The organism is Desulfovibrio faecalis (assembly GCF_053570625.1).
Genome location: NZ_JBRBQR010000001.1, coordinates 517,027 through 632,369, shown reverse-complemented (window position 1 = coordinate 632,369; position 115,343 = coordinate 517,027). Strand labels below are relative to the sequence as shown.

The 115,343-nt window shown below is 57.2% G+C and carries 97 protein-coding genes, 2 tRNA genes and 1 pseudogene (2 of these 100 only partly in view); 54 read left to right on the top strand and 46 right to left on the bottom strand.

What is annotated here, in order from left to right; translation table 11 throughout:
* Both ACUZ79_RS02735 and ACUZ79_RS02730 read right to left on the bottom strand, forming a co-directional pair.
* A protein-coding gene (locus tag ACUZ79_RS02735; protein WP_449250645.1) for a methyl-accepting chemotaxis protein crosses the window boundary here: on the bottom strand, nt 1-1,148 show its 5' portion. Its footprint begins 391 nt before the window's first position; 1,148 of the gene's 1,539 nt are visible here — the first part of the coding sequence; the start codon lies at nt 1,146-1,148; its stop codon lies beyond the left edge, outside the window.
* A gap of 32 nt (nt 1,149-1,180) precedes the next feature.
* On the bottom strand, nt 1,181-1,450 hold the full coding sequence (locus ACUZ79_RS02730; RefSeq protein ID WP_240823475.1) for a hypothetical protein: 270 nt from the start codon (nt 1,448-1,450) through the stop codon (nt 1,181-1,183).
* A gap of 155 nt (nt 1,451-1,605) precedes the next feature.
* Here ACUZ79_RS02730 and ACUZ79_RS02725 point away from each other — a divergent pair, with 155 nt between their 5' ends.
* The 23 genes from ACUZ79_RS02725 to ureG all read left to right on the top strand — a co-directional run bounded on the left by ACUZ79_RS02725 (nt 1,606) and on the right by ureG (nt 27,192).
* Entirely contained in the window at nt 1,606-2,328 is a 723-nt protein-coding gene (locus tag ACUZ79_RS02725) for a ribosome maturation factor RimP (protein WP_240823474.1), read from the top strand.
* Between the two features lie 109 nt (nt 2,329-2,437).
* Nucleotides 2,438-3,751, top strand: coding sequence for a transcription termination factor NusA (gene nusA / locus ACUZ79_RS02720; RefSeq protein ID WP_240823473.1), 1,314 nt, complete (start codon nt 2,438-2,440; stop codon nt 3,749-3,751).
* Nucleotides 3,738-4,001: a YlxR family protein gene (locus tag ACUZ79_RS02715; protein WP_449250644.1), complete on the top strand. Its 264-nt coding sequence runs from the start codon at nt 3,738-3,740 to the stop codon at nt 3,999-4,001. Before nusA ends, ACUZ79_RS02715 begins: the two co-directional genes overlap by 14 nt.
* A complete protein-coding gene (infB, locus tag ACUZ79_RS02710) occupies nt 3,991-6,990 on the top strand; it encodes a translation initiation factor IF-2 (protein WP_449250643.1) in 3,000 nt (999 codons plus the stop codon). The genes ACUZ79_RS02715 and infB overlap by 11 nt, the downstream gene beginning before the upstream one ends.
* A 210-nt stretch (nt 6,991-7,200) precedes the next feature.
* Nucleotides 7,201-7,491 carry a DUF503 domain-containing protein gene (locus ACUZ79_RS02705; RefSeq protein WP_240823675.1) on the top strand — a complete coding sequence of 97 codons (291 nt, stop codon included), beginning with the start codon at nt 7,201-7,203 and terminating at the stop codon, nt 7,489-7,491.
* A complete protein-coding gene (locus ACUZ79_RS02700) occupies nt 7,478-8,506 on the top strand; it encodes a DHH family phosphoesterase (protein WP_449250642.1) in 1,029 nt (342 codons plus the stop codon). Before ACUZ79_RS02705 ends, ACUZ79_RS02700 begins: the two co-directional genes overlap by 14 nt.
* Before the next feature lie 178 nt (nt 8,507-8,684).
* Nucleotides 8,685-9,620, top strand: coding sequence for a tRNA pseudouridine(55) synthase TruB (truB, locus tag ACUZ79_RS02695; RefSeq protein ID WP_449252155.1), 936 nt, complete (start codon nt 8,685-8,687; stop codon nt 9,618-9,620).
* 24 nt (nt 9,621-9,644) lie between these two features.
* Nucleotides 9,645-9,914, top strand: a complete 270-nt coding sequence (rpsO, locus tag ACUZ79_RS02690; protein ID WP_022659913.1) for a 30S ribosomal protein S15 — start codon at nt 9,645-9,647, stop codon at nt 9,912-9,914.
* Nucleotides 9,915-10,084: 170 nt separating this feature from the next.
* Complete coding sequence (pnp, locus tag ACUZ79_RS02685; RefSeq protein WP_240823470.1) at nt 10,085-12,325, top strand: polyribonucleotide nucleotidyltransferase; 2,241 nt, start codon at nt 10,085-10,087, stop codon at nt 12,323-12,325.
* Between the two features lie 67 nt (nt 12,326-12,392).
* Nucleotides 12,393-13,376, top strand: coding sequence for a hypothetical protein (locus tag ACUZ79_RS02680; protein ID WP_449250641.1), 984 nt, complete (start codon nt 12,393-12,395; stop codon nt 13,374-13,376).
* A 365-nt stretch (nt 13,377-13,741) separates the two neighbouring features.
* A complete protein-coding gene (locus ACUZ79_RS02675) occupies nt 13,742-15,310 on the top strand; it encodes a sigma-54-dependent Fis family transcriptional regulator (protein WP_240823467.1) in 1,569 nt (522 codons plus the stop codon).
* A 342-nt stretch (nt 15,311-15,652) separates the two neighbouring features.
* The gene (gene urtA / locus ACUZ79_RS02670; protein WP_240823466.1) at nt 15,653-16,939 is read left to right on the top strand and encodes an urea ABC transporter substrate-binding protein; all 1,287 of its coding nucleotides are present in this window, start codon (nt 15,653-15,655) and stop codon (nt 16,937-16,939) included.
* Between the two features lie 119 nt (nt 16,940-17,058).
* Entirely contained in the window at nt 17,059-18,741 is a 1,683-nt protein-coding gene (urtB, locus tag ACUZ79_RS02665; RefSeq protein WP_449250640.1) for an urea ABC transporter permease subunit UrtB, read from the top strand.
* On the top strand, nt 18,742-19,893 hold the full coding sequence (gene urtC / locus ACUZ79_RS02660) for an urea ABC transporter permease subunit UrtC (protein ID WP_449250639.1): 1,152 nt from the start codon (nt 18,742-18,744) through the stop codon (nt 19,891-19,893).
* Nucleotides 19,890-20,786 (top strand): urea ABC transporter ATP-binding protein UrtD, encoded by an 897-nt coding sequence (urtD, locus tag ACUZ79_RS02655; RefSeq protein ID WP_449250638.1) that lies wholly within the window; start codon nt 19,890-19,892, stop codon nt 20,784-20,786. Before urtC ends, urtD begins: the two co-directional genes overlap by 4 nt.
* Before the next feature lie 105 nt (nt 20,787-20,891).
* Nucleotides 20,892-21,587: an urea ABC transporter ATP-binding subunit UrtE gene (gene urtE, locus ACUZ79_RS02650; protein WP_298998334.1), complete on the top strand. Its 696-nt coding sequence runs from the start codon at nt 20,892-20,894 to the stop codon at nt 21,585-21,587.
* A 28-nt stretch (nt 21,588-21,615) separates the two neighbouring features.
* Entirely contained in the window at nt 21,616-22,674 is a 1,059-nt protein-coding gene (locus tag ACUZ79_RS02645) for an urease accessory protein UreD (RefSeq protein WP_240823461.1), read from the top strand.
* A 102-nt stretch (nt 22,675-22,776) separates the two neighbouring features.
* Entirely contained in the window at nt 22,777-23,079 is a 303-nt protein-coding gene (gene ureA / locus ACUZ79_RS02640; protein WP_192113509.1) for an urease subunit gamma, read from the top strand.
* 58 nt (nt 23,080-23,137) lie between these two features.
* Nucleotides 23,138-23,479 (top strand): urease subunit beta, encoded by a 342-nt coding sequence (locus tag ACUZ79_RS02635; RefSeq protein ID WP_449250637.1) that lies wholly within the window; start codon nt 23,138-23,140, stop codon nt 23,477-23,479.
* Nucleotides 23,476-25,197 carry an urease subunit alpha gene (gene ureC, locus ACUZ79_RS02630; RefSeq protein ID WP_240823460.1) on the top strand — a complete coding sequence of 574 codons (1,722 nt, stop codon included), beginning with the start codon at nt 23,476-23,478 and terminating at the stop codon, nt 25,195-25,197. Before ACUZ79_RS02635 ends, ureC begins: the two co-directional genes overlap by 4 nt.
* A gap of 21 nt (nt 25,198-25,218) precedes the next feature.
* Nucleotides 25,219-25,662 (top strand): urease accessory protein UreE, encoded by a 444-nt coding sequence (gene ureE / locus ACUZ79_RS02625; protein WP_192113507.1) that lies wholly within the window; start codon nt 25,219-25,221, stop codon nt 25,660-25,662.
* On the top strand, nt 25,655-26,557 hold the full coding sequence (locus tag ACUZ79_RS02620) for an urease accessory protein UreF (RefSeq protein WP_449250636.1): 903 nt from the start codon (nt 25,655-25,657) through the stop codon (nt 26,555-26,557). Before ureE ends, ACUZ79_RS02620 begins: the two co-directional genes overlap by 8 nt.
* 5 nt (nt 26,558-26,562) lie before the next feature.
* Nucleotides 26,563-27,192, top strand: a complete 630-nt coding sequence (gene ureG / locus ACUZ79_RS02615) for an urease accessory protein UreG (RefSeq protein ID WP_192113505.1) — start codon at nt 26,563-26,565, stop codon at nt 27,190-27,192.
* Between the two features lie 83 nt (nt 27,193-27,275).
* Here ureG and prfA read toward each other — a convergent pair whose 3' ends face one another.
* From prfA to rpmE, 3 genes are all read right to left on the bottom strand, one after another.
* On the bottom strand, nt 27,276-28,346 hold the full coding sequence (gene prfA / locus ACUZ79_RS02610) for a peptide chain release factor 1 (RefSeq protein WP_449250635.1): 1,071 nt from the start codon (nt 28,344-28,346) through the stop codon (nt 27,276-27,278).
* 131 nt (nt 28,347-28,477) lie between these two features.
* Nucleotides 28,478-29,392 carry a DUF1385 domain-containing protein gene (locus ACUZ79_RS02605; protein ID WP_240823673.1) on the bottom strand — a complete coding sequence of 305 codons (915 nt, stop codon included), beginning with the start codon at nt 29,390-29,392 and terminating at the stop codon, nt 28,478-28,480.
* 169 nt (nt 29,393-29,561) lie between these two features.
* Nucleotides 29,562-29,774: a 50S ribosomal protein L31 gene (gene rpmE / locus ACUZ79_RS02600; protein WP_192113503.1), complete on the bottom strand. Its 213-nt coding sequence runs from the start codon at nt 29,772-29,774 to the stop codon at nt 29,562-29,564.
* Between the two features lie 285 nt (nt 29,775-30,059).
* Between rpmE and ACUZ79_RS02595 the strand changes: the two genes are divergently transcribed.
* Nucleotides 30,060-30,836 carry a TlyA family RNA methyltransferase gene (locus ACUZ79_RS02595; protein WP_449250634.1) on the top strand — a complete coding sequence of 259 codons (777 nt, stop codon included), beginning with the start codon at nt 30,060-30,062 and terminating at the stop codon, nt 30,834-30,836.
* Between the two features lie 6 nt (nt 30,837-30,842).
* On the opposite strand, the gene ACUZ79_RS02590 is transcribed toward ACUZ79_RS02595, so the two are convergent.
* The 5 genes from ACUZ79_RS02590 to ACUZ79_RS02570 form a co-directional block, all read right to left on the bottom strand.
* Nucleotides 30,843-32,105, bottom strand: a complete 1,263-nt coding sequence (locus tag ACUZ79_RS02590) for a DNA polymerase IV (RefSeq protein WP_449250633.1) — start codon at nt 32,103-32,105, stop codon at nt 30,843-30,845.
* 345 nt (nt 32,106-32,450) lie between these two features.
* A complete protein-coding gene (locus ACUZ79_RS02585; protein WP_449250632.1) occupies nt 32,451-34,139 on the bottom strand; it encodes a cation:proton antiporter in 1,689 nt (562 codons plus the stop codon).
* A gap of 132 nt (nt 34,140-34,271) precedes the next feature.
* Nucleotides 34,272-34,685 carry a secondary thiamine-phosphate synthase enzyme YjbQ gene (locus ACUZ79_RS02580; protein WP_449250631.1) on the bottom strand — a complete coding sequence of 138 codons (414 nt, stop codon included), beginning with the start codon at nt 34,683-34,685 and terminating at the stop codon, nt 34,272-34,274.
* Between the two features lie 7 nt (nt 34,686-34,692).
* The gene (locus ACUZ79_RS02575; protein WP_449250630.1) at nt 34,693-35,880 is read right to left on the bottom strand and encodes an ATP-grasp domain-containing protein; all 1,188 of its coding nucleotides are present in this window, start codon (nt 35,878-35,880) and stop codon (nt 34,693-34,695) included.
* Nucleotides 35,877-37,211, bottom strand: coding sequence for a homoserine dehydrogenase (locus ACUZ79_RS02570; protein WP_449250629.1), 1,335 nt, complete (start codon nt 37,209-37,211; stop codon nt 35,877-35,879). Before ACUZ79_RS02570 ends, ACUZ79_RS02575 begins: the two co-directional genes overlap by 4 nt.
* A gap of 75 nt (nt 37,212-37,286) precedes the next feature.
* Here ACUZ79_RS02570 and ACUZ79_RS02565 point away from each other — a divergent pair, with 75 nt between their 5' ends.
* Nucleotides 37,287-37,544, top strand: a complete 258-nt coding sequence (locus ACUZ79_RS02565) for a hypothetical protein (RefSeq protein ID WP_240823451.1) — start codon at nt 37,287-37,289, stop codon at nt 37,542-37,544.
* A 52-nt stretch (nt 37,545-37,596) separates the two neighbouring features.
* Here ACUZ79_RS02565 and ACUZ79_RS02560 read toward each other — a convergent pair whose 3' ends face one another.
* Entirely contained in the window at nt 37,597-38,778 is a 1,182-nt protein-coding gene (locus tag ACUZ79_RS02560) for an aminotransferase class I/II-fold pyridoxal phosphate-dependent enzyme (protein ID WP_192113495.1), read from the bottom strand.
* A gap of 332 nt (nt 38,779-39,110) precedes the next feature.
* On the opposite strand from ACUZ79_RS02560, the gene mtnA reads away from it, so the two are divergent.
* From mtnA to mgtA, 4 genes are all read left to right on the top strand, one after another.
* Nucleotides 39,111-40,199 (top strand): S-methyl-5-thioribose-1-phosphate isomerase, encoded by a 1,089-nt coding sequence (mtnA, locus tag ACUZ79_RS02555; RefSeq protein ID WP_449250628.1) that lies wholly within the window; start codon nt 39,111-39,113, stop codon nt 40,197-40,199.
* Between the two features lie 9 nt (nt 40,200-40,208).
* Nucleotides 40,209-42,233 (top strand): TIGR04326 family surface carbohydrate biosynthesis protein, encoded by a 2,025-nt coding sequence (locus ACUZ79_RS02550; RefSeq protein WP_449250627.1) that lies wholly within the window; start codon nt 40,209-40,211, stop codon nt 42,231-42,233.
* On the top strand, nt 42,230-42,703 hold the full coding sequence (locus ACUZ79_RS02545) for a C-GCAxxG-C-C family (seleno)protein (protein WP_449250626.1): 474 nt from the start codon (nt 42,230-42,232) through the stop codon (nt 42,701-42,703). Before ACUZ79_RS02550 ends, ACUZ79_RS02545 begins: the two co-directional genes overlap by 4 nt.
* A 274-nt stretch (nt 42,704-42,977) precedes the next feature.
* Nucleotides 42,978-45,734, top strand: a complete 2,757-nt coding sequence (gene mgtA / locus ACUZ79_RS02540; RefSeq protein ID WP_449250625.1) for a magnesium-translocating P-type ATPase — start codon at nt 42,978-42,980, stop codon at nt 45,732-45,734.
* A 111-nt stretch (nt 45,735-45,845) separates the two neighbouring features.
* On the opposite strand, the gene ACUZ79_RS02535 is transcribed toward mgtA, so the two are convergent.
* From ACUZ79_RS02535 to ACUZ79_RS02510, 6 genes are all read right to left on the bottom strand, one after another.
* The gene (locus ACUZ79_RS02535) at nt 45,846-47,048 is read right to left on the bottom strand and encodes an alpha/beta hydrolase family protein (RefSeq protein ID WP_449250624.1); all 1,203 of its coding nucleotides are present in this window, start codon (nt 47,046-47,048) and stop codon (nt 45,846-45,848) included.
* A gap of 159 nt (nt 47,049-47,207) precedes the next feature.
* Entirely contained in the window at nt 47,208-49,250 is a 2,043-nt protein-coding gene (locus ACUZ79_RS02530; RefSeq protein ID WP_449250623.1) for a methyl-accepting chemotaxis protein, read from the bottom strand.
* Between the two features lie 403 nt (nt 49,251-49,653).
* On the bottom strand, nt 49,654-51,696 hold the full coding sequence (locus ACUZ79_RS02525) for a methyl-accepting chemotaxis protein (RefSeq protein WP_449250622.1): 2,043 nt from the start codon (nt 51,694-51,696) through the stop codon (nt 49,654-49,656).
* 264 nt (nt 51,697-51,960) lie between these two features.
* Nucleotides 51,961-53,406, bottom strand: coding sequence for a threonine synthase (gene thrC, locus ACUZ79_RS02520; RefSeq protein ID WP_240823443.1), 1,446 nt, complete (start codon nt 53,404-53,406; stop codon nt 51,961-51,963).
* 156 nt (nt 53,407-53,562) lie between these two features.
* Nucleotides 53,563-54,177, bottom strand: a complete 615-nt coding sequence (gene plsY / locus ACUZ79_RS02515) for a glycerol-3-phosphate 1-O-acyltransferase PlsY (protein ID WP_240823442.1) — start codon at nt 54,175-54,177, stop codon at nt 53,563-53,565.
* Nucleotides 54,178-54,329: 152 nt separating this feature from the next.
* Nucleotides 54,330-56,480: a ribonuclease catalytic domain-containing protein gene (locus ACUZ79_RS02510; RefSeq protein WP_449250621.1), complete on the bottom strand. Its 2,151-nt coding sequence runs from the start codon at nt 56,478-56,480 to the stop codon at nt 54,330-54,332.
* Between the two features lie 206 nt (nt 56,481-56,686).
* Between ACUZ79_RS02510 and ACUZ79_RS02505 the strand changes: the two genes are divergently transcribed.
* The 4 genes from ACUZ79_RS02505 (at nt 56,687) to ACUZ79_RS02490 (ending at nt 62,892) form a co-directional block, all read left to right on the top strand.
* Nucleotides 56,687-58,528 carry a triose-phosphate isomerase gene (locus tag ACUZ79_RS02505; RefSeq protein WP_240823440.1) on the top strand — a complete coding sequence of 614 codons (1,842 nt, stop codon included), beginning with the start codon at nt 56,687-56,689 and terminating at the stop codon, nt 58,526-58,528.
* A gap of 14 nt (nt 58,529-58,542) precedes the next feature.
* On the top strand, nt 58,543-59,685 hold the full coding sequence (icd, locus tag ACUZ79_RS02500) for an NADP-dependent isocitrate dehydrogenase (protein WP_449250620.1): 1,143 nt from the start codon (nt 58,543-58,545) through the stop codon (nt 59,683-59,685).
* 195 nt (nt 59,686-59,880) lie between these two features.
* The gene (locus ACUZ79_RS02495; RefSeq protein WP_449250619.1) at nt 59,881-60,558 is read left to right on the top strand and encodes a LysE family translocator; all 678 of its coding nucleotides are present in this window, start codon (nt 59,881-59,883) and stop codon (nt 60,556-60,558) included.
* A 42-nt stretch (nt 60,559-60,600) separates the two neighbouring features.
* Nucleotides 60,601-62,892, top strand: coding sequence for a hydratase (locus ACUZ79_RS02490; protein ID WP_449250618.1), 2,292 nt, complete (start codon nt 60,601-60,603; stop codon nt 62,890-62,892).
* 132 nt (nt 62,893-63,024) lie between these two features.
* On the opposite strand, the gene ACUZ79_RS02485 is transcribed toward ACUZ79_RS02490, so the two are convergent.
* The 8 genes from ACUZ79_RS02485 to ACUZ79_RS02450 all read right to left on the bottom strand — a co-directional run bounded on the left by ACUZ79_RS02485 (nt 63,025) and on the right by ACUZ79_RS02450 (nt 70,037).
* Nucleotides 63,025-63,702 carry a tetratricopeptide repeat protein gene (locus tag ACUZ79_RS02485; RefSeq protein WP_449250617.1) on the bottom strand — a complete coding sequence of 226 codons (678 nt, stop codon included), beginning with the start codon at nt 63,700-63,702 and terminating at the stop codon, nt 63,025-63,027.
* Nucleotides 63,695-63,832, bottom strand: a complete 138-nt coding sequence (locus ACUZ79_RS02480; protein ID WP_022659954.1) for a CcmD family protein — start codon at nt 63,830-63,832, stop codon at nt 63,695-63,697. The genes ACUZ79_RS02485 and ACUZ79_RS02480 overlap by 8 nt, the downstream gene beginning before the upstream one ends.
* A 45-nt stretch (nt 63,833-63,877) precedes the next feature.
* Nucleotides 63,878-64,561: a cytochrome c biogenesis protein gene (locus ACUZ79_RS02475; RefSeq protein ID WP_022659955.1), complete on the bottom strand. Its 684-nt coding sequence runs from the start codon at nt 64,559-64,561 to the stop codon at nt 63,878-63,880.
* Nucleotides 64,561-65,238, bottom strand: a complete 678-nt coding sequence (locus tag ACUZ79_RS02470; RefSeq protein ID WP_215646926.1) for a heme exporter protein CcmB — start codon at nt 65,236-65,238, stop codon at nt 64,561-64,563. Before ACUZ79_RS02470 ends, ACUZ79_RS02475 begins: the two co-directional genes overlap by 1 nt.
* Complete coding sequence (locus tag ACUZ79_RS02465; protein ID WP_449250616.1) at nt 65,226-65,933, bottom strand: ABC transporter ATP-binding protein; 708 nt, start codon at nt 65,931-65,933, stop codon at nt 65,226-65,228. Before ACUZ79_RS02465 ends, ACUZ79_RS02470 begins: the two co-directional genes overlap by 13 nt.
* A gap of 15 nt (nt 65,934-65,948) precedes the next feature.
* Nucleotides 65,949-67,865: a heme lyase CcmF/NrfE family subunit gene (locus ACUZ79_RS02460; protein ID WP_449250615.1), complete on the bottom strand. Its 1,917-nt coding sequence runs from the start codon at nt 67,863-67,865 to the stop codon at nt 65,949-65,951.
* 222 nt (nt 67,866-68,087) lie between these two features.
* Nucleotides 68,088-68,501 (bottom strand): cytochrome c maturation protein CcmE, encoded by a 414-nt coding sequence (locus tag ACUZ79_RS02455; protein WP_192113476.1) that lies wholly within the window; start codon nt 68,499-68,501, stop codon nt 68,088-68,090.
* A gap of 498 nt (nt 68,502-68,999) precedes the next feature.
* Nucleotides 69,000-70,037 (bottom strand): hemolysin family protein, encoded by a 1,038-nt coding sequence (locus ACUZ79_RS02450; RefSeq protein ID WP_449250614.1) that lies wholly within the window; start codon nt 70,035-70,037, stop codon nt 69,000-69,002.
* Nucleotides 70,038-70,690: 653 nt separating this feature from the next.
* Here ACUZ79_RS02450 and ACUZ79_RS02445 point away from each other — a divergent pair.
* Nucleotides 70,691-70,767 (top strand) — tRNA-Met (locus ACUZ79_RS02445).
* Between the two features lie 93 nt (nt 70,768-70,860).
* On the opposite strand, the gene ACUZ79_RS02440 is transcribed toward ACUZ79_RS02445, so the two are convergent.
* From ACUZ79_RS02440 to ACUZ79_RS02425, 4 genes are all read right to left on the bottom strand, one after another.
* Nucleotides 70,861-71,277, bottom strand: coding sequence for a hypothetical protein (locus ACUZ79_RS02440; protein WP_449250613.1), 417 nt, complete (start codon nt 71,275-71,277; stop codon nt 70,861-70,863).
* Nucleotides 71,258-71,767: a DUF2846 domain-containing protein gene (locus tag ACUZ79_RS02435; protein ID WP_449250612.1), complete on the bottom strand. Its 510-nt coding sequence runs from the start codon at nt 71,765-71,767 to the stop codon at nt 71,258-71,260. Before ACUZ79_RS02435 ends, ACUZ79_RS02440 begins: the two co-directional genes overlap by 20 nt.
* A gap of 138 nt (nt 71,768-71,905) precedes the next feature.
* Nucleotides 71,906-72,649 (bottom strand): HIRAN domain-containing protein, encoded by a 744-nt coding sequence (locus tag ACUZ79_RS02430; protein WP_449250611.1) that lies wholly within the window; start codon nt 72,647-72,649, stop codon nt 71,906-71,908.
* Nucleotides 72,650-72,795: 146 nt separating this feature from the next.
* Nucleotides 72,796-74,070, bottom strand: coding sequence for a hypothetical protein (locus ACUZ79_RS02425; protein ID WP_449250610.1), 1,275 nt, complete (start codon nt 74,068-74,070; stop codon nt 72,796-72,798).
* Between the two features lie 99 nt (nt 74,071-74,169).
* On the opposite strand from ACUZ79_RS02425, the gene ACUZ79_RS02420 reads away from it, so the two are divergent.
* Nucleotides 74,170-74,406, top strand: a complete 237-nt coding sequence (locus tag ACUZ79_RS02420; protein ID WP_449250609.1) for a helix-turn-helix domain-containing protein — start codon at nt 74,170-74,172, stop codon at nt 74,404-74,406.
* Between the two features lie 417 nt (nt 74,407-74,823).
* On the opposite strand, the gene ACUZ79_RS02415 is transcribed toward ACUZ79_RS02420, so the two are convergent.
* The 3 genes from ACUZ79_RS02415 to ACUZ79_RS02405 all read right to left on the bottom strand — a co-directional run bounded on the left by ACUZ79_RS02415 (nt 74,824) and on the right by ACUZ79_RS02405 (nt 77,295).
* On the bottom strand, nt 74,824-76,323 hold the full coding sequence (locus ACUZ79_RS02415; protein ID WP_449250608.1) for a phage NrS-1 polymerase family protein: 1,500 nt from the start codon (nt 76,321-76,323) through the stop codon (nt 74,824-74,826).
* Nucleotides 76,316-76,894 carry a hypothetical protein gene (locus ACUZ79_RS02410; protein WP_449250607.1) on the bottom strand — a complete coding sequence of 193 codons (579 nt, stop codon included), beginning with the start codon at nt 76,892-76,894 and terminating at the stop codon, nt 76,316-76,318. Before ACUZ79_RS02410 ends, ACUZ79_RS02415 begins: the two co-directional genes overlap by 8 nt.
* Before the next feature lie 62 nt (nt 76,895-76,956).
* Nucleotides 76,957-77,295, bottom strand: a complete 339-nt coding sequence (locus tag ACUZ79_RS02405; RefSeq protein WP_449250606.1) for a helix-turn-helix domain-containing protein — start codon at nt 77,293-77,295, stop codon at nt 76,957-76,959.
* A gap of 153 nt (nt 77,296-77,448) precedes the next feature.
* Here ACUZ79_RS02405 and ACUZ79_RS02400 point away from each other — a divergent pair, with 153 nt between their 5' ends.
* Nucleotides 77,449-78,690: an ISL3 family transposase gene (locus ACUZ79_RS02400; RefSeq protein WP_449250523.1), complete on the top strand. Its 1,242-nt coding sequence runs from the start codon at nt 77,449-77,451 to the stop codon at nt 78,688-78,690.
* Here the strand turns inward: ACUZ79_RS02400 and ACUZ79_RS02395 are convergent.
* On the bottom strand, nt 78,638-79,306 hold the full coding sequence (locus ACUZ79_RS02395; RefSeq protein WP_449250605.1) for a hypothetical protein: 669 nt from the start codon (nt 79,304-79,306) through the stop codon (nt 78,638-78,640). The genes ACUZ79_RS02400 and ACUZ79_RS02395 overlap by 53 nt on opposite strands.
* Nucleotides 79,299-80,450 (bottom strand): tyrosine-type recombinase/integrase, encoded by a 1,152-nt coding sequence (locus ACUZ79_RS02390; protein WP_449250604.1) that lies wholly within the window; start codon nt 80,448-80,450, stop codon nt 79,299-79,301. The genes ACUZ79_RS02395 and ACUZ79_RS02390 overlap by 8 nt, the downstream gene beginning before the upstream one ends.
* A 321-nt stretch (nt 80,451-80,771) precedes the next feature.
* Here ACUZ79_RS02390 and ACUZ79_RS02385 point away from each other — a divergent pair, with 321 nt between their 5' ends.
* Nucleotides 80,772-82,079, top strand: a complete 1,308-nt coding sequence (locus ACUZ79_RS02385; RefSeq protein ID WP_449250603.1) for a hypothetical protein — start codon at nt 80,772-80,774, stop codon at nt 82,077-82,079.
* Between the two features lie 17 nt (nt 82,080-82,096).
* On the opposite strand, the gene ACUZ79_RS02380 is transcribed toward ACUZ79_RS02385, so the two are convergent.
* Complete coding sequence (locus ACUZ79_RS02380) at nt 82,097-82,693, bottom strand: GDYXXLXY domain-containing protein (RefSeq protein ID WP_449250602.1); 597 nt, start codon at nt 82,691-82,693, stop codon at nt 82,097-82,099.
* On the bottom strand, nt 82,686-85,067 hold the full coding sequence (locus ACUZ79_RS02375) for a DUF4401 domain-containing protein (protein ID WP_449250601.1): 2,382 nt from the start codon (nt 85,065-85,067) through the stop codon (nt 82,686-82,688). The genes ACUZ79_RS02380 and ACUZ79_RS02375 overlap by 8 nt, the downstream gene beginning before the upstream one ends.
* A 423-nt stretch (nt 85,068-85,490) precedes the next feature.
* On the opposite strand from ACUZ79_RS02375, the gene ACUZ79_RS02370 reads away from it, so the two are divergent.
* The 3 genes from ACUZ79_RS02370 to ACUZ79_RS02360 all read left to right on the top strand — a co-directional run bounded on the left by ACUZ79_RS02370 (nt 85,491) and on the right by ACUZ79_RS02360 (nt 89,601).
* Entirely contained in the window at nt 85,491-87,269 is a 1,779-nt protein-coding gene (locus ACUZ79_RS02370) for a methyl-accepting chemotaxis protein (RefSeq protein ID WP_449250600.1), read from the top strand.
* Nucleotides 87,270-87,428: 159 nt separating this feature from the next.
* On the top strand, nt 87,429-88,238 hold the full coding sequence (locus ACUZ79_RS02365) for an EcsC family protein (RefSeq protein ID WP_449250599.1): 810 nt from the start codon (nt 87,429-87,431) through the stop codon (nt 88,236-88,238).
* A 121-nt stretch (nt 88,239-88,359) separates the two neighbouring features.
* A complete protein-coding gene (locus ACUZ79_RS02360; protein WP_449250598.1) occupies nt 88,360-89,601 on the top strand; it encodes an MFS transporter in 1,242 nt (413 codons plus the stop codon).
* Nucleotides 89,602-89,699: 98 nt separating this feature from the next.
* On the opposite strand, the gene ACUZ79_RS02355 is transcribed toward ACUZ79_RS02360, so the two are convergent.
* A complete protein-coding gene (locus ACUZ79_RS02355) occupies nt 89,700-91,214 on the bottom strand; it encodes an outer membrane homotrimeric porin (RefSeq protein WP_240823421.1) in 1,515 nt (504 codons plus the stop codon).
* A 413-nt stretch (nt 91,215-91,627) separates the two neighbouring features.
* On the opposite strand from ACUZ79_RS02355, the gene ACUZ79_RS02350 reads away from it, so the two are divergent.
* Together ACUZ79_RS02350 and ACUZ79_RS02345 are read left to right on the top strand one after the other, a co-directional pair.
* On the top strand, nt 91,628-93,262 hold the full coding sequence (locus ACUZ79_RS02350) for an ATP-binding protein (protein WP_449250597.1): 1,635 nt from the start codon (nt 91,628-91,630) through the stop codon (nt 93,260-93,262).
* Nucleotides 93,259-93,936 carry a response regulator gene (locus ACUZ79_RS02345; RefSeq protein ID WP_449250596.1) on the top strand — a complete coding sequence of 226 codons (678 nt, stop codon included), beginning with the start codon at nt 93,259-93,261 and terminating at the stop codon, nt 93,934-93,936. Before ACUZ79_RS02350 ends, ACUZ79_RS02345 begins: the two co-directional genes overlap by 4 nt.
* A gap of 24 nt (nt 93,937-93,960) precedes the next feature.
* Here ACUZ79_RS02345 and ACUZ79_RS02340 read toward each other — a convergent pair whose 3' ends face one another.
* The 4 genes and pseudogenes from ACUZ79_RS02340 to ACUZ79_RS02325 form a co-directional block, all read right to left on the bottom strand.
* Nucleotides 93,961-94,707: a sulfite exporter TauE/SafE family protein gene (locus ACUZ79_RS02340; protein WP_449250595.1), complete on the bottom strand. Its 747-nt coding sequence runs from the start codon at nt 94,705-94,707 to the stop codon at nt 93,961-93,963.
* A gap of 282 nt (nt 94,708-94,989) precedes the next feature.
* Complete coding sequence (locus tag ACUZ79_RS02335) at nt 94,990-95,829, bottom strand: amidohydrolase family protein (RefSeq protein WP_449250594.1); 840 nt, start codon at nt 95,827-95,829, stop codon at nt 94,990-94,992.
* Between the two features lie 47 nt (nt 95,830-95,876).
* A pseudogene (locus ACUZ79_RS02330) lies at nt 95,877-97,163 on the bottom strand (TRAP transporter large permease); the annotation flags it as partial.
* Between the two features lie 34 nt (nt 97,164-97,197).
* Nucleotides 97,198-98,433 (bottom strand): ISL3 family transposase, encoded by a 1,236-nt coding sequence (locus ACUZ79_RS02325; RefSeq protein WP_096152604.1) that lies wholly within the window; start codon nt 98,431-98,433, stop codon nt 97,198-97,200.
* 491 nt (nt 98,434-98,924) lie between these two features.
* Here ACUZ79_RS02325 and ACUZ79_RS02320 point away from each other — a divergent pair, with 491 nt between their 5' ends.
* A complete protein-coding gene (locus ACUZ79_RS02320) occupies nt 98,925-100,079 on the top strand; it encodes an ISL3 family transposase (RefSeq protein WP_449250559.1) in 1,155 nt (384 codons plus the stop codon).
* Between the two features lie 162 nt (nt 100,080-100,241).
* Here the strand turns inward: ACUZ79_RS02320 and ACUZ79_RS02315 are convergent.
* Nucleotides 100,242-100,318 (bottom strand) — tRNA-Arg (locus ACUZ79_RS02315).
* A gap of 186 nt (nt 100,319-100,504) precedes the next feature.
* On the opposite strand from ACUZ79_RS02315, the gene ACUZ79_RS02310 reads away from it, so the two are divergent.
* From ACUZ79_RS02310 to cysK, 4 genes are all read left to right on the top strand, one after another.
* Complete coding sequence (locus ACUZ79_RS02310; protein ID WP_449250593.1) at nt 100,505-101,083, top strand: UbiX family flavin prenyltransferase; 579 nt, start codon at nt 100,505-100,507, stop codon at nt 101,081-101,083.
* Nucleotides 101,084-101,184: 101 nt separating this feature from the next.
* Nucleotides 101,185-101,871, top strand: coding sequence for a metal-dependent hydrolase (locus ACUZ79_RS02305; protein WP_449250592.1), 687 nt, complete (start codon nt 101,185-101,187; stop codon nt 101,869-101,871).
* A gap of 42 nt (nt 101,872-101,913) precedes the next feature.
* On the top strand, nt 101,914-102,351 hold the full coding sequence (locus ACUZ79_RS02300) for an RrF2 family transcriptional regulator (RefSeq protein WP_240823349.1): 438 nt from the start codon (nt 101,914-101,916) through the stop codon (nt 102,349-102,351).
* A 202-nt stretch (nt 102,352-102,553) separates the two neighbouring features.
* On the top strand, nt 102,554-103,510 hold the full coding sequence (gene cysK, locus ACUZ79_RS02295; RefSeq protein ID WP_240823350.1) for a cysteine synthase A: 957 nt from the start codon (nt 102,554-102,556) through the stop codon (nt 103,508-103,510).
* Between the two features lie 814 nt (nt 103,511-104,324).
* On the opposite strand, the gene ACUZ79_RS02290 is transcribed toward cysK, so the two are convergent.
* Together ACUZ79_RS02290 and gmhA are read right to left on the bottom strand one after the other, a co-directional pair.
* A complete protein-coding gene (locus ACUZ79_RS02290; protein ID WP_449250591.1) occupies nt 104,325-105,998 on the bottom strand; it encodes an acetolactate synthase large subunit in 1,674 nt (557 codons plus the stop codon).
* Between the two features lie 100 nt (nt 105,999-106,098).
* Nucleotides 106,099-106,671 carry a D-sedoheptulose 7-phosphate isomerase gene (gmhA, locus tag ACUZ79_RS02285; RefSeq protein WP_233483521.1) on the bottom strand — a complete coding sequence of 191 codons (573 nt, stop codon included), beginning with the start codon at nt 106,669-106,671 and terminating at the stop codon, nt 106,099-106,101.
* Nucleotides 106,672-106,825: 154 nt separating this feature from the next.
* Here gmhA and ACUZ79_RS02280 point away from each other — a divergent pair, with 154 nt between their 5' ends.
* Nucleotides 106,826-108,169 carry a deoxyguanosinetriphosphate triphosphohydrolase gene (locus tag ACUZ79_RS02280; protein WP_449250590.1) on the top strand — a complete coding sequence of 448 codons (1,344 nt, stop codon included), beginning with the start codon at nt 106,826-106,828 and terminating at the stop codon, nt 108,167-108,169.
* 123 nt (nt 108,170-108,292) lie between these two features.
* On the opposite strand, the gene ACUZ79_RS02275 is transcribed toward ACUZ79_RS02280, so the two are convergent.
* Nucleotides 108,293-108,886, bottom strand: a complete 594-nt coding sequence (locus tag ACUZ79_RS02275; protein ID WP_240823354.1) for an adenylyl-sulfate kinase — start codon at nt 108,884-108,886, stop codon at nt 108,293-108,295.
* A 260-nt stretch (nt 108,887-109,146) separates the two neighbouring features.
* Nucleotides 109,147-109,545 carry a hypothetical protein gene (locus ACUZ79_RS02270; protein ID WP_449250589.1) on the bottom strand — a complete coding sequence of 133 codons (399 nt, stop codon included), beginning with the start codon at nt 109,543-109,545 and terminating at the stop codon, nt 109,147-109,149.
* Here ACUZ79_RS02270 and ACUZ79_RS02265 point away from each other — a divergent pair.
* The 6 genes from ACUZ79_RS02265 to ACUZ79_RS02240 form a co-directional block, all read left to right on the top strand.
* Nucleotides 109,441-109,836: an ArsR/SmtB family transcription factor gene (locus ACUZ79_RS02265; RefSeq protein ID WP_449250588.1), complete on the top strand. Its 396-nt coding sequence runs from the start codon at nt 109,441-109,443 to the stop codon at nt 109,834-109,836. The genes ACUZ79_RS02270 and ACUZ79_RS02265 overlap by 105 nt on opposite strands.
* A 190-nt stretch (nt 109,837-110,026) precedes the next feature.
* Nucleotides 110,027-110,623 carry a TetR/AcrR family transcriptional regulator gene (locus tag ACUZ79_RS02260; RefSeq protein ID WP_240823357.1) on the top strand — a complete coding sequence of 199 codons (597 nt, stop codon included), beginning with the start codon at nt 110,027-110,029 and terminating at the stop codon, nt 110,621-110,623.
* A 79-nt stretch (nt 110,624-110,702) separates the two neighbouring features.
* Nucleotides 110,703-111,827: an ABC transporter permease gene (locus ACUZ79_RS02255; RefSeq protein ID WP_240823358.1), complete on the top strand. Its 1,125-nt coding sequence runs from the start codon at nt 110,703-110,705 to the stop codon at nt 111,825-111,827.
* Between the two features lie 9 nt (nt 111,828-111,836).
* Complete coding sequence (locus tag ACUZ79_RS02250; RefSeq protein WP_449250587.1) at nt 111,837-112,532, top strand: ABC transporter ATP-binding protein; 696 nt, start codon at nt 111,837-111,839, stop codon at nt 112,530-112,532.
* Between the two features lie 20 nt (nt 112,533-112,552).
* Nucleotides 112,553-114,499: an ISL3 family transposase gene (locus ACUZ79_RS02245; protein ID WP_449250586.1), complete on the top strand. Its 1,947-nt coding sequence runs from the start codon at nt 112,553-112,555 to the stop codon at nt 114,497-114,499.
* A 168-nt stretch (nt 114,500-114,667) separates the two neighbouring features.
* Nucleotides 114,668-115,343, top strand: the 5' portion of a protein-coding gene (locus ACUZ79_RS02240) for an ISL3 family transposase (RefSeq protein ID WP_449250559.1). It continues 479 nt past the right edge of the window; 676 of the gene's 1,155 nt are visible here — the first part of the coding sequence; it begins with the start codon at nt 114,668-114,670; its stop codon lies beyond the right edge, outside the window.

The window sequence follows — 115,343 nt, the reverse complement described above, 5'->3', positions numbered from 1 at the left end:
TCATCGGCCACCACGGCAAAACCCCGCCCGGCTTCGCCAGCACGGGCCGCTTCAATGGCGGCATTAAGAGCCAGCAGGTTGGTCTGGTCGGCAATATCCGAAATAACGTTCATGATTTCGGTAATGGCTCTGGCATGTGATTCCAGCGTGGCCATATCCGTACGCAGTTCAAGGGTGACACGGTGCACGTTTTCAATGCCGTGCAGGGCGTTCTGCACAACTTCCGCCCCTGTGGTGGCCTTTGACATTGTGTGGCCTGAAGCTTCGGCGGCTTTATCCGCATTGCCAGCAACTTCCTGCACTCTGGCGTTCATGTGGCCCATGGATGAGGCGGCCTCTTTAAGCTGCCCTGCGGCAATGGCGGCATTTTTGTCCGACTGCCGGATGCTGCCGGTAAGGGCCACCACAATCTGGGCCAGTTCATCCATGGTTTCTTCCAGCGCCTGCGCCACTTCGGCCATACGCTGGTTCTTCTCCGTGATCTGGCGCTGCGCCTCATTGAGCGCGGTCATGTCCACATACACGCACATGCCGCCAATGCAGGCACCCTCGGCATTGTAAATGGGAAACACGTTGGCGAGCACGTTGACCTTGCCGCCCTTGTGTCCGCCGATGGTCACTTCAAGATTCTTGAAGCACTCGCCCGTTGCCATGCTCTTTCCCACGGCGGTTTTACGCGTGGGATCGTTATAAAACAGATGGGCCAGGGTTTTGCCAAGGCAGGATTCAATGCTGTCGTCGATTTCCAGCATGTTCAGACATGCCCTGTTGGTGCTGAGCGCGCGCTCGTTGGTGTCCACCAAGAGGTACGGCATGGGCAGACCACGCAGGATGCCGTCTTTATATTCCCTGTCGTGTTTAAAAGCCTGTCGCAGGTCTTCAAGACTTGCAAACAGCGGAGCAAGAGAGGGATCAGTATTGTTCAGGCTTCGGCTTGGATTGGCCGCCACGGCGCAGACAGCTTCACCAGCCTCACGCAAAGCCCCGTTTGCAAACGCACGACCGGCAGCAAACGCCCCAAAGGCCGCCACAAGGGCGGTCACTATAAGAGCAAAAACGGGCAAACCCGCAAGCTGATTTACGCCAAAACCAAGACCCGCTGCCAGCAGCGCTGATACGCAACTGTACAAAAGGAATTTACCGTTCACTGAGCCACCTCACTTTAAAACGCAAAAACTTTTTATGCTTGGCAAAAACTTGCCGTCTGCATGCCATCGTGTACAAAACGGAACAGCAGCCCCCTAATGCCGCTGTCCCGGACTATTCTCTTCTCACTCTGCATTTCGGCAGTTTTTGGAAAAAAATTAGTTTTCAGAAAAAAAGGACCATTTTTACCATTTGGTGGTATCCATACTTCATCAATCAAGGTACGACAACTCACCTCAGCATATCTTGCCCGCATTGCACAAACATCTTGACAATTTTTTTTCACCAAGATAATGAAACTCATTCAAAGCGGCTGGCGTTCGCGCCACTGCTACATCCTGATGCGGAACGCAGTTCCTGCGGGGTGGCCTGAATGGGCCCCCTTTTTTTTGTCCTTGTGACAGGGCAAACCCGCCAGGCAAGCGCATTTTCAGCGCAAAGGAATGCTCTAAGAAACGAATGACCGACGACGTACTCAAAGAAACCATCACCAGTTTGGCCGAGCCCCTCGCAACATCGCTGGGCCTGGTTATCTGGGGAGTGGAAATCGTCCGCGCCGGGCGCACAGTGGTTCGGCTCTTTGTAGACGTGCCGTTTTCTGCGGAATCCGGCACCAAGCCCGCCCCCGCCGACACCGACGACATTGATGCGCCAGCCTTGGTCGCGCTTTCTGCCACCCTTGAGCAATGCGAGCATATCTCACGCCACATCGGCCTCGCCCTTGAGGTGGAAGATACCATTCCCGAGGCGTATGTGCTGGAGGTCTCCACCCCCGGCCTGACGCGACTTTTCTTCAGCCTTGACCAGATGCGCCACTATATTGGTGATGTGGTAGAAGCCCGCCTGCTCAGGGCCGTTGCCATCAACGAAGGTTCGCCTGAAGGGCCCAACCCCTCGCACGGCGGCCCCCGCCGCTTGTGGCGCGGCACCCTGCTTTCCGTTGAAGAAAATGCATTCACCCTGGCGCCAGCCACCATCTCGCCCGAGGGCGAGGTGACACCCGAAAACCTGCCGCCGGTCAGCATCCCCTGGGATGCCGTGCGCAGGGCAAGCCGCATGTATATTTTCAGGCAGCCGCAAAAGCCTGGCAAGGGCCGCGCCAAAGCGCCCACCGCCAAGGCGGAGGCCAAGCCCCGCAAGGAAAAGAAAACAAAATCCAGTGGTTCTGAAGAGAACCAGTAAAACCTGACGCAACTGCACACTCGCTTGGCATGGCCAGAATCACTGGCCGCCGTGAATAGAGCAGGAACCAGAGATATTTTCGCCGCAGCGCCAGCAGCCGGAGGCACCCATGAATCTTGAACTTAAAAAGGCCATTGACCAGATCAGCAAGGACAAAGGCCTTGACCGCAACATGCTCATCGACACGCTTGAAGACGCGGTGCGCACTTCGGTGCTGCGCCGCTTCAGCGAAGATATGGACGTGGAAGTGACCTACAATGACGAGACAGGCGACATTGAGGTCTACCAGTTCAAAATCGTCATGGACGACGACGACGTTGCCAATCCTGACACGCAGATCGAATACTCCGAAGCGATCAAGCATGATCCCTCCGTGCAGGTGGACGATGAAATGGGCTTCCGCGTCAAGGTCGAAGACCTTGGCCGCATTGCCGCCCAGTCTGCCAAGCAGGTTATCATCCAGCGCATGCGTGATGCGGAGCAGGAAATCATCTACACCGAATACAAGGACCGCGTGGGCGAAATTGTATCCGGCATCGTGCAGCGCCGCGACAAGGGCGGCTGGGTTGTGAACCTTGGCCGCACCGAGGCCATACTGCCCCGTGAGGAACAGATTCCCCGCGAACATTACAAACGCGGCGACCGTGTGCAGGCCCTCATCATTGAGGTACGCCAGGAAGGACGCGGCCCGCAGGTTGTTGTTTCGCGTTCGCACCGCGATTACATGGCCGCCCTGTTCCGCCGTGAAGTGCCTGAAGTTGACGATGGCGTGGTGCAGATCATGGGCGTTGCCCGCGATCCCGGTTCCCGCGCCAAGGTTGCCGTGCTTTCGCGTGAGCGCGATGTGGATCCCGTGGGCGCATGCGTTGGCGTGCGCGGTTCGCGCATTCAGAACATCGTGCAGGAACTGCATGGCGAGCGCATCGACATTGTTGTCTGGAGCGCAGACATCGCCACCTATGCCCGCAACGCTTTGGCCCCGGCCCTGGTTTCGCGCATCGTGGTGGACGAAGAAGAAAATCTTCTGGAAGTCATCGTGCCTGACGATCAGCTCACCAACGCCATCGGGCGCAAGGGGCAGAACGTCAAGCTGGCCGCGCGCCTGCTGGGCTGGAAGGTCGATATCTTTACCGAAACCCGCTACAACGAGGCCAACGCCATTGGGCACGGCCTTGAACAGGTTGCCAGCGTGGCGGAAGTTTCCATTGAGGCGCTTCTGGCCGCGGGCTACAGCTCGCTGGACAACCTGCGCGAGGCTACGGACCAGGAACTGGCCGACAAGCTCACTATCAGCGCGGCGCGCATTGCCGACCTGCGCTCGGCCATCAACTTCCTGGCCCCGATTGTGGAGAGCACTCCCGAATCCTCGGCAGTGGAGCTGAAAATGCCCGCAGCCACGGAAAGCGGAGATGCAAAAGAATAACGCTGCGCCCGTTGAAGTCGGGGAGCAGCCCTGTGACGGGCCGGAGCGCATGTGCGTCATCTGCCGCCGCCGCTTTCCCAAGGCCGATCTCGACCGCCACGTACTGGCGGAGCAGGGAATTTTGACTTTAGACGCAGAAAAAACCAGACCGGGCAGAGGCTGGTATGTATGTTCCGATCCTGTCTGCGCGGCCAAGTTCGCGAAATTCAGACCCGGAACACGGCGCAAGGGGGGAAAACATGTCCGATGATAAAATAAAAATTAAGGATCTTGGCGGGGATATCTCGCAGGATCCCAAGGATATACTGCGTGTCGCGCGTGAGCTCGGCCTGCCGGTAAAATCCGCTACTGGTTCCGTCACCTCAGAGGAGGCCACTCGCTTGCGCGACTACTTTGCCGAACAGAAACAGGTTGATGCGGAGCGTGCCGGTTCGCAGCGCGACGTCATCGTGCGCCGCCGCCGCAAGGACTCCCCGCAGGAAGCCGAAACCGCAGCGCAGGAAGCCCCCGTTGCCGCACCGGTTGAAACCGAAGCGCCCAAGGAAACTGCCCCTGTGGTAGAAGCCGTGGCTGAAGCGACCCCGGCAGCCCCTGCTGCCGCTGCCGAGCCCGTTGCGCCCAAGGCTTCCAAGCCCGCGCAGGAACCGGCCCCCGCTGCCGAGCACAAGGCCCGCATCGTCAAACCTGCCAAGGTCATTTCGCCAGCGCGCGTTATCAGCCGCCCCAGCGATCAGAAAGAACCCGAGGTTGTGGAAGCTCCGGCTCCCGCAGCAGTGGAATCTGCCCCTGCGCCAGAAGCGGCCCCTGCCGCCCCTGTGGTGGAAGCCGTTTCCGCAAAGGCTCCGGCTGAAAAGCCCCACGCCGACAAGACTGAAGCGCAGGACAAGGCCGCCAAGGCCCGCGTGGCGCGCCCCGACGCCTCGGCCATGCCCGAAGGCTCATCTGCGCCTACCCTGCCCCAGCGTTCTGCCGAAACCCGCGCCAGTGAAGACGGCGAGGAAGGGGCCGCGCCCCGCCGCTCGCCCCGTGCGGAAGCTCCGGCAACGCCGCAGGTTCGCATTATTTCCCGTCCTGTTCCCGGCGCTACGCCCACGCAGGATGCCCGCCCCGCCCGCACTGGCGACAGCCGCCCCGGTGGCTATCCGCCCAGAGACGGCGCTGGCAGGCCTCCCCGTCCCGGCGGTCCCCGTCCTGGCGGCCCCGGTGGCCCCGGCGGCGCGCCGCGTTCTGCTGGCGGCCCCCGTCCCGGTGGCCCCGCAGGCGGCTTTGGGCAGCAGGCAGCACCTGCGTCCCCTTCCGACACACGCGATGGGCAGAGCAAGAAAAAACGCCTCAAGGGTCGCCGTACTGTTGATTTCCAGCAGGGTGATTTTGGCCGCCGCAGCGATGACGACGACAGTGGTCGCCTGAACAGAGGCAAGGGCCGCCGCAAGTCGGGCCGTTCTTCTGTGGTGCCTCAGTCCACCCAGCCGCTCAAGGCCGCCAAGCGCAAGATCCGTATTACCGAAGCCATCCGCGTTGCCGACATGGCCCACCAGATGGGTCTTAAGGCCAACGAGATCATCAAGGTACTCTTTGGTCTTGGCATCATGGCGACCATCAACCAGACGCTGGATATCGACACCGCCACTCTGGTGGCCGCAGAATTCGGCTATGAAGTTGAAAAAGTCGGCTTTTCTGAAGACGATTATCTGGTTCCCAAGGAAGTGGACGCGCCTGAAACTCTCAAGCCGCGCCCGCCTGTTGTTACCATTATGGGTCACGTTGACCACGGTAAAACCTCGCTGCTCGACGCCATACGCAAGTCCAACGTCACCAGCGGCGAAGCCGGCGGCATCACGCAGCACATAGGCGCATACCATGTGAAGACCAAACGCGGCGAAATCGTGTTCCTCGACACGCCCGGCCACGAAGCCTTCACCGCCATGCGCGCCCGTGGCGCTCAGGTCACCGACCTTGTTATTCTTGTGGTCGCCGCCGACGACGGCGTCATGGAGCAGACCCGCGAAGCCATCAACCACTCCCGTGCCGCCAATGTTCCCATTATGGTGGCCGTGAACAAGATGGACAAGCCCGGCGCCGAGCCTGACCGCGTACTGCGCGAACTGGCCGAACTTGGTTTGCAGGCCGAAGAATGGGGCGGTGACACCATCGTTGCCAAGGTTTCGGCCAAGAGCCGCATGGGTCTGGACGAACTGCTCGAAATGGTGGCCCTCCAGTCTGAAATTATGGAGCTCAAGGCCAACCCCGACAAGCCCGCTCGCGGTCATATCGTGGAAGCCAAGCTCGACAAGGGCCGTGGCCCCATCGCCACCGTGCTCATTCAGGAAGGCACCCTGCGCCAGGGCGACAGCTTTGTGTGCGGCACCTTCTCGGGCCGTGTGCGCGCTCTCGTGAGCGACCAGGGCAAGAAGGTCAAGGACGCCGGCCCCTCGCTGCCTGTGGAAGTACAGGGCTTTGAAGGCGTGCCGGAAGCTGGTGAGGAATTCTTTGTGGTGTCCGACGAAAAGGTCGCCCGCCGCATCGCCGATTCCCGCGCGGTCAAGCAGCGTGAACGCGATTTGGCCTCCGAATCGCGCGTCACCCTTGAAACCTTCCTGTCGCAGCGCAAGTCCGATCAGGAAACCCTGACGCTCAACCTTGTGGTCAAGGCGGACGTGCAGGGCAGCCTGGAAGCCATCACCGAAGCTCTGAACAAGCAGAGCACGGAAAAGGTACGCATCAACGTGGTGCACGGCGGCACAGGCGCAATCACGGAATCCGACATCCTGCTGGCTTCTGCCTCGCAGGCCATCATTATCGGCTTCAACGTGCGTCCCACTTCCAAGATCAAGGATGTGGCCGACCACGAAAACGTGGATATCCGCTTCTACGAGATTATCTACAAGCTCGTGGACGATATCAAGAGCGCCATGGCCGGCATGCTCGCCCCTGTGCAGCGTGAAGTGTACCTCGGTCAGGCCGAAGTGCGCGACACCTTCAGCGTGCCCAAGGTCGGCCTTATCGCCGGTTCCTACGTGGCTGACGGCAAGATCGCCCGCAATGCCGGCGTACGCCTGCTGCGCGACGGCGTGGTGGTCTACACGGGCAAAATCTCTTCCCTCAAGCGCTTCAAGGACGACTCCAAGGAAGTGGTTAAGGGCAACGAGTGCGGCGTGGGCCTTGAAAACTTCAACGACGTGAAGATCGGCGACATCATTGAAGCCTTTGAAACCGTCGAAGAAGCCGCCACTCTTTAAACAGTGATTATGGGAAGGGAGGCCGCTTACTGGCCTCCCTTCTTTTTTTGCATACATGCCTTTGACAGACAGCCTTTCAGGCCATATCTGTATTCTTCGGCTGTGCCGGAAGGAGCCCCAAGGGCCAAAAGCACGCCGCCGACCCCTTGCCGCCACAAGGCGACAAGCCTGCAAAATGCCTTTCGCCCGGCAGGAATCCAGCCTATGTCCATGTTTATGGCGGTTCTTACCGTAGAATTCAGCCTGGAAGGCAACGACAATCTCAAGGCCAAGCGCCGCGTTGCCAACAGCCTGAAACAGAAGACCAGAAACAAATTTAATGTAGCCATAGCCGAAGCGGGAACAGAAGACAGTCTCTCCCGCCTGCGGCTTGCAGTGGTATCCATTTCCAACAGCGAGACCCATCTGCGCAGCCGCATGGACAAATGCGCGCTCATGATGGAAGCGGTCTGCCCCGAGGAAATGACGGATAGCCAGGTGGAGATATATGCAGCGGACTGAACTCATTCCCCAGCAATTCCGCGAAGGTGCGGAACGCATGGCCGAAGCTTTTCGCCATGTGGATCAGGTTATTGTGGCCGCCCATGTGAATCCTGACGGTGATGCTGCAGGCGCGGTGGCGGCTGCTGGGCATATTCTGCGCTCCATGGGCAAGGAATTCATGCTCTACGCCCAGCCAGGCCTGCCGGGATATCTGGATTTTTTTTCCACGCCGGGCTTTGTGCACACAACGCTGGAGCATCCGCCCTTCAAGCCGCGCTGCGCGGTGCTGCTTGACTGCGGCGAACCCGAACGCCTTGGGCGCGAGCTGGCGGGTCGCCTGCCGGATATGCAAACCCTGAATATTGACCACCACCTCGGCGGCAACGGCATGGGGAACGTGGCAAACTGGGTTGAACCCCAGGCAGCGGCCACAGCCCAGCTCATGGCCTATGTGGCCCTGGCCGCAGGCCTGCCCCTTACTGGCGAGCTGGCAAACGCCCTGGCCCTTGGCATCATTACCGACACTGGCGGCTTCTGCCACGGCAATACCAGCGCCGAGGTGCTCTACCTCACGGCCCATCTGGTTGAGCATGGCTGTAATATTGCCCAGTTGCGCGAACATCTTGAAAATAGCTGGAGCCGTGGCCGCCTGACCCTCTGGGGCCAGCTTTTGCAGCGGGCGCACCTTGAGCGCAACGGCAGCGTCTGTTTTTGTCCAGTCTATCTTGAAGACCTGCGCAAATGCGGGGCGCTGAAGGAAGACCTCGAAGGCTTTGTGGAACAACTGCGCCGTTTGCGCGGCGTTCAGGTGGCCGCTGTGCTGCGGGAGGATTCCCCGGCCTGCTGCAAATTCAGCCTGCGCTCCTATGGCGCGGTAGACGTGCGCGCCGCAGCGGCCAGACTTGGCGGCGGCGGGCACCGCAATGCTGCGGGCGGCACCGTGAGGGCAGATATGGACGCGGCAAGCGCCCAGCTGCTTGCTGCCATTGCCCAAGAACTGGACGCCGAAGCTCTGGGTTCGTCCGGCGAGTAACAGTTTTCTGCTTTTTCTCGGTTTTGGCTCCCCCAGTGGCCTTTGTCGCCGATATTTTTTTGACTTATGCCCGCTCTGCGGCTATGGTTGCAACTTGCGTATGAGTATGACCACAGCGGCTGTTGCCGCACCCAGCACCCCAGACCGGCAGCCGGCAAAAAGCTCCGGGGCGGCCCAGTTGCCCCAGCAGCACGGCATTCTGGTGTTGCGCAAGCCCTCCGGCCCCACCTCGGCCCGTTGCCTCACGGCTATCAAACGCCTTGGGCAAAAAAAGATCGGGCATGCAGGCACTCTTGATCCTTTGGCATCAGGAGTTCTGCTTGTTTTGCTGGGACAGGCCACCAAGCTTTCAGGCCATCTGCTGGCTGGCGGCGGCAAGGTTTACAGCGGCACGTTGCGGCTGGGACAGGCCACCGACACATGGGATATTGAAGGCAAAGTTGTGGCCGAAGCGCCGTGGGAGCATGTGAGCGAAGCTGACGTGCGCCGCGAGGTCGCCGCATGGCTTGAGCTTGCCGAGCAGGCCGTGCCGCCCTATTCAGCGGCCAAGCACGAAGGCCAGCCGCTCTACAAACTGGCGCGCAAGGGTGTAGAAGCCCCTGCCAAGGTCAAACGCATAAAAATTTCGCAGGCGGAAACACTCGAAGTGAGTCTTCCGTTTGTGAGCTTTCGGGTCGCTTGCAGTTCTGGCACCTATATACGCTCCCTGGCCCACAGCTTGGGGACGCGCTTAGGGTGTGGAGCCGTGCTCACAGAACTGACCCGGGAGTATAGTCACCCCTTCGGCCTCGATGTGGCCCGCGATCCTGCGGACTTCACGGCTGATCCCGCCCTGTTGCCGGGTTGCGTGCGTCCCATTGCGGAAGCACTGCCCCACTGGCGCAAGGTAGATCTCACGCCGGATGAAGCCGCTCGTGTGCGCAACGGCATAGCCGTGCCATGCCGCCCGGAAGCTCCCGCGCAAGTGGATGCCCCCGAGCCGGGCGCGACAGATGCCGAGCCTGCGGAAGGCTTTGCGCTGCTGCTTGAACAGGGCACTGCTCTGGCTCTGGCGCAGCTCGAAACCACGCCCGCTGGCCCATGTTGGACCGTGTTGCGGGGACTTTGGAACTAACCCCGACTATCAAGGAGTACTGCTGTGGTAATGGATGCCAGCGACAAGAAAACGGTTATTGATGCCCACGCCAAACATGAAGGCGACACCGGTTCCCCGGAAGTTCAGGTGGCTCTGCTCACCGCCCGTATTGAAGACCTCACCGGTCACTTCAAAGAACACAAGAAGGACTTCCACTCCCGCACTGGTCTGCTCAAGCTGGTTGGCCGCCGTCGCAACATTCTGAACTATCTGAAGAAGAAAGACGTTCAGCGTTACCGCGCTCTTATCGAAAAGCTCGGTCTGCGCAAGTAAGACTTCTGTCGCGCAAGGGGGAGCCAGCGCTCCCCCTTGTTGCTTGAATCAACCCCATCGAGGGTACAAAACGCGAAGAAGGGGGGTCCGGGAAAATCAGGCAGAGGCCAATGGCCGAGGATCTGCCCGCTTTTGCCGGAATCCCCTTCGCACGACGCAAAGGATTTTTTATGTATCAAGATATTTTTGAACCCATCAGGGTTACAGCCATGGTCGGCGGCAAGGAAGTTATCCTTGAAACAGGCCGTATGGCCAATCAGGCCCACGGTTCTGTGTGGATTCAGTGCGGCGGCACCGTGGTACTCGTCACCGTGTGCTCGCAGACGCTTGAATTCGACAAGGGATTCTTCCCCCTTACCGTTGAATACTCCGAAAAAATGTACGCCGCTGGCCGCATCCCCGGCAGCTTTTTCCGCCGTGAAATCGGCCGTCCTTCCGAACGTGAAACCCTGGTTTCCCGCCTGATCGACCGCCCGCTGCGTCCGCTCTTCCCCAAGAAGGGCCTGAACGAAGACGTGCAGGTTCTTGCCAGCGTCATTTCTGCCGATCAGGTGAACGACTCCGATGTGCTGGCGCTTACGGGCGCTTCCGCCGCTGTCATGCTTTCGCCCCTGCCCTTTGACGGCCCTGTGGCCGGTGGCCGCATTGGCCGCATCAATGGGCAGTTTGTGCTGAACCCCACCTTTGAGCAGCAGGAACAGAGCGACCTCAACATCGTGTTTGCCGCCTCCGCCGATGCGCTCACCATGGTGGAAGGCGAAGCCCGCTTTGTGCCCGAAGAAGTCATCATCGACGCTCTTGAATGGGGCCGCCAGCAGATTCAGCCCCTGGTTGAAGCCCAGCTCAAGCTGCGCGAACTTGCCGGCAAGCCCAAGATGGCCTTTACCCCCCACGCCGACGACCCGGTTCTGGTTGCCCGCGTGAAGGAACTGGCCCTTGCCGCTGGCCTGGAAGAAGCCCTGCGCGTGCCTGAAAAGATGGCCCGCAAGGACGCCCGCAAGGCCGTGAAAGAAAAGGTCATGGAAAACCTCAAGAGCGATCCGGCCTGGGCCGAAAACGACGCCGCGCTCAAGAGCGTGGGCGACATGCTCTCCGACCTGGAAAAGAAGCTGGTGCGCGCACGTATTGTCAACGAAGGCACGCGCATTGACGGCCGCGACACCAAGACCGTGCGCCCCATCCAGATCCAGACCGGCCTGCTGCCCCGCGCCCACGGCTCCGCCCTGTTCCGCCGTGGCGAAACCAAGTCCATGGTTGTGACGACCCTTGGTTCTTCCACTGACGAACAGCGCATGGATTCGCTCACCGGCGACGTGACCAAGCGCTTTATGCTGCACTACAACTTCCCGCCTTTCTCTGTGGGCGAGGTCAAGCCCGTGCGCGTTTCGCGCCGCGAAATCGGCCACGGCGCCCTGGCTGAAAAGTCCCTGCGCCCCGTGCTGCCCGCTGACGCTGATTTTCCCTTTACCCTGCGCGTTGTGTCCGAGACTCTCGAATCCAACGGCTCCTCCTCTATGGCTGCCGTGTGCGGCGGCTCGCTTTCCCTCATGGATGCAGGCGTGCCCATCAGCGCCCCTGTGGCTGGTGTGGCCATGGGCCTCATCAAGGAAGGCGACAAGTTCATCGTGCTCACCGACATTCTTGGTGACGAAGACGCCCTCGGCGACATGGACTTCAAGATCGCAGGTACCGCTGAAGGCGTGACCGGCGTGCAGATGGACATCAAGATCACCGGCCTCACCACCGAGATCATGCGCGCCGCCATGAAGCAGGCCCACGAAGGCCGCCATCACATTCTGGAAGAAATGGCGAAGGCCATTGGCGAACCGCGCAAGGAACTTTCGCGCTTTGCCCCCCAGCATGCCGAAGTGTTCGTGAATCCGGACATCATCCGCCTCATCATTGGCCCCGGCGGCAAGAACATCAAGGCCATCACCGCAGCTACAGGCGCATCTGTGGACATTGAAGATACGGGCCGCGTGTCCATCTTCGCCCCCACGGCTGAAGCCCTGGAAAAAGCCCGCGAAATGGTTTCGTACTATGACCAGCGCCCCGACCTCGGCAAGAACTATCTTGCCAAGGTGCGCAAAATCATGGAAATCGGCGCCATCGTGGAAGTGCTGCCCAATGTGGAAGCCCTTGTGCACGTGTCGCAGCTTGACGTTAACCGCGTGGAACAGCCCGGCGACGTCGCTCGCCTTGGCGAAGACATGATGGTCAAGGTCATTGAAATCAACGGCGACCGCATCCGCGCCAGCCGCAAGGCCGTGCTGCTTGAAGAACAGGGGCACCCCTGGAATCCCGAAGAAACCGCCCGTCCTCCCCGTTCCGACAGGGGCGACCGTGGCGACAGAAATGGCCGTGGTGACCGTGGCGGGCGTGACCGCCGCGACCGTGGCGACAGACGTTAAATTGTATTGCGCGCTGGCCGGACACCCTCCGGCCAGCGCCCTGACCGCGCGATGAAAGGAATATTTCATGGCCAAAAAAGCTGAAAACAAGATTCAGGCTGCCGAAACCGAAGCCGAAGAATGGGTTCGCGTTGACAGCGACGGCAATCCTCTTGCCGATCAGGCTCCTACTGCCGAAGAGCTGGAAGCAAAACTGGCTGCCGCCAACCGTGGGCATACAGAAACCCTTGGCGATGCCTGGGCTGTACTGACGGGGCAAAATCCCGCCGCCATCATGGGCCAGATTGCCACCACCGTCATGCACGATGGCGGCACCCGCCCCTCATGGCAGTGGAAACGTGACGGCAAGGATCACATTCTGCTGGCATGGCCGCAGGATCAGCCCGTGAGGGCTGCCGTGCTTGTGGCTGGCGAGGAAGGGGAAAAGCTTGCCCCAGTTACCGCCACCCCCCTGCTTGAAGGGCTGCCCAACGACCTCACGGTTGACAACGTGCACCCCTGGCAGACCGGCGTTGAGGCCAACGTGGCCGTGACCATGCTTGAAGGTAAAAACCCCATGTGGTTTTACGACCCGCTGTATGGACGCGACAAGGACGACCTCACCCCCGGCGTCATGCACACATTTTTGCTGGCTGGCCTCGCCCTTGGCCTGCGTAAGGCCCTGCTGGACGAAATCACCATCACCCAGGGCGTGCGCTACGAGGCCTATGCCGAGGCGTGGCTTGCCGAAAACCCCGGCAAAACCCGCCTGGACGTTCCGCCTCTCAAGGTGAGCGTCAGCAATCGTCACCTCATCATGCCTGGCCGTAATTTCTGCGAATACCAGATGCGCGCCACCATTGAAGAAGTGAAGGACTGCCAGCTTGAAAAAATGCCCGTAAAGCTGCTCTACCTCAGCTTTCCCTTTGAGGACAGGCAGCCTATGCGTCTGGCTGTTTACGCCTCCAAGATGGTTCTGGGCGACTACGAACCAGAAGCGGGACACGAAATTGATGCCTATGTATGGCTGCAAGGCCGTATCATTGACATTGACCAGGGACCGCAGCAATAATCTTCTGAAGGGCCGCGCCACGGGCGCGGCCCTTCACCCCTCTGTGGCGGAGCCGCCTTGCCGCCAGCTATGAAGCGGCCCGTTTCAGAACAATCAGCCCCATCGGGGCCACTGCGACCTGGGATTGCACCATCCGCAAGCCGACAACAGGTCAGACCAGATCCACTATTCCCCCCTCAGTCGGCATCAACGGGCACCTTGTGCCGTGATGCCTGATGTGCCGTTCCGTATTGCAGCATTTTTGCTTGAGATTGCTCAGGTTACTGCGTGAGCAGATGCCCGCCACCAAGGCAACGCAGCTATGGACAATGTTCGGCAACTTCGGAAAACAGCGCCGTACTCACGCCGCATTGAGCAGGGGACATATGCAAGAAGCCCATTTCGCCGCGCCCTTCATGGGCACAGGGCAGTGCCTCGACACCCTTAACCGGGTGTTGGCCGCCCTATCGCCGGGCCATTCCTTTCACGATTCTCTACAGGAGCTGCTGGCGGCTCTTGCAGAAGACATGCACTTCGACAGGCCCCACATCGTGGTTCAGGATCCCGAAAGCGGCGAGCTCAAGCTCTCGCTTTCCTACGGCCCTGCGGACGCGCCCGAGGCCGCCTATGAACCGGGATCAGGCATCACTGGTCAAGTTTTTGCCGAGGGCAGGCCCATAATTGTTTCATGCATGCAGGGTCGGCCAGACTTTCAGAACCGCCTTTTTGGCCGCAGCCAGGAAGAAATGGCGCGGCTGGCATTCATAAGCGTGCCGGTGCGCGTTGAAAATGCCGACCAGACGGAAGTTATCGGCACCCTGAGCGCCGATACTCCCACCGCCCCGGAATCAGAACTGGATCTGCGCTGCCGCTTTCTCGAAACAGTAGCCACGCTTGTGGGTCGGCAGGTGGCCCGTTTGCAGGAAGAAATGGCGCGCCAGCATTTCTGCATGCTGCCCGATGAACCTCTTGTCAGCGGCACGCCAGCCTCGGTCATTGCCACCTCCAAGAGCTTGCGGCACGTGCTGCGCCGCCTCACGCAGGCCGGGGCCAGCCGCGCAACCGTGCTGTTGCGCGGGGAGTCGGGCGTGGGCAAAGAACTGATGGCCCAGGCCCTGCACACAGCAAGCCCCAGGCGCGCGCAGCCTCTGGTCATGCTCAACTGCGCCGCCCTGCCCTCAGAGCTCATTGAAGGCGAGCTTTTTGGCTGGCGCAAGGGCGCGTTTACAGGCGCTGTGCAAAACCGCGCCGGGCTTTTCCGCCAAGCAGACAAGGGCACGCTGTTTCTGGACGAAATCGGCGACCTTTCCACCACAGCCCAGGCAAAGGTGCTGCGCGCGCTTCAGGAAGGCGAAATCCAGCCGCTGGGCGATGAACGCCGCTACAAGGTGGACGTACGCCTTGTCTGCGCCACCAACCGCCCGCTGGAAGAGCTGGTGGAGCAGGGGCTGTTCCGCGAGGATCTTTACTACCGCATCAATGTCTTTCCCGTGTTTATTCCCCCGCTGCGCGAAAGACCGGAGGACATTTTGCCCCTCACGGAGCATTTTCTGCGCATGTTCAGCAAGGAATACGACCGCCCGGTACGGCGCATTTCCACGCCTGCCATCGACCTTTTGCTGCAATACCACTGGCCCGGCAACGTGCGTGAGCTGAAAAACGTCATGGAACGCGCCGTGCTTATCTGCGAGGATGCCGTGCTGCGCGCCCATCACCTGCCCAGCACCCTGCAAAGCGCGGAGAGCAGCAGCACCGGCCCCACGGGCGGCGGCCTTGGCTTTAATGAAACCATCGCCAGGGTGGAGCAGGAATTTATTGTGGACGCCCTCAAAAACGCCCGTGGCAACATCCATCAGGCCGCGCGTGATCTGGGCATCACCTACCGCATCATCTATTACAAGATGAAAAAATACGGCATAGATCACCGCAGGTTCGCGCCTTCAAACCCTGCATAAAGCCACAAAGAGATGTAGGACATACACACTTCACACCCGGCCCGACAGATTAAAAGTCTGACGGGCCGGGTGTTCTTTTTTGCGCTGGCGCTTGGAGCTGTGGGCCGGACAGACAGCACCGCTCCGAATGCGTACAAAAATGTTTTAAAATCCCCTGATTTTACAAAAATGTTTTAATATTAGCGTACCAAGAAAAAATTTATCAAGTAATTACTGAATATTACATAAAGCACGGCCTTGGAACGCCTCTTGCTTACCTATGTGCTGTAGCAAGCAGCGCGGCAACCATGGGGGTGCGCCGCGTCACGTACAGACATACAGACAGTTCCAAGGAGGCTCCACATGTTCAAGAAAACGTTGGCGGCGTTGGCTCTCATGCTCGTCACCCTGTGCGGTTCGCTGAACGCAAAGGCCGCAGAAGACACCATCAAGGTGGGCATTCTGCACTCGCTCTCCGGCACCATGGCCATCAGCGAAACAACGCTGAAAGACGTCATGCTCATGCTCATTGACGAGCAGAACAAAAAAGGCGGCCTGCTGGGCAAGAAGCTGGAACCAGTGGTGGTAGACCCTGCCTCCAACTGGCCCCTCTTTGCAGAAAAGGCCCGCGAGCTGCTGAGCAAGGACAAGGTCGCCGCTGTTTTCGGCTGTTGGACCTCGGTTTCGCGCAAGTCCGTCTTGCCCGTGTTTGAAGAACTCAACGGCCTCCTCTTCTACCCTGTGCAGTACGAAGGCGAAGAATCATCGCGCAACGTCATCTACACCGGCGCGGCCCCGAACCAGCAGGCCATTCCCGCTGTGGACTACCTGATGAACGATCTCGGCGTGAAGCGCTGGGTACTGGCCGGTACGGACTACGTGTTCCCCCGCACCGCCAACAAGATCATCGAAGCCTACCTGATCTCCAAGGGAGTGAAAAAGGAAGATATCCTTATCAACTACACGCCCTTCGGTCATTCCGACTGGCAGTCCATCGTTGCTGAAATCAAAAAGTTCGGCAACGCGGGCAAAAAGACCGCCGTGGTTTCCACCCTCAACGGCGATGCCAACGTGCCTTTCTACAAGGAACTTGCCAACCAGGGCATCACGGCCGCCGACATTCCCGTCATGGCTTTCTCCGTGGGTGAAGAAGAACTTTCCGGCATAGACACCAAGCCCCTGGTGGGCCATCTGGCTGCCTGGAACTACTTCATGAGCGTGGACAATCCCGCCAACAAGGCCTTCATCAAAAAGTGGCACGACTTCACCAAGAATCCCAAGCGCGTGACCAACGACCCCATGGAAGCCCACTACATCGGCTTCAACCTGTGGGTGAAGGCTGTTGAAAAGGCCCAGAGCACCGATGTGAACAAGGTTCTGAAGGCCATTGTGGGTCTTGAAACCCCCAACCTCACCGGCGGCATGGCCAAGGTACTGCCCAACCACCACATCACCAAGCCCGTGCTGATCGGCGAAATCCAGGCTGACGGCCAGTTCCAGGTGGTCTGGGAAACTCCCTCTGTGGTTCCCGGCGAAGCGTGGTCGCACTACCTGCCCGAATCCAAGGATCTGATCGGCGACTGGACCGACCCCATCAACTGCGGCAACTACAATACCAAGACCAAGAAGTGCGGCGGCGCTTCCAAATAGCCCGCGCAACCGTATGAACCTGCTGCGGGGGCCTCAGCGGCCCCCGCAATCCCCCCACGGCACGTCGGCCAGGGCCAGCGCCCGCGCAGACCCGGCAGACCAGACTAAAGGATATTCCCATGCGCACGGCGCTCTTGCTCTGCTGCCTCATAATTTTCAGCCTGCCTCCCGCAGTGCTGGCGTCCGGACCGGAACCGGACGGGAATGCCGGGGGCGCGGTTTCGACTCCTTCCGCGTCCCCGGTGCAAACTTCGCCATCCATTATTCCAGCCGATCTGCTCAAGGCTCTGGTGAGCCCCAAGGTAGCAGACAGGGATGCGGCCATTGCCGCGCTGGAAAAGGATGACAGCAGCCTTGCCGCGCCACTGCGCGAAAAGCTGCTGGAAGCCCTGCTGCGCAACACCCTGCTGGCCGATGCCGCCGCAGGAACGCTCTTTGTGAGCGACGATGCGGGTCAGGCGCGCCTTCTTGACGCCAAAGGCGAACTTGGCGCGGTGCAGAATGCCGACAACCTGCGCAAAGTGGGCACAAGCAACCGCCAGCGCCAGCGCATTACGGATATTCTCAACGCTCAGGCTCTTACTTCAACCGACACGGACAAGCGCCGTCAGGCATCGGCAGCCCTCATGGACAGCGCCACCCCGCCCCTCAAGGCAGAGGCCCTGAACAAACTGCTGGCTGGTGAAAAAGATGAAGCCGTGCGCGGCAACCTCAACGCAGCTCTTGCCCTGTACGTGGCGGCTGATCCAGCCGCCGTGCGCTCAGACCAGCTTGCCGCCGTCAAAGCCCTGAACAGCAACGGCAGTCCCGCCGCCCTCAACGCCCTGCGCACGCTTGCCGCTTCATCCGACGCGGCTGTGGCCAAGGCTGCGGACGATGCCCTCTATTCCCAGCGCGTTTCCGCCCAGTGGGCGCAGTTCTTTGAAATGCTCTTTTTTGGCACGAGCCTGGGATCCATTCTTGTGCTGGCCGCCATTGGCCTTGCCATCACCTTTGGCGTCATGGGCGTCATCAACATGGCCCACGGCGAGCTGATCATGCTTGGGGCCTATACTGCCTGGGGCATGCAGCAGCTCTTGCCGGGCCAGCCCGGCCTTGCTCTCATTCTGGCTGTGCCCGCCGCCTTTCTGGTGAGCGGCGGCACAGGCGTACTGCTTGAAAAGACTGTTATCCGCTTTCTCTACGGTCGCCCGCTGGAAACATTGCTGGCGACATTCGGCATCAGCCTTGTGCTGCAACAAGCCGTGCGCACGGTGTTTTCGCCCCTTAACCGCGCCGTGCAGAACCCGGAATTCATGAGCGGCGTGTGGCAGATCACCCAGCATTTCAGCCTGACCTGCAACCGCGTGTACATCATCCTTTTCTGCCTTGGCGTGTTTGCCCTCATCCATGTGGCCATGCACCGCACCCGGCTGGGGCTTGAAGTGCGCGCCGTATCGCAAAACAGGGCCATTGCCCGCTGCATGGGCATACGCGCCTCGCGCGTGGACGCGCTGACATTCGGCCTTGGCTCCGGCGTGGCGGGCATGGCTGGCGTGGCCTTGAGCCAGGTTTCCAACGTTGGACCCAATCTGGGCCAGACCTACATTGTGGATTCCTTCATGGTGGTAGTGTTTGGCGGCGTGGGCAACCTCTGGGGAACGCTCACGGGCGGGCTGGCTCTTGGCATTGCCAACAAGTTTCTGGAACCTGCCAGTGGAGCCATGCTTTCCAAGATCATCATTCTGGTCTGCCTTATCCTGTTCATCCAGAAGCGCCCGCGCGGCTTGTTTCCGCAAAAGGGCCGTGCGGTGGAGGCATAAATGGCGACCGATATCTTTGAACGCGAAAGGCTGCTCAACACGCCTACCCGCAATTTTCTGGCTGTTACCGCCCTGCTGTCCCTGGCTGTGGTTGCAGGCAGCCTGCTGCCCGCAGGCAGCGCCCTGCACGTGCCGGGCTACATGGTCACCCTGCTGGGCAAGTATCTGACATATTCCCTGCTGGCCCTTTCCGTTGATCTGGTCTGGGGTTTCATGGGCGTGCTCAGTCTTGGGCACGGCGCGTTTTTCGCCCTTGGGGGTTATGGCTTCGGCATGTACCTCATGCGGCAGATAGGCGCACGCGGCGTATACGGCAATGCCAACCTACCGGACTTCATGGTTTTTCTGAACTGGAAAGAACTGCCATGGTTCTGGCAGGGCAGCGAATACTTTGTGGTGGCAGTGCTGCTGGTGGTGCTGCTGCCCGGCCTGCTGGCCTATGTATTTGGCAGGCTGGCCTTTGGTTCGCGGGTTTCGGGCGTGTATTTTTCCATCATGAGTCAGGCCATGACCTACGCCCTCCTGCTGGCCTTTTTCCGCAACGAAATGGGCTTTGGCGGCAACAACGGCCTTACAGCCTTCAAGACCCTGCTGGGCTTTGAATTGCAGACAGACGGCATGCGTACAACCCTGTTTGCCTGCTCCGCCGTGGCGCTTATGGCTGGCTACCTCCTGTGCCGGGCTGTGACGGCGTCGCGCCTTGGGCGCGTGTGCGTGGCCGTGCGCGATGCGGAAAGCCGCGTGCGCTTTATCGGCTACAGGGTGGAGCGGTATCAGGTGGCGGTGTTCACGCTGTCCGCCATTCTGGCGGGCATCGGCGGCGCGCTGTATGTGCCGCAGGTGGGCATCATCAACCCCGGCGAATTTTCGCCCCTCAACTCCATTGAAATTGTGGTCTGGGTGGCGCTGGGGGGCCGGGGGCGGCTTTATGGCGCGGTGCTTGGCGCCTTTGCCGTCAATGCCTTCAAAACGTGGTTTACGGCGGTCATGCCCGAGGCATGGCTGTTTGCCCTTGGCGGAATGTTTGTGCTGGTGACCATCTTCCTTCCGCAGGGTCTGGCGGGCTTGCCCGATCAGTGGCGCAACCGCGCAACACGCGGCGCTATGCCAGATTCCCCTGCCGATTCCACCAATGAAGGAGGCGCAGCATGAAGACCCAGCAGGATATTTTGCACGGGCGCAGCCTCGAGGATGTGGCAGAAGCCGCCCGCGCCTACGAAGAAACCCACGCCCCCTTTGACAAGCGCCCCATGAAGATGCGCGCCCGGCCCCCGCGACACATGATGTCCAAGCCGGACATCGCGCTGTACATGGAAAAAATCAGCGTGAGTTTTGACGGCTTCAAGGCGCTCAACGATCTGACCTTCTATGTGGACAAGGGCGAACTGCGCTGCGTCATCGGCCCCAACGGCGCGGGCAAGACCACCATGATGGACGTGATCACCGGCAAAACCCGGCCCGACACTGGCTCCGCATGGTTTGGCCGCACCTGCAATCTGCTGCAAATGGACGAAGTCGCCATCGCTCAGGCGGGTATTGGCCGCAAATTCCAGAAGCCCTCGGTGTTCGAGGCCCTGAGCGTGCTGCAGAATCTGGAGCTGGCGCTGGCTGGCGACAAGCGGGTATGGCCCACATTCCGCGCGCGGCTCTCTGCCGACAGCAAGGTCTTTATCGAAGAAGTGCTGCACCGCATCCGTCTGACGGAACTGGCCCGTTTGCAGGCTGGCAAGCTCTCGCACGGGCAAAAGCAGTGGCTTGAAATCGGTATGCTTCTCATGCAGAAGCCGCAGCTCTTGCTGCTGGACGAACCAGTGGCAGGCATGACCCCTGAAGAAATGGACCGCACCATCGAGCTGCTGCATGACCTTGAAGGCGAGCAGAGCATCATGGTGGTGGAGCACGACATGGAATTTGTGCGGGCCATTGCCCACAAGGTCACGGTGCTGCATCAGGGCAGCGTGCTGGCCGAGGGCACCATGGACGAAATGCAGAACCATCCCGCCGTGGTGGAGGCCTATCTGGGCGAACCGCTGGGTGCGGCCTAGCGCCTGCACGGCCCTGGCCTGCCGCTGGCTGATCTTGGGCTGATTTTAGGCTGGATGACCGCTGCAAACTGCCAATTTTCGAGCCTCATGCTCCGGAGGAGCGTAATGCTGCATATTACAGGTCTCAATCAGTATTATGGCGAAAGCCACATCCTGCGCGACGTCAACCTTGAGGTAAAGGCCGGTTCGTGCGCCTGCCTCATGGGGCGCAACGGCGTGGGCAAAACCACATTGCTTCAATGTATCATGGGCGTGCTGCCCGCACGCTCCGGGCATATTCTCCTTGAAGGAACGGACTTGCTTCCTCTGCCTGTGGAGCGACGGGCGGCCCTGGGTATCGGTTATGTGCCGCAGGGCCGCCAAATCTTCCCCCTGCTGACCGTGCGCGAAAATATGGAGCTTTCCCTGCCCATGCGCAAGGACAAGGCCGGGGCCATTCCTCCCTTCATCTTTGACTTTTTCCCCGTGCTGGGCGAAATGATGCATCGGAGGGGCGGCGATCTTTCCGGCGGGCAGCAGCAACAGCTTGCCATTGCCCGCGCGCTCACGCTGGAGCCGCGCCTGCTCATTCTGGACGAACCAACCGAGGGCATTCAGCCCAATATTGTTCGCGATATCGCCACGACCATTCGCAGACTCAACGAAGAAATGGGCCTCACAGTGCTGTTGGTGGAGCAGAAAGTGCCTTTTGCCCGCCGCATGGCAGATACATACATGATTATGGATCGCGGCCACATCGTTTCACAGGGGGGCATGCACGGCCTGGACGATGCCACTGTCAAAGCCTTTCTGAGCGTCTGATTCCCGCTACGGAAACAAAAGGAACTGCATGTCTGCCAACCCCGCAAGCCCTGCCGGCAATCTCCACGGTCACTGCTTTACGCCTGACCGCCGCTGGAGCGCACGCATGGATCTGGATTTTGCGGTGCGGCAGGGGCGCACCACGCTGACAAAAATGCAGTTCAGCGGGCCTTTGCGCGTGCAGCGGCCCTTCTATCCCGAAGCCGCGCCCACCAATGCGCCGGGCCGGGCGCAGGCATCCCAGCCCTGCCATTGCTGCCTGCTGCACCCGCCCGGTGGCCTTGTGAGCGGTGATGATCTGAGCCTTAGCGTGCGGCTGGAGCAAGGCGCGCACGCACTGCTCACCGCACCTTCTGCCTCCAAATTCTACGCTGCGGATGCGCATAACGTCGCCCAGCGCCAGACCACAGACCTGAACGTTGCGGGCGGCATGCTGGAATGGCTGCCGCGTGAAACCATCATCTATGACGGCGCGCGGGCCGAAATGCGCACATCGGTGGAGCTGGACAATACCAGCGCCTGCATCGGCTGGGAAATGATCTGCCTTGGCCGCCCTGCCGCCAACGAGAGCTTTACACACGGCAGCGTGCGCCAAAGCCTCATCCTCACTCGCGAGGGTCTGCCCCTGCTGCATGAGGTACTGCGCTTTGAAGGCGGCGATGCCCTGCAAAAATGCGCCTGCGGGCTGGGGGATCAGGCGGTCTCCGCCACCCTTTTTGCTGTGGGGCGAGGAACGGATGACGGACAAGACCTTGCCGCGCTGGAGGCATGCTGCACCACGCTGCAAAACATGCTCTCGCCCATCCGCGATTTTGACGATGCGCCTGAGGGTACTTCTGATGACGCGCCAGCAGAGCAGGCCCCTGCCGTTGGTGGAACTTCCGTCCTGGCCAGGCCCGTTCCCCTGTCTGCCCACATGGGGGAGCGGGCCGGAGCCACCGTGCGCGGCGGGGTGCTTGTGGTGCGCTATCTGGGGCCGGATATGGAAGAAGCGCGCAACCTGTTGCTGACAGCCTGGAACCTGCTGCGACCCGCACTGACCGGCTGCCCACCGCACATGCCGCGCATCTGGTACGGAGCTTTTTAGGGATATTTCTCATAGCCGGATTGCGTCCAGAGCTGCAAGCCGGGCTGCGATCATTTAATTTTCAAGGAACTCTTGCGGCATGCCGCACATACAGGAGGCATCATGGAACTTCTGCCCAGAGAAAAGGACAAGCTGCTGCTTTTCACCGCCGGACTGCTTGCAGAAAGGCGCAAGGCGCGGGGCCTCAAGCTCAATTACCCCGAGGCTGTGGCCTACATCAGTCTGGCCGTGCTTGAAGGCGCGCGCGACGGGCAAAGCGTGGCAGAACTTATGGGTTCGTGCCGCAACCTGCTCACGCGCGAGGACGTCATGGACGGCGTGCCCGAGATGGTCCACGAAGTGCAAGTGGAGGCCACCTTTCCTGACGGCACCAAACTTGTGACCGTGCACGACCCCATTCTGTAGTCAGGGCCGTCACAGCAAGCCGCACAAGGTAACAGACACGAACACACAAGGGGGACGCATGATTCCCGGTGAATTTCATATCGCTGAGGGCGAAATAACCCTCAACGCCCTCTCTGAAGGGCAGGAAGTGGTGCTGGAAGTTTCCAATACCGGCGACAGGCCCATTCAGGTGGGCTCGCACTATCATTTTTTTGAAGTAAACCCGGCCCTGACCTTTGCCCGCGAATCCGCACGCGGCATGCGGCTCGACATACCTGCCGGAACAGCCGTGCGCTTTGAGCCGGGGCAGAAACGCGAGGTGCGCCTTGTGCCCTACGCCGGGGCACGGTGCGTGTTTGGCTTTCGCGCCCAGATCATGGGGGCGCTTGATGCCGAAGCCCCCAGGGAGGAAAAAGCATGATCCGCATTCCCAGAAGCCAGTATGCCGAACTCTACGGCCCCACCACAGGCGACCGCATCCGCCTTGCGGACACGGAACTGTGGATCGAAATCGAGCGCGACCACACCGTCTATGGCGATGAAGTCTGCTTTGGCGGCGGCAAGGTTATTCGCGACGGCATGGGCCAGAGCCAGATCAGCAATGCCGACGGCGCTATGGACACCGTCATCACCAATGCCGTCATCATGGATGCGGCCCTTGGCATCATCAAGGCGGATCTTGGCATACGCGACGGACGCATTGCCGCCATCGGCAAGGCGGGCAACCCCGATGTGCAGCCCGACGTGGATGTGATCATCGGCCCCGGCACGGAGATTATTGCGGGCGAAGGCTGCCTGCTCACCGCTGGCGGCATGGACTCGCACATCCATTTCATCTGCCCGCAACAGGTGGAAGAAGCCCTTGCCAGCGGCATCACCACCATGCTCGGGGGCGGCACCGGCCCTGCTACGGGCACCAACGCCACCACGTGCACCCCCGGCCCCTGGCATCTGGAACGCATGCTGGCCGCCACAGACGCCTTGCCCATGAACTTTGGCTTCTTGGGCAAGGGCAATGCCGCCATGCCCGAGGCCTTGCGCGAGCAGCTCGAGGCAGGCGCTTGCGGCCTGAAACTGCACGAAGACTGGGGCACTACCCCGGCTGCCATAGACACATGCCTTACCGTGGCAGACGAATACGATGTGCAGGTCGCCATCCATACCGACACGCTCAATGAGGCGGGCTTTGTGGAAGACACGCTGGCCGCGTTCCGGGGCCGCACCATCCACACCTATCACACAGAAGGCGCAGGCGGCGGCCACGCTCCCGACATTCTGCGCGCCTGCTCCCTGCCCAACGTACTGCCCTCGTCCACCAATCCCACCCGGCCCTACACCGTGAACACCGTGGACGAACATCTGGACATGCTCATGGTTTGTCACCACCTCAACCCCTCCCTGCCAGAGGACGCGGCCTTTGCCGATTCGCGCATCCGGCGCGAAACCATTGCAGCAGAGGATATCTTGCAGGATATGGGCGTGATCTCCATGATTTCCTCAGACTCGCAGGCCATGGGCCGCGTGGGGGAGGTCATTACCCGCGCGTGGCAGACCGCCCACAAGATGAAGGTGCAGCGCGGCCCCCTGCCCGAGGACCGTGGGCGCGGCAACGACAACTTCCGGGTGCGCCGGTATCTGGCCAAGTACACCTGCAATCCTGCCGTGACCCACGGCCTTTCCCACGCCATTGGCGCAGTGGCCCCCGGCCTTCTGGCCGACCTCGTGCTGTGGAAGCCCGCCTTTTTTGGGGTCAAACCCTCCTTGGTCATCAAGGGCGGGCAGATAGCCGCCGCACCCATGGGCGATGCCAATGCCTCCATCCCCACGCCGCAACCCATGCACTATCGCCCCATGTTTGGCTCACTGGGGCAGGCTGCGGCTGCCGCCAGTCTGAGCTTTGTTTCGCGCGCCTTCATGGAAAACGGCGGCGAGGGACGGCTGCGGGAGCTGGGCCTGCTGCGCGGGCTTTCCTCCTGCCGGGGGACGCGCACCCTGTGCAAGAGCGACCTCCTGCTCAACAGCGCCACCCCGGCGATCTCCGTGAACCCGCAAACGTATGAAGTCCGTGCTGACGGCGAGATACTCACCTGCGCTCCGGCAGAAGTGCTGCCGCTGGCGCAACGGTATTTTTTGTTCTAGGCAACCACCCAAGGAGCGACCATGCTGGAATTTACCGAGAACATGGGGCAGCGCACCAATCTGGAGCCTACGGCCACCCTCACCCTGACCTGGGAGCAGCGCGGCAAGTGCCGTCAGCGGCTTCGGCTGGACAGCGGCGAAGAAGCGGGCCTGTTTCTCACGCGCGGGCAGGTTCTGCGCGAAGGCGATATTCTGCGCGCCGGGGACGTGCTGGCAATCGTGCGCAACGGCGCGGAACCTGTGGTGACGGGCATTGCCCCCAACTGGGAAACCCTGGCCCGCGCCTGCTATCACCTTGGCAACCGCCACGCCGCCTTGCAGCTCGGGCACAAGTGGCTGCGCTTCATGCCCGACCACGTGCTTGAAGAACTGGCGGAAAATCTGGGCCTGCGCCTGCGCCGAGAAAACCTGCCCTTTGTGCCCGAGGGCGGAGCCTACGGCGGCCACGGTCACAGTCATGGCTGAATTGGCTGCCGGACTGGCGACTGAGCCTGCATCCGAGCTGACGCCCCCCGCAAGGGTTCTGGCTGGCGGAACCTGCTTTGCTCAACATGTTCAACAGGTCGCAGCGCATGGGCAGGCGGCGGATGCCGCAGGGCAAACCGGGCCGCATGCTGGCCGTGGCTGTAGCCGCACGGCATGGAATGGGCCGCAGTTTGGCCTGACAGCCCTGCTCTATCTGGCGGGACAATCCCTGCCCGTGGGCGGTTTTGCATGGTCGCAGGGGCTTGCAGCCGCCGTGGAGCGGGGGCATGCGGCCACTGCGGAAGGCGTGCGTCGCTGGCTTTTGGGCGTGCTGCGCCTCGGTCTTGCGCGCAACGACCTGCCGCTGCTGCTGCGCATGCACGCGGCGGCATCCAGCGCAGATGCCTTTGCGCTGGCCCGCTGGAATGCCCTTATGCTTGCCGGACGCGAAAGCCGCGAACTGTGGCAGGAAGAAATCCAGATGGGGCGCGCCCTGCGCCGCATTTTGAACGATCAGAATATGCTGCCGCACTGGCCTCTGCCAGACAATGCGGGTTACACGGCCTGCTTTGCGGTTGCCGCCGTCATGCTCGACCAGCACGCCCGCAGCATGGAGCCTTTGAGCAACCCTGCCGCGCAACAGCGCGCCGGGGTGGACACGGCCTGCGCCTATGTGTGGAGCTGGCTGCAAAATCAGGTGGCCGTGGCCTGCAAAACAGTGCCTCTGGGCCAGACCGCCGCGCAAAAATTGTTGCTGGAGTTCATGCCTGCCGTGCCGCTACTGGTGGCTCAGGCAGCGGCCCTGCCCGATGAGGACATTGGCTCCAGCCTCCCCGGCCTTGCCCTGTGCAGCGCCGGACACGAACGACAATACACCCGACTTTTCAGGAGTTGAACGTCATGACCAATAGACCCTGCCTGCGAGTGGGCGTTGGCGGCCCTGTGGGTTCCGGCAAAACGGCCCTCTTGCGCCACCTGTGCATGCGCCTTCGCAAGCACTACAACATGGCTGTCGTCACCAACGACATTTACACCCGCGAGGATGCGGAATTTCTGCTGCGCCACAACGCCCTTGAAGCCGACCGCATCATCGGCGTTGAAACGGGCGGCTGCCCGCATACTGCCATCCGCGAAGACGCCTCCATGAACATTCAGGCCATTGAAGAGCTTCAGGCCCGCCATCCCGGCCTTGAGCTGGTGCTGGTGGAAAGCGGCGGGGACAACCTCTCCGCCACGTTCAGCCCGGAACTGGCAGACCTGACCATCTATGTCATCGACGTGAGCGGCGGGGACAAAATCCCGCGCAAGGGCGGCCCCGGCATCACCAAATCCGACCTGCTCATCATCAACAAGGTTGACCTCGCGCCCATGGTGCATGCCTCGCTGGACGTGATGGAGCGGGACACCCGCCGCATGCGCGGCGAACGCCCTTATGTGCTCACAGAGATGCTTTCCGGCGCCGGCATTGAAGCCGTGATCGCCTTTATCATCCGCGAGGGCATGCTACGCCTGCCCGATCAGTCCGTATAAGTGCATTGTCTGCCGCATGCAGACGCAAAAAACGCCCGCTATTGCGGGCGTTTTTAGTATCCATATTTAATGCAAGTGGGCGATTAATCAGTAGCCTGCGCCTTAAGCGCATCGGCCTGCGCCACCGTGCTCAAGGCTTCAATCAGAGGATCAATTTCGCCTTCCATGATGCGATCCAGAGAATACAGGGTCAGGTTGATGCGGTGATCCGTACAACGCCCCTGCGGGAAATTGTAGGTACGGATGCGCTCGGAACGGTCGCCGGAACCCACCTGCGACTTGCGGTCGGCGGAAATTTCCGAATTATAGCGCTCGCGCTCGGCGGCCAGAATGCGTGAGGCAAGCACTTTCATGGCGCGGGCCTTGTTTTTGTGCTGCGAGCGCTCGTCCTGACAGGTCACAACGGTATTGGTGGGCAAGTGCGTGATGCGCACAGCCGATTCCGTCTTGTTGACGTGCTGGCCGCCAGCGCCGGAAGCCCGGTAAATATCGATGCGCAGGTCTTCGGGGCGGATTTCCACGTCCACTTCTTCCGCTTCGGGCATAACGGCCACGGTGGCGGCAGAGGTATGGATGCGGCCCTGAGCTTCTGTGGCGGGCACGCGCTGCACGCGGTGGGTGCCAGCCTCGAACTTGAGGCGGCTGTACACATTGTTGCCGCTGACAAGGCAGATAACTTCCTTGAGGCCGCCCGATTCTGAGGGCGATTCGCTCATGAGTTCCACCTTCCAGCCCTTAACTTCGGCATAGCGCGAATACATGCGGAACAGATCGGCGGCAAACAGGGCCGCTTCTTCGCCGCCAGTACCGGCTCGAATTTCAAGAATGGTGTTCTTTTCGTCCAGCGGATCCTTGGGCAGCAGCATGAGCTTGAGCTCCTGCTCCACCTCAGGCAGTTCCGTTTCAATGCGGCGCAGGTCTTCCTGGGCAAGCTCGCGCATTTCGGGGTCATCATCGCGCAGCAGCTGCTTGTTTTCGGCCTGTTCCTGCAACAGCGCCTTGTGACGGCGGTACATCTCCACAATGTCGCGCAGATCGGCATGGGCCTTGGTGAGCTTGCGGTAGTGCTCCTGATCGTTGAACACATCCGGCTCAGCCAGGGAATGCTCCAGCTCCATGAATTTCTTTTCCAGACCTTCCAATTTGGCGAACATAGGTGTCTCCAACACGCTGTGGGCGGAAAAAACGAAAATCGGGCGCGCAGCCATGCCGCAAGCAGCATGCCAGGCAACAAGCCCATGTACAGCATCTGCCGCAAAAGCGGCAGAAAAATCGGCAATAAGCGCTATTCCGTGGTGTAGGCTACGGTATGCACCCTCGCGCCGTCATCTGGGCCAAGGGCTTCGCGCAAGGCCACCACGGCCACTTCAAGCTGGCTTTCGTCAGGCTCATAGGTGGTGAGCCGCTGGAGGGCCAGCCCCGGCGCACGCAGCACCGTTGCCAACAGCCCTTCGGGCAGCTTGGCAGCGTAGCGTATAAGCTCATAGGCCAGCGCGCTGATGGGCACCATCAGCAGCAGCTTGACGCCAATGGTGAGAACGTGTTTGGCAACCTCGCCCTGTGGCGTGTAAATGCTCAGCATCAGAGGAACCAGTACCGCATGCAGCAATATGGAAATGCTGATGACAAACAGCAAAAACGTGGTTCCACAACGCGGATGCAGGCGGCTTTTGCCCATGGCGGCGGCAGCGTCCACATCCCCCCCCGCCTCATAGGCGTGGATGGTTTTGTGTTCTGCCCCGTGATACTGAAAAACACGGCGAATATCAGGCACATATGAAATTGCCTTGATATATCCCATGAAGATGCAGCACTTGAAAAAGCCGTCCCAGAGGTGGAACGAAAGCCCTTCCACATCGCCTCCAAGGCGAGCCCAGAGCATCACCAGCGAGAGCAGGTGCGGCACAACCACAAAAAGGCCCACTGCCATCAGCAGGGCCAAGATCAGCGTAAGCACCAGATGCCAGCCGGAGATTTCCTCCTGCTCGCTCTGGGCCACAGCTTCAACCGAGCGGTTGAGCGCCTTGATGCCGTTGACCAGGGTTTCCAGCAGCACAGGAAAGCCCCGTACAAAAGGCTTTTTGAGCCAGGGGCTGCGGGTAAGCGAAAACCACGGGCAGCGCATGGCACGAATGACCCCGTCGGTCTGGCGAACAGCCAGTCCGTAGACATCACCGTGACGCATCATCACGCCTTCCATGACGGCCTGCCCGCCCACCGGGGCGCATTCCGCATTCAAAAGAGCGAGGGCAAGCTGCAACACACCGCTCGCGCGCTTTGCGCGCGGGGCGATTTGCTGCGAGCCTGCCCGCCGCGAACTTTCGGGCGTCATGCCAGTGCTGGAGTCCCGGTTAAGGCCCGACCCAAGCTTACTGCTGATCAAACTTGGCGTACTTCTTGCGGAAGCGGTCAATACGACCAGCGGTATCAAGAAAACGCTGCTTGCCGGTGAAGAAAGGATGGCAAGCGGAGCAAACTTCCACGTTAACCTGTTCGCCCTTGGTGGAGAGCACGTGCTCTTCGTTGCCGCAGGCGCAGGTGATGGTGGCGTTGAACACTTTGGGATGGATATCATTTTTCATGGCAGCTACCTCGTGAACGCGGCATAATCCAGCTTTTACAGCAATTCGGACGCCCGCGCGTTTTACCCTTGGCGCGGCGCAGTACCGCACAAGGGCAAGCTATATAGCCCTCTTTTGCGGCTTTGGCAAGTGCGCCGGACGGGGTTGAGCATAAAATGGCTTTACGCTCTTTTACTATGGGCATGCCGCAAGACATTTTACGCCTCCCGCTGGCAGCCTTGGGACAGCAAGAGGCTCTCTGCAGGCAGTCTTGTGGTTGACGCGGCAAGCAGCTATAAGACCCCCATGCCTAAATCACCCAGACAACGCGCCGACCAGCTTGCATTTGAGCAGGGCCTTGCGGAAAGCCGCGAGCAGGCCCGCCGCCTCATCATGGCGGGCAAAATCATCCTTGAGCAGACGGTTCCCGGCGCCCCGCCGCAGGTTGTGCCCAAACCGGGGCATCCTTTTGCTGCGGACACGGTTTTTGCTCTGCTGGAGCCAGAACGCTACGTGAGCCGTGGCGCTTACAAGCTTTTGACCATCCTCGAGCATTTCAAGCTGGATGTGACCGACTTTGTGTGCCTGGACGCGGGCGCTTCCACCGGCGGCTTCACCGACTGCCTGCTGCAACGGGGAGCCAAACGCGTCTATGCGGTGGATGTGGGCAAAAACCAGTTACACGAACGCCTGCGGGCTGATGAAAGGGTGGTAAATCTTGAAGGCGTCAACCTGCGCCATGCGGAGCTGAGCCTTATTCCCGAGATGGTTGATCTGGTGGTCGCGGACGTTTCCTTCATTTCGCTCACCCTCGTGCTGCCCTCGTGCATGCCCTGGCTCAAACCCGGCGGCATTCTCGCCACGCTTATCAAACCCCAGTTTGAGCTTGGCCCCGGCGAAACCGTCAAGGGCGTGGTGCGCGATGAGGCCGCCCGCCAGCGCGCGGTGGACAAGATTCTGCTCTTCACCCAAGCCAATCTGGGTCTTGAATGTCAGGGCGTGCTGCCCGCCGCCATCAAGGGCCCCAAGGGCAATCAGGAATACATGGCCCTGTTTGCGCGGCAGGGTCAGACAAGCGCATAAAGCCGCCTACTCCTCACGATCAGATTCTTTTGCATCCGACGTGTCCGCATCCCCAGCGCTATCCGGGGTGCACGCGACAGCGGCCTTTTTTTCCGCAGGAGTAAACAGCCGCCCGCGCTGCACGGCCTTGTTGCCAAAGCGGCTGCGCAGATCGTCCAGCGCGGCATCGAGTTTTTGCCTTCTGGCCTCAACCTGCGGGTCCAGCCCCTGCGTTGCGGGCTTGACTGCGCCCGGCAAGGCCAATTGCGCCACAGGCGCGTCAAAACCTGAAACCCCAAGGCCGATAAGCCGCACAGGCTGGGGCAGGGGCAGCTCACGCAGCAGGGCGCAGCCCACCTCAAAAATGGTTTCCGTGGCGTTTATGCCCTCCGGCAGTGTGCGCGAGCGGGTAACCTGTCGAAAATCCGTATACTTGACCTTGAGCGTCACCGTGCGGCCCCTGTAGCCGTGCCGCCGCAGCGAAGCGCCCACGCGCTCTGCATGGGCCAGCAGCATGCGCTGCAAAAAATCCCGGTCGCGCGTGTCCTCGGTAAAGGTGCATTCCGCACTTTCGCTCTTGGCGACGCGCTCAGTTTCTATGCCGCGCGGGTCGCGCCCGTGCACACGCTCAAACAGCACACCGCCCCACTTACCGTATTTGCGCAGCATAAAATCCAGACTGTAGCGGCGCAACTGCCCCACGGTTCTCACTCCCAGACCTTGCAGACTCTCAACCATGCGCTTGCCCACGCCGGGAATCTTGCCCACGGGCAGGGTCGCCAGAAAGTCGTCCACTTCTTCGGGCCGCAGAATGAACATGCCATCGGGCTTGTTGATGTCTGAACAAATCTTGGCAAGAAACTTCACCGGCGCGGCCCCGGCGGAACAGGTAAGACCGCCTGTGGCCTCGCGCACACGCTCCTTGATGCGCAGGAGCAGTTCTTCCAGCGAGCCGAACAGACGTTCAAGGCCAGTGGCATCCACATAGGCCTCATCCACGCTGGCCTGCTCCACAATGGGCGAAAACTCGCCAAGGGCCGCCATGACAGCCCGCGAAAGCTCGGCATAGCGCAAGTGTCGGCCACGCACCACAATGGCCTGCGGGCAGAGCCTGCGGGCTGTTGTCATGGGCATGGCGGAATGCACCCCAAAAACGCGCGCCTCGTAAGAACAGGTGGAAACCACGCCCCGCTGCTCGCCGCCCACAATGACGGGCTTGCCGCGCAGGGACGGGTCGTCCATCTGCTCTACCGATGCAAAAAAGGCATCCATGTCTATGTGGATGATCATGACAACATTCCGGGCGCCGGTTTCACTATTGCGTATGGGGTTAATTTGATTCGGTGCTTATGATTTTTCTTTGCTGTTCACGTTAACGGGCAACAAGTTTCGCGTAATTCATACTTCTCAATAAGCTACGTTTAAAAAGATGGATTTTGTCCTCTGGCAAGGAAAAGGCCCGTTTCAGGACAGCAACCGACAGAGACGTTAGTCGTAGCTCGCACAGATGCTGTTTTGTTCTCCGGCAAGGAAGAATGGCCTTTTGCGCAAGGAGTGTACTCTTATGGTACTCGACTGGAGCAATAAGCCATTCTGACGCCGCCGGTGGGCAAAAAAGCCCTGTGCAAGCTACGACTAGTCGAGCTTCTCACGCACACGTTCCAGTTCCGTCTGCACATACGCCTCCGGCGCTCCCGCCGAACGCAGCAGATATTCCGCCATAGCCAGCGCAACTTCGCGTTCGCCGCTGAACACGGCGTCCGCGCCTTTGTCGCGCAGGGAGCGGGCTTCGCTCACAAAGGCCGTGTGCGCCAGAATACGCGCATGCGGGTTCACCGCGCGCGCTATGGACGTCACTTCGCCTGCGGGAATACTGGGGGATGTGAGCAGCAGGGCCTCGGCCTTTTCCAGACCAGCCTCGCGCAAAACCTCTGCCTGCATGGCATCGCCGTGTACCACGGGCACACCTTCGGAGCGCAAAAGCCGCACGGTGTCGATATTCATTTCCACCACTACGGGCAACATGCTGCTGTCCTGCAAGATACGGCAGCAACTGCGCCCAACGGGGCCGTAGCCCACCACAACCACCCGCGCGCGGTCGCCTTCGTCCGGTACGATCAGGCCGGCCGCAGGTTCGATAATATTACCGCGCTTGCGCTTCTCCCACCACAGGGCCACATCCTTGGCCTTGCGGTACAGCATGGGGTTGAACGTGATGGAGATGATGGCCGCTGGAATAAGCGCATTGTTGACCCTCTGGTCAAAAACCCCAAGGCTGATGCCAAGGCCCGCAAGGATAAACGTAAATTCACCCACCTGCGACAGGGAGGCTGCCACGGAAAGCCCCTGCTTGAGAGGCTTGCGAAACAGGCTTGTCATCAGCAGCGCCCCAAGGGGCTTCACAATCATGATGACAAAAAGAGTCGCCAGCATGAGGGGCCAGTCCTGCGCCAGCGAGGCAGGGTCAAAGAGCATGCCCACAGACACAAAAAACAGCACGGCAAAGGCATCACGCAGGGGCAGGGCTTCGGCGGCGGCACGGGCGCTGAACTCGGACTGCCCCACAACCATGCCTGCCAAAAATGCGCCAAGCGCCATGGACGCCCCAAAAAATTCCGCAGCAGCAACGGCGATGCCAAGGGCCAGGGCCAACACTGCGAGGGTGAACAGATCGCGGGTGCCCGTGCGGGCCACGTAGCCCAGAAACAGCGGGATAAGTTTTTGCCCGGCCACAAGCGTAAACACGGAGAGCGCCGCCAGCTTCAGCAGGGTCATGCCCAGGGCGCTCCAAAATTCGCCGCCCGGAGAAAGAACCGAAGGCAGCAGCACAAGCAGCAGAATGGTGAATATATCTTCCACCACCAGCCAGCCCAGGGCCACGTGCCCGGTGGGATTGTGCAGGTCATGGTTATCGGCAAGTACACGGGTAAGGACCACGGTGCTGGCAACGGAAATAGCCATGCCGTAAACCGCGCTGGAAAGCAGATCAAAGCCGAAAAAATGCAATAACCCCATGCTTGCCAGCGTTGCCAGCGATATCTGCGCCGCTGCGCCGCCAGTGGCAATGGCCCCCACGGCCAGCAGATCCTTGAGGTGAAAATGCAGGCCCACGCCAAACATCAGCAGGATAACGCCAATCTCGGCGCACTGGGCCGCCGTGGAGGCATCGGCCACAAAGCCGGGGGAGTGAGGGCCTACGATGATGCCTGCCAGCAGATAGCCCACAAGCGGGGAAAGACGCAGTTTCTGCGTGATAAAACCAAGAACCAGGGCGGCGGAAAGCCCCCCGGCAAGTGTAAGAATAAGATTTACGTCATGGGGCATGGATAGTGCTCCTTTGAGGCCATGAAAAGGCAGGCCGCAAGCAGCTGAATGCCCGCTCTAGAGCTGTTTACGCATGAAATGAGTCAACTGCTCTGCAAGGATTTCTCTGAAAAATCCTTGCCACGAAATACTCTAGTCGTCGGACTTCAGCCATTGCAGCCACAGGTTGCGTCGGCGTGGGCCATCGCCCTCGCACAAATAAACGGATTGCCACGTGCCAAGGCGCAGTTCGCCCTTCTCCACAATCAGCAGGAGGGATGGCCCGTGCAGGGTGGTTTTTATGTGGGCATCGCTGTTGCCCTCAGCGTGGCGGTAGTCGCCATGCTCCGGGGCAAGGTGGCTGAAAAAGGCCAGCATGTCGCGCCGCACGTCAGGGTCTGCGCCTTCGTTGACCGTGAGGCCGCAGGTGGTGTGCGGGCAGAACAGGGCCAGAGCGCCGCTCTGCCAGCGGCCATCGGCGGCCCTGCGGCGCACCAGCGCGCGCAGCTCCGCCGTGATGTCGATCATCTCGCACCGGCTGCGGGTGCTTATTTCAAGGGTTTCCACGGTTGCCTCAGCTTGTGAATTCCAGCAGGTCGGAGCGGGCTATGCGGTCCAGCTCTTCACGCTGGTTTTCCGGCGTTTCGGTAAAGAGAAAACCAAACAGCCCATAGCGCGTAAAATCGCTTTTGCGCACATGCAGGACACGGGCAAAGCCACGGCCCAAGGCCTCGTAATCAAAGTTGCGTATGGGCGGGCAGTTTTCCGGCTTGTTCAGCACGATGAGGGTGTAGAGCTTGCCTTCGCGCCCGGCCAGAGCCTTGTCCCAATCGGGCCGCCGCCCTTCCAGAAAGCACCCGTAGGTGTGGAAGCCCCAGGAAAACAGGGTAACGTCCGTGCAGCACCAGCCCGCAAAACGCAGAGCGTTGAATTCGATGGGCCGTATGCGCCCTTGGGCGTCACGCCGCAGCTCCACATGGGTGGGAAAATTCCGCAGGCAGAGCAAGGAGTTAACCTTATTGAACCATGCCTCGAACTCTGCAAGGTGGGAACGTACCACAGAAGCGCCCGTGTAGTACAGGCGGTCGCTCACGTCTGAAGCGGAAGCAAATTCGTGCCGCAGGATGTTGCAGATCACGGCCTGCCCCTGCGCGTCAAAGTATACATCCACGGCGTATTCATCGCCTTCAATGTATTCCTCTATGAGCCAGTCTTCGCTGTCCACAACGCTGTCGGGATACTGCTCGCGCCAGTGCGTTGCTTCCTGCTCAATGGCGACGAGGGCGGCAAGCCAGTCTTCGCGAGTGCGCACAATGCGCACGCCCAGGCTGAAAAAACCCACAGAAGGCTTGACCACGCAGGGCAGGCGCAATTCTTCAAAAGGCAGATGGCGCAGGGCATCAAGAGTGAGTCTGCGATAGAAATAATCATCGTAGAGAGGACGCAGCAACTCGCGGGTTCTGGCCTTGTTCTTGAGCTTCTCAATGCCGCTGACAAGCTCGGCATTGTCCACGTGGTCGCAAACCCAGGCCAGGGAATTTTCCGAGCAGGTATAAATGCGCGGGGGCGCGCAGTCCGGGCAGGACTTCCGGCACTGGGCCGCAAACTCCGCTTCCGGTACGAGGTTCAGGGGCGCTGCGCCAGAAAGCGCGCGGGCGCGGGACAAGTCCCGCGCCACAGCATTGTCGAGCACCGGTTCCCGCCGGGCTGCCGCGTAGTCGAGCAGCTCTGGCGAGACGTATGGTTCGTCAAAAATTATCATGCTCCTCCCAACACGCGGAAGTACACCGCAGGTTCCTTGAGCAGGCCAGCGTCCATGGTGCGCTGGAGAGCATCGCCCATGGCGCGGGCCGTGGTTTCGTGGGTCATGAAGACCAGCGGAACGCCATTGCCTTCATCACTCTTCTGGATGACCTGGGCCATGCTGATGCCCTCGGCGGCCATGCAGCCCGAAAGATCACGCAGCACGCCGGGGGTGTCCTGCACCATGACGCGCACGTAGTAGCACGAGCGCCATTCTTCCGGCGGCACAATGGAGGCCTTGGGCAATTCCTTGCCCACAAAGCCGGTGTTGTTGGGGCGTTCATCGCGGGCAACGGCCAGCAGATCGCCCAGCACGGCTCCGGCTGTGGGCAGATCGCCCGCGCCGCGCCCGTGGAAAAACAGCGGGCCGGAGGCGTTGGCGTCCACCCGCACGGCGTTGTACACACCGCCCACGCGGGCCAGCAAAAACTTGTGGTACACAAGGGCGGGGAACACCCCGGCCTCAAGCCGGATGTTGCCATCACCCTCAGCGCCCTCGGCGCCAGGTACCTCACGCACCTGACCAATGAGCTTGATGCGGTAGCCAAATTCGCGCGCAAGGCGGATATCCATGCCGGAAAGCCCGCGAATGCCGCGCACCGAAAGGGCCGTGTAGGGATAGTGCACCCCGTAGGCCAGACGGATAAGCAGGATAAGCTTGTGGGCGGCATCATGACCGTCAATGTCCAGCGTGGGGTCGGCCTCGGCATAGCCCAGCTGCTGGGCCTGCTTGAGCGCAACGTCAAAATCCATACCGTTGCTGGTCATTTCAGACAAAATATAGTTGCTGGTGCCGTTGAGAATGCCCATGAGCGATTCGATGCGGTTGCCCGTGAGGCTTTCCTTCAGCGTCTCCACAATGGGGATGGCCCCAGCCACGCTGGCTTCGTAGCGCAGGATGCGCTTTTTGCGGTCAGCCTTCTGGAACAGGGCCAGACCTTCCTCGGCCAGCAGGGCCTTGTTGGCGGTGACGATGTGTTTGCCCTGATCAAGGGCGCGGTCGATGATGGTGCGGGCATTGTCGATGCCGCCGATCAGTTCCACCAGCACGTCGATTTCAGGATCATCGGTAAGCGCGCGGTAATCGGTGGTAAGTTCCGTACCGGCAGGCAACTGGGCGCTGCGGGCCTTGGTGGCGTTGCGCACAAGCACCTTTTTGAGCACGATGTCGCGCCCGCAACGGCGGCGGATAAGGTCGGCGTTTTCGTCAAGCAGACGCACAAGGCCGCCGCCCACGGTGCCGAATCCGGCAAGGCCCACTACCAGGGGTTTATCGCTGTTCTTTGTCATGTCGCCTCCGAATCTGCTGCCTAACCCCGGTCTGTCCGCCGCGGGCCTGCGCGGTTGTTGGCCATATGCGGCCTTATGGTTGCTGCGGCGGGGCCGGAAAACCTCCCGACCCCGCCGATTTCAGTTGTTCTGACCTCGTTTCATCCCGTCCGAAAAACGGTTTTTGAAAGCGAGATTTTGTTCCCTGGCGAGAAAACGGCCCGTTTCAGGCTGTCCAGGGGACAAACGATGCTTCCAAAACCTATTTTGCCATCCTGGGGATTTTTGCCTTCCGGCAAGGAAGACGGGCTTTTTATGCAGGGAGTGTACTCTGATGGTACTCGACCGGAATAAAAAGACCGCCTGACGCCGCCGGAAGCAAAAAGACGCGGAGGGCGAAACAGGTTTAGTCGGAGACGCCCGACAACAACCGCCGCATGCTGCTAATAGCCTGCCGCGTGCGGTGCTCGTTTTCAATCAGGGCAAAGCGCACGTATTCGTCGCCGTAGGAGCCGAAGCCCAGACCAGGCGAAACGGCCACGTGGGCCTCCTGCAACAGCAGCTTGGAAAATTCCACGGAACCCATCTTGCGGAAGGGTTCGGGAATGTGCGCCCACACAAACATGGTCGCCTTGGGCGAAGGCGTTTCCCAGCCGATGCGGTTCAGGCCTTCGATGAGGCGGTCGCGCCGTTCCTGATACACGTCGCGGATCTGGTGCACGCAGTCTTCAGGGCCGTTGAGGGCCACGGTGGAGGCAATCTGGATGGGCTGGAACATGCCGTAATCCAGGTAGCTCTTGATGCGCGCAAGGGCGTGGATAAGATCCTTGTTGCCCACGGCAAAACCCACGCGCCAGCCGGGCATGGAATAGCTCTTGGACAGGGAGTAGAATTCCACGCCCACATCCTTGGCGCCCTTGGCCTGCAAAAAGCTGGGGGCCTTGTATCCGTCAAAAACCAGATCGGCGTAAGCCAGATCATGCACAACCCAGATGTGGTTTTCCTTGGCGAAATCCACAATCTTCTGGAAGAATTCCAGATCCGTCACTTCGGTGGTGGGGTTGTGCGGATAGCAGATGAAAAGCACCTTGGGCTTGGGCCAGGCCTGACGCATGGCGGCCTCAAGGTCTTCAAAAAAATTGCGGCCAGGGCCGATGGGCACGCTGCGCACGTCCGCGCCTGCAATGATGGGCGCGTACTTGTGGATGGGATAGGTCGGGTCGGGGGCGAGCACCACGTCGCCAGGCTCAAGAATAGCCAGCGAAAGGTGGGCCAGACCTTCCTTGGAACCCAGGGTCACGATGGCTTCGCTGTCAGGGTCGAGCTGCACGCCGTAGTGGCGCGCATAGCGATCACAGATGGCTTTGCGCAGGTTCGGAATACCGCGCGAAAGCGAGTAGCGGTGGTTCACCGGCTTCTGTGCTGCCTCAACAAGCTTGTCGACGATGGGTGCGGGCGTTGCGATGTCCGGATTGCCCATGCTGAAGTCCACGATGTCGATATTCTGCCGACGCAGCCGCATTTTGAGGTCTCCCACCACCGCAAAAACATAGGGGGGGAGGCGGCGAATCCGCGAAAACTCTTCCATGTCTGATAGCTCCTAAGTTGATCGACATGCAGTCTGTCCCATGCGCTCGCAACAGGTCACGCCCGCACCATGCAGGCATGGACTCCACCCTGCCGCGCAGCCCCACAGGAAGCCCGTGCGTTTACCGGGCGCTCACAAGTCGCCGGAAACGATTTTGTCAAGCCGTAGCATAGCCAGCCGCGCGCCTGTTTGTAAAGCATTGCGGGCCGCCGAACCCCTTGATGGGGCATGTTTTTTATATGGTTTACGGCGGAATGCCGCCAACTGCGCTTTGCCTTCCGCGCATAGTTGTGTATCCTTGATAAATATCTTGAATCCTGCGGAGGCAAACCATGGAAGATCATATTCGCTTTGACAGGCAAAATCTTGCGCTGCACCTGCTTGACCAGCGCTTGCTGCCAGAGCAGGAAACCGAAGTGATCTGCCGCAATACAGACGACATTGTATCGGCTTTACAAACCATGGTTGTGCGCGGGGCTCCGGCCATTGGCGTCACTGCGGCCTGGGGCTGCGCCCTTGCGCTGAACGAAACCAGCGGCCCCGGCTGGGCCACCCAGCTTGAAGAACTGCTTGACCGCATCGCCAATGCCCGGCCCACAGCCGTAAACCTGCGTTGGGCCGTTGAACGCATGCGCAAATGCTGGTGGAAGGTCATCAACAGCGGAAGCGGCGACCGCGCCCCCCTGCTCGCGGCCTTTCTTGACGAGGCCGCCAGAATGCAGGCCGAAGATGTGGAAGCATGCAAGACTCTGGGGCGCTTTGGCGCGGATTGCCTGAAAGACGGCGACACCGTGCTCACCCACTGCAATGCTGGCGCTCTGGCCACTGCGGGCTATGGCACGGCGCTTGGGGTTATTCGCGGCGCTGTGGAGCAGGGCAAACGCATCAAGGTTATTGCCGATGAAACGCGGCCCTTTCTCCAGGGCGCGCGCCTCACGGCCTGGGAACTGCACAAGGACAATGTCCCCGTTACTGTTGCCTGCGACAATGCCTGCGCGCTGCTCATGAGCAAGGGGCTCGTGCAGTCTGTGGTGGTGGGGGCCGACCGCATTGCCGCCAACGGCGACGCGGCCAACAAGATCGGCACCTATGGCGTTGCCCTGCTGGCAAAGCACTTCAATATTCCCTTCTACGTGGCTGCCCCGCTCTCCACCATTGACCCCACAACATCCGACGGCAGCGGTATTCCCATTGAGCAGCGCCCGGAACGCGAGGTCACTCACGTGGGCGATACGCGCCTGACACCCGCAGATGTGCCCGTGTACAATTTTGCTTTTGATGTAACCCCCGCAGAGCTTATCACCGGCATCATCACCGAAAAGGGGGTGTTGCAGCCGCCCTACGGGCTTGCAATCTGGGCAGCCCTCAACGAGGCCAGTGCCGCGCCCGAAGCAGAAGACGCCGGGATTAAGGAGAGTTAGGGGTTCAGCATGAAAGAGCTTGTACTTGTCATAGGCCCGGCGCTGCCGGATGCGGCGCGCGCGCTGTGCACGGCCCCAGGATACAGCCCCAGCGGCAAGGCCGAAACAGAGTCCGGCCAGGCCCTGCCTGAACGGATTGTTGCGCACTGGGACGGATGGGAAGCGCCCAGTGGTGAAATTTCGCTGTCTGCGCGCCTGCGTGATGAACTGACGACCATCCGCGCCGAGCATATGGCCTGGGCGCACGATTTGGGACGCATGCGCGTTGGCGGACGCGAGGTGCAGCAGCATCTGCGCTGCGGCGAAAAACTCTCCATGTGGTGGTGTTCGCTGCTGTACGAACGCCATCCCAAGATGACGCCCGGCCTCTACACGGTTTACAAGCTACGCGCCCTTGAGCGCCTCATGGACGAGGGCGGATTTGCCTCCCTGCGCGTTTTTGGAGGGGATGAAGACCTGCGCGCCGCGCTTGCGCGCCTGTGCACCTCAGGGCACAGGCTGTTTGCAGAAAGCAGCGAAGCTCCGGTTCCGCTTAAGCCAGCCCGCAGTCTGCTGCGCAAGGTTTATGACGCAACACCTCCCCCCTTGCGCGCTCTGGCCCGCTACGCCCACTGGTGGTGGACTGTACGCCGCCACCTGCCGCCAGTTTCAGCCAAAAAACCTTTGCAGCCCGCTCAGGGGCAGGCTGCCACCATCGCCACCTACTTTCCCAATGTGGACATGAAGGCTGCGGAAAATGGCCGCTACCGTTCCCGCTACTGGGAGAACCTGCATGATGCGCTGAATGCGACCGCCGAAGTGGAGGCGCAAGAACAGGGGAACACCCGAAAGGATGCCCAGACCGCCGGGCACTTTTTGCGCTGGCTTTTCATCCGCTTTCCCGCGCCCCAGCTCAATCTGGCCCAGTGTATTGCCCTGCGCGACCGCTTTCGCCGTGAAGGCAGGGACGGCGCGAGCTTTCACTACCTTGAAGAATTTCTGACCACAGGCGACCTCGTCGCCGCCCTGTTCCGCTACGCGCGCATCTGCCTTGCCAGCCTGCGGCTGGAAAAAGAAGCCCGAGCGGCCTTTCGTTTTGCAGGCTCAAAGCTTGATTTCTGGACCTACCTCGGCCCCTACTGGGCGGAATCGTTCCGGGGCTGGCGTTGCCTTGAACGCTGCCTGCAACACCGGGCATTCAAACGATATGCCGCTATGGCTGGCCCGCAGCGCTGGACGCTCTTTCCGCTGGAGAACTGCCCGTGGGAGCGCATGCTCACCCAGACCATGCACGAGGCGGATAACGGCCCTGTCATCGGCGCGCAGCACTCCACCATCCGGCCCACAGACTTTCGCTATTTTGACGACCCGCGCACCTTTACGGGAGAGATGGCAGAATTCCAGCCCGACATGGTGCGGGGCAACGGGCGATCCGCTTGCTCGCAGTGGCGCGAGGCAGGCGTGCCCGCCGAGCGCCTGGGCGAAGTGGAAGCCCTGCGTTACCTCTATCTGGCGACCAATGACGCGCAAAATGCCAGTGCTGCGAGCCATGATTCCACGCCTGCTCCCAGGCGTCTGCTGGCTGTAACCAGCTTTTTTGCAGACGAAACCGAGGCGCATCTGGCCCTGCTGGCCCGTTCGCTGCATGCAGGCCTGCTTGACGGCTGGGAAATCCGCGTAAAGCCGCACCCCTACCTGCCGGTTCAGGAAAGATTGAAGGCCTTGCTGGGCCGCCGTGCGCAGGATGTGCAGGTGGTAGACGGCCCCATTGCCGACCAGCTTGCTCCCGGCGTGGTGGTCTGGGCCTCCAATTCCACCACCGTTGCGCTTGAAGCCGCCATCAAGGGCTTGCCCGTGATGGCCATGCTGCCCACAGACGACTTTGACCTCTGCCCCCTGCAAGATGTACCCAGCCTGCCGCGCACCGGCAGCGTGGACGATGTGGCCCGCGCGCTGCAAGCTGCAGCACCTCTGCACCTTCCACCCGAATATCTTGACCTGAACGTCGATCTTCCCAAATGGGAAACACTGCTGCATCTGAGAGGAAAACCATGAGTACGCATGACAGAGTGGCCGCCCTGGTGCGCCACTACTATTGGGACAGGGATCTCAACTGCGCCCGCACAACCCTGCGTTGTCTGGAAACTGTTCTCAAAGAACCGCTGCACCCACAGGTATACACTGCCACAGTGGGTTGCCATGGCGCAGGCGGTACTGGCGGGCAGTGCGGCCTTGTGGAGGGCGGTTTGCTGCTCATCGGCCTGCGCGGCGCGGAACTGGGCAAGGAAGAATCAGAAATCGTTGATCTGTGCGCGCAATTTGCCGCCCAGTTTACGGAACGCTTCGGCAGCCTCTCCTGCAAGGATTTGCGGCCCGGCGGCATCCACCCCAATGATCCTCCGCACCTGTGTGAATCCGTTTCGGTGGACGCCATATGTTTTTTGCATGACTTTCTTGACGAAATGACACATTCCGCCGAGCCAAACCGCAGAAAACCTGGATTTGAAGCTGATACGGCAAAATAGGGTTCCAATTCCACCATTTGACAACAATGCCCGGAGCGAATAGGTTCCGCGCAGATGGCCCTTTGCGGCCATGCACTTTTTATGCGTCTGCCTTCTGGCAGGCGCTCACCCTCAACTTTATGGAAGGAGCATCCCACATGTCGTCCGACAGTTGCCACAGTTCCCCTTCGGAACCTGACAGTTTACGTCGCACCACTCTTTCCACGCCATTCCGTTCCCGTAGCTGAAAATCTTCCTGCGGGTAACGCGTTGCGCGTGCTCCCAGGAGGATTTTATGGTTCTGCGCTCTTTTCTGCCGCACGGCCTTGTTGTGCCGTTTGCCCGTATTTTTGGCCGCAAAGGCCCCGCCGCCGCACATTCCGTCAGCACTGAGCTGGTTCGGCAGGCTGCAACCCGCCTGCTTGATGCCGCCCGCGTTGAGCCGGACGAAGCCCTGCAGACGTTCAACTCTTCGCCCGATGGGCTTACCCGCCATCAGGTGCATGAGATGCGCCAACAGTACGGGGCCAATATCCTTGCCGCCAAGGGCCGGGACAGCCTGCCCAAACGCCTGTTCACCTCGTTTATCAATCCCTTCAGCATTGTGCTCCTTCTGCTGGCCTGCATTTCTTTCTTTACCGACTATCTGCTGGCAGATGCCGGAGAAAAAGACCTCACCGCCGTTATTATTGTGACGGTCATGGTCTGCATCAGCGGCGTGCTGCATTTCGTGCAGGAGGCCCGCTCCGGCAATGCTGTGTCCCGCCTTGAATCGCTGGTCAAAACCACCATTGAAGTGGTACGTGAGGGCGAAGGCAAGGAGCTGCCCATCAATTCGCTGGTGGTGGGCGACGTGGTGCGCCTGGCCGCAGGCGACATGATCCCCGCCGACATGCGTATTCTGCGGGCCAAGGATCTTTTTGTCAGCCAGTCTTCCCTCACAGGCGAGAGCGAACCGGTGGAAAAGTTCCCCCATGCCCTGCCCGCCGACACCGCCGCCTCGCCCCTTGATTGCGACAATCTGGCCTTCATGGGCAGCAACGTTGTCAGCGGCGCGGCCTACGGCCTTGTGCTGGCTGTGGGCGGAGCGTCGCTTTTCGGCTCTCTGGCGCGCCAGATTGCTGCCACCACCACGCCTACCAGCTTTGACAAAGGCGTGAATTCCGTTTCCTGGCTGCTTTTGCGGTTCATGATCTGCATGGCCCCGGTGGTGCTTTTTATCAACGGCTTCACAAAGGGCGACTGGGTGGAGGCCGCCTTGTTTGCCCTTTCCGTCGCCGTGGGCCTTACGCCCGAAATGCTGCCCACCGTGGTATCCGCCAATCTTGTGCGCGGAGCCGTGTTTATGGCCCGCAAAAAGGTGATTGCCCGCCGCCTCAACGCCATCCAGAACCTTGGGGCCATGGACGTGCTGTGTACCGACAAGACGGGCACCCTCACGCAGGACAGGATTGTGCTTGAGTATTCGCTCGACATTCACGGCACGGAAGACGCCCGTGTGCTGCGCCATGCCTTTTTGAACAGCTGGTTTCAGACCGGCCTCAAAAACCTGCTGGACGCCGCCATCGTCAACCACGCCGATGAACTGAGCATGCAACCCCTGCGCAAGGAATACAGCCTTGTGGACGAAATGCCCTTTGATTTCAGCCGCCGTCGCATGAGCGTGGTGGTGGCAGACACCACGGGCAAAACCCAGATCATCACCAAGGGCGCGCTGGAAGAAATGCTCACCGTGTGCGCTTATGCCGAATATCACGGGCAGGTAGAGCCGCTTACACCCGAACTCCAGGCCGAAATACTGGAGCGTGTGCGCCGTTACAACAACGACGGCATGCGTGTGGTGGGCGTAGCGCACAAAACCATGTCCGCGCCGGGCGGCGTTTTCTCTGTGGCAGACGAAAAAGATATGGTGCTGTTGGGCTATCTGGCCTTTCTTGATCCGCCCAAGGATTCGGCGTCAAAGGCGCTGGCCGCGCTCAATGAGCACGGCGTGCGCGTAAAGGTGCTGACAGGCGACAACGACGCCGTTACCCGCAGCGTATGCCGTCAGGTGGGGCTGCCGGGCAAAAACATTCTGCTGGGCGCAGAAATAGAAGGGATGGACGATGCGGCCCTGAAAACCGCCGTTGAAGAAACCGACATTTTCGCCAAGCTCAGCCCGCGCCAAAAAGCCCGTATTGTGACCTGCCTGCGCGGCAACGGCCATGTGGTGGGCTTTATGGGCGACGGCATCAACGATGCCCCGGCCATGAAGAACGCCGATGTGGGTATTTCCGTTGATTCCGCTGTGGATGTGGCCCGGGAATCCGCAGGCGTCATCCTGCTTGAGAAAGACCTCACCGTACTTGAGGCCGGGGTGATGGAAGGACGCCGCACCTATGCGAATATAATTAAATACATCAAGATTACGGTTAGTTCCAACTTTGGCAACATGTTTTCCGTGCTGGCGGCCAGCGTGTTTCTGCCGTTCTTGCCCATGACACCGCTACAGATTCTGGTGCTCAACCTGCTCTATGATGTCTCTTGCACGGCCATGCCCTGGGACAATGTGGATGAGGAGTTTTTGCGCAAGCCCCGCAACTGGAACACGGACAGCATCCGGCGATTCATGTTCTGGCTCGGGCCTACCAGCTCGATCTTTGACCTCACAACCTACGCCCTGCTGTTCTGGGTGATCTGCCCTGCCGTGGTGCCCATGCCCGCAGGCGGCTGGCAAGCCATGAGCAGCGCAGATCAGGCGAGCTTTGCCGCCCTGTTTCAGGCGGGCTGGTTTGTGGAGTCGCTGTGGACGCAGACTATGGTCATCCACATGCTGCGCACCCCTGGCATTCCCCTGCTGCACAGCCGCGCCGCGTGGCAGGTGACCCTGCTCACGGGCCTTGGCGTTGCTGTGGGCACGGCCATTCCCTTTACCGTTCTGGGTCAGGGGCTGGACATGGGCGCACTGCCAGCCATCTACTTCCCCTGGCTGGCTGCGGTGCTCGTGGGTTATCTGGCCCTGGCCACCCTGGTAAAGCAGGCCTTCATGCGCCGTTACAACACATGGCTATAAAAGAATTGCGGTCAGGGGGCTGGCTTTCAACCTCCTGACCGCAGCACGAAAAGAAACAGTCATTTGTTCCCGGCAAGGCTGCCTTAAGCAGCCAGCAGGCAAAAGAGCTGTTTAGCGTTTGCTGTCAAAAAAATCCTTCTGATCTCCCACCCCGTACAAAAACGCACCCCGGTGGTCGGCAGTGTCGCCAGCATATACGGCCTCAGCCCTGGCTCCCCCTGCGGTGATGGTGTAGCCCACGGCAAGGGTGGACACGTAGGGCGGCATGACCTCATCCACCTTGCCGTAATAGTAGCGGCAAGGCGTTGCCGAGCGCCACATGAAGGCCTGATTGTCGCGCAATCTGCGAAAAAATGTGTCCATGCCCGCCGAGGATTGGGCCATGACTTCCTCTTGCACCAGGTCGGCAATCTTGGCGGGTATCTGCGGCTGCAGCTCTTCCCAACTGATTTTGTTTTCGTAAAAATCGCGGCAGGCAGCCTGATACTCGGGCTTGATGATGGTTTGCGGCAGGCCGGGCATGTCGTAATAGTAGGCGTAGGAATGGGTAAACAGAATAACGCTGCCCGCGAGCCACGTGGCGTCAAGCACTGAGGGGTTGTTTATCCAGCGGGTCAGCAACAGATACAGATCGGCTGGTGTAGCAGCCGTTGCCGCCGCCTTGACTGGCAAGTTCAGGGATTCGAGCCGATGGCGGAATTGCTGGGTGCTCCAGCTGCCCTGCGACCAACCGCTGAGATAGAGGCCATCCTCTTCAATACCCAGATCAGCCAGCACCGCACGGGCGGCAAAAAGCATATCCATGCAGGCCTGCACTGTTGACTCGCGCACCATGTAGCTGTCCGGCTCGATGGAATCCCCCTTGCCGATGTAGTCCGCGCCTATCACCACATAGCCGTTCCCCGCCAGCCGCGCGGCTACAATGCGCGTTTCATCCGACTCCTCAGGGCGAGAGGGCACCGCCGTACGGGTAAATACCGTGCCGTGCTGATATGAGACCACGGGCAGTTTCTTTTGCGTGATTTGCGGCACTGCCACAAGGCCGGAAGCCATTGTGGGCCGATTGCCCTGTTCCGGAATCATGGTTGTGTACAGCACCTTGTACAGGCTCACGCCATTGGCGGCCTCCGAATACTGCATTTTGAAATTGCTGAATGCCGCCACTTCTGACGTAAGAATTTTATTCAGCCGTTCAACGCTGTAGTCGCCGATGTGCGTATAGCGCACACCTGAGGCCACATCCTTGTAATCTGCCGCGTTGGCAGTTACCGCCAGCAGCATGAACAAAAGAGCAATGATTGTGGTCTGCCGCATGGAGCCTCCGGGTTTGCTGGTGTTTTTTCCACACTACTGATGCTCTATTCTTTTGCAAGCCTCTGTGAACAGACCTGTGCTGATTTGAAAAAACAGATGAAAAGAGGCCCTGCCATGCGGCAAGGCCCCCCCGGACACTGATACAAAAAGACCAAGCGGCTAATGCCCGGATTTCAAACTGCTGATAAGCCCACGCAATACCTGTGCCTGCTGGGCCATGTCGGAAACCGCCCCGGCAGAATGCTGCATGGCGGAACTGGTCTCAAGCGAGATGCGGTTCACGTCTTCAATGGAGCGGTTGATCTCCTCACTGGTGGAGGACTGTTCTTCCGCAGCGGTGGCGATGGATTGCACCTGCTGCGCTGTGGCGTCCACCAGTTGCACAATTTCATGCAGGGCCTCGCCCGAAGTGCCCGCGAGTGTGGTGGCGGTATCAATCATATTCACAACCTGCTCCACGTTGCCCACGTTTTTGCGGGTGCCGTTCTGGATATCGCGGATGGCATCGCCCACTTCCTTGGTGGCGGTCATGGTTTTTTCCGCCAGTTTGCGCACTTCATCGGCAACTACGGCAAAGCCGCGCCCGGCCTCGCCTGCGCGCGCCGCTTCAATGGCCGCATTGAGGGCCAGCAGGTTGGTCTGGTCGGCAATGTCCGAAATAACACCCAAAATCTGCCCCGTACTCTCGGCCTGCTTGCCGAGCGTGGTCATTTCCGATTTCAGCTCCACGGCGCTGGTCTGGATAAGGCTGATATCCTTTACCACACTGGCCACCACATCCGCGCCGCTTTCAGCCTTGCTCTTGGCTGCCTTGGCGGATTCCGCCGCCTGCCCGGCATTGCGTGCCACTTCAAGCACGGTGGCGTTCATTTCTTCCATGGCAGTGGCTGTTTCGCCCACGCGCACGGTCTGGCTTTCAGCGCCACGGCTGGCCTGTTCCACCTGGGCCGAAAGTTCTTCCGAAGCAGTGGTTACTGCCTCCACAACGCCCTCAAGTTCGGTGGCGGCATGCAGCATGCCGTCGGCCTTGGCCTGCTCGGCGGCCATGCGGGCGGCTTCGGCCTCTTTTGTTGCACGGGCGGCACGCTCTGATTCTTCCTGCGCCAGACGGCTTTTTCCGTCAGCCTCGGCTATCTTGTCTTTAAGGCTGCCCACCATACTGCGCAGGCTGTCCGCCAGATGACCAATTTCATTGCGCCGCACCAGCGTCAGGCTGCGGTCAAGCTCGCCCCCCGCCACTGACCGGGCATAGGATTCCAGCTCTTGCAGCGGCTTGACGATAATTTTTTCAAGGGCCAGCAGGGTAATACCCACAAGTAGCAGGATTGCGGCAAAGCCAGCGCAAACCATGATGTTGCGCTGGTTATTGGCCGAGGCTTCGATCTCCGCGCGATCCATGGTGATGACGACCTTCCAGTTCCAGCCCGGAACCGACGCCCACGCAAGCATTTTTTCCACGCCGCCACGGGTGAAGGATTCCACGCCCGTCGGAGTGGAAAGAATTTTGGCGATGCCTTCTTCCTTGGAAACATCCTTGAGTACGCGCTCGCTGTCGGGGTGCCCGACCATGACGCCTGTGGGTGCGACAATAAACGGATAGCCCGTTTTGCCCAGATGGATGTCGTTAATGTAGTTCTCCATCAGACCGTCAATGGCATAGGCCATGCCCACGCCGCCAATGACCCTGCCGCTGTCGTCCACTATGGCATCGGCAACGCCCACAATGGCCTTGCCCGTGATCGAGCTCTTTGACGGTGTGTCGCTCAGGCCGGGCTTGCCCTTGAAGGTTTCGCGAATGTACTCGCGATGGGCAAAATTTTTGAGGCTGCCTTCCTTGCCGTGAACACGGTTGATCAGCTGGGTGCCTTCCGTGTCAAACAGAAAGAAAGAGTTTACTTCGTCTGCCGAGCGCGACATGGCAGAAAGGAAACCTGCGGCCTCGCCATTATCATGCCGGTTACGCAAATATTCCTTGAGGGCTGGTTGCAGTACCGCTCCGTGGAGCACCATCTGCTGCTGCTCGCCAAAGTCACCCAGCGACTTGGCAATGGTGCCAGCCAGAAGGCGCATCTGATCAACGCTTGACGTCAGGCTGGCCTCATAGCTGTAGCGGGCGACCACGACAATCAGGGCTGACTGCACCGCAAAAACCACCCCGCCCACAAGAAGCATCATTGCCATTCTGATGCTGCGTACCGACATAAACTAGCCTCCTCACTGCAAAACAGACCATTTCAATTCAGGCTGTCCACTGCGATCTTGCTAAAAACATCAAATAGAAGGCGGGTGCAATATACATTCCAATATATCAAGATATTTAATCTTGCTATTATCAACTGAGATAACTAACAATTCATTACTATCTGAATTTTGATTTCTTCACGCCACGTTCCCTTAGGTCTACATTTTTTAACACTGATATTAAAATAATTAACAGTAACACCTGCACGTGCGCCTTGTGCCGGCGCCAAAACGAGGATGAAAAAAGCGGCCCCCACGTGAGCAGGAGCCGCTTGCAGTCAGACATCAAGCCTAATTTAAAAATACTTCAGCTACAAATCCAGCATAGCAAGGCATACCAGCCGTTGTTTCTCGTCATCCTTGTCTAGTTTCCGGATTTCATACTGCTGATAAGTCCTCGCAGTACTTGGGCTTGCTGGGCCATGTCGGAAACGGCCCCGGCAGAATGCTTCATGGCGGCGCTGGTTTCGAGCGAGATGCGGTTCACGTCCTCAATGGAGCGGTTGATCTCCTCACTGGTGGAGGACTGTTCTTCCGCAGCGGTGGCGATGGACTGCACCTGCTGTGCGGTGGCGTCCACCAGTTGCACAATTTCATTCAAGGCTTCGCCCGAGGTACTCGCAAGCGTGGTGGCGGTGTCAATCATGCCCACAACCTGATCTACATTGCCCACGTTTTTGCGGGTGCCGCTCTGGATATCGCGGATGGCGTCGCCCACTTCCTTGGTGGCGGTCATGGTTTTTTCCGCCAGTTTGCGCACTTCATCTGCAACCACGGCAAATCCGCGCCCGGCTTCGCCTGCGCGCGCAGCTTCAATGGCGGCATTGAGGGCCAGCAAATTTGTCTGGTCGGCAATGTCCGAAATAACGCCCAGGATCTGCCCCGTGCTCTCGGCCTGCTTGCCGAGCGTGGTCATTTCCGTTTTCAGTTCCACTGCGCTGGTCTGGATGCGGCTGATGTCCTTTACCACGCGGGCTACCACATCGGCACCGCTTTCTGCCTTGTTCTTGGCGGTTTTGGCGGAATCCGCCGCCTGCCCGGCATTGCGTGCAACTTCAAGCACGGTGGCGTTCATTTCTTCCATGGCAGTGGCTGTTTCGCCCACGCGCGCAGTCTGGCTTGCAGCGCCACGGCTGGCCTGTTCCACCTGGGCCGAAAGTTCTTCCGAAGCCGTGGTTACGGCTTCCACAACGCCTTCAAGCTCGGTGGCGGCATGGAGCATGCCATCGGCCTTGGCCTGTTCAGCGGCCATGCGGGCAGCTTCGGCCTCTTTTGTTGCGCTGGCTGCGCGTTCAGATTCTTCCCGCGCCAGCCGACTTTTTTCATCGGCTTCGGCTATCTTGGCCTTGAGGCTGCCTACCATGCTGCGCAGACTGTCTGCCAACTTACCAATTTCATTGCGCAGGTTGATTGTCAGGGAAGATTCAAGATTGCCCTCAGCAACGTCAGAAGCAAAAGCCTGCAACTGCCGCAAGGGACGCACAACCACCTTGTCCAGCGCGAACAGACAAATGCCCACCAGGGACAAAATAGTAATAAAGCCCAGCACCAGCATGACGTTGCGCTGTTCATGGGCCGGGGCCTCTATTTCATCGCGGGCCATTGTCACGCCCACACGCCAGTTCCAGTTGGGGGCCACATCCCATGCAATCATGCGCTTTTCGCCTTCGCGCACAAATTCCACACCTTTGCCGGATTCAGCCTTGACCATGTCGCTGACGCCCGGCTCGTTTGCCATATTTTTGAGTATATAATCACTGTTTACATGGCTGATGACAACGCCTTGTGGGGAAACAACAATGACGCGGCCGGTGTTGCCGATACTGATGGCTTTGAGATTATTTGTCAGGCTGTCAATGTCATACGACATACCCACGCCACCCACGACCTTGCCTTTATCGTCAAGGATGGGGGCGGTCACGCTGACAATGAGCTTGCCCGTGGCGATACTTTTTGTAGGTGCGGAGCTGAAGCCCGGCTTGTTGGCCAGGGCTGCCTTGATGTATTCGCGGTCGGCAAGGTCGCTGAGCTTGCCGGGCTTCCCTTGCGCGTAGGTGATGAGCTGCTTTCCGGTGGTATCAAACAGGTAAATGGTATTGATTTCAGGCGCGGCTTTGGACATGGCAGCAAGAAAAACTTCCGCACCTTTCTTGTCTTCGCCCGTAAGCAAAAATTCACACAGTCGCGGCGGTTTGGAAACACCGTTTATGAACATGCTGAGCTGGGTTCCAAAATCGCCCAGAGATTTGCTTACCGTATCTGCGGTGAGGTCCATTTCGTGAGTGCTTGCCTTAAGGTTCGCCTCATCCCCCATGCGCGTTACGACAACAACCAGAGCCGACTGCACCGCCAGTACCACGACGCTGATGACCAGCAACATGGCAGTTCTGATACTGCGTGAAAACATAAAAGTTTCCTTTACGTAATAAAACTAGTCACCTGTGCACCTTGATTCATAGCACTTCATATGCGGCATTCCCCCATTTCTGAATGTCGATAATTCTCCATGAGGTCACGCCAAGACAGGCCGCAGCAAAGCTGTTATCGCATAATGCCATCGGCTCTACGTTCCCTGCGCGGGAGCAGGTCGTGCCGCACAGCAAAAAATAAGCGGCAGCGCAACAGACCTGCGCTGCCGCTTCTATGATTATCGGCTTTTGTAATATAAACTTTACTTTTTTTGTAAAGAAAGTCGTCCGGCCACAGCATCCGCCCCCATGCGGGCGAATTCGGCCACTTCACGCCCCTGACGAGCGCTTTCGGGCAAGAGCAGTTCCGGCTTGTTAGCCAGGCTTTTGTCCGGCGTCACTCCATATTCCGGCGGGAAGGAGTCGTTGAAATACATGTCCTGAAAACCAGCAAACTTGAGCGCATGGGCTGTGGCGTCAAGCACGGCATGCTCCTTGTCGCTGATCAGGCCAAGGGCTTTGGCGTTCATAAGGCCCGCGAGGCACTCACCGCCCTGGGTGCAGGCAATGTGGCCGTGACGGTTGGCCACGATCATGGCGTCCATGATCTGCTGTTCGGTCACGCGCACCACCTGGAAGGCCCCCTCGCCACCCTTTTCGATAAACATCTCCGCCAGCTTGCGCACACGCGGGAAGGAAACGGGATTGCCGATCATGGCGGCCTGCGCCACGCTGGGCGTGACGGTTACGGGCTGCCAGTGGCGGGCATCCTTGGGCGCATCGTAATACCGCCACACCGGATCGGCATGCTCGGACTGCACGCCGAACACGCGGGGCAGCGAGGAAATGATGCCAAGCTCCAGCATTTTCAAAAAGCCGCACATGATGGCCGTGATGTTGCCCGCATTGCCGATGGGCACAAAGAGGCACAGATCGGTCATGTCCCAGCCGTACCACTGAGCTGTTTCATACGCGTAGGATTCCTGCCCGAGGATGCGCCAGCTGTTCTTGGAATTGAGCAGGGCCACGCGGTAATTTTCTGCCAGCAGCTCGACCACCTTCATGCAGTCGTCAAACACGCCGGGCAGTTCAAGCACAGTTGCGCCGCTGCCCAAGGGCTGCGAAAGCTGCTGGGGCGTCACCTTGCCGTGGGGCAGAAGCACCACGCTCTTGAGGGGCGCGCCCACATACGAGGCGTAGAGGGCCGCCGCCGCCGAGGTGTCGCCAGTGGAGGCGCACACGGTCAGCACTTCGTCCCACTTGTTGCGGCGGCACAGCCACTTGAGGTAGCTGAACGCGCAGGCCATGCCGCGATCCTTGAAGGACGCGCTGGGATTCTGGCCATCGTTCTTGTAGGCAAAGGGCACGCCCACGCGGTCGCGCAGGGCCGGGGCCGCTTCAATAATCGGCGTGATGCCTTCGCCCAGATACACGATATCGTCCTCGTCCAGCAGAGGAGCAAGCAGCTCGTAAAAACGGAATATTCCCCGAAGCGCAGTGCTGCGGCTGGCGGAGCGTGCGTCAAAAAGCTCGCGCCACTCTGCGCCGCTGCGTTCTTTCAGTTTGTCGAAATCCAGGTTTTCCAACAGAAACACGCCGCCGCACTGCGGGCAGGTGTACAGCAGGCTGTCGCCGGGATGACGCGCGCCGCAGTCAAGACAAACATACTCCATGCGGCCGCGATAGGCCGGAAAATCCGCATGCGCCATGAGAGAAACTCCTTGATAATGGCATCAGGAAGGGGCTTTGCAATCCCCATCCTCACCCCCGGTCTGCAAAAACATTTTGCGGCCAGGAGCGCTTGTGGCTGTGACAATGGCGGCACAGGAGACCGCAGCATTGCCGAAATCTGCGGGAAAGCCAGACTATCCCTTATCTTCCTGCTTTTCAGCGTGCTTGCCCTTGAGCCAGCTTTTTTCGGTGCCTGCGCGCAAGCGCGCGATATTTTCCTTGTGTTTCCAGACCACCACAGCCAGCACGCACAGGGAAAGAGGCAGCCACATCCACTGGCCTGTAACCGCCAGAGCCACAACCAGCGCCGCAACGAGGCTCAGTGACCCAAGCGAAACAAAGCCGCTGCGCCAGATGATCAGGCAGCACAGGGCAGAAGCTGCCAGCAATTGCCAGAAAGCCAGGGGCATGAACACGCCAATGCTGGTGGCAACAGCCTTGCCGCCCTTGAACTTCATGAAGCAGGAAAACACATGCCCAAGCACGCAGGCCAAACCCACTATGCTGACAAATACGGGCGAGGGGTTAATGCGGAACGCCAGCCACACCGGCAGCGCGCCCTTGCAGACGTCGCACGCAAGGGTTGCCACACCCCAGCCAAAGCCGCACAGGCGCGCCACATTGGTGGCCCCTGTGTTGCGGCTGCCGCTTTCGCGCGGGTCCAGATGGCAAAAGGTCTTGGCTATAACAAGACCCCACGGCACAGAGCCAAGCACATAGGCCAGCGCAATCCACAATACTTCCAGCATATAATTCTCCGCTGCAAGCCTCTGAAAATACGGGCAGATATGCCCGCAAACCCCAAAAGTCTTCTTAAAAACACAATCTTACATGGCAGCGCAAATACCTGTTGGCGCGCATGCCAAGCTGGGACGCCGCCCGACGGAAGCGAAAGGCAGATCTAGCCTGCCGTAACAGCTTCCAGAATCATGATTTCATTATACAGGGGCTGCACCTTGCCGATGCGCACATCCACGGCAAGGCCGGGGTGCGAACGCTCGTCAAAGAGCCGCCTTTTACCGCGCACAAACATACCCTGATCGGGCAGGCTCACGGTAATAAAAGCATCGTTTTCTTCAGTGATGACGCCGTTCCACCAGACCTTGTCGCCCTTCTGGCGGAAGAAAAGCAGCTTCCAGTAGCGTGGACGGAAGCGTTGCACCTGCCCCGCCGCGTCCAGTGCGGGCGAAAGCACGTTGAGCAGGTCAGTCAGCTCGGCTTCTGTCCAGCGCGGCGCGCCAGTGCGGAAAAAATGCACCAACTGTTCTTCGTTGACAAGATCGGGATAACGCCTGAGCGGCGAGGTCACAGGAGTGTAACGCGCAAGCCCGAGAGCCGCGTGGGGCCGGGCCTGCACCTCGAGGCCGGAGGGCGTGAGCGCGCGCATGATGCGCGTCATGTCCTGCGGTGTTGTCCAGATGCCCGCGTATTCCCTGGGCAGGGCTACATCCTGCACGCGGTGCAGCATGGCGACGCCCTTGTCCGCAGCCCACTGGGCCACTGCGGCGCTGGCAAGGATCATCATTTCCGCCACCAGCATCTGCGCGTCCGAGGCCTGATAATCCTGCCCCACTTCCACCCGCACGTCTGCCCCTTCGCCCTCAAGGCGAATGACAGGGTCGGGCCTGTCCATAATTACCGCGCCGTCCGCAATGCGGGCAGTTTGCCGCTGCCGGGCAAGCTCAAGGCCCAGGCGCAGCTGTTCAGCATAGGGCGTAGCCGCATTCTGCGGCAGGGGTTCGCCGGCGGCCTGCGCGTCAAGCACGGCCTGGCTGTCCACATAGGTCAGGTTGGCTGCAAGGCTGGTCTGCACAACCGAAATCTCGCACTCGCCAAGGGTGCCGTCCGCCGCCACATGCACAAGCACGCTCAGCGCGGGGCGCGTCTGGCCCGCCAGCAGCGAATAGGCGTCCGTGCCAAGCACTTCGGGCAGCATGTGACAGTCGCCTTCCGGCAGATAGATGCTGGTGCCCCGGTGCAGCACCATCTTGTCGAGCGGCCCGCCAAAATTCCAGAACAGCGAGGGGCAAGCCAACATGAGGGTCAGCGCCCAGCCGTCGCCCTCCGCCTCCACATGAAAGGCATCGTCCACGTCGCGCGTGGTTGCGCTGTCTATGCTGATGCAGGGCAGATCGCAAACATCAAGGCTACCTTGTTGCCCGTTTTGGGCAAGGGCAGCCAGAGGATCGCGCCCTGCGGCGGCAAGGGCTTCGACCTCATCGGCGCAGGCCTGCCACCATGTGTCGCCCGAGGCATAGCCCGCGCGGTCAAGCCAGAAATTATAATGCGGCGGCACCTTGCCCCAGGCCACCAGCAGTTGCAGGGGCAGATGCGGCACATCAGGCATGCCCTTGCTCAGGGTGCGCCAGATGTTTTCCCATTCCTGACTTTCAGGATCAATCATTCGGGAAAAAAGAACTTCTTCCAGCCGCTCGGCCACTTCCTGCGGGGGCCATTCGCCAAGGGCTGCACCCTCACGCGGGGGCTGGGGCAGCTCGCGCTTGCGGCAGGCAACATCCCACAAAAGGCGCAGAAAGGCGGCTCCGCCTGCAATGAGCGATTCGCGCTCAAGGCGAGTTTTCTCCTCGGCCATGCGTTTTTCAACCATATCGGCTGAAAAAACCTGAAAATCCGGAGGCTGAAAACGGAAATGACTTTTGCAGGCCAGCAGGGCGCGGCCATAGGCAGCCACATGGTCGGTGGTGGGATCGCTTTCAAAAAGCTCGGCAAACCAGCTTGCCGGGGCTACTTCCACCTCGCCCTGAGCGAGTTCCCACACGTCCATGACGGGGATCTGGGCGGCCATGTCCTCGCGGTTCTTCCTGTGCGTTTCAAGCACGCGCACCGCGTCTTCCCGCCCCATATCCGCCCCGTGCATGGGCCCTATCCAGGGCAGCAGGCGCGAAGAATTGAGCCGGGTTTCCCTTCTGTTGGGCAACAGCAGCCGGAGCCTGCCCCCGACCTCTTCAGTGACCAGGGCAATCTGCACGGCATTGCCTTCCATATATTCCACCACGCAACCCGGCGCCGGGTAGCGCACACAATCAGACATGCCCGCTCCTTCAGAAAAAGCGCGTCCGCTCTCCCATAGACCGTCGCGCTTGCAGCCAAAGACATTCCTTTATTTTTGGTCTTCTGGCAAGTGCCGCCGGGGGCGCAGCACCAGGCATACTGGACGCAAGGGCTGTAAACCGCTATATTAGCGGCTTACGGCAACAATTTTTACCACGCGCATAGCGCGAGCAGGGCGGACACCCAATGAGCAACATTATTCACCAAACTGGAGGCAGCCGTACCCTGGTCATGCAGGAGCCGGAAAAACCGCAGCTCTACCGTGAGCTTTTCCCTTACACCAGCGTTTGCCGCACCTCGTTTGACGAGGTTCTGCTGTCCCCCCGACCGGCAGATCAGATGCGCATTACCGACACGACCTTTCGCGACGGTCAGCAGGCCCGCCCACCCTATACGGTCAAGCAAGTGGCAAAGATGTTCGATTTTCTGCACCGACTCGGCGGAAAAACCGGACTCATCACGGCTTCGGAATTTTTTCTGTACTCGGCCAAAGACCGCAAATGCATTGATGTATGCCGCGCCAGAGGCTACCGTTTTCCACGCGTAACCGCCTGGATACGCGCCACCAAGGACGACCTCAAGCTCGCGCGCGACATGGAATTTGACGAAACCGGCATGCTCACTAGCGTGTCGGACTACCATATTTTTCTCAAGCTGGGCAAAACCCGCCAGCAGGCCATGGACATGTACGTGAGCATGGCCGAGCAGGCGCTGGAATGGGGCATCATCCCCCGCTGTCACTTTGAAGACGTGACCAGAGCCGATATTTACGGTTTCTGCCTGCCCCTGGCCCAGCGGCTCATGGAACTTTCGCGCGAGAGCGGCATGCCGGTCAAAATCCGCCTGTGCGACACCATGGGCTACGGCGTGCCCTACCCCGGCGCGGCGCTGCCCCGCTCGGTACAGCGCATTGTGCGCTGCTTTACGGACGAGGCCGGCGTTCCCGGTCAGTGGCTTGAATGGCACGGGCACAACGACTTCCACAAGGTGCTGGTCAACGGAGTTACCGCATGGCTCTATGGCTGCGGCGCGGTCAACGGCACGCTGTTCGGCTTTGGCGAGCGCACGGGCAACACCCCGCTGGAAGCCCTGCTGGTGGAATACATCTCGCTTACGGGCGACGATGCCGCCGCAGACACCACAATTCTGAGCGAAGTTGCCGAATTCTTTGAAAAAGAACTGAACTACCGCATTCCCCACAACTATCCCTTTGTGGGCCGCGACTTCAACGCCACCAGCGCGGGCGTGCACGCCGACGGCCTGGCCAAGAACGAAGAGATCTACAACATTTTCGACACCAAGCATCTGCTTGGCCGCCCGGTGCCCATCATCATTACCGACAAAACGGGCCGCGCAGGCGTTGCCTACTGGATCAACGCCAACCTTAATCTGCCCAACGACCAGCAGGTCTCCAAAAAGCATCCTGCCGTGGGCCAGATATACGATGCCATCATGGCCGTGTACGAAGAAACGGGCCGCACCACCAGCTTCTCGCACGAAGAAATGGAAGCCCTTGTGCAGCGCTTTATGCCCGAACTCTTCGCCTCCGAATACGACCACATGAAGCAACTGGCTGGCGAACTTTCGGCCAACATCATCATCCGCCTTGCCCGCAGCAAGGATCTGCTGGACTTCAGCAAGCACGCCTGCGGACGGTTGGACGAATTTGTGCGCGAATACCCCTTCATCCAGTACTGCTACCTCACCGACGATCAGGGCAAGCTGCGCTGCTCGGCCATCACCGACCCTGTGTACCGGGAAACCTACGAGGCGCTGCCCATCGGCTACGATTTCTCGGAGCGCGAATGGTTCAAGATGCCCATGAAAACCGGCGACCTGCACATCATGGATGTGTACCAGTCGCACTTTACAAGCAAGCTCATCATCACCGTTTCATGCGCGGTGACGGATGACAAGGACAACATCGTGGGCGTCATTGGTGTGGATATCCAGCTTGAACTGCTCCTGAAACGCGCGCGTGCGCTCCAGCAGGAAGTGGCGGCAGCTGACGACAGCGACAACGACTAAGGTAAGGAAATTCCATGAACAAGAGAATCTACTGGATCGAAGGCGACGGCATTGGCCCCGAAATCTGGAAGGCCGCGCGCCCTGTCATTGAAGCTGCCCTTGCTGCCGAGAATACCGGCATCAATCTGGAGTGGACAGAGCTGCTGGCGGGCGACAAGGCCGTGAAAGAAACCGGCTCTCCCCTGCCGGAAGAAACCATGCAGACCCTGCGCAGCGCAGAGCTTGCCATGAAGGGCCCCCTCGGCACCCCCGTGGGCACGGGCATCCGCAGTCTCAACGTGGCCCTGCGCCAGGGGCTTGATCTCTACGCCTGCATCCGCCCGGTACGTCATTTTGAAGGGCTTGAAACGCCCGTCAAACACCCCGAGCGCGTCAACATGGTCATTTTCCGCGAAAATACCGAAGACGTTTACGCCGGTGTGGAATTTGCCGCCGGGACTCCTGAGGCCCGCAAGCTTATTACCTTCCTGCGCGAAGAACTGGGCGTGAACAAGGTGGGCGATGCCGCCGCCGTGGGCATAAAGCCCATGACCGAGGCTGGCTCCAAGCGTCTGGTGCGCCGCGCCCTGCGCTTTGCCCTTGACCAGAAGCAGCAGAGCCTCACCCTTGTGCACAAGGGCAATATCATGAAGTTCACCGAAGGCGCCTTCCGCCAATGGGGCTACGATGTGGCCGCGCAGGAATTCGGCGACCTGACCTGCACGGAAAAAGAACCCGTGGCAGGCAAGCTGGTGGTCAAAGACCGCATTGCCGACGCCATGTTCCAGGAGGCCCTGCTGCGCCCCGAGCAGTACCAGATTCTCGCCACGCCCAACCTCAACGGCGACTACATCTCTGACGCGCTGGCGGCGCAGGTGGGTGGCCTTGGGCTGGCCCCCGGCGTCAACATGTCGGACACCCTGGCCTTTTACGAAGCCACCCACGGCACTGCCCCTACAATTGCGGGCAAGGACAAGGCCAACCCCGGCAGCGTCATTTTGTGCGGCGCGCTGATGCTTGAACACATCGGCGTGCCCAAGGCCGCCGAGCGCATCCGCAATGCCGTGAGCAAGGCCATTGCTGCCAAGGCCGTGACCGAAGACCTCGCCGCTCAGGTGCCCGGTTCGCGCACCGTGGGCTGCGTGGAATTCGGCGACATCATCGGCGCGAATCTGTAGCATGCGCAGCGCTGGCCCCGACACCCTGCCCGCAGCGGCATTGGGTGTGGCGTGGCTGCCGCTGATATGTCTTTAAGAGCAAGAGGAGAAAAGGAGTGTTTTTACGGCGCGGCCCGGCGGTCAACCGACTGCAGGGCGCAACCGCAAGGCGCTCCTTTTCTCCCATCCGCTCTGGCCTGAATGAAGGACTGCACCATGATCTCGCTTGACAATCTGCTGCTCTTTGTACCCATGGCCGCCATTCTGGTAATGTTGCCGGGGCCGGATTTTGCACTCATTGCCAAAATTTCACTCATGGATGGTCGTCCACAGGGGCAGGCCGCCGCAGTGGGCGTGGCCCTTGGCATCTGCGTACACACCTCCGCCGCCATGCTGGGCATTTCGGCCATCATCGCACAGTCCGTGTTGTGGTTCAGCATCCTCAAATACGTAGGTGCGGCCTATCTGGTGTGGCTGGGCATTCAGGCCATACGCGCCGGGCAACGTGCTGGCCAGCCTGTAAGCGCTGCGGTGGTCAAAACCGCTCAGGAGCCGAATCCCGCCCGGTCTGTGCAGCGTCTGACGTTGCGCCAATGGCTGCACTTCTTCGGGCAGGGCTTTCTGACCAATGCGCTGAATCCCAAGGCTGTGCTGATTTTTCTGACTTTCCTCCCCCAGTTCATGGATCCCCACGCACCGCTTGCCCCGCAGTTTCTCTCCCTGGGCAGCATCATGTCTGGCCTGTGTCTGTTCTGGTATGTGCCGCTGGCCTATATGCTGGGCCGCGTCCGGCACATCTTTGAGAACAGCCGCTTCCAGAAGTGGATGCAGCGCTGCACTGGCCTTGTGTTCATTGCCTTTGGCCTCAAACTGGCCACGGCGCAAGCTCGCTAACCCGCGTCGCGCCAGCGACCCGCAAACCCCTGAAGGTCTGCCATGATCGAAATTGTGAACAGTTCTGTGGTGATTGACGCCAACGGCATACGCATGGCTGAAGAAGCCCGCGCCAAGGGCGTGGACATTGAAGCCGCCCGCAAGAACAGCCTTTCCGCCCGCATTCTGGCGGCACACAATACCGGCACGGACGACAACGTGCTGCGCATCCGCTTTGACGCCATGGCCTCGCACGACATTACCTATGTAGGTATCGTGCAGACGGCCCGCGCCAGCGGCCTCAAGGAATTTCCCGTTCCCTACGCGCTGACCAACTGCCACAACAGCCTGTGCGCGGTGGGCGGCACCATCAATGAGGACGACCACCTTTTTGGTCTTTCCGCCGCACGCAAGTACGGCGGCATCTTTGTACCCCCGCATCTGGCGGTCATTCACCAGTATGTGCGGGAAATGATGACCAAGTGCGGCGGCATGATCCTTGGATCAGACAGCCACACCCGCTACGGCGCGCTGGGCGTCATGGCCATTGGCGAAGGCGGGCCGGAACTGGTCAAGCAGTTGCTTGGCAAGACCTACGATGTGACCAACCCGCAAAAGGTGGTCGTGTGGCTTGAAGGCGCGCCCCGGCCCGGTGTTGGCCCGCAGGACGTGGCCCTTGCCATCATTGGCGCGGTGTTCAAAAACGGCTTTGTGAAGAACAAGGTCATGGAATTTATGGGCCCTGGCGTAGCGGGGCTTTCTGTGGAATACCGCTGCGGCATTGACGTCATGACTACGGAAACCACCTGCCTGTCGTCCATCTGGACCACTGACGAAAAGGTGCGCGACTACATGTCCATGCATGGCCGCGCTGGCGACTACGCCGAACTGCGCCTTGAAGGCCCGGCCTGCTATGATGGCCTTATCCGGGTTGACCTGAGCCGTATTGTGCCCATGATCGCCCTGCCCTTCCACCCCAGCAACGTGTACCCGGTGGCAGAAGTTGCCAAGCACGGGGCCGAGCTGCTGGCTGAAGTGGAAGCCGAAGCCCTGCGCCAGTTTGGCGATGCTGCCAAAGGCCTGAATATGCGCGCCAAGGTGCGCGACGGCGGCGTGTGGGTGGATCAAGGCATCATTGCAGGCTGCGCTGGCGGCAATTTTGAAAATATCGCTCTGGCAGCCGCCATTCTGGACGGCAAATCCACAGGCAATCAGGCCTTCAATCTGGCTGTGTACCCCGCCAGCGAACCGCAGGGCCTTGCGCTCGTCAAAAACGGCGCAACCGCCAAGCTCATGCTCGCAGGCGCCGTGATGAAGACGGCCTTCTGCGGCCCCTGTTTCGGCGCGGGCGACACCCCGGCCCACGGCGCGCTCTCCATCCGCCACACCACCCGCAACTTCCCCAACCGCGAAGGCTCCAAGCCTTCCAACGGGCAGGTTTCCACGGTGGCCCTCATGGACGCCCGCTCCATCGCCGCCACTGCGGCCAATGGCGGCCGCCTTACCCCGGCAACCGAGCTTGACTGGTCTGCGCCCGCGCTGGCCAATGTTGATCTTTCCTACACATTTGAGCCGCTCATCTACCACAGCCGCGTGTACAACGGCTTTGGCAAGGCAGAACCCGAAGCCCAGCTTGTACGCGGCCCCAACATTGCCGACTGGCCAAGCATGAGCCCTCTGCCCGAACATCTGCTCCTGCAGGTGGTAAGCGTGATCACCGACCCGGTCACCACCACTGACGAGCTGATTCCCTCCGGCGAAACTTCGTCATTGCGTTCCAATCCGCTCAAGCTGGCGGAATACACGCTTTCCCGCAAAGATCCCGGCTATGTGGGACGCGCCAAGGCTGTTAACGCCATGGAAGCCGCCCGCCTCGCCAATCCCGCCAATGCGGAGTTGCTTGCCAAGGCGCGTGGGCTCTTTACCGTGTGCGGTCTTGACGTATTGCAGGGCGCAGCCGACCTCAAGCAGGTGGGCCTTGGCTCCACAATCTTTGCCGTTAAGCCCGGCGACGGCTCGGCCCGCGAACAGGCGGCCTCCTGCCAGAAAGTGCTGGGCGGCTGGGCCAATATGGCTGTAGAGTACGCCACAAAGCGTTACCGCTCCAACCTTATCAACTGGGGCATGCTGCCCTTTATCGTTGATCCCTCGCTGGCCGACAGCCTGAAAGTCGGCGACTGGCTGGTGGTGCCCAACGTGCGCAGCGCCGTGCAAAACGCCGACCCCACCTTCACCGGCTACGTTGCCAGCGAAGGCGGGCAGGCTCAGCAGATCAGCCTCGCACTCAAGGAACTGACCAGCGACGAGCGCAAGATCATCCTCGATGGCTGCCTGATCAACTTCTACAACAGCTAGGCGAGAGTTTTGCGGGGGAGGGCCCCCCTTCCCCCTAAATTTTTTATTCTCCTATCTCGTATTCAAAGCACCAAAAGGCCTCTGTGGGAATCCACAGAGGCCTTTTTACGTAATATGCTGAAAGAGAGCTGCTTACTTGGCGGCTTTCTTGTCTGCCTTTTTATCAGCTTTTTTGTCCGCCTTTGCGTCTGCTTTGGCATCGGGCTTGCTGGCGGCAGGCTGGGATTCTTCCACAGCGGGGACCTTTTCCAGTTCCTGCTTGATGGCAGCCTTGAGTTCTTCGCTGGCAGCGGCATCGGTCAGGCCTGCGCGCAGGTGTTCCGCCCCGCGCTTGGGATCTTCAAGAAAGTAGATGTACAGCACGCCGAGGCTGTAGCGTACCGAGGCTTCGTCCTTGATCTTCACGACCTGCTCAAGGGCTTCAGCAGCTTCCTTGTGGCGGCCCTGATTGTGCTGGATAACGCCAAGCAGATACAGGGGCTTGGGATTGCTCACGTCCATGGTCACGGCGCGCTGGGCAAAGGTTTCTGCCGCATCCCAGTTCTGCGCGGTCACAAGATGCTCGATCAGGTGAATAAGCGCGCCAAGATCCTGCGGGTTTTCCGCCACCTGACGCATGAGCTTGCCCACGGTCTGGGCGTCTTCGCCAGCTTCCCCCCCGCCCATGCCCTGCTGTTGGCGGGCGGGCACTGTCAGATGCGGATTCTGGAACCGCGCCTTGAGCGAGGCCCCAAGCATCACAGCCAGCGCAACAGCCAGCGCGATAATGAGTATGCGGGCGGAAAGGTTGCCTTTTTTTGTATCAGTCATGGTTGAGCATCTCCATCTGGGCAAGGCGCGCGGCCAGTGAACGCTGGCGAGCCGCCAGAAAAGCCATATACGAGCCAATGCCAATCCACACGGCGGCATTGGCCATGATTACCCATGTCAGTGTATCCATAGTTCCTCCGGGTGGAGTGAATGATTTCAGTTACGGGCCGAGATTTCAGGCGTTCAGCCGATTCTGCGCCAGCGCGTCAAGGCGGTCGCGCAGATCAAGCTGACGCTTGCGCAGCCACACCAGGGCCGCCCACAACAGGCCAAAACAGGCCACGCAGGCAATAACGGTAATACGCATTTCTGGCTCCAGCCCGCCGCCCTTGCTGCCAAAAACAGCCGGATGGATTGACCGCCAGATGCGCGCCGACATAAAGACCAGCGGCACATCCAGAAAGGCCACCACGCCCACCACGGCGCACACCGTATTGCGGCGCTGCGGCGGCAGATCAAGCCCGCGCAAAACCAGATAGCCCGCGTACACGAACCACATGATCAGGGTTGTGGTCAGGCGCGGATCCCACGTCCACCACACGCCCCACGAACGGCGCGCCCAGAGCATGCCCGTGACCAGCGCAAGGCCGCCCAGCAGCACGCCCACTTCTGCGGCGGCGGCAGCCAGCCTGTCCGCAGCGGGATTACGCCGCCACAGGTAGGCCACAGATGCGCCAAACACCACAAAAAAACTCACCAACGCCCACCACGACATGGGCAAATGGATGTAAAATATCTTTTGCGCCAGCCCCAGAGTGACTTCCTCGGGGGCATAGGCAAACACAAGCCACTGACAGGCGGCAAAGGCAACGCCCCCCAGCAGGGCCAGAATCTGCGGCAACGCCGAACACTTGGGCATTACTCGTCCCCCGCGTAGATGTATCCAAACAGCAAAAGCCCGGCACCCAGAAAAACGGCGTCAAAAGCTGCGGCAACGCCGAGCCACGCCCCCGGCCCATCCGGATTGGGCGCGCCGAGCGCCTGCGCCCCCACGCTGATGCCAGCAAGCAAAAGCGGCGTCAGCAGCGGAAACAGCACAATACTCAGCAAAGACTCACGGGCGGCCTGCCCCTGCGCCAGCGCCCCCAGCAGGGAGCCAAGAGCGCACATGCCGATATCCGTCAGCACAAGGGCCAGCAGAGCCTCGGGCAATGGCCCGCCAAGTTCCTGCCCCAGAAAAACCACCGCCGCAGGCAGAAAAACAACCTGCGCCAGCACCAGCAGAGCAAGCCCCGCGCAGCCCTTGCCAAGCCATACGGCCTGCACCGGGGCGGGGCAGAGCAAAAGCCCGAGACGGGAATTGTTAACTTCTTCCAGCGCATAGAGCTGGTTGAAAATAAGCACCTGACAAAAGGCGGAGCTTATCCAGAACACAGCCGCAGCGCCTTGCGGCGCCATGCGCTCGCCAATGCCCTGCGACAGGCTGAATACAAAGAGCAGCAAAAGCCCGAGCAGCAAGGCCTGCACCAGCCCGCTGCCACGTGCCAGCGTGAGGGCCAGATCCTTGCGGGCCATGGCAAACATCAGGCGCAGCATGCGGGGCCTCCCTGCGCGCGTTCAGAAGCCTCCTCGGCAGCGCCAGCCGGTGTTTCCACCGAAGCAAAGCCGCCAAAGCCAGCGGGGGAGCCGTCATAGGCCAGCTTGCGGTGTTCCAGCGCCAGCAGCCTGTCGGCCAGAGGCGCATCACCCGCCAGATCATGGCTGATAAGCACCACGCAGGCTCCGCGCTGCCGCGCTGCCATAATTTCACGCCGCAGCAGTGCCAGCGAGGCAACATCAAGGCCTGTGCCGGGTTCGTCCAGCAGGAGCACGTCCGGGGCCTGCATGAGCACCCGCGCCAGATTGAGGCGCTGGGCCATGCCGCGCGAGAACACGCCCGCCCGTTCGTGAGCGTGGGCTTCCAGCCCCACGCGGGCCAGCCCTGCCATGATATCGTCACGCGTCAGCTTGAGGCCGTAGGCATCGCGCCAGAAGGCCAGATTTTCCACTGCCGTGAGGCCGGGATACAGAAAAGTGGCGTGCCCCAGATAGCCCACGCGGGCCTGATCTGCCACGTTGGCAGCGCCTGCGCTTGGGCGGGAAAGCCCTGCCATAATTCGCATGAGGGTACTCTTGCCCGCGCCGTTGCCGCCCACGAGCAGCGAGACACTGCCCGCAGCAAGAGCGCAGCTTACGTCTTTAAAGACGACCTTGACGCCATAGACCTTGGCAACGCGCACAAGTTCCAGCAAGAGGGCCTCCTGCGGCTAGGCCGCGATGTTCTCGCTGTCCGACTCCGGCGCGGAATTCTTGCGGCGGCGCAGCCCGGCGAGCGGCACAAGGCACATGATGGTGCCGCCGATCCACAGCCAGTTGACCAGCGGTTCCACGCTGACCTTGACCACAACCCTGGAACTTTCATCCAGCCCCAGCAGGGAGGCGTAGATTTCGTTGCCAAGGCCGGGGATCACGTCCACTTCGGAGAACTGCATGGTGCCGAACTTGTCGTACAGGCGGCGCTCCGGCGCGACGATGCCGATGGATTTGCCGTCCTTGAAGATTTCCAGCCGCGCGGCGATGAATTCATGGTCAACGCGGCGGCCCTCGCCCAGTTCGAGCAAGGTGGCGGTATAGCTGCCCACGGTGCTGCTTTCGCCCTTGGCGAGGATCATTTCGCGGTCAGTGGTGTACGGGCCGGAAAAGGAGATGCCGATGGCAACCAGCGCCATGCCGATGTGCGCGCCCAACGCCCCGAGGGTGACAGGCTGCGAGCGGTTGGCCTTGTCTGCCAGCAGCATGACGGCCCCAAGCACGATAGCCACAGCGGCGGAAGCGCCCAGCAGTGCCGTGGGCTGATGGTAGCCCAGCGCCCAGATAAGCCCGGCGCTGACCACAAATGCGCCGATCACGGCAAAAAAGCCCTTCTTGTTGCGCAGGCCCCCGCCCCAGCCAAGCCAGGGACAGGCAGCCATCATCACCACCAGCAGCGCGCCCAGGGGCAGGCACACGCGGTTGTAGAAGCGGGCGTCAAGGCCGCGCGGCGCGGCGGACCACAACTTGCTGATAACAGGCCACATGGTGGCAACCAGAATAATCACGGCAAGCGCCAGCAGCACCCAGGCCACAAGGGTCAGAAAGCCCTCGCGGCTTTCAAGCCCGGCAAGGGGTTTGCCGGTTTTGGGCGTGGCAAAGGGAATCCACAGGGCAATGACAAGGCCGCCCAGCACAAAGATGGTCAGGGGCGTCCCCACGCTGCCGTCGCCAAAGGCGTGCACGGAGTCAATAACGCCGCTGCGCACAAGGTAGGTGGCAAAAAAGGCCGAAACCGTGGTGAGCACCATCATGGCAACGTTGACGCGCCCAAGCTTGCCCCGGCGGTCTTCAACAATCAGGGTATGCAGCGAAGCCGTGGCGATAAGCCAGGGCACCAGAGAGGCGTTTTCCACAGGGTCCCATGCCCAGTAGCCGCCCCAGCCAAGCTCCATGTAGGCCCACCATGCGCCAAGCACGATGCCCGCCGTAAGGAACAGCCACGCCAGAATGATGAAGGGCCGCGAAAGGCGGAACCACGAACCCTCGCTGCTGCTCTGCCCCGAAAGACACTGGGCCAGCGCCAGACAGGCAGGCACGGCAAAGCCGCCGTAACCAAGGAACAGCAGCGGCGGATGAAAGATCATGCCGGGATTCTGGAGCAGGGGGTTCAGGCCGTTGCCGTCTGCCGGAACAGGCGATTGCAGAACAAAGGGATTGCTCCAGCTGGTGAGGATAAGGGCAAAAAAGCCCATGATGACGTAAAAAAAGCTCCAGTACCACAGACGCGTTGGGCGGCTGAGGTTTCTGTAGGCCCGCGTGAGCGCAAAGGCGCTGCCGCTCAGGCCCACTGCCAGCGCCCAGAAGAGCATGGAGCCGGGCTGCCCTGCCCAGAAGGCGGTGAGGCGGTAAAATACGGGCAGCACGCGGTCAGTATAGCTGGCAACGTAGGCCACGCTGAAGTCGTTCCAGAACAGGGCGTGCAGCAGCAGTGCCGAGGCCAGCAAGAGCGCGCCGCTGATAACGAGGTGGGCTTTTTCCACCACGGCGAGGGAGTCTTCCCGGTTTTGCCACAATTGCAGAAGGGCCAGACCACAGCCGCCAAGTGCGGCCAGCAGGGCCACCAGTTGAAGGGCAAAGGCAAAAACGTACATAAGACTCCTTTATCCCGCTTAGGGGGCGGCCCGCCGCAGGGCGGGGCGTTGCTATCGTTTGGGCATCGGGTGCCCGATTACGGCTCTGCGCACTGAACTGAAACTCGGCCATCTTTGCAGGGAAAGCCCGCGCCCGTGGCCCGCATGGCCCGCAACTATGGACAGAGCGAAAGGCCAGTAAGGCCAATCGCACTCGCCAAACGGCAATGCCGCTGAGCAGGCTCAGCTATTGCGGTTCTCTTTCTGGTATTTGGAGGGGCATTTGGTCATGAGCGTCTTGGCCTGAAAGCGGCCTTCCGGCCCCATGCCGCCTTCAACAATAACTTCCGCGCCAGCCTTGAAGGTATCCGGCACCGCGCCGGAGTAGCTTATCTGGATGGTCTGGCTGGCGTTGTCCTTGTCTTCAAGGCGAAAATCCACACCGGGCGCGCCCCGGTGCTTCTCAATGCCGTCTTCGGCCACAGTACCAAAAAGCCGCGCCGCCACGAGTTTTTCGGGCGTTGCGGCCTTGGCTTCCGACACGTTCAGAAAATACACGCTGTTTTCAGAAAAGCCGGAATATGCAAGATAGCCCACCCCGCCCAAAAAGAGCAGCAGCGCGGCTATGTAGATGCCAGTGTTTTTTTTGCGGGCCATGCGTTTCTCCTGAAACATTGGGTCATGTTTGGTGCTGCCCGAAAGGGGCCATGACCTTCGGCCCGTTGCGCCGCAGGGGCGCGCAGACCGAACCTGCCGGGCTGGGGCTTTTGCCCTGGGCCGCCCGGCCCTGATTGCTCAAAACCTTACGCTATTTTACACCTGCTGACAAGATAGGAATTATTTTTAATAGAAGTATAACGCAGTATGGGGCGTGGGTTCTGTGATTGCGGTCACACTTGCCGCAAGCTTTGTGTGCGGGCGCACAGGACTGCATCAGCAGGCAAGCACGAGCGGCACCCGCGCAAGCGCACGCATAAGCACACTGGCAAGGCAGAATGCGGCCTGCGTCTTATCATACTACTGCAATAAGATTTCTGCCGCAAGGGATAATACAATTATTCCACGCCGCCCAATGAGCATCGGCTGGCGCGCAAACTGCCGCATCCCCAGTTTGCAAGCCGGACAGACAGACGCAGCGCAGGGCAAGGCAGCAGATCAGCCCTGCCGGTTCACGCTCAGTTCGCGCCGCCGTTGACGCGCAAGCGCGCGCAGATCATCCACATTATCGCTTTCGTCCACAATTTCGCTGCCGAGGATTTCTTCCAGCACGTCTTCCAGCGACACCACGCCAGCAAGCCCACCGTATTCATCCAGCACCACAAAAAGATGCACGCGGGCCTTGAGCAGATCGTGCAACAGCACGTCGAGCGTCTGGTTTTCAAGGATAAAGTGCGCCGGCCTCATGATCTTGCTGAGGGTAACATCCTTGCGGCCCTCGTTGATGCAGCGGCCCAGGGTGCGGCGCTCCACAATGCCCACGATGTCTTCGTTATTGTCGCCGTACACGGGTATGCGGCTGAAATGCCAGGTGCGCTGATCTGTGTAGGCCTGCTCCACGGTGAGGTCGTCCGGCAGTTCAAAAACCACCGTGCGGGGGGTCATGATCTCGCGCACGCGCTTTTGGTCCAGCGCCAGCACATTGCGGATAAAGGCTTCTTCATAGGGCTTGATGCGCCCGGCCTGACGCGAAAGGCTGGTGACGGCGCGGATGTCGTCCTCAGAAATGACCGGGCCAGCAGGCGGCGGGGACACAAGGCGGGTTATCATGCTCGTAACCCACAGCAGGGGCGACATGAGCTTGACCATGATGGCAAGCGGGCGGGCGAGTATTACGCCGAGCGGCTCCGCCTTGGTCACGCCCAGATTCTTGGGCAGGATTTCGCCCATTGTCAGAATCAGCACCGTAAAGCCCACGGCAAAAATCGACATGTATTCCGGCCCGTACACAGCCAGAAAGGCCGCGCCCGCTACCGTGGCCCCGGCGGTGTTGGCAATGGTGTTGAGCGTAAGGATGGCGGCAATGGGTTTATCCACCTGGGTGCGCAGGGCGTACAGCAGCTCGCCGGACTTGCTGCCGGACTTGCGCAGCCGCTCGATGGTTGACCACGAAAGGGAGTACAGCACCGTCTCAAGCAGCGAACAGGTAAAGGAAACGGCAACAGCAATGACAACGGCCAGAACAAGGGTGAGCATGGCGAAACATCCGAAGGATTTGATGCGGCGGGTCGCCCTGCAAAACGCAAGGCGGCGCTGACAGCCGAAGTTTAGCCCCGCGCGGCCCTGTTTGCAATCGCCGGGGCGTTGAGCGAGGGGCGGATGGTGGATGGACAGCTATGGAGGGAGCGATAAATTCAAACCGAAGGCAGGAACTACAGGGCAGCGCTGGATATTAATAGGGAAGGCTAAAATTTGAGCTGAGGCAAATTGCGGAGGCAAAAGAGCCAACACTAACAAATAACACTATAAAATGAGCACGCCACGACCCACATTTAATATGTTTATACTATGATTAACGTAAAAAGAGTTAAATTCGACAAGATAAATGGCCACATGCGTATTTACCAGAAATAGAATTAAGCGTACTATATATTTCAGCAGATTAAAGCTGCAAATTCTGCGCGGAAGAAAGCTACAATAGGGATGCGGAAGGCACAAACGATGCTGCCCACGCAAAACAAAAATAATTTCGTCATGCACAAAAGGCGCAAAACAGCGCCTAATGCGGATTTAAGGCAAGGACAAACGGATATGAACGCGGCAGACCAAAAGAATTTTACAAATTTTCTTGACAGTCAGAGGCCAAGCGCTTACATATCTGTTCTCGCAGCGAGAAACGCTGCACGTGTCGCGGGGTGGAGCAGCTCGGTAGCTCGTCGGGCTCATAACCCGAAGGCCGTAGGTTCAAATCCTGCCCCCGCAACCAGATAATACAAGCCCTTACGTTGAACAAACGTAAGGGCTTTTTCTGTTTCCCAACACCATTCCCAACACCAAACACGAAACGCCCTCTTTGTGCTTACCCACACTGCCCACAACGATTGATTTTTTGAATATATGAATCAATCATACTATTCCAAGTCGACATTGCTGAATAGCCTTTGTATGTAGAAAAATCTCCCGCATCAACTATATCTATGATAATGTACGGATTTGATTGGGTCAGTCCCATTCCGTAGATAAATATTGATCCTAAATTTTTATCATCTGGGTTTATTTCAATATTTACCCCTTGCCCGCAATTATATAATGTTTTACGCAAACAATATGCAGCTTTTTCTAACGGCATATCAATTCGCCCCTCCCTCACAAGTCTGTTCTGATTCCTGACGTCATTCACACTAAGATTTTGCATCGGAGCGCATGACAGGAGGAGCACAAAAGCAAAAACGGCAGCCAGCCTTCGGAAGCCTTTACTAAAGAGAAGCGCCAGCATTATTCGACTTCTCCTTTTCTTTAAACTGTTGCACCTCTTCCGGCGTTGCCAAACGTATATACTTCAAATCAGGGCGTACCTTATCAAAAATTGGCTTAGTCACTTCGGCAAGCTGTGGCCTTCCCGCCCAGAACCCCATGCCAATACCCCCTTCAATGAAGTACACCTGCCCAGGCTGCACATCCAATGTGACAGAGGATCTCGCCTCAGTCTCAGCGGAATAAGTATGTTTGCCGGGAGTTGTCTGAAAGGCGAAATATGATCCTGCTTTAAGGAGGCCAATTGTCCTAGTGTCTTCCGTGATAAAATAGCTCATGCCACCGCCAGTAAAAGCCCACTCACGAAAAAAATAGATAGCAGCCATATTTTCATTTGTTTGTAGCTGTGGAGGAGCCTTTTCTTCCACATAATCACCGCGCAAAGGCATCTTGGCGCACCCAACAAGCAAAAAGAAAATAACAACACTTATCAATGAAAGGCACTTTCTCATCACTCCTCCATCTTTGAGTTAGATATACCTCTAAACCTAAGCTATGACAAAAATTATACAGCATGCATTCAACCGTTAAAAATTAACTTAACCATATCAAACAAGCCTATGAAATAAATCTAACATATCACAGTTCAACTAACTCTTAGAAATTTCAACTTTAACAACCAGCTTACCAGATGCAGAAACACTCTTCACACTACCAATAATATCGCAACCAATCTCTTTCATATTAAACCAGTTAGCTTCACTTCTTATGTTTGCATCTAAATATTGTTTGAAAGCCGCAGCACTTTTTTTATCCAACCTGCCCAATATTGTTTCATCGCTGTAAGAGAAATAGCTTTTTGGCGTCACATACACATCATCTGAACACCTGCAATCCTTTTGATTAAATACAAAAAAAACTAGAACTTCCTCTCCAACATTTAAATATGGAACAATATTTTCCTTTTCATCTTTTGATATACCCACCACATTTGACTCCAATACATAGTTGTGAGCATTACAGGCACAATTTTTTTTGGTGGTAATGATTTCTACAATAACAAATTTTTTTTGAGATTCCCCTATCTTAACCTTTGCTTTAGCCATATAATGCCCTGACATAATTCCTTCTACGTCTGCAACCTTTTCCATTGGGACATATCCGATCATGCCTGAGGCGCAGTATACTCCGATGGCATTTTTGTCATACTTATTGTTGCATTCAATTTTTAGCTCAACTCGCTCAGCATTAATCATATTTTCGACAATATTATAGCGCTTTACTCCATCATCGTTTTCATATGCAGTCCCTCTTACACAAAAAGAAACTAACTCTCCAGAATGAAAAGCTGCATTCCACGCCTCCCAATCCACTTCCCAATGCGTATTATCCATCACTGATCATCCCCTATATGCTCATTTTTAATAATTCGTGTTGACGAGCCTAAAGACGCAATTTTAGTTATAAGGCGAATGACTGCTTATACCAGCACAGAAATGCTTTAATCCTTTTAAAAGACTCATATTACGACAAATTTAGCCTATACACCTTTCTTATCAAGCCTTGTAAAGCTATCATTTTTTGAACTGTACAAATATACTCCAATTGTAGACGTAAATTTAACTATTATATCATCTGCACCACTACTTTCATCAATTTTCGCTTCTAGGATTAATGCACCAACAACACCTTCGCTAAAAAATTTTTCCACTAATTTTTTTGTTTCACTTTCAACTAAGCCGTCAACCTTACCACTAACAGCCTTTAACTTTTTATAGAGCTGCGGAGACGCGCTTATATTGAACGGTATATAGTATCCTTTCGCGATACATTTTTTGTAATAGTTTGTTTCTTTACTAGATAAAACTTCGCTAGGAACCCATCCTGAAATATGCATAAGCCATGACGGGTCTATAATTGATATATATGACCACGTTCCATTCGTATTTTTTTCAAATACGATACACGATTCATCAATTTGTGCATAATGAACAGTGTTTAATGATTCCGATGCTTTTTGATTTACAACGTAATCACCAGAATCAGGCGATAACGAAATTTTTTGAGCCTTTAAAACACCCCTGACCTTGTTTGCAACAGGGAATGCTGCTGTATCTGGAGTCATTACAACAGATTTTTTAACTTCCTTATTTACGCTTAAAAACATTTCTAGCGGTACAAATCTTGATAATGCCTCAAGAAGCGACTTTCTTTTATATTCAGGAGCCGCATTCATTAATACTGTAACATTTTCAAGAAACAATTTTTTAGAATTCTCATTGAAAAGATCCACATCAAACTTACTATTAGAGGATTCAAAATTTTTATAGAAACAATACTCCACCGCTTCAAGCTCTTTAGCGCGGTCCACCTCTCGCGCATAAATATCTGTTGAATATGTTTCGTATTGAGACTTTGTCTTATTTACAATTCCATTATTTGGTCTATAGCAAAAAGCGTTAGTAGTTTCTTTAAGCCCATAACGGCTAATGCGTCTATTTCGACCATCAATTTCAACAGAATCGATACTAAAACCATTCATAAATTTTTGTATTTTTACTATCTTGTTGGGAAGCCGACTAATGTCATATACAACAAAAAATACATTATCTTCATCAATAGCAAAAATAGGAATTGAGGATTTACTTGATGTCTCTGTTTCTACGATTTGCTTGTAAATACCTAATTTTTGATCACTACCGATGCGAACCTCCTCTTGCGAGGAACACCCAAAGACTAACCAAGAAGAAGCAAAACACAAAAAAAACAAGAGAGATCTTCTGATCCATTTTTTTTCAGCAGGATAACAAATCACGACAGCCCCCCAGTCTTGATCGCAAACGTCCACTACTTCACTCTATCCAAGTGCCAGCCTCTTCTTACTAGGCTACATCCAAGTAAAAAGGTTGGATGTATGCCCTTCAAAAGCCACCTTCCTGAGATCATGAAACGCCGGGGCATGAGCTACGAAGAACTTCAGTACCGCTCTGGCACTGCTCCCGACACAATTGCTCGCGCTCGTGACAGCCGCATTGAAACTTGCCAGCTTAAAACTCTTGGCAAACTTGCAGATGCGCTAGACGTATCAATACACGAGTTATTTGACTACTCTTCCGAGAAGAACCAACCCCATCCGAATATTACTGCTTAGAAAGCTACATAGATTGCCGAGTACGGTCAATCCGGCAAGGCCAATTTTTCAGATGCTTATCTATTTACTATAAACAAATACAGAATTTTTTTGGGCAATTACCATCTTAAATTCACTTAAAAAAAAAGGCTGTCAGAACAATTGCGGACTATATTTCGTTATTTGGCGAAATATAGTAAATACAACTCACACCTTTTTTTTAGCTCGGTGTCGGTACTACGAGGAAGCTTCGCCCACAAATTCAGTACCCCCTACCGAATATCAAACACAGAAAGAGAACTCTCTTTACGATTCACCCGGCGGGGCGGACGCGGATACCCCTAAAGGGGTATATCCGCATCCGTCCGCCCCTAGATCTGGCAAAAACAAAAAAGGGCGGAAAATCCGCCCGTTATCCGCCTCACCCACTAGCTCTTTCTAATCTTCTTCTGTGATTGAGGAGACTAAGGTGAACATTCCGTTGTCTTCTCGTACCAGCTTGTGATCTATAAGAGCCTTTTTTGCGCTACGGAAATTCCGTTTTGCAGTTTCATCTTTTATTTCTTCGCCTTGATCCTTCAATCTCGCACAAAACGCGGTTTGCCAGTCTGTATTTGACACCTGCTTCTTTGAGGCAATTATTATAGAAAGAACATCTTGTGCAATTAGCTCATTTTTACTTGGCTTCCATATCATTTCGCTCTTGCTGCTTTGCACAACCACACACGAGGTGTTACCTTCAAAATCAACTTCAACCTGCTGCAATCTGAAACTTTCTTCTTTTCCGTCTTCACCTTCCTTTAGTTTGAGCACCTTCCAACCGCGTTCATTCCCCTTCCGATTTACGATGATTGCGGCATCCAGTGCTGCTCTTAACGAAGAATGCCCCCGAATATCATCGCCTTTACCCTTGCCTGTGTGTGCAACCAAGAGCACCAGACCATCAATCTCTTGCTGTAATATTTTGCAATTCTGAATCACCTGCCCCATATCTTTGCCCGAATTTTCATCCATGCCGGGGGAAGTTTGAGCCAAAGTATCTATTACTACTAGAGCACCCTTCGGAATTTTCAGAGCCAAATCTTTAACGTCATCACTGCTGCGAAAAATATCAAGCGGGTCTCGCACCAGATGAAAAGAAGCCTCATCAAAATTCACTTCCTTTTCGCCCTGCAAGGCTTTTATTCGATTCTGAAGGGTTCCTTCCGCAACAACGTACACCACGCTTGTTTTCTTTGTTTTCCTGCCAAACCAATCTTCTCCGCGTGAGATCGCAGCCACCATATCAAGGACTACAAAGGTTTTGCCAGCACCCGAATAGCCGATAACAGCAGCAATGCCTTTTTGTGGCAAAGTCTTATCAACTAGGAACTCAGGCGTAGGCAGAGCAAGATATTCAGCCACAGAAAGCAATTTATAACGGTCAGGATTTGGAATGTATTCGACTTTTTCTTCGGCATGCTTTTTCAGCGATGGCTGATATACACTCTTTGTGTTATTAATTGCTTTGCAAATTGTTCTTTTTGCATAGTCATCTCGCTCGTATTTTTTTCGATACAGCGAACTTTCCCTGAATACGGTATCCATTGTTGGAGCGTCTCTATTAAACCAAAAGGCCAGATGCCCCATTAAGGCCAAATCTGCTTCGCTGCTTGAGCTATACTCTGAAATATCCCCTTCCATTAGTGCTTTGATCTTTTCGCCACTCGATGATGCCAGTGCTTTTTCAAGGATCGCTTCTCTATCCTGCTCTGAAAACGCCGGGGGTTGCGTAAGGTCAATCTCGTTATAATCGCCACTTGAGGAGTAGCCAGAATTACGACTACTGCCTAGAGATGACGAAGACGGCACACCACCTTGTATATATTTGCTGTGGAACGAAGCAATTTGTTCCTGCCTATCTGGAATGCTCGTGATGGCACAGTGAATATTATTCATGAATAAATCTCCCAGTAAGCGCGAAAAAACGCTCTTTTTCATATATTTCAAAATTGCCTTTCCGACACGCGGGATTGGGCAATGAACCTTTGCATATAATATGAATGCCATTTCCCGAATAGCTTATTTCTGTTGGCGCGTTGAAATGGTCAATAACCTCTTGCGCCTCAGCAGAAAGCTGCCCTTCCACTATGCAATCATCCACATCAACGATTACAAACGGATCATCAGCGGTAAGAACAAAACCTAAGCCTGAAACAACCCACGCCTCATCATTAATCAAAGCCTTGCGTTGATAACGTTTGCGCAGCGTTTCTAAAGCTACGTCAAAAACTGCAAGGTGCTTGTAGTCTTTTGGCTTCGTTGAAATAGGGCGGCGCATATCTGCGCTTATGAGCCGTTTGGCGGACTTCTTGCCTTCCTTCGATACTAGTGCCCATAGACCCCACTGCTTAAGCACTTTAAGCTCATTTGGAATATTCACTAATGTAGAAAGCAAGCTTTTATCACTAGCAATATCACATTGACACATTCCTTCAATATGATTATTATTAAATTGGATATTAGCCATAGTATTCACCTCGTTGTAACCCCTGTGTTCGCATCACAGGGGTTACTGCTTTTTTGTTATTGTTATTGGATACTGGCTACTCTTGGCTTTACAGCACTCTCTTCAATATACTGCTGCAAGTCAGACAACCGATACCGCACTTTTCTGCCCATTTTGAGAAATTGCGGGGTCTCCCTTAACCACCGCCGCCGCTGAAGGGTTTTTACACTGAACCCCAAAATATCTGCCGCATCACGCTCATTCAACAAAGTAAACTCTGGACTTCTTTCAATCATAAAAAACAGACCTTCCTGTGCTGTTAATGGTTGTTGCAAATAAAAAGACTGTCTCCTCACGAGAAGACAGTCATACAAAATAGAATTTAATTCAGGGGTTTTAACGCACTGCGTTTTTACCTTCATCTATAGGGCATAAATATTTGACAAAATACATTCTTGCTCCAGCAATCTCCTGACTCATATACATGAGCTTCAGACTATTTAGGTTCTTCGTCGTTTGATGTGGAATTGACCGACCTCAATCAGTTTGGATAGCCCTCCTTTAGGAGGACTGCCATGCAAGCTGAAGAAATCTTTGCCTTGGGCCTCGGCCTCACGCCGCCCTGGAAAGTTATGAGCCAACGTCTTGATACCGACCATACGCCAACCAAGCTCCACCTGGAGATCGGTGCCGACCGCGGAGCGCTGTATCCGTGTCCCGAGTGCGGAGCCGCGTGCAAGGCTCACGACTTCAAGGAATTCACGTGGCGGCATCTCAACTTCTTCCAGCATCACTGTTACCTCACAGCCCGACTGCCGAGGATCAATTGCCCGGAACATGGAATCCGACGCGTCGAAGCCCCATGGGCCAGGGAAGGCAGCCGGTTTACCCTGCTTTTTGAGCAGGTTGTCATGAGCCTCGTTCGAGAGATGCCGGTCAATGCCGTAGCGCGTCATGTCGAGGTCACGGATACCCGCCTGTGGCGCATCGTCCATCACTATGTGGCCAAAGCCATCAATGCGCTGAACTTGAAAGACATCAAGGCCATCGGTCTGGATGAGACCGCGTCCAAGCGTGGGCACAATTACATCACCGTCTTCATTGACCTGGATCGTTCCGACAGGCCCGTGATCTTCGCGACTCCAGGTAAGGGCAAGGAATGCCTGACTCAGTTCTGCGCGTTCATTGAAGCCCATGAAGGCTGTCCTGAAAACATCGTCGAGGTAGTTTGCGACATGTCGCCTGCGTTCCTCTCCGCCGTCGAACAGAAGTTCAAGTCTGCCTCGGTGACAGTCGACTGGTTTCATGTCGTCCAACTCTTCACCAAGGCCGTCGATGACGTCAGAAAGCTTGAGGCCAGGCAGTCAAAGCTGCCGGACCACACCCGTTGGGCCGTACTCAAGGGCGCCGAGACAATACGCACGCAGAATCAGGAGAGTGCTCTCCTGGAACTCGTCGAGCAGGGCTTCGCTACCGCCAAGGCCTACCGTGTCAAAGAACTTCTGCGCTGGGTTCGACGGGCCGAATCGAAGCAGGCCGCCAAGTGGCGCATAACCCATTTTCTCAAGCATGCCGCCGAGTACGCGGCCGACTGCCCGCTATTGGAACCCGTGCGCGGAGCATTGGCCAGCTTTGAGAGGCATTTGCCGCGAATCCTTCATCGTTGGCATTCCTTGCACACCAATGCGAGGCTCGAAGGCTTCAATGGCCTGTTCCAGGCGGCAAGGGCCAGGGCCCGAGGATACCGGAACGTGGAGAACTTCATCACCATGGTCTACCTGATTGCGGCCCCGATTCAGGTCGTAGTGGCTTCATGAATTCCACATCAAACGACGAAGAACCACTATTTAATGAATCCCCAACCTCTTCTTTCCGAGGCAACGAAAGCTTTCCGATAGGGGCATCAGCCCATCCATCCATGAGCCAATCCACAAGCCACCCAATTTCACGACTTACATCCTTGTACAAAGCAGATTGGCGGTAGGAAGGATTCTTACTTACCACATCAAAGTTTATGCATTTTCCAATGTAGCAATCAACTTCAGTTAACCTTTTTTCCTTAAAAAGACTTTTCGCTCTTTTATAAATAGTTCTAATTATAGCGTCTGTACAACTTCTTTCCAAGATTGTCCTTTCGCCAACTTTCGGCTTGCCTATTTTTTCGTTGAAAAGCCTTCTTGCAATTTCTGGATGAATAGGAATATTCATTTCAATCAAGTGATGTATATGCTGTTTTATTTTTGCATCTGATTCTTTATTGCCGCGCTTAGCTCCATACTGAGCAGCCATTTCATTTAGCAGATCAATTTGTTTGGTAAATCCTTCTAATGATTCAGGGTCATCACCCAATCCCTTCATGCCCCTATTTCCGCCTTTTCCCATATTGAACCAGTCGTTTAGCAGCAACAGCGGCTTCAAATTTAACTCATTCATGATGTTCTCCATGCCCAAAATCACCTAGCATACCGTCTACTAGACTAGCGGCCTTCATAAGCGTTTCATCTCGCAAATGAGCATAACGCTGCGTCATTTGGGGGCTTGAGTGCGTCAACAATTTCTGAATTGTGTACAAATCCACTTCTCCAGTGGAGGCCAAACGGCTTGCGTAATTATGGCGAAGCCCATGCAAAGGGCGAAAGTCTTCAGGCAACGCCGCCACCCGCTTAACCCTACGGGCAATGCGCCGATAGTCCGTCCGCTGCTTCCCATCTCTCCCAGGGAAGACATACGGGCTATTCTGCTTATGAATTGATTCCAACACAGAACGGGCGGCGGTGGTCATGGGAATATGCTCTGTTTTGCCCTTCTTCGCAGCTTCTCCGCGCAAGGTGATTATACTGCGCACGAAGTCGCAATCTTCCCATCTCAGCGCAAGCAAGGCCCCTTTCCGCATCCCTGTGACGAGGGCAAGCCGTATCAGTGACGCAGCGTCCTGATCTTCTTCGGCATCAAGAGCCTGAACCAAGCGAGAAAGTTCTTCATCTGACAACATTTCTGTTTTTTGATTGTCCACACGCGGTTTTTTTATAATCAAGATAGAGGGGTCTGGAGATTTGCAATACCCACGCTGAACCCCAAAGTTGATTATCGCAGAGAGCAAGGCAAGAGCGTTTCGTATCGTGGCGGGCTTTTTTCCTGACTTGGCTGCTTCGAGCCGGATTTGGTCAATGTCATTGGTAGAAATGTCGGCAACCATCCTATGCGCCAACACTGAGAGATAGTGGTTAAACCGAGAGATGTCAGTTGCCCTACTTTTGTGCTCTGGATGTGCTATTTGATAGGCATCCCATATGCGTTGAAGCGTCCACCTCTCCTTACCAGCAGCCTTGGCTTGGGCCTCCTCTTTCCGCCGCTCAGTGTTTGGCAATTCCTTGCCCCGCATCCGATCAGCTCGAATCATAGAGGCTTTTGCTTCGGTCATCCCCGATGACGATTTACCCACAGGTTCTTCAATTAATTTGGCCCCGCGCCCACCTTGCCTATACATAATATAGTATGTGCGCTCTTTGGCCTTTTCATCAAAACGATAATAAACGCCAGCGTACTTTGCGGACTTTTCGCGCTTTGCTTTCTGCATGACACCCCTCACTTACTGCGGGAAAAAAGAAGCTTTTTTCCCAACACCATTCCCAACACATATATTAGAAATAGGGAGTGTTTAAGGGTATGTCAACGGGTATTACCCCAATAAATATCCTTTAAAATCAACATAAAAAGAAATTATGAGAAGTAGTGAGAAAAAATGATACTCGGACTCATAACCCGAAGGTCGTAGGTTCAAATCCTGCCCCCGCAACCAGATAATTCAAGCCCTTACGGAGACGAGCCGTAAGGGCTTTTTTGTTATGCCTCTCGCTTTGTATACGTATTCCCATTCAACAACATCGAGGCAAATACGATGAAAAAGACAGCTGATGTATTTGGCATGTCAAGAAAGATACTCAACGATTCCTACGTTGATAGAAGCCAGCTCGACGAAAAATTCAATCAATATTTATCACGAGACGTTCATATAGTAATACGAGGTGCATCCAAAGCAGGAAAATCTTGGTTGAGATTAAAGAATATCAACAACCCAGTTATTGTACAGTGCCGCGCAGGATCAAGCAAAGACGAACTATACAGTGACATTTTGTCTCAACTTGAAGAAACTCGTCCAGAGGCTATAAAACAAGAACGGTCATTTTCAGCATCTGCGAATCTTGATGTTAAAAGTAACATACCTCTAATAGATGGAAAAGCTGGAGGGAAGGTTGACTACAAATCTGATACTGCAACAACTTATTCTTATACTCAAGTTACAAATAGCATTCAACACATCGCAAATATAATAAAAAAACACAATAGAAGAATAATTATTGAGGATTTTCACTACCTTCATCCAAAAGTTAGAAAAGAACTAGCCTTTGACCTCAAGGCCTTTTGGGAACTTGATATATTTATTATTATTGTTGGCGTTTGGACACAAAGCAATATGCTTATATTTCTCAACCCAGACCTTTCTGGGAGAGTTGAAGAAATACCAGTAACATGGGATGTTAATGAACTGCGACAAGTTGCCATAAAGGGAGGGCACGCCTTAAATATACATTTTGATGATCATTTTATAAATGAGTTAGCAAATTTTTGCTATGGAAGCGTAGGACTTTTCCAAGTCTTAATATTAAAATGCCTAGATATTTTTAATATATTTGAAGAACAGAAAGAAATTGCACATATCCGCGACACGGAAAAGCTACAAGATGTATGCATTGACTATGCAGAAGCATTGCGACCACTTTATGAGCAAGTTACAAAAAATCTCGCAGAAGGTATCCGAAAACGACCTGACAGCACTGGAATATATGCCCATGCATTGAAAGCAATCTTTTCATTCCCGGACGATGATCTTATCAATGGCATCTCACGCGACAAAATATTTCACGTTATTTCCAAGACTGAGCCAAGGATACAATCTGGGAATTTACACGTTGTTTTATGCAAATTCGAGGACATTCAAGAAGAACGAAACAAAGCAATAAATGACGAATCAATGACACAAAGTCCCATTAAAGATACAAGTAGACTTGTAATATCATACAATGAAACTAGCAAAGAGGTATCTGTAGTTGATAGACAGATATTATTTTATAGAAAATTTGGCACGCTTGATTGGCCTTGGGATACAATAATTAATGAATGCAAAGAAAACATTATTATTTCATAAAAATTAACAATGAAACTTTACCCATCTCCCAGCCCCACAAGCAGGGTCTCACCGTCTGGCGCGAGTTTGAACACGCCAAACTTTGCACCTGTATACTGCTGGGCGGTTCCTTCCTGAAAGTAAAAGGCCGGGGCAGCGGTGAGAACTTCGTAGCCGCGCAGCCTGTAGGCCAGCAGAAATTCATCGGCTTGCAGGGGGCTGCCATCGTCCAGCCGCACAAATGATGCCGCGTGCGGCACCGGGTCATTGGTAATGCGCAGCACGGCAAAGCCTTCCGCGTTCCTGCTTTCATCATGTGTATTGCGGCTGTTTGCGCTCGCTGTGGGGGAACTGGCACTGCCATCCGTGCCTCCGCCGTTTTCCGCACTCATTTGAGCAGCCTTTTGGGCCGCGCCCTGTGCTGCGCTCTGCCTTCGCAGTGCATTGCGAATATCGTTGTTCACCACATAGCGCAGGGCCATGTAGTCGCCCATGAGCGGCGCGCGCGGGTCAACCGGGGCAAGGGGCAGCAGAATTGTTTTGCCCTCCGCCAGCACGGTTTCCATGCGATATACGGAAAGGGCGTATCCGCCCAAAAACAAAACCAGCACCGCAAGAATATAGAGCTTACGCATGGGCTGCCTCACGAACCGCTGCTTTTGCCTGCCATAGCCGCAGAATCAGGGCCAGCGCCAGCAGGCCAAGGCCTGTTGCCATCAGATAGATGGATTTTTGCGAAAACGGCACAGCCAGACTGTAGTAATAAAAAACCATGTAGACGAAGAGATACGCCAGCACAAAGCCCTGCATCACCACGCTGCCCATCCGCCTTGCCAGCGTAAGCCCCAAAAGAGCCAGCCCCGCCCCCGGCAGATACCACGACAACGCAAACACAAGGGGCATGCCCGCCATTGTGAGCAGCCGGGCGGGCCTGCCCGCGCCTTTGCCTAGCCAGAATGTCAGCGCGGCCACAGCCAGAGCCGGGGCAAGGCCCCAATATCCCGAAGTCAGACCGGGCAAGCCCATATCGCTGGCGAGGCTGTACGCCGGAGCAAGGGTGAACATCTCAAAAATCAGCGCAGAAGCGTAAAATCCGTAAAACCACCCTTCCGTCACGTTGCCACGCGCCGTGCCGCGCCACATGTGTTCACGCAGGCAATAGCAGGCCAGCCCCGCGCAAACCAGCGCCCACCACAGCGAAAGCAGCTCCACCGCGCCGCCTATTTCGGAGGCGGCAAAACCATTGCGCGCATACCCGTAAGAGAACGCAATCCCCAGCGCCACGCAGTTGCCAATCACCACAGCCATAATTCCCGAGTAACCAGCATTGCGCATGAAAATACTGAGAACAGTAAACACCCCCGCCAGCGCAAAGCAGGCCAAGCCTTCGGGGTTGATGCTCATGCACAGGGCAATGCCAACCCCGGCAGTGCCCGCAAGGGTCAAGGCAAAGCCAAAGTGCCGGGCAAACAACTGCTGCCTTGCCAGCAGCACCCGCCCCATAAGCAGCACCGGCACAGATGCCGCAAAAACGGTCAGTTCCTCATTGGAGTTGATCCCAAGACTCTCAAAAAGCAAAAATCCAAAAAAGGCGATGAAGAAAACCGCCGCCACCCATCCGCCAAAGGCCAGCATGCCCCTGACATACCAGGGGGAGGGTTGCGCCCCCAGCCTGCCCAATGCGTCAGGCAAGGGCTGATTGAGCGGCACAAAATCGCCCGCCTGCAAGTGCGCCCACAGCGTTTGCCAGTTATTCCCGGCAGCGGCGCGGGCAAGGATTGAAGGGGAAATAGCCACTGCTTCGGCCTCATGCCGGGGGGCCGTTATCATGCTGCGTTGCAGGTGCAGCAGTATCTTTGCCAGCCCCGCAGTCACGCCCGTGACAAGCAAACCCCACAGCAAAAAGGTTGCCATGCTTCCGGCGCTGAAAAACAGCTCCGCTTCCGCCAGAGCGGAAAGCAACACCGCCGCGCCCGCTGCCAGAAGGGTCGCAAGCATGAAGAGGTCGAGTTGCCGGGTGCGGTACCACCACCACGAAAGAGCCGCCACTCCCACGGCAAAACCTACAACAAAATTGGGCGAAAGCCAGAGCATCTGCCCATCCCTGAAATACAGGTCAAAAATAGTGGCAATCAGAAAAAACGTGGTGCGGGAAACCATGTCAAAAAAGAGCAGTCTGGGCATCCAGCGCGAGCAGAGCCACGCCTGCGCATGGGCCTTGTTTTTACTTTGGCTTTCATTCTGGCCTTTGCTCTGGCCTGGGGCATTATCTGGGCCATCATCCAGATTCTGTTGCAGTCTGGTTGCCGCCCTGCGGGCCATCCACTCCCAGCACGCAATGACGCAGGCAATGGCAACAAGCCACTCCGGCACCATAAAAAACTGCCCCAAGGCATCAAGAGGCGATGAAAGGCTACGCCCAAGCCAGAGCGCCGCAAAAATATTGGCCGAAATCCACGCGGCAAACCACAGCCCGGCCTGCCTGCCCGCCAGCGCAAGCAGCACCAGCAGCGCCGTCCATACCCGAAACAGCTCCCACAGCTCGGCCCCTGTCTGGTAAGTCTGCCCGAACACCGCCAGCATCGGCCCCATTGCAATGCCACAGGCCAGCAGCAAAACCTGCCCCAGCCGCGTATCCGGCCCCAGCAGCACAGCCCCAAGGCCGCTCCCGGCCACAAGCGCACCCGTGAGCGCCATGCGCGTAAAGGGCGTCATGGCTCCCCAGTTCCAGGCAATGAAGCAGATCACGCCCGCCAGAAAAAACAGCGCCCCGCCCAGCAAAAGCATCTGCCGCCAATAGGCAAGCCAGGCCTTGCCGTCCGGCCTGAAACCGCAAAATTCCACGGCCCGCTGCCATGCTACAGTGCTGATTACCCCGGCATCGCACAGGGTGTTGAGCGCGGCCTTGGTCAACGGCGGCAGCACTCCGCCACCGGGGGCGAGGTCTGGCGCAATGTCTGGCGTATGGCTGGGCGTTGCAGAAGGATCAGAATTTTCAAATTCACTCATGGGCGGCTTCCTAACAGTGCGCAGGGGCTTGAAAAGCAATGACGGTTATCAGCGTAATGCCAGCATAACAAAACACCCTCTGACGGAGAACAGGAATATATCTCTGTAATTATAGCGAGATATACAACGCTGCCGCTAGATCAAGCAACACCCGGACAATGCGCCCATTGACAGAAGCCTGTGCGATTCCCCCTACAAAATTTACACATGCGCGGCATCTCCCTGTTCAAAACAGCCTTTCCAATGTCTGCTCATCATATCAAGCAGTTTCGCGGCAACGCCCTTGCGCCCAGCAGGCAGGTGTTACTTTTTTGTGCCGTTATACTGGCGAGGGCCTGTTCTCCCTATTGTTTTTCCCTGCGCGTCCGTTTAGAACCAAGCATCGCATCAGTCATTCCATTATATAACTGCGAGGGAACGGCAATGCTGAAAAATATCTCTGTTGCCAGAAAGTTCACCATTCTTATAGCTTCTGTATTTTTGGGGATGACTGCCCTTTTTGTCATTTCAACATACACGATATCAAAAACATCAATTGGTTCCGCAACATATCAATCCATAGAGAGCAGCAAGGATTTGCTTGCCGATATTTTGCCGCCACCGCTCTATGTGATTGAAACATATCTTGATGCATTGCAAACTATTAGCTCCACAGATGCCGCCAGCCTTGAAAAAATTTACGGCTCAATTGCCCAGCATAAAAAAGCATTCCAGCGGCAATATGAACTCTGGCATTCCGGCGCTATTGACCCAAAAATCAAGGAAATTCTCAATCAGGAACTGTATCCCACCGGAAAAGCCATCTTTGAAATATTTGAAACCAGGCTCAAGCCTGCGCTCCAGAGCGGCAACAAGGCGGAAGCTGAAAGCATTTGCCTGAGCCAGCTTGCGTCTGCCTATCAAAAGCACCGGGCCGTGGTGGACAAGCTTGCAGTCCTGCTGGATGACTATTCCAAAAAAGTTTCGGACGAAGGCCGCAGCGTTGTTGAAACCGGGCGCATTTTCTTTACCGCCATGTTTATTTGCGGTCTGGCGCTCATCACGGTGATCTCGCTGGCTATCGCCATGGGTATTATCAAGCCGCTCAGGGAGTGCATCTGTTTTGCAAAAAACATCAGCGACGGCGCGCTTGATTCAGAAATGACCATGCAGAGAAAGGACGACTTTGGCACGCTGGCAACAAGCCTCAGCACCATGCTTGTGGAGCTGAAACGCAAAATTTCTTTTGCGGAAGAAAAAAGCCAGCTTGCCGAGCAGGAGGTCGCCAAGGCCACCCGCGCCGCAGAAGAAGCGCACGAGGCCAGACAAAAAGTCGAAGAGAACCGCAACAAACTTGTGGATACAATCCACAGACTTGAGAGTGTGGCTGGCGTTGTGACTGCAGCCTCCGAGCAGCTTTCTGCGCGCGTTGAGCAGTCCAGCCGGGGCGCGGACGAGCAGTCAGGCCGGGTGCGGGAAACCGCCACAGCCATGGAAGAAATGAACGCCACCGTGCTTGAAGTGGCCAGAAACTCCCAGCGGGCTGCCAGCGCCTCTACCGAGACGCGCGGGCAGGCCCAGGACGGAGCCGCCATTGTGGGCAAAGCGGTCAAAGGCATTGAAGACGTGCGCGCCCACTCCCTTGCCATTCGCGAAGATATGGCGGTGCTGGGCAAACAGGCGGACGGCATCGGGCAGGTCATGAACATCATTGCAGACATAGCCGATCAGACCAACCTGCTTGCACTCAATGCCGCCATTGAGGCTGCGCGCGCAGGTGATGCGGGTCGCGGCTTTGCCGTGGTGGCCGACGAGGTGCGCAAACTGGCGGAAAAAACCATGACGGCAACCCAGGATGTGGGCCGCGCGGTAAACGAAATTCAGGCTGGTACACGCAAAAATATTTCCAGCGTGGAAACCGTGGTCAAGGCCATTGAAAACGCCGCCGCCCTTTCCGCCCACTCTGGCGACTCGCTGAAAAATATCCTCGGCTTTGTGGATCAGGTCAATGATCAGGTACAGTCCATTGCCACGGCCAGCGAGCAGCAGTCCGCAACCAGCGAGGAGATCAACCGTTCCGTTGAGCAGATTGCCACCATCTCCGCAGAAACCGCGCAGGCAATGGAACAGGCCTCCACAGCGGTATCTGACCTCAAGCAACAGACCCAGATATTGCATCAACTCATAAAGGACATGAAGGCGCAATCCTATCAAGCAAAATAATCTGTACAATAAAATCTTCCATGTAATGACAAATACTTCACAGACGCCGTAATGTTTGCGTACAGCAATTACATACTAATTTAATAATTTTATTTTATTTAATACAAATTCTGATATAGAAGAACATTCATGCCAAAACTGAAGTAAAGGGGTATTTCCATGTCATTAGATGCAGAAGATTTGAAGCAACTCCAGCATGCAAAAATTCTTTTAGAAAATCCTGGCATCGCCGCAAAATTAACAGATTTTATTGGCACACCAATTGAATTCGCCTTCGACAGCCTACCGAAGGATTGGAATTCCAAGATATCTGACATCGTTCAAACATCGCTAACAAAAGCTGCTGATGCAGCACTTTTTACTATGAAGGATTGTGCAGATGAAGAATCCTCCAACTGGTGGCATAAACTTGCAGCGGCTACTTCTGGTGGAGTTGGAGGTTTTTTTGGTTTAGCAGGAGTTGCAGTCGAATTACCCATTTCCACGACTATCATGCTGCGTTCTATTGCAGATATTGCGAGAAGTGAAGGAGAAAATCTAAAATCAAATGACACGAAAAAAGCTTGCATTGAAGTTTTTGCGTTAGGTGGAAAATCCAAATCCGATGACGCGTCAGAATCTGGATACTTTGCCGTTCGGACTCTGTTAGCTAGATCAGTAACAGAGGCTTCCGAGTTTCTTTTGGAAAAAACAATCGCAGAAGAAGGCGCTCCAGCACTTGTAAGGCTCATTGCAACTGTTTCCACACGATTTGGCATCCAAGTCTCTGAAAAAGTCGCCGCGCAGGCAGTACCCGTTATAGGTGCTGCGGGAGGGGCCGCAATCAATTTGATGTTCATTGACCACTTTCAAGATATGGGCCGTGGACATTTTATTGTTAGAAGACTCGAACGGAAGTATGGAGCAGAGTGCATCAAGGCCACCTATGAATCGCTACACGACTATTGTCCCAAAAATTCGCAAGGATAACCCTGCAGCTTACCCAATGACTAGGCTCGGCAGCAGGCCCATATAACCCTGCTGCCGAGCTGCCCACGTCAGAGTCATCGGGCAACTGGACGCCTATCAGGCATAACGGTATAGCTTGCCCATGATACCCCGCGCTCGCTTTATCATGCTGAATCTGTACCACATCCTGATTGACGGCCTTTTCGATTCCGTTCCCGTTGTGCTGGCATTCATGGCGCTGGCCCTTGGCAGCGGAGAAACAGACGTGGGGCTTGTGGTGTCCCTAGGTGCTGCCCTGAGTACTGCCGTGGGCCTTGGCACGGGCCTGTTCTCGCGGCGATTCGGCTTTTACGGCTCTGTGACCCTGCTTATAGGTCTTGCCGGGTTTGGCTATCTGGGCGCGGCTTTTGCGGGCAGCATGATCACCGCCGGGGCGTGCTTTGTGCTGGCAATGGCGGGCTTTGCCGCCTTTCATAACATTTCTTTTTCCTACATCACGGCCAATACTGAAAGACAAAGCCTTGGCCGGGTCATGAGCGACTTTACCGCCATTGGCGATGTGGGGCGTATCCCGCTGGTGTCTTTTGCCGCCTTTGCGGCGGCCTACTCTGTGGGAACCATGCCGGGCTGGCGGGCAGTGTGCCTGGCCTATGGCGTGCTGGCCCTGTGCGCAGCCCTGTGGCTCTTTTACACCGCCGTAAAAAAATCCCCAGCGGCAGGCGGCAGCACGCAACAGGGCGATTCCGCTTCCGATCCTGTGTCCGGCGCTGAGGCCAATCCTCCCGTGCGCCCGAGGCGCAATCCTTTTGCCGGGTTCAGCATACTGAAAAACCGGGATGTCTTTCTGGCCATGCTTGCCAGCATGCTCAATGCCTTCAGCAATGACCGAATCTTCACCTTTCTGCCATTGCTGCTGGTGGCAAAAGGCATAGACGCCAAAACCATCGGCTCGTTCGCTCTTGGCTTCACCCTTGGTTCCTTTGTGGGAAAGATGGCCTGCGGACGCCTGATAGATATTTTCGGCACCCGAAAAATCTTTGTTATCGCAGGCATTATCCTTGCCCTGCTGCTTTGCGTCCTGCTCCAGTCAAACAATCTCATACTGACGGTGATTATATCCCTGGCCATCGGCATTGTTACCAAGGGGACAGTGCCCGTCATACAGACCATCATCACGGAGCCGGTACGCGGCGCAACCGTCTACGATGCCATTTTTTCGCTCAATTCCTTCGGACGCGGCATAATCAACATGCTGACGCCCGTACTCTTTGGCGGCATTGCCTCCCTCTGGAGCATGGAGGCCGTCTATCTGCTCATGGCTGCGGTCGCCGCGCTGGGCATTGTGCCTGTTCTGCTTATGAGCTGGAGCCGCACCGCCGAGTAAGCAACCGCTGCCGCCTGCACGTCCTGATAAAGCGAAAGCGCCCATGAAATCATGGGCGCTTTATTTTCGCGGTGCTTCAGGGGCTGACCGTGCGCAGCCTAGAACTGATACACAAAGGTCACGGCGGTGTTCCAGGCATCGGCGCTACGGTCGCTCTTGCCGTTCATCTTGCTGTTGCCCCACACAGAGGCGCTCTTGTCAAGGAAGAGCGCGTCATAGTTGGTTTCCACATAGATGGTGAAGTTGTCGTACATCTTGTACTTGGTGCTCAGGCCAAATTCCACAAGGGTGTCGTTGCGGGTCAGATACAAGCCCTCGCGCCCGGGAACAGTGCCGTCGTTGGGGGCCATCCAGCTTCCGGTGGCGTTTCTGATTTTTTTCAGGAGCGCCGGGTCGTTGGTGCCGCCCATATAATTGATGCGGAAGGTGTGGCTGAGGTTGTCGATAAAGCTCATATTCTTAAGCCGCGCGCCAATGCCCCAGGTGCCGGTCATGGATTTGCCCACAATGCTGTCGCGGCCCACAATGGGGTCGCCGTGGAAGGCGAATTCCGAAAAATCGTTGGGGTTGTTGGGGTGGATGTTGGGCATGCGCTCGGAGCCGTTGCCCGGATTGTCATCGTCGCCTGAAGTATACCAGCCGTAGAGGCCAGGGGTACTCCAGTCCAGCTTGTATTCGAGCAGCAGGGAGGCCAGCCAGCCAGCACGGTTCATGGCGGCATCGTCATACTGCACGGAGCCGTAAACAACATCCCACGACACGCGGAAAGGATCGAACAATGTCACCTGACCGGGCAGGCCCACCCACATGGCATTGCCGTATTCGCTGAGCTTGCGTTTGTGAAAGCCGCCATACAGGGGCAGCAGGCCAGCCTTGGGGCCACCGGCAGAGGCTACGCTCGCGTAGCTGGTGATCTGCTCATTTTTGACGTTGTTGTAGTTGATGGCCGGGCCAATGCCCATATACATGCCCCAGGGCGTGAGGCTTACGCCGTCAAACGTCAGGGGCAGGGTCAGGCCTACGGCATCCATGTTGTCCATGTAGCCGGGGTTGCGGTTGGTTGCGTCAGTGGTGTTGTCGTTGAAGAGGCGCGCCCAGAAGGCCGTGACGCCCACGTTTTCGTTAACGGCGTAGGAGGCGGTGATGCCCGCCGCGTCATCGGCCAGCACCTGGCTGTTGTTGATGTAGTCGGGCAACTGCATGGGCTGAATACCCATGCGCACCTTGAGGGCAGTCTGCGGCACAGTCCAGTCAAGAAAGGCATTCTTGACCTTGACCCAGTTGCCGTCCGCGCCCAGCGAACCGCCGCTGTTGCTGGCGCCCCAGTACTGCATCATGCCCCGGTTGTAGCCACCCAGTTCAAAATGCACGGTGCCGGAAAGATTCTCTGAAGCCTTGGCGTCCAGTTGCAGGCGAACCTGCTGGGCGGCTTCAAATTCGTCTTCACCTGTGCTGTAGCCCGTTTTGTTCCCGCCCTCGGTAAAATTGCCGTGCTGGCCGTAGCTGAAATTATAAGCCCAGCGGCCCTTGGCCGAAAAATCAATGGCGCTTGCTCCCCCGGGCACTGCGCACAACATCCCGGCCACCAAAAGTAACACTGCAATTTTTTTCATCCCCGGCTCCATCTTCGTTTCCTGGTTCAGTAAGTCAATGACCAAATCAACAGCATTCCAAAATCTGCACACATAGGGGGGTCGCCATTCCTAACTCCGCAGGTGATATTTTTCCACACTATTTTTTACCAGGCCGTGGAACGTGTGGGCTTGGCGTGCTAGGCCCGTAGGGTTTCTGGGGATATTTTGCAAAATATTGCTATCTGCGGCAGCACCTCAAAACCTGGTGGAAACACCCATTTTCTGCGCACTTGCCGCCATTTGCGGCCCCACAACGCACCTGATATGGTAGCTCATGGCGGGCAAGCCCACGCCTGCCGCAACTGTGCCGCACACTCACAGGCGGAGCCCAGCCACGGGCCGCCGCCACAATCCGGTCTGCCCGCCAGCATGACCGCCCCCATCGGTTTGCCATGCTGCACGCCATCAGAAATTCCAGCCTGTTCGTCAAGCTTGTGGTCATGGTCAGCCTTGCGCTCTGCCCGCCCATGTTGCTCGGGCACATGGCTGGCTCCTATTTTATCAGCAAGTACGGATATGAGGATGCGGAAAACACCGTCTCGAGCGTGGCGCAGCTTGCGGCGGAATCGCCGCTGGTGGTGGAGGCCATGCGCACCCGCCAGCCCGAGGCGTACAGGCAGATGACCGCCTTTCTTGAAACGCTCACCCGCGCCTCGGACGTGAAATTTATCGTGCTGATAGATATGCAGGGTATCCGTCTTTTTCACCCCGACTCAGCAAAAATCGGTCAGCACTTCGTGGGCGGCGATGAAGGCAAGGCCCTTGAAGGGCAGTCCTACCTTTCGTCGGCGCGAGGCACATTCGGATTTTCGCTACGGGCGTTCCGGCCCATTTTTGACGCGCAGGGCAATCAGCTGGGCGCGGCTTCCGCAGGAATTTTGTCCAGTGATATCGAAGCGGGCGTGGCGCGCCTGACCGGACCTCTGGGCTGGCTGCTGGCCCTCTCGCTGGTTATTGGCATCGTGCTGGCAGTGCTGCTTTCGCGCACCATAAAAAAAATTCTTTTCGGGCTGGAACCGCACCAGATCGCGCGGCTGCTTGAAGAACGCAACGCCATACTGCGCACCACCCGCGAGGGCATTATAGCCGTTAACAGGGACGGCACCCTGGTACTTGTTAACGAAATGGCCGAAAAAATCCTGCGTTCGGCGGGCGTCTTCGGCCCGTTGGAGGGCCAGCCCGTGCAGAGTGCCATCCCCGGCACCCGTCTTGATGCCGTGGTCAGGGAGGGCAGGCCGGAATATGACCAAGAGCAGAATATCAACCGCTGCGTGGTGCTGACCAACCGTGTGCCAATCTTGGTGCAGGGGGAAATAATCGGCGCGGTGGCGACCTTTCGCGACATGACGGACGTGCGCGCCCAGGCCGAACGCCTCACTGGCCTCAGCAATTATGTTGAGGCGCTGCGCTCGCGCTCGCACGAATACCTCAACAAGCTGCACGTCATTTCCGGTCTGTTGCGCAATGGCCGCCACGTAGAGCTTGATGCCTACCTCGAGCAGATTATCGGCAGCAAAAAACTGGAAACCTCCGCCATTGCCGCCTTGGTCAAGGATCCCATTGTTGCGGGCTTTCTGGAGAGCAAGTACAGCCGCGCTCATGAAATGGGCGTAACACTTGTGATTGAGGGGCGCGGCGTGATCCCCCAGCTTTCGCCCAAGGGTTCGCACGCCTTGGTCACGGTGGTGGGCAACCTCATTGACAATGCCTTTGAAGCCACCATCTACGCTGTAGAAAAAAGGATCACCCTGAATATCGAAAATATCCCGACCCAGGCGGGCGGGTCTGACGAACTTGTTATCAGCGTGTCCGACACCGGACGCGGCATTTCCGATGAACACCTGGAAAAAATCTTCACCAAGGGCTTTTCCACCAAGGGGTCAAACAGGGGCATCGGGCTTTACATGCTGCTGCTTACGCTGGAAGAAATGGACGGTTCTGTGGAAATCGACGCAAAACCGGGGCACGGCACGGTCTTTACCGTGCGTGTTCCTGTGGCTGCGCTGGCGCAAGGAGAACAGGAATGATCCGCGTGCTCATCGTTGAAGACGACCCCATGGTGGCAGATCTGGCGGCAATGTATCTTGAGGGAATAGAGGGCTTTTGCCTTGAAGGCAGGGCCAGCTCCGGCGAGGCCGCGCTGGAACTGCTGCGCGCCGGAGAGATTGATCTGGTGCTGCTCGACATGTTCATGCCCGGCATGACCGGTATGGAACTGCTGCGCATCATCAAGACCAGTTTTTTCAATACAGACGTCATCATGATAACCGCCGCGCAGAACAGCGACGACATTCTCAATGCCCTGCGCATGGGCGTTGCAGATTATATCGTCAAACCCTTCACGGTCGAGAGGTTTCGCACCGCCCTTGAGCAACTGCGTGAAAAGCGCCAGCTGCTCACATCGCCCGAGGTGCCCATCACACAAGAAATCCTGGACAAGCGCATCTTTATTAAAAAATCTGGCCAGCCTCCGGCAGATACTCCAAAGGGCATAGACGCCACCACCCTGCAAAACATCATACAGGTGCTGCAAGGCTGTTCCGGCCCGTTCAGCCTCAAGGATATTGAGCCGCTGACGGGCATTTCGCGCATATCGCTGAAAAAATATTTCGACTACCTTGCGGCGGCAGACCGCCTGGGCAGTGAAAAAGACTACGGCGGTCACGGCAGGCCCGTGACCAGATATCACTGGAAAGGCTGAAGTGCAGACGTACCGGCGGTTGGCCTAACCCAGCGCCCGCCATGCGATAAACAGTCCTATGGTCATGCAAAGCCCGCTGACCATGCGCTTGAGCAGGCTCACTGGCACACGGTGGGCAATGTGCGCCCCCACGGCTATGCCCACAAGCTCGCAGGCCGTGACCCACCAAACCATGGAATAGGAAATGAAGCCGTTGCTCATGTTGCTTGCAGAGCCGGAAACCGAGATAACCATCTGCAAAACCTGGCTTGTGGCAATGCACTGCAAGGGCGCATAGCTGAACAGCAGCATGACCGGCACGGAAATAATGCCCCCGCCAGCCCCCGTCATGCCGCACAAAAATCCCGTAAAAATGCCAATGCCAAAGAGCAGCGCCGTATTGCCCCTTGGGCTGAGCCGCTGTGCCATACCCGTGCCCTTGCGCACAGGAAGCATGGAATACAGGCTGGAAAAAATTATCAGACAGGCCAGCAGAAAGTTGAGCCCGCGCGCCGGAACATACGCCCCCACATACGCCCCCGCATAACCCGACAAAAAACTGCCCGCCACCACTGGCAGGGTCACCCGCCAGTCAATGGTGCCGTAGCGCTGATAGCTCGCCGTTGCCACAATGCCCGCAAACAGAAAGCTGAACAGTGCCGTTGCCATGGCCTCATGCGTGCCAAGCCCGCCGAAAAACATGATGGCTGGGATCAGCAGCACGCCGCCCACCCCTGTTGCGCCAATAAGCGCGCCCACCAGAAATGACGAAACCGCAAGCGCCGCAAGCATAAAGGCTCCCATAACAGACGCCGGACAATAGCGCGAAGCCTGTCCGGCCAATATCAGTCTGGCCCAATAACAGCCCGACCCGGCGTGACGCAGCACACGCCCAGGCCGGACTGTGAACGGGGGCGGGCTGGCATTAGCCCGGCCCCCGGCAGGAGGAGAGGGTTTCTCCAAATGGGGTCTGGCAGCACGCCAGGCGGTCAGCCCTCCACGTGCCAACCAGCCTGCACGGCAGAACTGCCGCAGCGGCGGCCAGACTCCAAAGTTATCAGGGGGATCAGGGTGTTACGCCCGATCCATCCCCAGCACACGGCGGGCATTTTCATACATGACCTTGCGCCGGGTTTCTTCAGTGAGGTCAAAGTGGGTATAGGCATCAAGGGCGTCAGCAAGTTCCACAAAGGGATGGGCGCTGGCAAAAAGCACCTTGTCGGGAATGAGATCGTTCATGGCGCGCACATACACGTCAACCATGGGCGCGCGCTCGTATTCCGAAATATCCATGTACACATTGGCGTTGCGCAGGCAGGTGTAGATGGCCTCGTTTACAAAGGGGTATCCGCCGTGGCTCATGATGAGCGTCAGCTCGGGAAAGTCTCTGGCAACCTTGTCCACATCGCGGGGGTCTGCGTATTCCAGAATGGCCCCCGGCACCTGCGGCGGCGGAGCCATGGTGATGAATACGGGGATATTCAGTTCGCAACACTTTGAGTACAGGGGGTAAAACCTGGCTTCAGAGGCAGGGATATGGGCAAGATAAGGGTCAATGGCAATGCCCTTCATGCCGTATTCGGCCACAACCTGCTCAATCTCGCGCACCGCCGCCATTTTCTTGTGCGGGTCAATGCCCCAGAAGCCCACAAACTTGTTGGGATAGGCCCGGCAGAATTCAAGCACGCTGCCGTTATTGGCCGGGAAACCGTAGGTCGTTTCGCAGTCGCGGCCTGTGATGACGCCAAGGTCTACGCCAAGCCGGTCAAGATCGGCCACAATATCCTCAAGCGGCTGGGGCTTGCGCTTGTCAAAGCCAATGGCCTTGCAGGCAGCCTTGAACATGGAGCTGTTCTTGATGCCGTTGATGATCTCCGGCGTATTGGGACGAAAACGAAAATCAATGGTATTCATTGTGCAGTTCTCCTGAACTGGCTACAGAGTTCAACAACCCAAGTGCGTTATTTGCCGCCTACAAGGCAAAGGGGCACTTCGGGAATATAGGTGCAGATGAGCAGCACGATCACCATGAGGCCAATCATGGGCAGGGCCATACCTGCTATCTTTTCCAGTTTGGCCTTGGCAACGCCGCTTGCCACAAACAGATTGACGCCCACTGGCGGCGTGATGAAGCCAATGGCAAGGTTTACGACGATGATGACGCCGAAATGCAGGGGCGACACGCCCACACCCGTGACAACGGGCAGCAGTATGGGCGTAAGGATGACAATGGCGGCCAGAGCCTCCATGAAGGTGCCCACAATAAGCAGAAGGATATTGATGAGCAGCAGGATGACGATCTTGCTGTTTGTGAAGCCCAGGATGGCGCGGGCAATGGTGCCGGGCACATCCTCAATGGTCATGATGTTGCCGAAAAGCGTGGCCATCGCCATAAGCACAATGATAATGGCCGAGGTTTCGCACGATTCAACGCATGAAGCGAAGAATGTCTTGATATCCATTTCGCGGTAGAGAAAAAGCCCCACGATCATTCCGTAAAAAGCGGCGATGGCTGCGGCCTCGGTGGGCGTCATGACGCCGCCGTAAATGCCTCCAAGCACGATTACAGGCACCATGAGCGCCCACTTGGCTTCCCACGAGGCCTTGCCCAGGGTATGCAGGTTGCGCACCTTGTTTTCGCCGCGCCAGCCCTGCTTGCGTGAATAGAAGTAGCAGTAGCCCATGAGTACAAAGCCGGTCATGATACCCGGCACGATGCCGCTCATAAACAGATCGCCGATGGAAACCTGGGCGGATACGCCGTAGACCACAAAGGGGTTGCTTGGCGGAATCATCACGCCCACGCAGCCAGCAGCAGCCACCAGGGCGGCAGAAAAATACTTGTCGTACCCGCGTTCGATCATGGCAGGGATGGTCAGTGCGCCAATGGCCGCCACCGTGGCCGGGCCGGAACCGCTGATGGCCCCAAAGAACATGCAGGTCACAATGGCCGTAAGGCCCATGCCGCCATACAGACCGCCCACTATCTCGTCCGCAAGGCTGAGCAGACGCCGCGAAAGGCCGCCAGCGCCCATGAACACGCCCGCAGCGATAAAGAATGGGATGGCCATGATGGGGAAACTGTCGATGGACGTAAACGACACCTGGGCCATGTACTCAATAGGCAGGGTGTCTGCGCTTATGATAGTGGCAAGGGTGGAAAGCCCCAGCGAAATGGCAATGGGCACGCCAATGGCGCACAAAACCACAAAGTATCCAAAAAGCGCCGTCAGAGGCTCAATATAATCAAGGTTCTTCCGGGTTTTCCGTGGGTAACCCCTGTCAGGAACTGGCCGGGTAGAGGTTTAGACCGCCACAGAAGAAGTAGATGGCTGTCTTGAAATGCTCCCGGTTCCTATAACCGCAAGCCTTCCTCTTGATGGCCATGATCTTGCTGTTGAGGCCCTCGGCCACGCCGTTGGTGATCCTGTGGCGGCAGAAGGTCAGGATGTTCTCAAGATGTCTCTGAATCAGTCCGCCCACTTTGCGCATTGGGGCAAGATCTGACCTGTTCACCCAGACCAGCCATCGCTTCACAAAACGTCTGGCCCATCCCGTGCTCAGGTACTTCCAGACGTCGTTCAGGCTTTCCTTCATGGCCCAGGCCTTGGCCACCTTGAGGTTCGCTGTCTTCAAGGCCTCCAGGGCTGGCCGGTGTTTGTCCGGCAGATTCTCCTCCCGGTATAGCCAGAGGAATTTCGTGCCCTTGAGTCGATGGTCATCCTGACTTGTGAGTTCGCGGTGCTCTTGCTTGCGTACCCGGTCCACAGCCTCGCCTACGTGTTTCATGACGTGGAACCGATCGTGAACGATTTTCCCCGCCGCGTCCGGCACATGTTTGAGCGTAGCTTTAAAATAGGGCTCCCACATGTCCATGGCCACGGCCTTGATCCGCTCCAACTGCGCCTTGGTGAACTGAAGGTAGTACCCCTCAAGGCTTTCGGCCTTACGCTCGTCGGCCACATACTCCACCGTGCTGCCGATCAGATCACAAACCACGGTCACATAGTCGTGCCCCTTGCGGAATGCCTTCTCGTCAACGCCAAGATACCGCGAGGGATTCGATTGCTTGCGCTCCCGGCCCCGGCGCACCGCCCTTTCCATGACACCCCATGCTTCGTCCCAGGTGATGCGCAGGATGCGCCGCGCTCCTGTTACGGTGGCGCACTCGGTCAGCACGTCGATGATCAATCGCTCCATCAATATGGTGAAACGTGCCTTGGACTCGGCCCAAGGCACGTTGACCTGAAGGACGCCATGCTCGGGGCAGTCCACTCGGGGAATCCGAGCATGCAGGAACGTCTTGAACTGGCACGTGTCCAGATGGCGCCAGACACGAGGCTCGGCATGGTCGCGGCAAGCCAGCTCTCGACCACAAGTAGGGCAAAACCAGCGAACACCAGGACCATGCTCCACGCGGATGTCTACCCGACCTTCCGCCGTGTCCAGTTCAACAGCCTCAACAAACCAGGGCTCGGTCAGCCCGAGAATCCGAAAATATAGGTCCGTATCCTTCATTGGTGCCCTCCGGGAAGGACATTAGCAGATCAGCTACCCACGGAAAACCCGGAAGAGCCGGAATATTAAGGAGAGGGGGAATTAGTTTTTTGCCTTGCCGCTTGTGGTCGGCTAAATTACTGGTCAGAGGCTTCCGATTTTTCTTTTTGTTCCTTTTCTTGTCCATTCCTCGTAGCTCCAGGTGGCTTTAAATAATCAATATACGATTTTATTATATAGTGATACATTTTTTGCATAGATGCAATGACTTCAATATCGGTAGCTAGTGAGCAGCAAGGGTGTCAAGATGGACTATCAGAGGAGCAAAGAAAATGTGTTATTGAAAAGGCACATATCTTGTTAAATAATTTGGCTCTACCTCAAAGACGGGGGCATGGCGTCTCCAAGAAAAAATGGGCATACCAATTAAAGTTGGTATGCCCATCAGGGCAGCTTTTATTTTCCGACCAAAGAAAAGAAGAGAAGGCCCTGTGGAAGGATTGTTAATTGGCTTGCGGGATTTTGCAATCGAAAAAGTGGTCAGCCACGTTCCCCCGGTGTTTGAGGCCAGATGGACGGGCAAGAATACGTGCCCGCACTGCGGATGTGAAAAGCTGCGTATCAAGGACTCATTCTGGCGGACGATCCGTAATATTTCCATTCATGGAAGGGCGTCACGCCTGTTAATTCGCTGCCATAAATACCGATGCGAAAGCTGCGGCAGATATTTTAATACCAGACTTGCAGGCATAAAAGTGTGGAGCAGAACAACAGAGCTGCTTAAGCGCAACATTTTTCAGGCCTACAACAAAGGTGTTTCCTGTAAAGACATCGCCAATGAGCACCGCATCGGCGTGGCCAGCGTGGAGCGCTACTACCACCAGATGATGCAGCACAAGAGCAGCCACTGGGCAAACCGCACATGCCCGCGCATTCTGGGCATTGATGAGCATAGATTTACGCGCAGACAGGGCTTTGCAACAACGTTTTGCGACTTGGCCCGCCGCAGGGTCTTTGATGTGGTTAAAGGTCGTAGCGCCGCTGATATGCGCGACTTTTTGCAATCGCTGCAAGGCCGCCATAAAGTTAAAATGGTCTGTATTGATATGAATTCTGCGTATCGGCGACTTGTGCGGGAATGGTTTCCCAATGCGCGCATTGTTGCGGACAGATTTCATGTTATCAGGCTGGTGAATCAACACTTTTCAGAGCTGTGCAAGGCAATTGATGAAAAACAACTTGCTTATGGGCGAGGCGGTATGATGCGTCTCTTGCTGACTCGCCGTGATCGATTAACAGACTCACAGAAAGAGCGATTACGAACATACTTTGCTGACAGGCCGGACATTGAATCGCTGTACGAATTTTTGCATGACACAGCTGATTTATTGCGTGTGCGGGCGCAAAGTGTCGATTCGTGCCGCAGGTATGCGGCTGAATTATTAGATAAAATTGAGCAACTTCGAAAAACTAGCTTCGCGCCGTTGCGTACCTTGGGCAAGACGTTGCATAATTGGCGGGAAGAAGTGGCCCGAATGTTCCGTTTTACCCGGAATAACGGCATCACAGAAGGCTTTCACCGAAAAATGAAGTTGATCCAGCGGCGTGCGTATGGCTTTCGTAACTTCGAAAACTACCGCCTGCGTGTGCGCGTTTTGTGCTGCTGAAATGGCTGGGGAATCGTTCAGAAACCTGTCGGAAAAACTGCCCGCTGAAGGGGCTTGCCCCCGTCTTTGGTGTAGAGCCCAAAAAGGTTGGAAATAGGGTTGGAAAAAAATTGAGTAAAGCAAAAGCCCTTACGATTTTTTATCGTAAGGGCTTAATTTTTATGGTGCGCCCGGCGAGATTCGAACTCACGACCTTTGGCTCCGGAGGCCAACGCTCTATCCAACTGAGCTACGAGCGCATAAGAACATTTCTGATATGCTTTGTGCTGGCGGCTGTCAAGGAGTGGGCCTGAGCCGATGGGCTAAGGACACACAGTCACCAGCCGCAGGCATGCCGCGCGCCGCCGGGTTTGCGCGCCGTAGCAATGTGCGCTAAAAATCAGGCTGAGGGGTAATAGCTCGGTGATATTTTATGCGGAGAATGCATGCGTGATATTCTTGTTGGGGTGAGCGGGGCCAGCGGCATGCCCCTGGCCCTGTGCCTCATGCGGCTGCTGGCGGCCATGCCCGATGTGCGCACCCACTGCGTGGTTTCCGATGGCGCGCGGGCCGTGCTGCGGGCGGAATGCGGCGCGGATGCCGATTTGCTCACGGCGCTGGCGCACACCGTATACGCTGCGGAAGACCTGGGCGCAGGCCCGGCCAGCGGTTCGTGGTGGAGGCGCGGCAGCGAACCTGCAGCCATGCTGCTTGTGCCGTGCTCCATGGGAACAGTCGGGGCCATCGCCAGCGGCGCCACGCGCAATCTTGTACACCGGGCTGCGGATGTGGCGCTGAAGGAGCGTTTGCCTCTGGTGATGGTCACGCGCGAAAGCCCGCTTTCTGCCATCCATCTGCGCAATCTGTTGACCTTACGCGAGGCTGGCGCGGTGATCATGCCGTTTTCTCCCTGTTTTTATCTGCGGCCTGCTGGCGTGGAGGAACTGCTGGAGCAGTTCTGTGGCCGTATCTTTGATCAGGTGGGGCTTGCACATAGTCTTGCCCGCTGGACAGGTCAGGCATAGCGCAAGCAAAAAGCGGCACCACGCCGCTCCTTCATTTGCCGTCTTTCGTCCCCTGTCGGTACGTATTTTTTGAGTTGGTAAAGTCTTACGCTGGAGGCAGCATGAGCGACATAACCTGGTTTGGACACTCGGCATTCAAAATCAGCGCGCCTGACGCGCAGGTGATTATTGATCCCTTTTTTGCTCCTTCTGCGGGAGTATCGTCCAGCGCGGTAGGTGATGTGGATATTGTGCTGGTAACCCACGACCACGGCGACCATGTGGGCGATGCCGTATCCCTGTGCCGCCGCACCGGCGCGCAGCTTGGGGCCATTGTGGGCACGGCGGGCAAACTGGCTGAGGCTGGTGTGTCCCAAGAGCAGATTCTCAACGGTATCGGCTTCAACATGGGCGGCACCCTGACCCACAAGGGCGTGAGCATGACCATGACGCAGGCCTACCATTCCAGCGATTCGGGCGCTCCGGCGGGCTATATTGTGCGGATGCCCGATGGGCTCACCGTATACCATGCGGGCGACACCTGTATTTTCAGCGGCATGGCGCTGTGGGGTCAGCTTTACAGCATAGACGTGGCCCTGCTGCCCGTAGGCGGCGTGTTTACCATGGATGCGCGTCAGGCAGCTCTGGCCTGCAAGTTGCTGCGCTGCAAGGCTGCCCTTCCCATGCATTGGGGAACGTTCCCTGTGCTGGCGCAGAGTGCGGCAGGGTTCAGGGCTGAGCTTGAAAGCCTGCATTTGTCCTGCCGCTGTGTGGAAATGGCCCCCGGCGAGACCGTAAGCTTCGGCTGATTTTTTTCGCGGTTGCACTGCCTTTTCCCGCAAGGATTACCCATGAGCGTTTCACTCAAATGCCAGTACGGGTTGCGCGCCCTGTTTGAGCTTGCCCGGCGCACGGGCAGCGGCCCAACGCGTATTCAGGAGATTGCCGAGGCGCAGGCCATTCCTCCGCGTTTTCTTGAAAATATCCTCAATCAGCTCAGGCGCGGCGGCTTTGTGGACAGCCGCCGAGGCAAGGCTGGCGGCTTTATGCTGGCCCGGTCTGCCAGCCAGATCACCACGCTTGAAGTTATCCGTTTTCTGGACGGCCCCGTGCATCCTTTTGATTGCGAGGGCGACAACCCTGTACGCAAGTGCTCCCTTGGGCCAGACTGCGTGTTCATGCCTTTGTGGCAGCGGGCGCGTCAGGCGTTGGAAAACGTATACGGCGGCACGACGCTTCAGGATCTTGTGGACGCTCAGGCGGCAGCTATCCCCGATTTCAGCATTTGATGCGGGTTTATCTGCGCCTCTTCCCTGCGGGCAGAAATATTTTTGCATCAGGTCTTGCCTTTCAGGAGTTCAATTATTATCACTTAATCAGTCGAGTTAATGTAGTTAATGCCGGGACAGAGGTGTCATGCCCGCCCGACACGGCTGAACCATATAATCTGGATTGCACACAGCATCGCCAAGGCGGGCAAGGAGAACGCATATGTCCAGAATTTATCAGAATAATCCCCTCTCCATCGGCAATACCCCTCTGGTGCGGCTTAACCGTGTAGTCGGCTCCAAGGCCATAGTGCTGGCCAAGATTGAAGGCCGAAACCCCTCCTATTCCGTCAAATGCCGCATTGGCGCGGCCATGATTGCCGATGCTGAGAGCCGTGGCCTGCTGCGCCCCGGCGTGGGCATTGTGGAACCCACCAGCGGTAATACGGGCATTGCCCTGGCCTATGTGGCCGCCGCCAAGGGCTATGAGCTTACGCTCACCATGCCCGAAACCATGAGTCTTGAGCGCCGACGCGTGGTGGCCATGCTGGGGGCCAAGCTGGTGCTCACGCCCGGTGCGGAGGGCATGCCCGGGGCTATCAGAAAGGCCGAAGAACTGGTCGCTGCCAACCCCGGTGCGTATTTTATGCCGCAGCAGTTCAAGAACCCGGCCAATCCGGCCATACACGAAGCCACCACCGGCCCGGAAATCTGGAATGACACAGATGGGCTGGTGGATGCCATTGTGGCGGGCGTGGGCACAGGCGGCACCATTACGGGTATTTCGCGCTATCTCAAGCACACGCGGGGCAAGAACATTGTTTCCGTGGCTGTGGAGCCTGAGGCAAGCCCGGTCATCAGTCAGCATCTGGCGGGCAAGCCTCTGCAACCGGGGCCACACAAGATTCAGGGCATTGGCGCTGGGTTTATCCCTGAAACGCTGGATGTCAGTTTGCTGGACCGGGTGGAGACTGTGGGTAACGATGAGGCCATTGAATTTGCCCGCAGGCTGGCGCGTGAAGAAGGCATTCTTGCCGGTATTTCTTCTGGTGCTGCGGCAGCGGCGGCCTCGCGGCTGGCGGACTTGCCTGAATTTGAAGGCAAGACCATTGTGGTCATTCTGCCTGATGCGGGCGAGCGGTATTTGTCGTCTGCCCTGTACGAGGGCATTGGCGAGTAGAAGAGGAAAGAAAGGCAGGAAGGCGGAAAAGGTCTTGGCGGTGGGTGTGAGCCTGTCAGGCTGATTTACGCAAACCCGACTTTTACGCCCTGAATGCGTCAGCTCCGGGATTTTGATGCTCACGTACTTGAGTACGCTGCGCTCAAAATCCCGGCGCTTCCTTTTCAGGCCGCAAAACGCGTATTTTGCAAATTCGCCCAACACCAGCCATCGCCTCCGCTACGCTCCGGCGAGTTTAAGGAAGGCGACTCCACGACCATCCCCTGATAGCGAACAGGTTTTTCTAACTCGTAATATATCCTCCGGATTATGGTTGAATGATAATTGGCATCCCGTAGATGAAGTGAAACTGTCAGGCATGTTAGTGTTGGAATTTGATTTTCTTCAAGTTTGTGATGCACAAATATCCTGAAGCGACTGAAAAGGTACAAGGTCGTCCCCTGAACCAGTAATAGTATCAATGGTAGTTGGCTGAAGCGGATTTACATTCAAAGCGAAAGCGTTCTCTGGCATTTACGGGTCGCGGAGGGAGATCACCTGAGCGAGCGGAGCGAGTGAGGGAAGCTCCCGCAGCATAAGACGCGTTGCCCTCGTAGCTTGACGGAAATTGAAAGCACTTCTTAGGGGGTGTTCCGGGGGGAGTGCAGAGGGGGCCAAGGAGGGGCGCAGCCCCTAACAGGCCCCCTTTGCCCCGCGCCGGGGAGGCGAAATCGCGCGCCGCGCAGGCGTCCCAAACTCCGCCGGAGGGCGGAAGAACAAGCCCGAAGGGCAGAAGAAACCAATCATCTCCGCCGGAAAGGCAAAATCCCGCCCCCTACAACTCATCCAACGCGCAAAGCGCAGGCGTCAACTCACCCAAGCTATTGATAAGCGCCATGTTCTCGCTGTAGTCCACAGGGCAGGCCACCAGCGACACGCCGGGTTCGTTCAGAGCTTTTTGCAAGGTGGGCAAAAGTTCGGCGGCGCTTTCAATGCGGTAACCCTTGGCGCCAAAGCTTTCGGCATAGGTCACAAAGTCGGGATTGCCAAAGTCCACGCAGTCGTGGGAGCCGGATTCCATGTCCATCTTCCACTTGATCAGCCCGTAGCTGTCATCCACCCAGATAAGTATCTTGAGCGGAATATTCTCGCGGACAGCGGTTTCCATTTCCTGCGAATTCATCAAAAAGCTGCCGTCGCCCATGACGGCCAGCACCTTGCGCTCGGGGCAGGCCAGATGCGCGCCGATGGCTCCCGGCAGGGAAAAGGCCATGGTGGATAGGCCGTTGGACACAATGCAGGTCAAGGGCGCGTAGGTGGGATAAAGGCGCGCCATCCACATTTTTATGGCCCCGGTGTCGGCCAGCACGATATCCTCATCACCCATTGCAGCGCGAATGTCGCTCACAATGCGCTGCGGCTTTAGGGGGAAGGCGTCGCTCTCACGGCCCTTGGCAAGTTCTGCCTCCACCAGTTCGCGGATTCGTGCCCCGCGTCCGGCGGAAAGCAGAGGTTCCGCCCCAAGTTCCTTGGCCAGAGAGGCCAGGGCAAGGCCTACATCGGCCATGATGGTGACTTCGGGGTTATAGTGGGCATCCACATCGGGCATGAATGTATTGATGTGGATGATGCGCTTGTTTGACTGGGGATTGATGCGCATGGGCGTGAATTCCTGCAATTCGTATCCGATAGAAAGGATCACGTCCGCCTGGTCGAAAGCGCAGTTTTCGTAGTCGTGCCGCATAAAGCCAATGACGCCCAGCGACTGGGGGCTGCGGTCGCTGATAACGCCCTTGCCCATGAACGTTGTCGCCACGGGGATTTTGTAGCGCTCGGCAAAGGCGGCCAGCACGGCGGCATTGCCTGTGCGGGCCACGCCGTGCCCGGCCATGATGACGGGCTTGCGGGCGCAACGCAGCAGGGATGCGGCTTCCGCCACCGCAGCGGGCGAGGGTATGGCCTTGGCGCAGGGAGCCGCCTTGAGGGGCACGGCTTCGGGCATTGGGGCCGCTTCCACATCTTCGGGAATGGCAAGGTAGGTCGCGCCGGGCCGTTCCTCCTGCGCTACCTGAAAGGCATTGCGCACCATTTCGGGCACTGCCTGGGGCGTCAGCACCGTATCCGCCCACTTGGTAACGGGCTTGAACATGCCCACAAGGTCAACAATCTGGTGCGATTCCTTGTAAATGCGCTTCAGCCCCACCTGGGCGGAAATAGCCACCAGAGGGCTTGAATTGGTCTGCGCGTCGGCAGCGCCCAGCAGCAGGTTGATGGCCCCCGGCCCAAGAGTGGCGGTGCATACGCCCGCCTTGCCTGTCAGGCGGCCATAAATGTCGGCCATCAGGGATGCGCCCTGCTCGTGCCGGGCAAGAATAAAGCGGATGTCGCCGGAGGCGGCCACAGCCCGCACAAATTTTATATTTTCTTCACCGGGGATGCCGAAGACGTACTTAACTCCCTCGGCCCTGAGGCATGAAACAAGGAACTGGGCTACGTTCTGCTGATCCATGGCTAACCTCGTTGGGGTGTTTGCCAAGGCTCATGCCTTGGGATGACTGGCCGGAAAGGGCTTGGCGTAATCCTGCCGTGCGCAGATTTTGCGGTCGGGCCTATTTTTGCGCCACGGCGCGTTCAAGCACATCGGCCCAGTGGTGCAGAATGAAAATGTGAGCCTCCTGAATGCGGGCCGTGACATCGTGGGGCACAATAACAGCCATGTCGGCCAGGGATTCCAGCTTGCCGCCGTCGCGCCCCAGCAGGGCGATGGTGGCAATGCCTTGAGCGCGCGCCTCGTTGACGGCTGCGATGATGTTGGCCGAATTGCCGGAGGTGGAAATGCCCACGAAAACATCGCCGGGGCGGGCAAGGGCCTCTACCTGGCGAGAAAAAACATCGTTGAAGCCGTAGTCGTTGCCGATGGCCGTGAGGTTTGACGTGTCCGTGGTCAGGGCGATGCAGGCCAGCGCCTTGCGGTTGCACTGAAAGCGCCCCACAAGCTCTGCCGCAAAGTGCTGGGCGTCCGCCGCCGAGCCGCCGTTGCCGGCAATAAGCACTTTGCCTCCTGCCCCAAGGGCCGCGCCCAGCCTCTCTGCCGCAGCTTCCACGGCGGGGCGCATGGTCTGTAGCGCGCCAAAAAGCTCCAGATGGGCGGAGAGGGACATATCAAAAAGCGAATTCGTCATGATTTGACCTTGCTGCACGGTTTTGTTTCCCTGTAGGGGCATCGGTTTTAAAAACGTCTTGCAAGCCTAGCAAGGGCGGGAACAAAAGAAAAGCATCCGCCGCCCGCGCTTGCGGCACCGACGCGCATGCCGTACATGCAGGGGAGGAGGCATTATGAGCACATTCAAAGAGCAGTGGGCGCAACTGCTGGCCCCCAACCGCAAAACCGGCACGGGCATGAAGCTCGACACGCTGGACGCGGTGCGTAATCCCTTTCTGGTGGATTATGACCGGATCATCTTTTCCAGCTCCTTCCGCAGGCTGGCAAGAAAAACCCAGGTGCACCCGCTGGTGCGCAACGACCATATCCACAACCGCCTTACCCATTCGCTTGAGGTGAGCTGCGTTGGGCGATCCCTTGGGCTTGGCGTGGGCGATGCCCTGCGGCGGCGCGGCGACCTGCCCGAGGGCTGCACGCCGGACCATCTGGGCCAGATCATTCAGGCCGCCTGCCTGGCGCACGACATAGGCAATCCGCCCTTTGGGCATGCGGGCGAGGAGGCCATCCGCGACTGGTTCAAGGATTCCGCCAACAAAGAGCAGTATTTCAAAAATCTGCTGCCCGCAGAGTGGGCCGATTTTACGGCTTTTGACGGCAACGCCCAGGGCTTCCGCGTTATCAACGCTCTTGAAAACAACAAGGACAGGGGCGGCTTTCGCCTGACATTCCCTGTCGTTGCGGCTTTGGTGAAGTACCCGCGCTCGGCCTATGAAGCGCAGGGCGTGGGCAAGAGCAAGTTCAATTTCTATACGGCGGAACGGGATCTTTTCGCCGAAATCTTCGGCGCTATGGGCCTGGCGGAAGGCGCTGGCTGGCGCAGGCATCCGCTTTCGTATCTTTTGGAAGCGGCGGACGACATCTGCTACCGCATTATCGACATGGAAGACGCGCGCGAGCTGCGCATCATCACCTATGCCGATTTTAAGGCCGCCATGACGCCTCTGCTGGATGGTAACTGTCTGGACGATCCACGCCTTGATTCCATGGATTCCGACCGCAGACGCACCAGTATGCTGCGCACCACGGCCATGGGGCGTATGATTCCGTCCATCACGCAGACGTTCATGGACAATTACGAAGCCATCATGGAAGGGCGGCTTGAGGGCTGCCTGCTGAACCACGCCCAGGAGGATGTAGCCGGGTTCATGCGTGAGGCGGGGCGGGTTTTTAACAGCAAGATTATGAACAACCCGCAGAAGACGGCGTTGGAAATTGGCACCTACACGCTCTACCGGCGGTTGCTTGATGTGTTCATTCCTGCCTGCTTCAACTTCACCAAGGGCAATGCCATGAGCTATCAGGAAACACGCGCCCTCACGCTCATGGGAGCCAATGCGCCGAGCAGGGAAGACAGCCTGTATATGGCCTATCTGCGGGTGCTGGATTTTGTGTCCGGCATGACGGACGACTACGCCGCGTTTATTTCGCAGCAGTTCTCCGGCACAGCGGGGCGGTGAGCCTTTGCCGTCGAGATCGCAAGCTCACTGAGAATTAAGGATGCCGCGCAACGCGTGCCTTGGGCATGTGCTGCGCGGCATCTTTCGCCGAACCTGTCTATGCAGGTTGTCAGGTGCGCCCCGTTAAAGGGCTATGGCGGCATTCATAAACGGCCCCGAAGCCTGCGGCAACATGCGGTGCCCGGTGTCTGCCCATTCGTGGTCTTGGGCAAGGGCGTCAAGCGTGAGGTCGCGCAGCTGTTCGTAACATTCCACCAGCGAATACCTGTCGGTATCAATGATGCAGTGGGGGCTACGGGGTTCGTCAAAAGCGTCAAAAACTGAATCCAGGGTGGAAAGGTCGCCGCGTTCAGCCTTGGCATACAAGCCCTTGGCATCGCGCTGCACCAAAGCTTGCAGCGAGCAGCGCACCCATACCTCGCGGTACATGGGCAGCATGGCCCGGTTGCTCTGGCGCATGCTCTCGTATGGTGTGGCGGCTGCGACCACGCATACTTTGCCCTGCGCCTGCATATTCAGCGCGTAATCGCGCAGGATATCGGTATTGCGCACGCGATCCTCAGGGGTAGCGGCGGACAGTCCGTTGCTGCGGCAGAAGGTGTCGGCGTCGATGAACTCAACGTCAAATCCCTGCCCGTCAAGATACAGGCGCAGCAGTGAACCAAGGGTGGTTTTTCCACTGCCGGAAAGTCCCAGCAACCAGATTGTCGGCGTCATACTGTCCTCGCTTGCTTGCAGTGCGGTTATGCGTGTGGCAAACCTGCACTGGCTTATGCAAATTACCGGCCAATATTAAATTTTTTTAGTAAGTTTGTGTTGTTAAGGATATCCAATAATTGGGGGGTGCGGCAATTTTGACAGTGTTGGCCCCATTCCACCTTGGGCAATCCCTGGCGGGATCACCCAAGGCGTTTACGCGGGCAACACAAGCTGTGGGGGGGAAGGCTGATTTGGGGCTGGCGAGAAAAGATCCACTGTTATTTTGCAGGACTCTGGACGGCATCGTTGACATAGGGGATGGGGAACCACTGATATCCCTGCCCCGCCTTGCCCACGTGCCCAATGCCGGGAAAGGAAATGTGCGCTCCAGCCACAAGGTGTCCCTTTTCTGCGGCTTCTGCAAAAAGACGCTGCCTCTGTCTGACGGCTCCCTCCGGGTCAAGGTCGTACTCAATGGCCGTATCCGGCAGGGGAAACTGCGCCTCAGCAACATGAACGGTATCTCCCCAGAACAACAATTTTTCACCTTTGCTTTCAAGCAGGTAACAGGTGTGACCAGGAGTGTGCCCCGGTGCGGCCACGGCGTATATTCCGGGCAACACCATCTGGCCCGCTTCAAACCGTGCCACCTTATCTGCACTGAGGTAGGGGGCCATGCCCTTTCTGATCCTGTGCGCGTACAGATTCTCAAGGAAATCATACGCTCAAATTCGCCCAAAACGTGTTCTGACTTTCTGAACATGCCGGACAGGGTCATACCCAAGTCGACCCTTTCGCAGCATTTCAGAATATTGCGCGAGGCTGGTCTGATCCGTAGCGAGAGAAGTGGTGTTGCGCTCAAAAATACTCCGCGTTGCCAGGAATTGCAGCCCCGCTTTGGGCGGATGATAGCTGAAATTCTGGCGGCGTATGCCCAGGAATATGGCAGGAAAGATGCGGATGAATAGGGCCGGATGGAAAGACGGCATAATTGAAGGCTGACAGATAGGACACCCTCGGCGCGAGTCAGTTTTCGCCAATCAGCAAGGTTTAAATGGTATTGCCGATTGGATGAAGTATGGCTGTTGACATGCGGGTGAAGAATTTATAATAGGAGTGAACACTTCGTTTATTAATAAAAAGTGCAGGAGACTTCCCGTGGCCCGACCAAAAAATGAAAAGCTTGAAATCCAGCGGCGTGAGGAAATTTTGCAGGCTGCGTCCCGCGTGTTCCGGGCCAAGGGTTTTCATCTTGCCAGAACAGAAGACATCTGCACCGAGGCCAAAACAAGCGCGGGAACACTGTTTCGTTATTTCAAATCGAAAAAAGAAATCATCGAAGCTATTGTTGAGGCAGAAATGAAGGCCAACGATGAGGATCTGCTGGTTCTGGCCCAACGGCAGTCCGTAGAGGGGTTGGCCAAACTGACGGCAGAAGAATTACAAGAGATGCTCCGTCCCGGCGGGTATGGGCTGGCAACAGAGAGTTGGCTTGAACTCTCTCGCAGTCCCGATGGCAGAAAGCAGCTTGCCGCTTCATCTGCCAAACTGGAAGCAGCCCTTGCCGCTTTGCTGGCACAAGGTCAAGCCGAGGGCTGGGTGCGCCGCGATCTCAACGCCAAGGGCGCTGCCAGCCTGCTGCTTATTTTGTATACCGGGGTGCAATTTGATGCAGACCTCGGCATGGATATCGACTACGAGGCCTCGGCACAGGCCATTTCAGACCTTATCAAAAGTTTTATTCTGACCTCCTAGTGTTATGCCACCGCACTTTGTTCAGTGCAGATGTTCGTTTAATAAAATGACGGAGTACTCCGTTTATAGTGGGGCATGCATGGTTTCCATCGCGCGTTCGAGCCTTTTATACGAGTGGCGGCGCTATCTGGCCGCAGTACTGGCAGTTACCTTTGCCGGGCTTTTGACTGTGGTGCAGCTGGCCCTATTACTTGGTTTGTTCAATACGGTGTCTGTTCCGCTGGATCAGTCAACGGCAGAACTGTGGATTGGTTTCCGCAACACGGCAAGTGTAGATCTTGGCCGGGCTGTGAGCCAGAGCGCCGACACCAGAGCCTGGATGCATCCGGGTGTTGCCTATGTTGAAAGGTTTGTCAGCGCTTACGGCGATCTGCGAAGGGCAGATGGCGTGCCCGTCTCAGTGATTATCAACGGCATTGATACCAGCGGAGAGGCCTCGGCCTTTTCGCGGTTGCTCACGCCAAAACAGCGTGCCTTGCTGCGCGAACCAGATGCCGTGCTCATTGATGTGGCAGATGCAAACAAACTTGGCGCAGAGGGCAACACCCTGGTGGAAATCAACGGCAAGAGGGCGCGTATCGTCGGCACAATCAAAGGGCTGCGTGCCATTGGCGGTGTGAACATGCTGGCCTCTCTTGCTACGGCACGGCGGCTTGCTCCAGAAACTGCCAACCAGACAACGTATTACATGGTGCGTCTCAAGCCTGGCTTTGCCGCAGAACAGGTGCAGAAGGAAATTGCTGATTCTGGCCTTGTTTCGCGCTACAGCGTGTGGCAGGCTCAGGATTTTTCTGTTCAGTCTCAGGTTTACTGGCTTTTTGAATCAGGCAGCGGTGTGGGGACGGGCTTTGCCTCGTTGCTTGCCCTGCTTGTGGGCGTGGCAATCACCAGTCAGACACTTTCAGCGGCCATCACCGCGTCTATCAAAGAATTTGCGGCCTTGCGGGCTTTAGGAGTGTCCAGGCACAGCCTGCGTTGCGTGGTCATCGAGCAGGCTGCCTGGATTGGCTTTATTGGACTGCTGCTCACGGCTGCGCTCACCGTTGCCATTGCCCTGCTGGGCGAGAGCGCCAATATCGCCATGGCTTTTCCTGTGTGGCTGCTGGCAGGAAATGCCTTGATCATGATGGCAATTGCCGTTGGTTCCGGTCTGCTTGCGCTTAAACCATTGCTCAACACCGAGCCGGTCACACTTTTGCGCTAGGAGCCTCCAGTGTCCAACATCCCCACATTACAGGCCATGGACATATCAAAGAGCTTTGTCAGCGGCAGTATTTCACAGCAAGTAATCAAACAGAGTTCGCTCGATGTGTTCTCAGGTGAACTAACCCTGCTTGTGGGACCTTCCGGTTCAGGAAAAAGCACCATGCTCTCTATGCTGTCTGGCCTGCTGCACCCAGATACCGGGATGGTTATGGCTCTTGGCACCAATTTGTGGAGCCTGGGAGAAAAGGAACTGGATATGTTTCGTCTGGAACATTGCGGATTCATCTTCCAGGGCTTCAATCTTTTCGGCTCATTAAGCGCATTGGATAACGTAATCCTGCCCCTCCAGTATATGGGCATTCAGAGGGAGGAGGCCAGAGACAGGGCGAGGCTGGCTCTGGAAGAAGTTGGCCTTGGGGGACGTTGCCATTTACGGCCCATTGAACTTTCTGGTGGCGAAAAACAGCGTGTTGCCATAGCCCGCGCGCTTGTCAAAAGGCCACAGATGATTTTTGCCGATGAACCAACTTCCGCTCTTGATAAGGCCAACAGCGAAATTGTTATAACCCTGCTTCAAAGTATTGCCGGACAGCACAACGCAACCGTGCTGGGCGTCACGCATGACCCGCGCCTGCTTTCCCACGCCGACAGGGTTATTCATCTTGAAGACGGCATTTTAAAGCAGGATCACCGCAATCCTTAAGTAATTTATGTGGAGTACAAATGAACAGTCTTGCCGTGCGTGCAAAAAAAATGTGCGGAGCCGTGCTGTGCATCATACTGTGCGTGTTCTGTGGGGTTTTGCTGGCAGCCGGTCAGGGGCAGGAAACGCCTTCTGCCCCAATCGTGGAAGTGCTGGCCAGCGCCAAGGGCCGTGTGGATGTGGAAGGTGGCGTGATCAAGCTTGCAGCGCGCAGGGACGGCGTGATCACCGCTGTGATGGCGGAAGAAGGGGAAACTGTAGAGGCTGGTCGTGTGCTGGCTTGTCTGGATGACAGCCTCGCGCGCAACAGGCTGAATCTTGCGGAGCAGGAGTTGAGGCATACAGAGCTTCAGGTGCGGCGTAACGAAATCGTGTTGCGGGCGGCGCAGAGGGAGCTGGAACGTCTGCGCCCCATGATCAAAACCAAGGCTGTAGCCATGCGAGAATTTGATCAGGCCGGGGATACCCTTGTAGTCGCTGAAGTCGATCTGCGCAGCAGTATTGCCGCAGTGGAGGTGGCCCGTGCCCGCGTAGTGGTCGCGCAGAATGAAGTCAACGAGTACAGGATTGTTGCGCCGCTTGATGGCCGCATTGTGCAGCGGCAGGCGCGTCCGGGGAATGGGGTGAGTACCCTGAATGTGACCCCCCTGTTCAGCTTTGTGCCCAATAGCGGCTCTACCTCAAAGACGGGGGCATGGCGTCTCCAAGAAAAAATGGGCATACCAATTAAAGTTGGTATGCCCATCAGGGCAGCTTTTATTTTCCGACCAAAGAAAAGAAGAGAAGGCCCTGTGGAAGGATTGTTAATTGGCTTGCGGGATTTTGCAATCGAAAAAGTGGTCAGCCACGTTCCCCCGGTGTTTGAGGCCAGATGGACGGGCAAGAATACGTGCCCGCACTGCGGATGTGAAAAGCTGCGTATCAAGGACTCATTCTGGCGGACGATCCGTAATATTTCCATTCATGGAAGGGCGTCACGCCTGTTAATTCGCTGCCATAAATACCGATGCGAAAGCTGCGGCAGATATTTTAATACCAGACTTGCAGGCATAAAAGTGTGGAGCAGAACAACAGAGCTGCTTAAGCGCAACATTTTTCAGGCCTACAACAAAGGTGTTTCCTGTAAAGACATCGCCAATGAGCACCGCATCGGCGTGGCCAGCGTGGAGCGCTACTACCACCAGATGATGCAGCACAAGAGCAGCCACTGGGCAAACCGCACATGCCCGCGCATTCTGGGCATTGATGAGCATAGATTTACGCGCAGACAGGGCTTTGCAACAACGTTTTGCGACTTGGCCCGCCGCAGGGTCTTTGATGTGGTTAAAGGTCGTAGCGCCGCTGATATGCGCGACTTTTTGCAATCGCTGCAAGGCCGCCATAAAGTTAAAATGGTCTGTATTGATATGAATTCTGCGTATCGGCGACTTGTGCGGGAATGGTTTCCCAATGCGCGCATTGTTGCGGACAGATTTCATGTTATCAGGCTGGTGAATCAACACTTTTCAGAGCTGTGCAAGGCAATTGATGAAAAACAACTTGCTTATGGGCGAGGCGGTATGATGCGTCTCTTGCTGACTCGCCGTGATCGATTAACAGACTCACAGAAAGAGCGATTACGAACATACTTTGCTGACAGGCCGGACATTGAATCGCTGTACGAATTTTTGCATGACACAGCTGATTTATTGCGTGTGCGGGCGCAAAGTGTCGATTCGTGCCGCAGGTATGCGGCTGAATTATTAGATAAAATTGAGCAACTTCGAAAAACTAGCTTCGCGCCGTTGCGTACCTTGGGCAAGACGTTGCATAATTGGCGGGAAGAAGTGGCCCGAATGTTCCGTTTTACCCGGAATAACGGCATCACAGAAGGCTTTCACCGAAAAATGAAGTTGATCCAGCGGCGTGCGTATGGCTTTCGTAACTTCGAAAACTACCGCCTGCGTGTGCGCGTTTTGTGCTGCTGAAATGGCTGGGGAATCGTTCAGAAACCTGGCTCTACCTCAAAGACGGGGGCATGGCGTCTCCAAGAAAAAATGGGCATACCAATTAAAGTTGGTATGCCCATCAGGGCAGCTTTTATTTTCCGACCAAAGAAAAGAAGAGAAGGCCCTGTGGAAGGATTGTTAATTGGCTTGCGGGATTTTGCAATCGAAAAAGTGGTCAGCCACGTTCCCCCGGTGTTTGAGGCCAGATGGACGGGCAAGAATACGTGCCCGCACTGCGGATGTGAAAAGCTGCGTATCAAGGACTCATTCTGGCGGACGATCCGTAATATTTCCATTCATGGAAGGGCGTCACGCCTGTTAATTCGCTGCCATAAATACCGATGCGAAAGCTGCGGCAGATATTTTAATACCAGACTTGCAGGCATAAAAGTGTGGAGCAGAACAACAGAGCTGCTTAAGCGCAACATTTTTCAGGCCTACAACAAAGGTGTTTCCTGTAAAGACATCGCCAATGAGCACCGCATCGGCGTGGCCAGCGTGGAGCGCTACTACCACCAGATGATGCAGCACAAGAGCAGCCACTGGGCAAACCGCACATGCCCGCGCATTCTGGGCATTGATGAGCATAGATTTACGCGCAGACAGGGCTTTGCAACAACGTTTTGCGACTTGGCCCGCCGCAGGGTCTTTGATGTGGTTAAAGGTCGTAGCGCCGCTGATATGCGCGACTTTTTGCAATCGCTGCAAGGCCGCCATAAAGTTAAAATGGTCTGTATTGATATGAATTCTGCGTATCGGCGACTTGTGCGGGAATGGTTTCCCAATGCGCGCATTGTTGCGGACAGATTTCATGTTATCAGGC

Bases quoted from the DNA above. Each gene is read 5' to 3' on its own strand.
- ACUZ79_RS02730 (WP_240823475.1), bottom strand. From the start codon at position 1,450: ATGAGTTTCATTATCTTGGTGAAAAAAAATTGTCAAGATGTTTGTGCA.
- ACUZ79_RS02725 (WP_240823474.1), top strand. From the start codon at position 1,606: ATGACCGACGACGTACTCAAAGAAACCATCACCAGTTTGGCCGAGCCC.
- nusA (WP_240823473.1), top strand. From the start codon at position 2,438: ATGAATCTTGAACTTAAAAAGGCCATTGACCAGATCAGCAAGGACAAA.
- ACUZ79_RS02715 (WP_449250644.1), top strand. From the start codon at position 3,738: ATGCAAAAGAATAACGCTGCGCCCGTTGAAGTCGGGGAGCAGCCCTGT.
- infB (WP_449250643.1), top strand. From the start codon at position 3,991: ATGTCCGATGATAAAATAAAAATTAAGGATCTTGGCGGGGATATCTCG.
- ACUZ79_RS02705 (WP_240823675.1), top strand. From the start codon at position 7,201: ATGTTTATGGCGGTTCTTACCGTAGAATTCAGCCTGGAAGGCAACGAC.
- ACUZ79_RS02700 (WP_449250642.1), top strand. From the start codon at position 7,478: ATGCAGCGGACTGAACTCATTCCCCAGCAATTCCGCGAAGGTGCGGAA.
- pnp (WP_240823470.1), top strand. From the start codon at position 10,085: ATGTATCAAGATATTTTTGAACCCATCAGGGTTACAGCCATGGTCGGC.
- ACUZ79_RS02680 (WP_449250641.1), top strand. From the start codon at position 12,393: ATGGCCAAAAAAGCTGAAAACAAGATTCAGGCTGCCGAAACCGAAGCC.
- ACUZ79_RS02675 (WP_240823467.1), top strand. From the start codon at position 13,742: ATGCAAGAAGCCCATTTCGCCGCGCCCTTCATGGGCACAGGGCAGTGC.
- urtA (WP_240823466.1), top strand. From the start codon at position 15,653: ATGTTCAAGAAAACGTTGGCGGCGTTGGCTCTCATGCTCGTCACCCTG.
- urtB (WP_449250640.1), top strand. From the start codon at position 17,059: ATGCGCACGGCGCTCTTGCTCTGCTGCCTCATAATTTTCAGCCTGCCT.
- urtC (WP_449250639.1), top strand. From the start codon at position 18,742: ATGGCGACCGATATCTTTGAACGCGAAAGGCTGCTCAACACGCCTACC.
- urtD (WP_449250638.1), top strand. From the start codon at position 19,890: ATGAAGACCCAGCAGGATATTTTGCACGGGCGCAGCCTCGAGGATGTG.
- urtE (WP_298998334.1), top strand. From the start codon at position 20,892: ATGCTGCATATTACAGGTCTCAATCAGTATTATGGCGAAAGCCACATC.
- ACUZ79_RS02645 (WP_240823461.1), top strand. From the start codon at position 21,616: ATGTCTGCCAACCCCGCAAGCCCTGCCGGCAATCTCCACGGTCACTGC.
- ureA (WP_192113509.1), top strand. From the start codon at position 22,777: ATGGAACTTCTGCCCAGAGAAAAGGACAAGCTGCTGCTTTTCACCGCC.
- ACUZ79_RS02635 (WP_449250637.1), top strand. From the start codon at position 23,138: ATGATTCCCGGTGAATTTCATATCGCTGAGGGCGAAATAACCCTCAAC.
- ureC (WP_240823460.1), top strand. From the start codon at position 23,476: ATGATCCGCATTCCCAGAAGCCAGTATGCCGAACTCTACGGCCCCACC.
- ureE (WP_192113507.1), top strand. From the start codon at position 25,219: ATGCTGGAATTTACCGAGAACATGGGGCAGCGCACCAATCTGGAGCCT.
- ACUZ79_RS02620 (WP_449250636.1), top strand. From the start codon at position 25,655: ATGGCTGAATTGGCTGCCGGACTGGCGACTGAGCCTGCATCCGAGCTG.
- ureG (WP_192113505.1), top strand. From the start codon at position 26,563: ATGACCAATAGACCCTGCCTGCGAGTGGGCGTTGGCGGCCCTGTGGGT.
- prfA (WP_449250635.1), bottom strand. From the start codon at position 28,346: ATGTTCGCCAAATTGGAAGGTCTGGAAAAGAAATTCATGGAGCTGGAG.
- ACUZ79_RS02605 (WP_240823673.1), bottom strand. From the start codon at position 29,392: ATGGAAGGCGTGATGATGCGTCACGGTGATGTCTACGGACTGGCTGTT.
- rpmE (WP_192113503.1), bottom strand. From the start codon at position 29,774: ATGAAAAATGATATCCATCCCAAAGTGTTCAACGCCACCATCACCTGC.
- ACUZ79_RS02595 (WP_449250634.1), top strand. From the start codon at position 30,060: ATGCCTAAATCACCCAGACAACGCGCCGACCAGCTTGCATTTGAGCAG.
- ACUZ79_RS02590 (WP_449250633.1), bottom strand. From the start codon at position 32,105: ATGATCATCCACATAGACATGGATGCCTTTTTTGCATCGGTAGAGCAG.
- ACUZ79_RS02585 (WP_449250632.1), bottom strand. From the start codon at position 34,139: ATGCCCCATGACGTAAATCTTATTCTTACACTTGCCGGGGGGCTTTCC.
- ACUZ79_RS02575 (WP_449250630.1), bottom strand. From the start codon at position 35,880: ATGATAATTTTTGACGAACCATACGTCTCGCCAGAGCTGCTCGACTAC.
- ACUZ79_RS02570 (WP_449250629.1), bottom strand. From the start codon at position 37,211: ATGACAAAGAACAGCGATAAACCCCTGGTAGTGGGCCTTGCCGGATTC.
- ACUZ79_RS02565 (WP_240823451.1), top strand. From the start codon at position 37,287: ATGGTTGCTGCGGCGGGGCCGGAAAACCTCCCGACCCCGCCGATTTCA.
- ACUZ79_RS02560 (WP_192113495.1), bottom strand. From the start codon at position 38,778: ATGGAAGAGTTTTCGCGGATTCGCCGCCTCCCCCCCTATGTTTTTGCG.
- mtnA (WP_449250628.1), top strand. From the start codon at position 39,111: ATGGAAGATCATATTCGCTTTGACAGGCAAAATCTTGCGCTGCACCTG.
- ACUZ79_RS02550 (WP_449250627.1), top strand. From the start codon at position 40,209: ATGAAAGAGCTTGTACTTGTCATAGGCCCGGCGCTGCCGGATGCGGCG.
- ACUZ79_RS02545 (WP_449250626.1), top strand. From the start codon at position 42,230: ATGAGTACGCATGACAGAGTGGCCGCCCTGGTGCGCCACTACTATTGG.
- mgtA (WP_449250625.1), top strand. From the start codon at position 42,978: ATGGTTCTGCGCTCTTTTCTGCCGCACGGCCTTGTTGTGCCGTTTGCC.
- ACUZ79_RS02535 (WP_449250624.1), bottom strand. From the start codon at position 47,048: ATGCGGCAGACCACAATCATTGCTCTTTTGTTCATGCTGCTGGCGGTA.
- ACUZ79_RS02530 (WP_449250623.1), bottom strand. From the start codon at position 49,250: ATGTCGGTACGCAGCATCAGAATGGCAATGATGCTTCTTGTGGGCGGG.
- ACUZ79_RS02525 (WP_449250622.1), bottom strand. From the start codon at position 51,696: ATGTTTTCACGCAGTATCAGAACTGCCATGTTGCTGGTCATCAGCGTC.
- thrC (WP_240823443.1), bottom strand. From the start codon at position 53,406: ATGGCGCATGCGGATTTTCCGGCCTATCGCGGCCGCATGGAGTATGTT.
- plsY (WP_240823442.1), bottom strand. From the start codon at position 54,177: ATGCTGGAAGTATTGTGGATTGCGCTGGCCTATGTGCTTGGCTCTGTG.
- ACUZ79_RS02510 (WP_449250621.1), bottom strand. From the start codon at position 56,480: ATGTCTGATTGTGTGCGCTACCCGGCGCCGGGTTGCGTGGTGGAATAT.
- ACUZ79_RS02505 (WP_240823440.1), top strand. From the start codon at position 56,687: ATGAGCAACATTATTCACCAAACTGGAGGCAGCCGTACCCTGGTCATG.
- icd (WP_449250620.1), top strand. From the start codon at position 58,543: ATGAACAAGAGAATCTACTGGATCGAAGGCGACGGCATTGGCCCCGAA.
- ACUZ79_RS02495 (WP_449250619.1), top strand. From the start codon at position 59,881: ATGATCTCGCTTGACAATCTGCTGCTCTTTGTACCCATGGCCGCCATT.
- ACUZ79_RS02490 (WP_449250618.1), top strand. From the start codon at position 60,601: ATGATCGAAATTGTGAACAGTTCTGTGGTGATTGACGCCAACGGCATA.
- ACUZ79_RS02485 (WP_449250617.1), bottom strand. From the start codon at position 63,702: ATGACTGATACAAAAAAAGGCAACCTTTCCGCCCGCATACTCATTATC.
- ACUZ79_RS02480 (WP_022659954.1), bottom strand. From the start codon at position 63,832: ATGGATACACTGACATGGGTAATCATGGCCAATGCCGCCGTGTGGATT.
- ACUZ79_RS02475 (WP_022659955.1), bottom strand. From the start codon at position 64,561: ATGCCCAAGTGTTCGGCGTTGCCGCAGATTCTGGCCCTGCTGGGGGGC.
- ACUZ79_RS02470 (WP_215646926.1), bottom strand. From the start codon at position 65,238: ATGCTGCGCCTGATGTTTGCCATGGCCCGCAAGGATCTGGCCCTCACG.
- ACUZ79_RS02460 (WP_449250615.1), bottom strand. From the start codon at position 67,865: ATGTACGTTTTTGCCTTTGCCCTTCAACTGGTGGCCCTGCTGGCCGCA.
- ACUZ79_RS02455 (WP_192113476.1), bottom strand. From the start codon at position 68,501: ATGGCCCGCAAAAAAAACACTGGCATCTACATAGCCGCGCTGCTGCTC.
- ACUZ79_RS02450 (WP_449250614.1), bottom strand. From the start codon at position 70,037: ATGCTCACCCTTGTTCTGGCCGTTGTCATTGCTGTTGCCGTTTCCTTT.
- ACUZ79_RS02440 (WP_449250613.1), bottom strand. From the start codon at position 71,277: ATGCTGGCGCTTCTCTTTAGTAAAGGCTTCCGAAGGCTGGCTGCCGTT.
- ACUZ79_RS02435 (WP_449250612.1), bottom strand. From the start codon at position 71,767: ATGAGAAAGTGCCTTTCATTGATAAGTGTTGTTATTTTCTTTTTGCTT.
- ACUZ79_RS02430 (WP_449250611.1), bottom strand. From the start codon at position 72,649: ATGGATAATACGCATTGGGAAGTGGATTGGGAGGCGTGGAATGCAGCT.
- ACUZ79_RS02420 (WP_449250609.1), top strand. From the start codon at position 74,170: ATGCCCTTCAAAAGCCACCTTCCTGAGATCATGAAACGCCGGGGCATG.
- ACUZ79_RS02415 (WP_449250608.1), bottom strand. From the start codon at position 76,323: ATGAATAATATTCACTGTGCCATCACGAGCATTCCAGATAGGCAGGAA.
- ACUZ79_RS02410 (WP_449250607.1), bottom strand. From the start codon at position 76,894: ATGGCTAATATCCAATTTAATAATAATCATATTGAAGGAATGTGTCAA.
- ACUZ79_RS02405 (WP_449250606.1), bottom strand. From the start codon at position 77,295: ATGAAGGTAAAAACGCAGTGCGTTAAAACCCCTGAATTAAATTCTATT.
- ACUZ79_RS02400 (WP_449250523.1), top strand. From the start codon at position 77,449: ATGCAAGCTGAAGAAATCTTTGCCTTGGGCCTCGGCCTCACGCCGCCC.
- ACUZ79_RS02395 (WP_449250605.1), bottom strand. From the start codon at position 79,306: ATGAATGAGTTAAATTTGAAGCCGCTGTTGCTGCTAAACGACTGGTTC.
- ACUZ79_RS02390 (WP_449250604.1), bottom strand. From the start codon at position 80,450: ATGCAGAAAGCAAAGCGCGAAAAGTCCGCAAAGTACGCTGGCGTTTAT.
- ACUZ79_RS02385 (WP_449250603.1), top strand. From the start codon at position 80,772: ATGAAAAAGACAGCTGATGTATTTGGCATGTCAAGAAAGATACTCAAC.
- ACUZ79_RS02380 (WP_449250602.1), bottom strand. From the start codon at position 82,693: ATGCGTAAGCTCTATATTCTTGCGGTGCTGGTTTTGTTTTTGGGCGGA.
- ACUZ79_RS02375 (WP_449250601.1), bottom strand. From the start codon at position 85,067: ATGAGTGAATTTGAAAATTCTGATCCTTCTGCAACGCCCAGCCATACG.
- ACUZ79_RS02370 (WP_449250600.1), top strand. From the start codon at position 85,491: ATGCTGAAAAATATCTCTGTTGCCAGAAAGTTCACCATTCTTATAGCT.
- ACUZ79_RS02365 (WP_449250599.1), top strand. From the start codon at position 87,429: ATGTCATTAGATGCAGAAGATTTGAAGCAACTCCAGCATGCAAAAATT.
- ACUZ79_RS02360 (WP_449250598.1), top strand. From the start codon at position 88,360: ATGATACCCCGCGCTCGCTTTATCATGCTGAATCTGTACCACATCCTG.
- ACUZ79_RS02355 (WP_240823421.1), bottom strand. From the start codon at position 91,214: ATGAAAAAAATTGCAGTGTTACTTTTGGTGGCCGGGATGTTGTGCGCA.
- ACUZ79_RS02350 (WP_449250597.1), top strand. From the start codon at position 91,628: ATGCTGCACGCCATCAGAAATTCCAGCCTGTTCGTCAAGCTTGTGGTC.
- ACUZ79_RS02345 (WP_449250596.1), top strand. From the start codon at position 93,259: ATGATCCGCGTGCTCATCGTTGAAGACGACCCCATGGTGGCAGATCTG.
- ACUZ79_RS02340 (WP_449250595.1), bottom strand. From the start codon at position 94,707: ATGCTTGCGGCGCTTGCGGTTTCGTCATTTCTGGTGGGCGCGCTTATT.
- ACUZ79_RS02335 (WP_449250594.1), bottom strand. From the start codon at position 95,829: ATGAATACCATTGATTTTCGTTTTCGTCCCAATACGCCGGAGATCATC.
- ACUZ79_RS02325 (WP_096152604.1), bottom strand. From the start codon at position 98,433: ATGAAGGATACGGACCTATATTTTCGGATTCTCGGGCTGACCGAGCCC.
- ACUZ79_RS02310 (WP_449250593.1), top strand. From the start codon at position 100,505: ATGCGTGATATTCTTGTTGGGGTGAGCGGGGCCAGCGGCATGCCCCTG.
- ACUZ79_RS02305 (WP_449250592.1), top strand. From the start codon at position 101,185: ATGAGCGACATAACCTGGTTTGGACACTCGGCATTCAAAATCAGCGCG.
- ACUZ79_RS02300 (WP_240823349.1), top strand. From the start codon at position 101,914: ATGAGCGTTTCACTCAAATGCCAGTACGGGTTGCGCGCCCTGTTTGAG.
- cysK (WP_240823350.1), top strand. From the start codon at position 102,554: ATGTCCAGAATTTATCAGAATAATCCCCTCTCCATCGGCAATACCCCT.
- ACUZ79_RS02290 (WP_449250591.1), bottom strand. From the start codon at position 105,998: ATGGATCAGCAGAACGTAGCCCAGTTCCTTGTTTCATGCCTCAGGGCC.
- gmhA (WP_233483521.1), bottom strand. From the start codon at position 106,671: ATGACGAATTCGCTTTTTGATATGTCCCTCTCCGCCCATCTGGAGCTT.
- ACUZ79_RS02280 (WP_449250590.1), top strand. From the start codon at position 106,826: ATGAGCACATTCAAAGAGCAGTGGGCGCAACTGCTGGCCCCCAACCGC.
- ACUZ79_RS02275 (WP_240823354.1), bottom strand. From the start codon at position 108,886: ATGACGCCGACAATCTGGTTGCTGGGACTTTCCGGCAGTGGAAAAACC.
- ACUZ79_RS02270 (WP_449250589.1), bottom strand. From the start codon at position 109,545: ATGGCCCCCTACCTCAGTGCAGATAAGGTGGCACGGTTTGAAGCGGGC.
- ACUZ79_RS02255 (WP_240823358.1), top strand. From the start codon at position 110,703: ATGGTTTCCATCGCGCGTTCGAGCCTTTTATACGAGTGGCGGCGCTAT.
- ACUZ79_RS02245 (WP_449250586.1), top strand. From the start codon at position 112,553: ATGAACAGTCTTGCCGTGCGTGCAAAAAAAATGTGCGGAGCCGTGCTG.